The 111,183-nt window shown below is 57.5% G+C and carries 115 protein-coding genes, 2 tRNA genes and 1 pseudogene (1 of these 118 only partly in view); 83 read left to right on the top strand and 35 right to left on the bottom strand.

Annotation, left to right across the window (positions count from 1 at the left end):
- From ACR0IK_RS06410 to ACR0IK_RS06400, 3 genes are all read left to right on the top strand, one after another.
- Positions 1–483: the 3' portion of an HAD-IA family hydrolase gene (locus ACR0IK_RS06410; RefSeq protein ID WP_480640860.1), read on the top strand. It extends 189 nt beyond the left edge of the window; the window shows 483 of its 672 coding nt (coding positions 190–672); its start codon lies beyond the left edge, outside the window; the stop codon is at positions 481–483.
- A gap of 39 nt (positions 484–522) precedes the next feature.
- The gene (locus ACR0IK_RS06405; RefSeq protein ID WP_480640859.1) at positions 523–1,713 is read left to right on the top strand and encodes a DegT/DnrJ/EryC1/StrS family aminotransferase; all 1,191 of its coding nucleotides are present in this window, start codon (positions 523–525) and stop codon (positions 1,711–1,713) included.
- A 167-nt stretch (positions 1,714–1,880) separates the two neighbouring features.
- Positions 1,881–3,044 (top strand): isovaleryl-CoA dehydrogenase, encoded by a 1,164-nt coding sequence (locus ACR0IK_RS06400; protein WP_480640858.1) that lies wholly within the window; start codon positions 1,881–1,883, stop codon positions 3,042–3,044.
- Between the two features lie 50 nt (positions 3,045–3,094).
- Here ACR0IK_RS06400 and ACR0IK_RS06395 read toward each other — a convergent pair whose 3' ends face one another.
- Complete coding sequence (locus ACR0IK_RS06395) at positions 3,095–3,700, bottom strand: OmpW/AlkL family protein (protein WP_480593090.1); 606 nt, start codon at positions 3,698–3,700, stop codon at positions 3,095–3,097.
- Between the two features lie 136 nt (positions 3,701–3,836).
- On the opposite strand from ACR0IK_RS06395, the gene ACR0IK_RS06390 reads away from it, so the two are divergent.
- The 33 genes from ACR0IK_RS06390 (at position 3,837) to ACR0IK_RS06230 (ending at position 33,323) form a co-directional block, all read left to right on the top strand.
- Positions 3,837–5,363: an AMP-binding protein gene (locus ACR0IK_RS06390; protein WP_480640857.1), complete on the top strand. Its 1,527-nt coding sequence runs from the start codon at positions 3,837–3,839 to the stop codon at positions 5,361–5,363.
- Positions 5,360–5,938 (top strand): hypothetical protein, encoded by a 579-nt coding sequence (locus ACR0IK_RS06385; protein WP_480640856.1) that lies wholly within the window; start codon positions 5,360–5,362, stop codon positions 5,936–5,938. Before ACR0IK_RS06390 ends, ACR0IK_RS06385 begins: the two co-directional genes overlap by 4 nt.
- Positions 5,935–7,539, top strand: coding sequence for a carboxyl transferase domain-containing protein (locus ACR0IK_RS06380; RefSeq protein ID WP_480640855.1), 1,605 nt, complete (start codon positions 5,935–5,937; stop codon positions 7,537–7,539). The genes ACR0IK_RS06385 and ACR0IK_RS06380 overlap by 4 nt, the downstream gene beginning before the upstream one ends.
- Complete coding sequence (locus ACR0IK_RS06375; RefSeq protein WP_480593100.1) at positions 7,539–7,964, top strand: ASCH domain-containing protein; 426 nt, start codon at positions 7,539–7,541, stop codon at positions 7,962–7,964. Before ACR0IK_RS06380 ends, ACR0IK_RS06375 begins: the two co-directional genes overlap by 1 nt.
- Before the next feature lie 3 nt (positions 7,965–7,967).
- On the top strand, positions 7,968–9,896 hold the full coding sequence (locus ACR0IK_RS06370) for an acetyl/propionyl/methylcrotonyl-CoA carboxylase subunit alpha (RefSeq protein ID WP_480640854.1): 1,929 nt from the start codon (positions 7,968–7,970) through the stop codon (positions 9,894–9,896).
- A gap of 72 nt (positions 9,897–9,968) precedes the next feature.
- The gene (locus ACR0IK_RS06365) at positions 9,969–10,823 is read left to right on the top strand and encodes a hydroxymethylglutaryl-CoA lyase (RefSeq protein WP_480640853.1); all 855 of its coding nucleotides are present in this window, start codon (positions 9,969–9,971) and stop codon (positions 10,821–10,823) included.
- A 6-nt stretch (positions 10,824–10,829) separates the two neighbouring features.
- Positions 10,830–11,618, top strand: a complete 789-nt coding sequence (locus ACR0IK_RS06360) for a crotonase/enoyl-CoA hydratase family protein (protein ID WP_480593109.1) — start codon at positions 10,830–10,832, stop codon at positions 11,616–11,618.
- A gap of 187 nt (positions 11,619–11,805) precedes the next feature.
- Complete coding sequence (locus tag ACR0IK_RS06355; protein WP_480593112.1) at positions 11,806–12,171, top strand: NADH-quinone oxidoreductase subunit A; 366 nt, start codon at positions 11,806–11,808, stop codon at positions 12,169–12,171.
- A complete protein-coding gene (locus ACR0IK_RS06350; RefSeq protein WP_010442777.1) occupies positions 12,162–12,695 on the top strand; it encodes a NuoB/complex I 20 kDa subunit family protein in 534 nt (177 codons plus the stop codon). Before ACR0IK_RS06355 ends, ACR0IK_RS06350 begins: the two co-directional genes overlap by 10 nt.
- An 11-nt stretch (positions 12,696–12,706) precedes the next feature.
- A complete protein-coding gene (locus tag ACR0IK_RS06345; protein ID WP_480640852.1) occupies positions 12,707–13,312 on the top strand; it encodes an NADH-quinone oxidoreductase subunit C in 606 nt (201 codons plus the stop codon).
- On the top strand, positions 13,312–13,485 hold the full coding sequence (locus ACR0IK_RS06340) for a hypothetical protein (RefSeq protein ID WP_170433422.1): 174 nt from the start codon (positions 13,312–13,314) through the stop codon (positions 13,483–13,485). Before ACR0IK_RS06345 ends, ACR0IK_RS06340 begins: the two co-directional genes overlap by 1 nt.
- A gap of 1 nt (position 13,486) precedes the next feature.
- Positions 13,487–13,615: a hypothetical protein gene (locus ACR0IK_RS06335; RefSeq protein WP_480442603.1), complete on the top strand. Its 129-nt coding sequence runs from the start codon at positions 13,487–13,489 to the stop codon at positions 13,613–13,615.
- Positions 13,615–14,838 (top strand): NADH-quinone oxidoreductase subunit D, encoded by a 1,224-nt coding sequence (locus tag ACR0IK_RS06330; RefSeq protein WP_480593116.1) that lies wholly within the window; start codon positions 13,615–13,617, stop codon positions 14,836–14,838. Before ACR0IK_RS06335 ends, ACR0IK_RS06330 begins: the two co-directional genes overlap by 1 nt.
- Positions 14,835–15,251 (top strand): hypothetical protein, encoded by a 417-nt coding sequence (locus ACR0IK_RS06325; protein WP_480593119.1) that lies wholly within the window; start codon positions 14,835–14,837, stop codon positions 15,249–15,251. Before ACR0IK_RS06330 ends, ACR0IK_RS06325 begins: the two co-directional genes overlap by 4 nt.
- Positions 15,251–16,369 carry an NADH-quinone oxidoreductase subunit NuoE gene (gene nuoE, locus ACR0IK_RS06320; RefSeq protein ID WP_480640851.1) on the top strand — a complete coding sequence of 373 codons (1,119 nt, stop codon included), beginning with the start codon at positions 15,251–15,253 and terminating at the stop codon, positions 16,367–16,369. Before ACR0IK_RS06325 ends, nuoE begins: the two co-directional genes overlap by 1 nt.
- A 33-nt stretch (positions 16,370–16,402) precedes the next feature.
- Entirely contained in the window at positions 16,403–16,624 is a 222-nt protein-coding gene (locus ACR0IK_RS06315) for a DUF5337 domain-containing protein (protein WP_480593274.1), read from the top strand.
- Between the two features lie 12 nt (positions 16,625–16,636).
- Positions 16,637–17,935 carry an NADH-quinone oxidoreductase subunit NuoF gene (gene nuoF, locus ACR0IK_RS06310; protein WP_480640850.1) on the top strand — a complete coding sequence of 433 codons (1,299 nt, stop codon included), beginning with the start codon at positions 16,637–16,639 and terminating at the stop codon, positions 17,933–17,935.
- Positions 17,936–17,940: 5 nt separating this feature from the next.
- Positions 17,941–18,357 carry an MAPEG family protein gene (locus ACR0IK_RS06305; RefSeq protein ID WP_480593124.1) on the top strand — a complete coding sequence of 139 codons (417 nt, stop codon included), beginning with the start codon at positions 17,941–17,943 and terminating at the stop codon, positions 18,355–18,357.
- Between the two features lie 23 nt (positions 18,358–18,380).
- Positions 18,381–18,752 (top strand): hypothetical protein, encoded by a 372-nt coding sequence (locus tag ACR0IK_RS06300; protein WP_480593127.1) that lies wholly within the window; start codon positions 18,381–18,383, stop codon positions 18,750–18,752.
- Positions 18,753–18,850: 98 nt separating this feature from the next.
- Complete coding sequence (locus tag ACR0IK_RS06295; RefSeq protein WP_480640848.1) at positions 18,851–19,255, top strand: DUF5333 domain-containing protein; 405 nt, start codon at positions 18,851–18,853, stop codon at positions 19,253–19,255.
- A 3-nt stretch (positions 19,256–19,258) separates the two neighbouring features.
- Positions 19,259–21,280 carry an NADH-quinone oxidoreductase subunit NuoG gene (nuoG, locus tag ACR0IK_RS06290; RefSeq protein WP_480640847.1) on the top strand — a complete coding sequence of 674 codons (2,022 nt, stop codon included), beginning with the start codon at positions 19,259–19,261 and terminating at the stop codon, positions 21,278–21,280.
- Positions 21,281–21,484: 204 nt separating this feature from the next.
- Entirely contained in the window at positions 21,485–22,522 is a 1,038-nt protein-coding gene (gene nuoH, locus ACR0IK_RS06285; RefSeq protein WP_480593132.1) for an NADH-quinone oxidoreductase subunit NuoH, read from the top strand.
- A 2-nt stretch (positions 22,523–22,524) separates the two neighbouring features.
- Positions 22,525–23,019 (top strand): NADH-quinone oxidoreductase subunit NuoI, encoded by a 495-nt coding sequence (gene nuoI / locus ACR0IK_RS06280; protein WP_170400323.1) that lies wholly within the window; start codon positions 22,525–22,527, stop codon positions 23,017–23,019.
- Positions 23,016–23,426 carry a carboxymuconolactone decarboxylase family protein gene (locus ACR0IK_RS06275; RefSeq protein WP_170476531.1) on the top strand — a complete coding sequence of 137 codons (411 nt, stop codon included), beginning with the start codon at positions 23,016–23,018 and terminating at the stop codon, positions 23,424–23,426. Before nuoI ends, ACR0IK_RS06275 begins: the two co-directional genes overlap by 4 nt.
- Complete coding sequence (locus ACR0IK_RS06270; RefSeq protein WP_480640846.1) at positions 23,423–24,025, top strand: NADH-quinone oxidoreductase subunit J; 603 nt, start codon at positions 23,423–23,425, stop codon at positions 24,023–24,025. Before ACR0IK_RS06275 ends, ACR0IK_RS06270 begins: the two co-directional genes overlap by 4 nt.
- Positions 24,026–24,135: 110 nt before the next feature.
- Positions 24,136–24,573 carry a hypothetical protein gene (locus tag ACR0IK_RS06265; RefSeq protein WP_480640845.1) on the top strand — a complete coding sequence of 146 codons (438 nt, stop codon included), beginning with the start codon at positions 24,136–24,138 and terminating at the stop codon, positions 24,571–24,573.
- Positions 24,570–24,875, top strand: a complete 306-nt coding sequence (nuoK, locus tag ACR0IK_RS06260) for an NADH-quinone oxidoreductase subunit NuoK (protein WP_005984024.1) — start codon at positions 24,570–24,572, stop codon at positions 24,873–24,875. The genes ACR0IK_RS06265 and nuoK overlap by 4 nt, the downstream gene beginning before the upstream one ends.
- 6 nt (positions 24,876–24,881) lie before the next feature.
- Complete coding sequence (nuoL, locus tag ACR0IK_RS06255) at positions 24,882–27,062, top strand: NADH-quinone oxidoreductase subunit L (protein ID WP_480640844.1); 2,181 nt, start codon at positions 24,882–24,884, stop codon at positions 27,060–27,062.
- Complete coding sequence (locus tag ACR0IK_RS06250) at positions 27,062–28,606, top strand: NADH-quinone oxidoreductase subunit M (protein ID WP_480593148.1); 1,545 nt, start codon at positions 27,062–27,064, stop codon at positions 28,604–28,606. The genes nuoL and ACR0IK_RS06250 overlap by 1 nt, the downstream gene beginning before the upstream one ends.
- A 15-nt stretch (positions 28,607–28,621) precedes the next feature.
- Positions 28,622–30,064 (top strand): NADH-quinone oxidoreductase subunit NuoN, encoded by a 1,443-nt coding sequence (gene nuoN, locus ACR0IK_RS06245; protein WP_480593149.1) that lies wholly within the window; start codon positions 28,622–28,624, stop codon positions 30,062–30,064.
- A 54-nt stretch (positions 30,065–30,118) separates the two neighbouring features.
- A complete protein-coding gene (locus ACR0IK_RS06240) occupies positions 30,119–30,868 on the top strand; it encodes a biotin--[acetyl-CoA-carboxylase] ligase (RefSeq protein WP_480593152.1) in 750 nt (249 codons plus the stop codon).
- 11 nt (positions 30,869–30,879) lie between these two features.
- Positions 30,880–31,659, top strand: a complete 780-nt coding sequence (locus tag ACR0IK_RS06235; RefSeq protein ID WP_480593155.1) for a type III pantothenate kinase — start codon at positions 30,880–30,882, stop codon at positions 31,657–31,659.
- Complete coding sequence (locus ACR0IK_RS06230; RefSeq protein WP_480640843.1) at positions 31,656–33,323, top strand: ribonuclease J; 1,668 nt, start codon at positions 31,656–31,658, stop codon at positions 33,321–33,323. Before ACR0IK_RS06235 ends, ACR0IK_RS06230 begins: the two co-directional genes overlap by 4 nt.
- A 3-nt stretch (positions 33,324–33,326) precedes the next feature.
- On the opposite strand, the gene ACR0IK_RS06225 is transcribed toward ACR0IK_RS06230, so the two are convergent.
- Positions 33,327–34,028 (bottom strand): NUDIX hydrolase, encoded by a 702-nt coding sequence (locus ACR0IK_RS06225; protein WP_480640842.1) that lies wholly within the window; start codon positions 34,026–34,028, stop codon positions 33,327–33,329.
- A gap of 25 nt (positions 34,029–34,053) precedes the next feature.
- The gene (locus tag ACR0IK_RS06220; protein WP_480640841.1) at positions 34,054–34,452 is read right to left on the bottom strand and encodes a DUF983 domain-containing protein; all 399 of its coding nucleotides are present in this window, start codon (positions 34,450–34,452) and stop codon (positions 34,054–34,056) included.
- 199 nt (positions 34,453–34,651) lie between these two features.
- On the opposite strand from ACR0IK_RS06220, the gene ACR0IK_RS06215 reads away from it, so the two are divergent.
- The 4 genes from ACR0IK_RS06215 to ACR0IK_RS06200 are packed head-to-tail and all read left to right on the top strand — an operon-like array spanning position 34,652 to position 36,550.
- Positions 34,652–35,119: an EF-hand domain-containing protein gene (locus tag ACR0IK_RS06215; protein ID WP_480593165.1), complete on the top strand. Its 468-nt coding sequence runs from the start codon at positions 34,652–34,654 to the stop codon at positions 35,117–35,119.
- A gap of 6 nt (positions 35,120–35,125) precedes the next feature.
- Positions 35,126–35,737 (top strand): RNA polymerase sigma factor, encoded by a 612-nt coding sequence (locus tag ACR0IK_RS06210; protein WP_480593167.1) that lies wholly within the window; start codon positions 35,126–35,128, stop codon positions 35,735–35,737.
- Positions 35,730–36,080 carry a hypothetical protein gene (locus ACR0IK_RS06205; RefSeq protein WP_480640840.1) on the top strand — a complete coding sequence of 117 codons (351 nt, stop codon included), beginning with the start codon at positions 35,730–35,732 and terminating at the stop codon, positions 36,078–36,080. The genes ACR0IK_RS06210 and ACR0IK_RS06205 overlap by 8 nt, the downstream gene beginning before the upstream one ends.
- On the top strand, positions 36,077–36,550 hold the full coding sequence (locus ACR0IK_RS06200; protein ID WP_480640839.1) for a periplasmic heavy metal sensor: 474 nt from the start codon (positions 36,077–36,079) through the stop codon (positions 36,548–36,550). Before ACR0IK_RS06205 ends, ACR0IK_RS06200 begins: the two co-directional genes overlap by 4 nt.
- Before the next feature lie 5 nt (positions 36,551–36,555).
- On the opposite strand, the gene ACR0IK_RS06195 is transcribed toward ACR0IK_RS06200, so the two are convergent.
- Positions 36,556–37,956, bottom strand: coding sequence for a diguanylate cyclase (locus ACR0IK_RS06195; RefSeq protein ID WP_480640837.1), 1,401 nt, complete (start codon positions 37,954–37,956; stop codon positions 36,556–36,558).
- A gap of 87 nt (positions 37,957–38,043) precedes the next feature.
- Here ACR0IK_RS06195 and ACR0IK_RS06190 point away from each other — a divergent pair, with 87 nt between their 5' ends.
- The 5 genes from ACR0IK_RS06190 to ACR0IK_RS06170 all read left to right on the top strand — a co-directional run bounded on the left by ACR0IK_RS06190 (position 38,044) and on the right by ACR0IK_RS06170 (position 42,420).
- Positions 38,044–38,328, top strand: coding sequence for a DUF3572 domain-containing protein (locus tag ACR0IK_RS06190; protein ID WP_480593177.1), 285 nt, complete (start codon positions 38,044–38,046; stop codon positions 38,326–38,328).
- Between the two features lie 24 nt (positions 38,329–38,352).
- Positions 38,353–39,045, top strand: a complete 693-nt coding sequence (locus tag ACR0IK_RS06185) for an HAD family hydrolase (RefSeq protein WP_480640835.1) — start codon at positions 38,353–38,355, stop codon at positions 39,043–39,045.
- Positions 39,046–39,165: 120 nt separating this feature from the next.
- On the top strand, positions 39,166–40,725 hold the full coding sequence (locus ACR0IK_RS06180; RefSeq protein WP_480640834.1) for a trimethylamine methyltransferase family protein: 1,560 nt from the start codon (positions 39,166–39,168) through the stop codon (positions 40,723–40,725).
- 121 nt (positions 40,726–40,846) lie between these two features.
- Entirely contained in the window at positions 40,847–41,434 is a 588-nt protein-coding gene (locus ACR0IK_RS06175; protein WP_480640832.1) for a heme NO-binding domain-containing protein, read from the top strand.
- Positions 41,431–42,420, top strand: coding sequence for a diguanylate cyclase domain-containing protein (locus tag ACR0IK_RS06170; RefSeq protein WP_480640831.1), 990 nt, complete (start codon positions 41,431–41,433; stop codon positions 42,418–42,420). Before ACR0IK_RS06175 ends, ACR0IK_RS06170 begins: the two co-directional genes overlap by 4 nt.
- A gap of 66 nt (positions 42,421–42,486) precedes the next feature.
- On the opposite strand, the gene ACR0IK_RS06165 is transcribed toward ACR0IK_RS06170, so the two are convergent.
- From ACR0IK_RS06165 to ACR0IK_RS06130, 8 genes are all read right to left on the bottom strand, one after another.
- Positions 42,487–43,185, bottom strand: a complete 699-nt coding sequence (locus ACR0IK_RS06165) for a CbiX/SirB N-terminal domain-containing protein (RefSeq protein ID WP_480593192.1) — start codon at positions 43,183–43,185, stop codon at positions 42,487–42,489.
- A 71-nt stretch (positions 43,186–43,256) separates the two neighbouring features.
- Positions 43,257–44,189 (bottom strand): AEC family transporter, encoded by a 933-nt coding sequence (locus ACR0IK_RS06160; protein ID WP_480593194.1) that lies wholly within the window; start codon positions 44,187–44,189, stop codon positions 43,257–43,259.
- Positions 44,190–44,231: 42 nt separating this feature from the next.
- Entirely contained in the window at positions 44,232–45,029 is a 798-nt protein-coding gene (locus tag ACR0IK_RS06155) for an MBL fold metallo-hydrolase (RefSeq protein ID WP_480593197.1), read from the bottom strand.
- Entirely contained in the window at positions 45,026–45,832 is an 807-nt protein-coding gene (locus ACR0IK_RS06150) for a TatD family hydrolase (protein ID WP_480640829.1), read from the bottom strand. The genes ACR0IK_RS06155 and ACR0IK_RS06150 overlap by 4 nt, the downstream gene beginning before the upstream one ends.
- The gene (locus ACR0IK_RS06145; RefSeq protein ID WP_480640828.1) at positions 45,829–46,950 is read right to left on the bottom strand and encodes a DNA polymerase III subunit delta'; all 1,122 of its coding nucleotides are present in this window, start codon (positions 46,948–46,950) and stop codon (positions 45,829–45,831) included. Before ACR0IK_RS06145 ends, ACR0IK_RS06150 begins: the two co-directional genes overlap by 4 nt.
- A gap of 10 nt (positions 46,951–46,960) precedes the next feature.
- Positions 46,961–47,584 carry a dTMP kinase gene (gene tmk, locus ACR0IK_RS06140; protein ID WP_480640826.1) on the bottom strand — a complete coding sequence of 208 codons (624 nt, stop codon included), beginning with the start codon at positions 47,582–47,584 and terminating at the stop codon, positions 46,961–46,963.
- A complete protein-coding gene (locus ACR0IK_RS06135) occupies positions 47,581–48,747 on the bottom strand; it encodes a D-alanyl-D-alanine carboxypeptidase family protein (RefSeq protein ID WP_480593204.1) in 1,167 nt (388 codons plus the stop codon). Before ACR0IK_RS06135 ends, tmk begins: the two co-directional genes overlap by 4 nt.
- Positions 48,748–48,764: 17 nt before the next feature.
- Positions 48,765–49,952, bottom strand: a complete 1,188-nt coding sequence (locus tag ACR0IK_RS06130; RefSeq protein WP_480640825.1) for an SPOR domain-containing protein — start codon at positions 49,950–49,952, stop codon at positions 48,765–48,767.
- Between the two features lie 202 nt (positions 49,953–50,154).
- On the opposite strand from ACR0IK_RS06130, the gene ACR0IK_RS06125 reads away from it, so the two are divergent.
- Positions 50,155–50,244: transfer RNA gene (locus tag ACR0IK_RS06125), tRNA-Ser, on the top strand.
- 375 nt (positions 50,245–50,619) lie between these two features.
- On the opposite strand, the gene ACR0IK_RS06120 is transcribed toward ACR0IK_RS06125, so the two are convergent.
- The 3 genes from ACR0IK_RS06120 to ACR0IK_RS06110 all read right to left on the bottom strand — a co-directional run bounded on the left by ACR0IK_RS06120 (position 50,620) and on the right by ACR0IK_RS06110 (position 53,301).
- A complete protein-coding gene (locus tag ACR0IK_RS06120; RefSeq protein WP_480640824.1) occupies positions 50,620–51,402 on the bottom strand; it encodes a hypothetical protein in 783 nt (260 codons plus the stop codon).
- Positions 51,403–51,533: 131 nt separating this feature from the next.
- Positions 51,534–52,094 carry a hypothetical protein gene (locus tag ACR0IK_RS06115; RefSeq protein WP_480593211.1) on the bottom strand — a complete coding sequence of 187 codons (561 nt, stop codon included), beginning with the start codon at positions 52,092–52,094 and terminating at the stop codon, positions 51,534–51,536.
- 427 nt (positions 52,095–52,521) lie between these two features.
- On the bottom strand, positions 52,522–53,301 hold the full coding sequence (locus ACR0IK_RS06110) for an MOSC domain-containing protein (RefSeq protein ID WP_480640822.1): 780 nt from the start codon (positions 53,299–53,301) through the stop codon (positions 52,522–52,524).
- A gap of 395 nt (positions 53,302–53,696) precedes the next feature.
- Here ACR0IK_RS06110 and ACR0IK_RS06105 point away from each other — a divergent pair, with 395 nt between their 5' ends.
- From ACR0IK_RS06105 to ACR0IK_RS06050, 12 genes are all read left to right on the top strand, one after another.
- A complete protein-coding gene (locus tag ACR0IK_RS06105; protein WP_480593216.1) occupies positions 53,697–55,016 on the top strand; it encodes an ABC transporter substrate-binding protein in 1,320 nt (439 codons plus the stop codon).
- Between the two features lie 83 nt (positions 55,017–55,099).
- Positions 55,100–56,047 (top strand): carbohydrate ABC transporter permease, encoded by a 948-nt coding sequence (locus ACR0IK_RS06100; RefSeq protein WP_475211458.1) that lies wholly within the window; start codon positions 55,100–55,102, stop codon positions 56,045–56,047.
- Positions 56,044–56,982 (top strand): carbohydrate ABC transporter permease, encoded by a 939-nt coding sequence (locus ACR0IK_RS06095; RefSeq protein WP_170336529.1) that lies wholly within the window; start codon positions 56,044–56,046, stop codon positions 56,980–56,982. Before ACR0IK_RS06100 ends, ACR0IK_RS06095 begins: the two co-directional genes overlap by 4 nt.
- Positions 56,979–57,167 carry a hypothetical protein gene (locus tag ACR0IK_RS06090; RefSeq protein ID WP_480593218.1) on the top strand — a complete coding sequence of 63 codons (189 nt, stop codon included), beginning with the start codon at positions 56,979–56,981 and terminating at the stop codon, positions 57,165–57,167. The genes ACR0IK_RS06095 and ACR0IK_RS06090 overlap by 4 nt, the downstream gene beginning before the upstream one ends.
- 2 nt (positions 57,168–57,169) lie before the next feature.
- Positions 57,170–58,267 (top strand): ABC transporter ATP-binding protein, encoded by a 1,098-nt coding sequence (locus ACR0IK_RS06085; protein ID WP_480640821.1) that lies wholly within the window; start codon positions 57,170–57,172, stop codon positions 58,265–58,267.
- A complete protein-coding gene (locus tag ACR0IK_RS06080) occupies positions 58,260–59,252 on the top strand; it encodes an ABC transporter ATP-binding protein (RefSeq protein ID WP_480640820.1) in 993 nt (330 codons plus the stop codon). Before ACR0IK_RS06085 ends, ACR0IK_RS06080 begins: the two co-directional genes overlap by 8 nt.
- An 11-nt stretch (positions 59,253–59,263) precedes the next feature.
- Positions 59,264–60,886: a dihydroxyacetone kinase subunit DhaK gene (locus ACR0IK_RS06075; RefSeq protein ID WP_480640819.1), complete on the top strand. Its 1,623-nt coding sequence runs from the start codon at positions 59,264–59,266 to the stop codon at positions 60,884–60,886.
- Positions 60,887–60,893: 7 nt separating this feature from the next.
- Entirely contained in the window at positions 60,894–61,952 is a 1,059-nt protein-coding gene (locus ACR0IK_RS06070; protein ID WP_480593226.1) for a LacI family DNA-binding transcriptional regulator, read from the top strand.
- Positions 61,953–61,978: 26 nt separating this feature from the next.
- On the top strand, positions 61,979–63,034 hold the full coding sequence (locus ACR0IK_RS06065; RefSeq protein WP_480640817.1) for a sugar phosphate isomerase/epimerase family protein: 1,056 nt from the start codon (positions 61,979–61,981) through the stop codon (positions 63,032–63,034).
- The gene (locus tag ACR0IK_RS06060) at positions 63,034–64,188 is read left to right on the top strand and encodes a Gfo/Idh/MocA family protein (RefSeq protein WP_480640816.1); all 1,155 of its coding nucleotides are present in this window, start codon (positions 63,034–63,036) and stop codon (positions 64,186–64,188) included. The genes ACR0IK_RS06065 and ACR0IK_RS06060 overlap by 1 nt, the downstream gene beginning before the upstream one ends.
- Before the next feature lie 710 nt (positions 64,189–64,898).
- Positions 64,899–68,039, top strand: coding sequence for a type ISP restriction/modification enzyme (locus ACR0IK_RS06055; RefSeq protein ID WP_480640815.1), 3,141 nt, complete (start codon positions 64,899–64,901; stop codon positions 68,037–68,039).
- 143 nt (positions 68,040–68,182) lie between these two features.
- Positions 68,183–69,442, top strand: a complete 1,260-nt coding sequence (locus ACR0IK_RS06050; protein WP_480640814.1) for a hypothetical protein — start codon at positions 68,183–68,185, stop codon at positions 69,440–69,442.
- Between the two features lie 178 nt (positions 69,443–69,620).
- Here ACR0IK_RS06050 and ACR0IK_RS06045 read toward each other — a convergent pair whose 3' ends face one another.
- The 3 genes from ACR0IK_RS06045 to ACR0IK_RS06035 form a co-directional block, all read right to left on the bottom strand.
- Complete coding sequence (locus tag ACR0IK_RS06045) at positions 69,621–70,265, bottom strand: site-specific integrase (RefSeq protein WP_480640813.1); 645 nt, start codon at positions 70,263–70,265, stop codon at positions 69,621–69,623.
- Positions 70,266–70,311: 46 nt separating this feature from the next.
- Positions 70,312–70,986 (bottom strand): hypothetical protein, encoded by a 675-nt coding sequence (locus tag ACR0IK_RS06040; RefSeq protein WP_480640812.1) that lies wholly within the window; start codon positions 70,984–70,986, stop codon positions 70,312–70,314.
- A 289-nt stretch (positions 70,987–71,275) separates the two neighbouring features.
- Positions 71,276–71,349: transfer RNA gene (locus ACR0IK_RS06035), tRNA-Cys, on the bottom strand.
- Between the two features lie 228 nt (positions 71,350–71,577).
- On the opposite strand from ACR0IK_RS06035, the gene ACR0IK_RS06030 reads away from it, so the two are divergent.
- From ACR0IK_RS06030 to ACR0IK_RS06020, 3 genes are all read left to right on the top strand, one after another.
- Complete coding sequence (locus ACR0IK_RS06030; RefSeq protein WP_480593232.1) at positions 71,578–72,231, top strand: protein-L-isoaspartate O-methyltransferase family protein; 654 nt, start codon at positions 71,578–71,580, stop codon at positions 72,229–72,231.
- 96 nt (positions 72,232–72,327) lie between these two features.
- Positions 72,328–73,746 carry a TolC family outer membrane protein gene (locus tag ACR0IK_RS06025; RefSeq protein WP_480593234.1) on the top strand — a complete coding sequence of 473 codons (1,419 nt, stop codon included), beginning with the start codon at positions 72,328–72,330 and terminating at the stop codon, positions 73,744–73,746.
- A 74-nt stretch (positions 73,747–73,820) separates the two neighbouring features.
- On the top strand, positions 73,821–74,552 hold the full coding sequence (locus ACR0IK_RS06020) for a hypothetical protein (protein WP_480593236.1): 732 nt from the start codon (positions 73,821–73,823) through the stop codon (positions 74,550–74,552).
- A 3-nt stretch (positions 74,553–74,555) separates the two neighbouring features.
- Here ACR0IK_RS06020 and ACR0IK_RS06015 read toward each other — a convergent pair whose 3' ends face one another.
- Positions 74,556–76,013, bottom strand: a complete 1,458-nt coding sequence (locus ACR0IK_RS06015; RefSeq protein WP_480640811.1) for a cobyric acid synthase — start codon at positions 76,011–76,013, stop codon at positions 74,556–74,558.
- 60 nt (positions 76,014–76,073) lie between these two features.
- Between ACR0IK_RS06015 and ACR0IK_RS06010 the strand changes: the two genes are divergently transcribed.
- A complete protein-coding gene (locus tag ACR0IK_RS06010; RefSeq protein WP_480640810.1) occupies positions 76,074–76,643 on the top strand; it encodes a cobalamin biosynthesis protein CobQ in 570 nt (189 codons plus the stop codon).
- Positions 76,644–76,709: 66 nt separating this feature from the next.
- Here the strand turns inward: ACR0IK_RS06010 and ACR0IK_RS06005 are convergent, their stop codons facing one another.
- Positions 76,710–77,030: a DUF6280 family protein gene (locus tag ACR0IK_RS06005; RefSeq protein ID WP_037310273.1), complete on the bottom strand. Its 321-nt coding sequence runs from the start codon at positions 77,028–77,030 to the stop codon at positions 76,710–76,712.
- Between the two features lie 218 nt (positions 77,031–77,248).
- Here ACR0IK_RS06005 and efp point away from each other — a divergent pair, with 218 nt between their 5' ends.
- Positions 77,249–77,812 (top strand): elongation factor P, encoded by a 564-nt coding sequence (efp, locus tag ACR0IK_RS06000; RefSeq protein WP_170349189.1) that lies wholly within the window; start codon positions 77,249–77,251, stop codon positions 77,810–77,812.
- A 57-nt stretch (positions 77,813–77,869) separates the two neighbouring features.
- Here efp and ACR0IK_RS05995 read toward each other — a convergent pair whose 3' ends face one another.
- Positions 77,870–78,814 carry an ABC transporter transmembrane domain-containing protein gene (locus tag ACR0IK_RS05995; protein ID WP_480593243.1) on the bottom strand — a complete coding sequence of 315 codons (945 nt, stop codon included), beginning with the start codon at positions 78,812–78,814 and terminating at the stop codon, positions 77,870–77,872.
- Positions 78,815–78,920: 106 nt separating this feature from the next.
- The gene (gene ygfZ / locus ACR0IK_RS05990) at positions 78,921–79,658 is read right to left on the bottom strand and encodes a CAF17-like 4Fe-4S cluster assembly/insertion protein YgfZ (protein ID WP_480641143.1); all 738 of its coding nucleotides are present in this window, start codon (positions 79,656–79,658) and stop codon (positions 78,921–78,923) included.
- Between the two features lie 73 nt (positions 79,659–79,731).
- Here ygfZ and ACR0IK_RS05985 point away from each other — a divergent pair, with 73 nt between their 5' ends.
- On the top strand, positions 79,732–80,406 hold the full coding sequence (locus tag ACR0IK_RS05985; RefSeq protein WP_480640809.1) for a TIGR04283 family arsenosugar biosynthesis glycosyltransferase: 675 nt from the start codon (positions 79,732–79,734) through the stop codon (positions 80,404–80,406).
- A 7-nt stretch (positions 80,407–80,413) separates the two neighbouring features.
- Here ACR0IK_RS05985 and ACR0IK_RS05980 read toward each other — a convergent pair.
- Together ACR0IK_RS05980 and ACR0IK_RS05975 are read right to left on the bottom strand one after the other, a co-directional pair.
- Positions 80,414–81,160 (bottom strand): annotated as a pseudogene (locus tag ACR0IK_RS05980) (hypothetical protein); the annotation flags it as partial.
- 66 nt (positions 81,161–81,226) lie between these two features.
- Positions 81,227–82,096 carry a MurR/RpiR family transcriptional regulator gene (locus tag ACR0IK_RS05975; RefSeq protein WP_480640808.1) on the bottom strand — a complete coding sequence of 290 codons (870 nt, stop codon included), beginning with the start codon at positions 82,094–82,096 and terminating at the stop codon, positions 81,227–81,229.
- 154 nt (positions 82,097–82,250) lie between these two features.
- On the opposite strand from ACR0IK_RS05975, the gene ACR0IK_RS05970 reads away from it, so the two are divergent.
- From ACR0IK_RS05970 to ACR0IK_RS05930, 9 genes are all read left to right on the top strand, one after another.
- Positions 82,251–83,006 (top strand): N-formylglutamate amidohydrolase, encoded by a 756-nt coding sequence (locus ACR0IK_RS05970; RefSeq protein WP_480640807.1) that lies wholly within the window; start codon positions 82,251–82,253, stop codon positions 83,004–83,006.
- 8 nt (positions 83,007–83,014) lie between these two features.
- Positions 83,015–83,587 carry a TRAP transporter small permease subunit gene (locus ACR0IK_RS05965; RefSeq protein WP_480641142.1) on the top strand — a complete coding sequence of 191 codons (573 nt, stop codon included), beginning with the start codon at positions 83,015–83,017 and terminating at the stop codon, positions 83,585–83,587.
- Positions 83,584–84,903 (top strand): TRAP transporter large permease, encoded by a 1,320-nt coding sequence (locus ACR0IK_RS05960; RefSeq protein WP_480593254.1) that lies wholly within the window; start codon positions 83,584–83,586, stop codon positions 84,901–84,903. Before ACR0IK_RS05965 ends, ACR0IK_RS05960 begins: the two co-directional genes overlap by 4 nt.
- Before the next feature lie 51 nt (positions 84,904–84,954).
- Positions 84,955–85,989 carry a TRAP transporter substrate-binding protein gene (locus ACR0IK_RS05955; protein WP_480593256.1) on the top strand — a complete coding sequence of 345 codons (1,035 nt, stop codon included), beginning with the start codon at positions 84,955–84,957 and terminating at the stop codon, positions 85,987–85,989.
- Positions 85,990–86,135: 146 nt separating this feature from the next.
- The gene (locus tag ACR0IK_RS05950) at positions 86,136–87,821 is read left to right on the top strand and encodes a Na/Pi cotransporter family protein (RefSeq protein ID WP_480640806.1); all 1,686 of its coding nucleotides are present in this window, start codon (positions 86,136–86,138) and stop codon (positions 87,819–87,821) included.
- A gap of 57 nt (positions 87,822–87,878) precedes the next feature.
- A complete protein-coding gene (locus ACR0IK_RS05945) occupies positions 87,879–89,240 on the top strand; it encodes a glutamine synthetase family protein (protein ID WP_480640805.1) in 1,362 nt (453 codons plus the stop codon).
- 91 nt (positions 89,241–89,331) lie between these two features.
- On the top strand, positions 89,332–90,714 hold the full coding sequence (locus tag ACR0IK_RS05940; protein WP_480593262.1) for an aldehyde dehydrogenase family protein: 1,383 nt from the start codon (positions 89,332–89,334) through the stop codon (positions 90,712–90,714).
- A gap of 67 nt (positions 90,715–90,781) precedes the next feature.
- Complete coding sequence (locus tag ACR0IK_RS05935) at positions 90,782–91,927, top strand: iron-containing alcohol dehydrogenase (protein ID WP_480593264.1); 1,146 nt, start codon at positions 90,782–90,784, stop codon at positions 91,925–91,927.
- Between the two features lie 58 nt (positions 91,928–91,985).
- On the top strand, positions 91,986–92,756 hold the full coding sequence (locus ACR0IK_RS05930; protein WP_480593266.1) for an alpha/beta hydrolase: 771 nt from the start codon (positions 91,986–91,988) through the stop codon (positions 92,754–92,756).
- Positions 92,757–92,774: 18 nt separating this feature from the next.
- Here the strand turns inward: ACR0IK_RS05930 and ACR0IK_RS05925 are convergent, their stop codons facing one another.
- The 4 genes from ACR0IK_RS05925 to ACR0IK_RS05910 all read right to left on the bottom strand — a co-directional run bounded on the left by ACR0IK_RS05925 (position 92,775) and on the right by ACR0IK_RS05910 (position 97,443).
- Positions 92,775–93,056, bottom strand: coding sequence for a hypothetical protein (locus ACR0IK_RS05925; RefSeq protein ID WP_480640804.1), 282 nt, complete (start codon positions 93,054–93,056; stop codon positions 92,775–92,777).
- A 383-nt stretch (positions 93,057–93,439) separates the two neighbouring features.
- A complete protein-coding gene (locus tag ACR0IK_RS05920) occupies positions 93,440–94,093 on the bottom strand; it encodes a hypothetical protein (protein WP_480640802.1) in 654 nt (217 codons plus the stop codon).
- Between the two features lie 390 nt (positions 94,094–94,483).
- A complete protein-coding gene (gene parE, locus ACR0IK_RS05915) occupies positions 94,484–96,442 on the bottom strand; it encodes a DNA topoisomerase IV subunit B (protein ID WP_480640801.1) in 1,959 nt (652 codons plus the stop codon).
- A 161-nt stretch (positions 96,443–96,603) separates the two neighbouring features.
- Entirely contained in the window at positions 96,604–97,443 is an 840-nt protein-coding gene (locus ACR0IK_RS05910; RefSeq protein ID WP_480640800.1) for a class I SAM-dependent methyltransferase, read from the bottom strand.
- Between the two features lie 122 nt (positions 97,444–97,565).
- On the opposite strand from ACR0IK_RS05910, the gene ACR0IK_RS05905 reads away from it, so the two are divergent.
- On the top strand, positions 97,566–98,174 hold the full coding sequence (locus tag ACR0IK_RS05905; protein ID WP_480640799.1) for a carboxymuconolactone decarboxylase family protein: 609 nt from the start codon (positions 97,566–97,568) through the stop codon (positions 98,172–98,174).
- Between the two features lie 4 nt (positions 98,175–98,178).
- On the opposite strand, the gene ACR0IK_RS05900 is transcribed toward ACR0IK_RS05905, so the two are convergent.
- Positions 98,179–99,063 (bottom strand): alpha/beta fold hydrolase, encoded by an 885-nt coding sequence (locus ACR0IK_RS05900; RefSeq protein ID WP_480640798.1) that lies wholly within the window; start codon positions 99,061–99,063, stop codon positions 98,179–98,181.
- Positions 99,064–99,177: 114 nt separating this feature from the next.
- Here ACR0IK_RS05900 and ppk2 point away from each other — a divergent pair, with 114 nt between their 5' ends.
- Positions 99,178–100,098, top strand: coding sequence for a polyphosphate kinase 2 (gene ppk2, locus ACR0IK_RS05895; protein WP_480640797.1), 921 nt, complete (start codon positions 99,178–99,180; stop codon positions 100,096–100,098).
- 99 nt (positions 100,099–100,197) lie between these two features.
- Positions 100,198–101,562 carry an MATE family efflux transporter gene (locus ACR0IK_RS05890; RefSeq protein WP_480640795.1) on the top strand — a complete coding sequence of 455 codons (1,365 nt, stop codon included), beginning with the start codon at positions 100,198–100,200 and terminating at the stop codon, positions 101,560–101,562.
- A gap of 8 nt (positions 101,563–101,570) precedes the next feature.
- Here the strand turns inward: ACR0IK_RS05890 and ACR0IK_RS05885 are convergent, their stop codons facing one another.
- A complete protein-coding gene (locus ACR0IK_RS05885) occupies positions 101,571–101,972 on the bottom strand; it encodes a hypothetical protein (protein ID WP_480640794.1) in 402 nt (133 codons plus the stop codon).
- A gap of 13 nt (positions 101,973–101,985) precedes the next feature.
- Positions 101,986–103,188 carry a pyridoxal phosphate-dependent aminotransferase gene (locus ACR0IK_RS05880; RefSeq protein WP_480595577.1) on the bottom strand — a complete coding sequence of 401 codons (1,203 nt, stop codon included), beginning with the start codon at positions 103,186–103,188 and terminating at the stop codon, positions 101,986–101,988.
- A 91-nt stretch (positions 103,189–103,279) separates the two neighbouring features.
- Between ACR0IK_RS05880 and ACR0IK_RS05875 the strand changes: the two genes are divergently transcribed.
- The 3 genes from ACR0IK_RS05875 to ACR0IK_RS05865 all read left to right on the top strand — a co-directional run bounded on the left by ACR0IK_RS05875 (position 103,280) and on the right by ACR0IK_RS05865 (position 104,501).
- On the top strand, positions 103,280–103,672 hold the full coding sequence (locus tag ACR0IK_RS05875) for a helix-turn-helix domain-containing protein (RefSeq protein WP_480595576.1): 393 nt from the start codon (positions 103,280–103,282) through the stop codon (positions 103,670–103,672).
- On the top strand, positions 103,669–103,926 hold the full coding sequence (locus ACR0IK_RS05870) for a succinate dehydrogenase assembly factor 2 (protein WP_480595575.1): 258 nt from the start codon (positions 103,669–103,671) through the stop codon (positions 103,924–103,926). The genes ACR0IK_RS05875 and ACR0IK_RS05870 overlap by 4 nt, the downstream gene beginning before the upstream one ends.
- Before the next feature lie 77 nt (positions 103,927–104,003).
- Complete coding sequence (locus ACR0IK_RS05865) at positions 104,004–104,501, top strand: MarR family winged helix-turn-helix transcriptional regulator (protein ID WP_480595574.1); 498 nt, start codon at positions 104,004–104,006, stop codon at positions 104,499–104,501.
- Here the strand turns inward: ACR0IK_RS05865 and ACR0IK_RS05860 are convergent, their stop codons facing one another.
- Positions 104,502–105,251 carry a DUF1194 domain-containing protein gene (locus ACR0IK_RS05860; protein WP_480640793.1) on the bottom strand — a complete coding sequence of 250 codons (750 nt, stop codon included), beginning with the start codon at positions 105,249–105,251 and terminating at the stop codon, positions 104,502–104,504.
- Entirely contained in the window at positions 105,248–105,676 is a 429-nt protein-coding gene (locus tag ACR0IK_RS05855) for a VOC family protein (protein ID WP_480595572.1), read from the bottom strand. The genes ACR0IK_RS05860 and ACR0IK_RS05855 overlap by 4 nt, the downstream gene beginning before the upstream one ends.
- Positions 105,677–105,852: 176 nt before the next feature.
- Here ACR0IK_RS05855 and thyX point away from each other — a divergent pair, with 176 nt between their 5' ends.
- The 3 genes from thyX to ACR0IK_RS05840 all read left to right on the top strand — a co-directional run bounded on the left by thyX (position 105,853) and on the right by ACR0IK_RS05840 (position 108,113).
- Positions 105,853–106,626 carry an FAD-dependent thymidylate synthase gene (gene thyX, locus ACR0IK_RS05850; protein WP_480640792.1) on the top strand — a complete coding sequence of 258 codons (774 nt, stop codon included), beginning with the start codon at positions 105,853–105,855 and terminating at the stop codon, positions 106,624–106,626.
- 125 nt (positions 106,627–106,751) lie between these two features.
- Positions 106,752–107,585, top strand: coding sequence for a thymidylate synthase (locus ACR0IK_RS05845; RefSeq protein WP_480595570.1), 834 nt, complete (start codon positions 106,752–106,754; stop codon positions 107,583–107,585).
- A 3-nt stretch (positions 107,586–107,588) separates the two neighbouring features.
- On the top strand, positions 107,589–108,113 hold the full coding sequence (locus ACR0IK_RS05840; RefSeq protein WP_480595569.1) for a dihydrofolate reductase: 525 nt from the start codon (positions 107,589–107,591) through the stop codon (positions 108,111–108,113).
- On the opposite strand, the gene ACR0IK_RS05835 is transcribed toward ACR0IK_RS05840, so the two are convergent.
- Positions 108,106–108,546, bottom strand: a complete 441-nt coding sequence (locus ACR0IK_RS05835; protein ID WP_480640791.1) for a hypothetical protein — start codon at positions 108,544–108,546, stop codon at positions 108,106–108,108. The genes ACR0IK_RS05840 and ACR0IK_RS05835 overlap by 8 nt on opposite strands.
- 96 nt (positions 108,547–108,642) lie before the next feature.
- Between ACR0IK_RS05835 and ACR0IK_RS05830 the strand changes: the two genes are divergently transcribed.
- A complete protein-coding gene (locus ACR0IK_RS05830) occupies positions 108,643–109,944 on the top strand; it encodes a PIN domain-containing protein (protein WP_480640790.1) in 1,302 nt (433 codons plus the stop codon).
- A gap of 709 nt (positions 109,945–110,653) precedes the next feature.
- Here ACR0IK_RS05830 and ACR0IK_RS05825 read toward each other — a convergent pair.
- A complete protein-coding gene (locus ACR0IK_RS05825; RefSeq protein WP_170337130.1) occupies positions 110,654–111,034 on the bottom strand; it encodes a hypothetical protein in 381 nt (126 codons plus the stop codon).
- Positions 111,035–111,183 lie beyond the last annotated feature (149 nt).

Below are 111,183 nucleotides of genomic sequence, written 5' to 3'. Positions count from 1 at the left end.
GACGAGGATACGGTTCACGCCTATTACCCAACGCTGCTCGAGGCGTATTCGCAGGCCATCGACACTCACACACAGTTCTATCCCGGGGCGCTGGACGCGGTCGAGGTTTTGCGGTCGGCGGGTTACGGCGTGGGCATCTGCACCAACAAGCCAGAGGCATTGGCGCATCAATTGCTAACCCAGATGGGCGTACGGGATACCTTTGCCTCTCTTGTCGGCGCGGACACGTTGCCGGTGCGCAAACCGGACCCGGAACCTCTGCGCGAGGCTGCGCGCCGGGCAGGCGGGCATCCAGATCTGTGTGTGCTGATCGGAGATTCAGATACTGACCGCAATACGGCCCGAGCCGCCGGTGTGCCGTCGGTTCTGGTCACGTTCGGCCCGTCTGGTGATGACATGGCTGCACTCGAACCCGAGGCTTTGCTACATCACTTCGACGATCTGCATTCTGTGGTCGAAGGGCTGATCGGTGCGGCGGCGTGATCTCTTGACCTGCGACACGTACAGCATCAGAACAAGCCTATGACCGAGACATTCACTGGCAGCTTCACCCAGCAGGAACCCATCCCCGAAGAGGCGATCGAGGCCGCGATGGCCGTCCTGCGCCACGGGCGCCTGCACCGTTACAACGTTGTCCCCGGAGAGCTGGGCGAAACTGCGTTGCTCGAGCAGGAATTCGCGGCGCAGATGGGGGCGAAATACTGTCTGGCGGTGTCCTCCGGCGGCTACGCATTGGCGACGGCGCTGCGGGCGGTAGGAGTGCAGCCCGGCGATCCGGTGCTGACCAATGCCTTTACGCTGGCCCCGGTGCCGGGGGCGATTGCCTCGGTCGGGGCGCGGCCAATTTTTGTGGGGGTGACTGAGGGCCTGACCATTGATCTGGGTGACCTTGAGGCAAAGCTGGATCAGGCGCGGGTGCTGATGCTCAGCCACATGCGCGGGCATCTGTGTGACATGGATCGACTGATGCAGATGTGCGATGCGGCTGGCGTTATCGTGATCGAGGATTGCGCCCACACGATGGGTGCGGCGTGGCGCGGGCAGCTTTCGGGGCGGCAGGGGGCGATCGGGTGCTATTCCTGTCAGACCTACAAGCATGTCAATTCTGGTGAAGGCGGGCTGCTGATCACCGATGACGAAGAACTGGCAGCCAAGGCGACGATGCTGTCGGGGTCCTATATGCTTTATGAACGCCACCTTGCTGCGCCGGGACCCGAGGTGTTCGAGCGGATCAAGTACACAACACCGAACGTATCCGGCCGTATGGATAACCTGCGCGCCGCCATTCTGCGCCCGCAATTGCGCGATCTGGCCCGGCAGGTGAAGCGCTGGAACAAACGCTATGATGAAATTGCCGAAGGGTTGCGCGGAACGCCGGGTCTGACCATTGTTGAGCGCCCTGAGGAGGAGACCTATGTCGGGTCGTCGATCCAGTTCCTGTTGCTCGATTGGTTGCCGGAGCGCATTGCCGAGGTAATCCGGCGCTGTGCCGCGCGCGGGGTGGAGCTCAAGTGGTTTGGCGGCGCGGAGCCGACCGGGTTTACCTCCCGCTATGACAGTTGGCGTTACGCGGACAGCACGCCTTTGCCCACCAGTGATCGCATTCTGGCCGGTATCATGGATATGCGTGTGCCTCTGACCTTTTCGCTGGAGGATTGCCGATTGATCGCGCGTATCATCCGATCCGAGGTTGGCGCGGTCTATCAATCCTGATCCAATTGAGTGCACCTGCGGTGCACGCTCTTTTTGACAGCCGCCCTTTGGGGCGGCTGTCTGTGTTTTTTGGGGGATCGTGCCGATCAGGGTCGTTGACCAGATGCAATCCGGCTGTTATCAGTTTATTGAACATTTGTTCATTTATGCGAAGGAGGAGATCGCGTATGTTCTCGGCCACAATGCAATTTGATCTGGGCGAAGACGTGAATGCCCTGCGCGAGATGGTGCACCGCTGGGCTCAGGATCGGGTCAAGCCGATGGCAGCTGAAGTTGACAAGTCCAACGCTTTTCCCAACGAGTTGTGGAAAGAGATGGGCGATCTCGGGATGCTTGGGATCACGGTACCCGAGGAATACGGCGGGGCGGGGATGTCGTATCTGGCCCATACCGTTGCGGTCGAGGAGGTGGCGCGGGCCTCGGCCTCGGTTTCGCTGTCTTACGGGGCGCATTCGAATCTGTGCGTCAACCAGATCAAGCTGAATGGAACCAACGAACAGAAGGCGAAGTATCTGCCGCGTCTGATCTCAGGCGAGCATGTGGGCGCATTGGCGATGTCCGAGGCCTCGGCTGGATCTGATGTGGTTTCGATGAAACTGCGCGCGGAAAAGCGCAACGAACATTATAGGCTGAACGGCAGCAAGTACTGGATCACCAACGGGCCGGATGCGGACACTCTGGTTGTCTATGCCAAGACAGACCCGGAGGCGGGCTCAAAGGGGATCACGGCCTTTCTGATCGAAAAAGAGATGAAGGGATTTTCGACCTCGCCCCATTTCGACAAGCTGGGGATGCGCGGGTCGAACACGGCCGAGCTGATTTTCGAAGACGTCGAAGTGCCGTTCGAAAACGTTCTTGGCGAAGAGGGTAAGGGCGTCGCGGTACTGATGTCCGGTTTGGACTATGAGCGCGTGGTTCTGGCCGGGATCGGGACAGGTATCATGGCGGCCTGTCTGGACGAGATCATGCCCTATCTGGCTGAGCGCAAGCAGTTCGGCAAACCCATCGGTAACTTTCAACTGATGCAGGGCAAGATCGCCGACATGTACACCGCGATGAATTCCGCGCGGGCTTATGTGTATGAGGTTGCCAAGGCCTGTGACCGGGGGGACGTGACTCGCCAGGACGCGGCGGCTTGCTGTCTTTACGCCTCGGAACAGGCGATGGTGCAGGCGCACCAGGCGGTGCAGGCGATGGGTGGGGCCGGGTTCCTGTCGGATTCGGCGGTCAGCCGAATTTTCCGTGATGCCAAGCTGATGGAGATCGGTGCGGGGACCAGCGAAATCCGCCGGATGCTGATCGGGCGGGAATTGATGAGCGAAGTGCTGTGACAGAAAAACGCCCCGCAGTCGAGGGAACCGCGGGGCGTTCTTTCAAAGGATCAGAAGCGATGAACGTAGGATACGCCGACCAGCCAAGGATCGATTTCGGCGGTGCCGATATCGGCGCCGTTCAGTTTGACGTCCGAGTCGATGTCGAACCAGCGGACGTTCAGTCGTACAGCACCGTTATCGGTGACCATGTAGTCCAGACCGGCCTGCAGCGCGACACCGACCGAGTTGTCCAGTTCCAGATCACCCAGAGCCGATTTCTCGTCGAAGAAGATGGTATAGTTGATACCGGCGCCGACATAGGGTTTCCAGGCGCTGTTGGTTGGGAAGTGGTAGTTCAGCGACAGGGTGGGCGGCAGGTGCTTGACCGAACCTGCATCAACGCTGCCACCCAGGGTAACAGTGTGGCTGAACGGGGTCGCGGCCAGCAGTTCGATACCAAGGTTGTCGCGGACGAAGTATTCAGCGGTAAAGATCGGGCGGGTGTCCGAATCCACTTCGGCATCGAAGCCAGCCAGAGTACCGTTGTCGGATTTCGGGTCGAGGTAGCCAATACCAACACCGACGGTCCAGTCACCTTGGTTCTGGGCCATTGCAGGGGCGGCAAGCGCGACAAGCGCAGTGGAAAGTGTCAAAGCGGCGAGTGTTTTGATCATTTTAAGGCCTTTGAATTTGATGATGGGACGGTTTTGCCGAACAGGGGCAAGGTAAACTCTGATCTGCATCAAGTTCCCGCGAGTTCGAAAGCGTGCGTTCGACCTGAGACTGTCATGAAAACAAGGGGTTTTGCGTATGCGTCCCAATAAATGCATACCGGGTATGCGGGACGTGGGGGGCTGGAACATTCCTGCCCGGCTTAACATGGCGCGACAGTGTCTTTCGCGCCCCACCGGCAGCATAGCCATTATCGATCTGACCGCGGGGGGGCATGATGCCATCTCTTACGGTCAGCTCGGGCGTATGACCGACGGAATTGCGCGGGCGTTGCTGAAGCAGGTTCAACCCGGTGACCGTGTGGGAGTGCTGCTCAGCCAGTCGCCGTGGTGTGCGGCGGCCCATCTGGCGATCTGGAAGATCGGCGCGATTTCGGTGCCGCTGTTCAAGCTGTTCAAGCATGACGCACTGGCCTCTCGGGTTGGGGACGCCGGGGCGAAGCTGGTGCTGACAGATGAAGACGGCGCAGGGTTGCTGGGTGATCTGGCGCGCTCGGTGCGCGTTGATCAGATCGCGCCGTCCGATGATCCGCTGCCCTTTGCTGATACCGGCCCCGAGGACCCGGCGGTGTTGATCTATACCTCGGGCACTACCGGCACCGCGAAGGGGGCGCTGCACGGACATCGGGTTCTGACCGGTCACCTGCCGGGTGTTTCGATCAGCCATAACCATTTGCGTGACGGTGATTGCCTGTGGACGCCTGCCGACTGGGCCTGGATCGGCGGCCTGTTCGACGTGCTGATGCCCGGGCTGGCGCTGGGCATCCCGGTGGTTGCGGCGCGACTTGAAAAATTCACGCCTGAAGCCTGCGCCGACGTGATCGCGCGCGGTGAGGTGCGGAACGTGTTCTTTCCACCGACCGCCCTGCGGATGCTGAAGGCAGCGGATCAGAGCATCCCCGGCCTGCGTTCCGTTGCATCTGGCGGTGAACCATTGGGCGCTGAAATGCTGGCCTGGGGGCAAAAGGCGTTTGGCCTGACGATCAACGAGTTTTACGGCCAGACCGAATGCAACATGGTCGTGTCCTCCTGCGCCGAGGATTTCCCGGTGCGCCCGGGCTGCATTGGAAAGCCTGTACCGGGGCATGAGGTGGCGGTGATCGACGAGACTGGCCACCCGACCGATGAGGAGGGCGACGTAGCCATCCGGCGCGGATCGGCCTCGATGCTGTTGGAATACTGGAATCGGCCTAAGGTGACGGGGGAGAAGTTCCGCGGCGACTGGCTGATCACCGGCGACCGAGGCGTTTGGGAGGGCGACTACCTGCGTTTTGTCGGGCGAGATGATGACGTGATTACCTCGGCCGGCTACCGCATCGGCCCGGCCGAGATCGAGGATTGCCTGCTGACCCACCCTGCGGTGGCGACGGTCGGCGTAGTCGGTAAACCCGATCCGCTGAGGACCGAGATTGTGAAGGCCTATGTGGTGCTGAAGCCGGGGGCCGAAGCCACGGGGCAGGAATTGCAGGACTGGGTCAAAGACCGTTTGGCGCAGTATTCCTATCCGCGTGAGGTGGCATTTCTGGACGAACTGCCGATGACGGTGACGGAGAAAGTTATTCGGAAGGAACTTAAGGCGCGGGCGGCGGGGGAGGTTGCTAAATGACGTCCTCCTTTGATTTTGCGCGCGATACAGCGAACTTCCCCAAGACCGTGACAATCGAATGCCCGAACTGCCAAAAACCTGCGCGGTTTGTACCAGCAGAGTTGGAGGTCATGACAAAGAAGTCTTCTGGTGAAACGCTTGGTAAAGACGTCATGGTCGTGAAAGCTGATCGGCCCAATCGCAAATACGCGAACTGGCATCGCGAACACACCCTTACTTACATTGGCCTCGGCGGTTCTGACGTTCATTCGTCGAATTCTCTTTATCCGATAAGAATTTATCGGCATCTCCTCAATTCTCTGCTTGGAACGTCAATCTGCGACAGCTGCCATACGCCCAGAAAAACCAAGATCCGTTGGCCTCAGGACGCCTATTATCAACTTAGTTATTCTGGTCGAGTGCTGTGGTTTTATGACCGCGAACATGTCGCGGCGATGCTTGAGTTACTGGGCGGAAAAACCCCAGCAACTCACCCTTGGCGCTATTGGTTCGACAGGAAGCTGCCAACGGTTTTTAAAACCGCCCGAGCACGTCGACAATTGCCCGCGAAATTGAAAAGGATTCTGCGCGCATGAAACTCACATCCAAAGCCATGCCCACCTCCGAGGGCTTCAAGGCAAACCGCACCGCGCATCTTGATGCGCTGGCGAAAATCTCTGCCGCCGCCGAAGCGGCTCGCATGGGGGGTGGCGAGAAATCCCGCGAACGCCATGTGTCGCGCGGCAAGATGCTGCCGCGTCGTCGGGTGGCGAACTTGCTCGATCCGGGGTCTCCGTTCCTCGAAATCGGCGCGACGGCGGCGCATGGGATGTATGGCGATGCTGCGCCTTGTGCCGGGGTCATCGCCGGCATTGGCCGGGTGCAGGGGCGCGAGGTCATGGTGGTCTGCAACGACGCCACCGTGAAGGGCGGCACCTATTACCCGATGACGGTTAAGAAACACCTGCGGGCGCAGGAGATTGCCGAGGAAAACCATTTGCCTTGCATCTACCTAGTCGATAGTGGCGGCGCGAACCTGCCCAATCAGGATGAAGTGTTCCCCGACCGCGACCACTTTGGCCGTATCTTTTATAACCAAGCGCGGATGAGCGCGAAGGGGATCGCTCAGATCGCCGTGGTGATGGGCTCGTGCACGGCGGGCGGGGCCTATGTGCCCGCAATGTCCGATGTGACCATTATCGTGAAAGAGCAAGGCACGATCTTTCTGGCCGGGCCGCCTCTGGTCAAGGCCGCGACCGGAGAGGTGGTCAGCGCCGAGGACTTGGGTGGCGGCGATGTACACACTCGTCTGTCAGGTGTGGCGGACTATCTGGCCGAGGACGACGCCCACGCGCTGGCCCTTGCACGGCGGGCGGTTGGATCGTTGAACCTGTGCAAACCGCAGACCGTGGACTGGGCCAGCCCCGAAGACCCTGCTTACGATCCCGAAGAAATCCTCGGTGTCGTTCCCGCCGATTTGCGCACGCCGTATGATATCCGCGAAGTGATCGCGCGTCTGGTCGATGGCTCTCGGTTTGATGAATTCAAGCCTCGGTTCGGTGAGACACTGGTGACCGGGTTTGCCCATGTGAAAGGCTGTCCGGTTGGCATCATCGCCAACAACGGAGTGCTGTTTTCCGAGGCCGCGCAGAAGGGCGCGCATTTCGTTGAGCTGTGTTCGCAGCGCAAAATCCCGCTGGTCTTCCTGCAGAACATCACCGGCTTCATGGTCGGTCGCAAGTACGAAAACGAGGGTATCGCGCGGCATGGAGCGAAGATGGTGACCGCTGTTGCGACGACGAACGTGCCGAAAGTCACCATGCTGGTCGGCGGGTCCTTTGGGGCTGGCAACTATGGCATGGCCGGTCGTGCCTATCAGCCGCGGTTCCTGTGGACTTGGCCGAACTCGCGCATTTCCGTGATGGGAGGAGAGCAAGCCGCCGGCGTTCTGGCCACCGTCAAGCGCGACGGGATCGAACGGCAGGGCGGATCGTGGTCGGCCGAGGAAGAAGCCGAATTCAAGCGCCCGACGCTTGAGATGTTCGAGGAGCAATCGCACCCGCTTTATGCCTCGGCCCGCCTTTGGGATGACGGCATCATCGACCCGCGCAAAAGCCGCGATGTGCTCGCGCTGTCGCTGAATGCCGCGCTGAACGCCCCGATCGAAGAGACACGTTTCGGCGTGTTCAGGATGTGATGAACATGACAATGCAAGATGTATTGACCCGGTATCCCGGCGCACAAACTTTCAAATTTGGCGACAGCGCAAATATGAGTGCCGAGTTGCTTTCACTGGTGCGAGCAGGCCGGAAAACGGCAACCTGTGGCGCGCTGAGGGACTATCCGGATGGCAGCCCCGAAACACCGGTTGTTGGGCGCCGCGACATCGCTTTGGAGTGGGATGGAAGCCCTGCTTTGGTGATCGAGACCGTCGACGTTTCGATCTGTCGCTTCTGCGATATGACCGAGGATTTCGCGTTGGCCGAGGGTGAGAATGAAACGCTTGAGGGATGGCGCGAAGATCATCGCCGGTACTTTGAGCGTAATGGTGGTTTCGATCCAGAGATGGAACTGTTGTGCGAACGGTTCCACCTAATCGAAGACCTGGCGGTTGAGGGGTAAGAGATGTTTAACAAAATCCTGATTGCTAACCGTGGCGAAATTGCCTGCCGGGTTATGGCAACGGCTCAGAAGATGGGAGTCGCCTGCGTTGCTGTATATTCAGATGCTGATGCCTCGGCAAAGCATGTGCATATGGCGGATGAGTCGGTCCATATTGGCGGTGCGGCCCCAGCAGAAAGTTACCTCAAGGGCGACGTGATCATTCAGGCGGCGCTGGAGACGGGCGCGCAGGCGATTCACCCGGGCTACGGCTTTCTCTCCGAGAACCCTGATTTCGTGGATGCGGTCGAAGCTGCGGGCCTGACCTTCATCGGGCCTTCGGCGGATGCGATCCGCAAAATGGGCCTCAAGGACGCCGCCAAGGTGCTGATGGAACAGGCAGGTGTGCCTGTTGTCCCCGGCTACCACGGCGACAATCAGGACCCCGAGCATCTGGCAGGTGCCGCTGACACCATCGGCTATCCGGTTCTGATCAAAGCCGTGGCCGGTGGCGGCGGCAAGGGGATGCGTCTGGTCGAACGCCCAATTGAATTCGCCTCAGCTTTGGACAGTGCTCTCAGCGAAGCCCGCACCGCCTTTGGTAATGACGCTGTTCTGGTCGAGAAATTCGTCGCCAAACCCCGTCATATCGAGGTGCAGGTGTTCGGAGACGGCACCCACGCGGTGCATCTTTTTGAACGTGACTGCTCTCTGCAACGTCGCCATCAAAAGGTGATCGAGGAAGCCCCGGCCCCTGGCATGACGCCTGAGATGCGGGAGGCCATGGGGCAGGCGGGCGTCCGCGCGGCTGAGGCAATTGGCTACAAGGGTGCGGGGACGGTTGAGTTCATCGTCGACGCGTCGGACGGGCTGCGCCCGGATCGGTTCTGGTTCATGGAGATGAACACACGCCTGCAGGTGGAACATCCGGTGACCGAGGCAATTACCGGCGTCGATCTGGTCGAATGGCAATTGCGGGTTGCCTCAGGTGAGGTTCTGCCCAAGCGGCAGGGCGACTTGTCGATTAATGGCCACGCGTTCGAAGCCCGGCTGTATGCCGAAGACGTGCCCAAAGGGTTCTTACCTGCAACCGGCACTCTGACGCATCTGCAGTTCCCGTCTGCTTGCCGCGCCGACAGCGGTGTGCGCACGGGCGACACGATCAGCCCGTGGTATGACCCGATGATTGCAAAGGTCACCGTACACGGGCCAACCCGCGCAGTTGCGTTGGAGCAGCTTCACCGCGCCCTGCAGCAGACAGAAGTGGCGGGTACGGTCACCAATCTGGCCTTTCTTGGCGCGCTGACCCGACATCAGGGATTTGCGGCGGGCGACGTGGATACCGGCCTGATCGGTCGGGATCTGGAAGCGCTGACACAGGATGGGCCTGCCTCTGCCGCGACGTGCGTTGCCGCCGCCTTGACCGCGCTGGGTCTGGGTGAGACCTCTGATGAGACCGGGTTCTCTCTGTGGACGCCCTTGCATCGTGCTGTTCAGTTGATGGCCGACGAGTTGATTGATCTGGATGTGCAGGTCGAAGGTCCAAACCGGCGGATCTGGCAAGTTGGCGCAGAAACCCTCGTCGCAGAACGTAGCGGTCAGGGATGGTCGATCAGTGGTGCGCCTATGCCGCGTGTTGCGGTGTCGGGGTCACGGATCACCGTGTTTGAAAACTATGGGCAGGCCTTCGATGTCGTCGACCCTCTGGATCGGGATATCAGCGCCGCCGGTGATACAAATGTGATTGAAGCTCCCATGCCCGGATTGGTGAAGGCAGTGTTTGCCTTGGTCGGGCAGGTGGTGAAAGAGGGGGATCGGCTGGCCATTCTGGAGGCAATGAAGATGGAGCATTCGCTGCTGGCCGCCCGTGACGGTATCGTGGCCGAAGTTCTTGCCGAAGACGGTGCGCAGGTTGAGGCCGGAGCTGCCCTGGTCCGGTTGGAAGAGGAGTAGCCTGTTCCTATGACGCATCGCGTGGCACAGTCGGGTCAACATGTTGAAAACTAAACCGGGAGGAGCGCTGCAATGGATGAGCGGGTCGAGATTTTCGAGGTAGGTCCACGGGATGGCCTGCAAAATGAACAGCGTGAAATTCCTGTGAACGAGAAGGTTGCGCTGATCGACTGTCTCAGCCGCGCCGGGTTCAACCGGATCGAAGTGGCCAGTTTTGTCTCACCTAAATGGGTGCCGCAGATGGCGGGCAGCGCAGAGGTGCTGGCCGAAATCGAAAGGCCGGACGGGGTGCGTTTTGCCGCGCTGACACCAAACATGCGCGGTTATGAGGACGCTCTGGCGGCCAAGGCGGATGAGATCGCGGTGTTTGCTTCGGCCTCCGAGGGGTTTTCGAAGGCCAACATCAACGCCACGATCGAGGAATCCATTGAACGGTTCACTCCGATCCTTGAAGCTGCGCGTCACATTGATCTGCCGGTGCGGGGCTATGTCTCGTGCGTGACCGACTGCCCTTATGATGGCCCGACCCCACCCGAGAAGGTGGCCGAGGTCGCGGACCGTCTGTTTGCACTGGGCTGCTATGAGGTTTCCTTGGGTGACACGATCGGGCAGGGAACGCCTGACACTGTCGCGCATATGTTGCTGGCAGTGCGAGAGCGAATGCCGGTGACCCGGTTGGCAGGTCATTTCCATGACACCAACGGCCGTGCCATCGACAATATCGACGCGGCGCTGGCGCTGGGCGTCCGGACATTCGACGCGGCTGTTGGTGGGTTAGGTGGTTGTCCCTATGCACCCGGCGCTTCCGGCAATGTTGCAACCGAAGCCGTTGTCGCGCATCTGGAGCGGCTTGGATATGAGACTGGGATTGATCAGGCGATTGTCGAAGAGGCCGCCCAGATAGCCCGAGCAATGCTAGCGGAGTGAGGGGCGATGTTCGAAACGATCTCGGTTACGCAGGACGCGCGCGGTGTGGCGACTCTGACGCTCGACCGTCCGGAAAAGCACAATGCAATGTCGGCGGAGATGATTTCCGAGCTGACGCAGGCGGCGGCGCAGTTGGGGACGGATGACACGGTTCGGGTCGTGGTTCTGACCGGCGCGGGTAAAAGCTTTTGTGCCGGTGGCGACCTCGGCTGGATGCAGGACCAGATGGCCGCCGACCCCGAAACCCGGTTCGCCGAAGCGCGCAAGCTGGCCGAAATGCTGCAGGCGTTGAACACGATGCCCAAACCGCTGATCGGAGCGCTTCAGGGCAACGCTTTTGGTGGTGGTGTCGGACTGACCGCGGTTTGCGATGTGGCCGTTGGTGTGGATGGCGTGAAGATGGCGCTGACTGAAACCCGGCTGGGTCTGATCCCGGCAACCATTGGCCCCTATGTTATCGCCCGCATGGGTGCGGCCCGGGCGCGGCGCGTGTTCATGTCGGCCCGGGTGTTCGACGCGGCAGAGGCCGTGGATCTTGGCCTGTTGGCCAAGGCTGTTCCTGTCGCAAATCTTGACGAAGCAATTGAGACCGAAATCCAACCCTACCTGTCCTGCGCGCCGGGGGCCGTGGCCTCGGCTAAGGATCTTGTGCAAACGCTGGGCCCGCGCATTGACGACACCGTGATTGACCAGACCATCCGGTCTCTGGTCGAGCGGTGGGAAACCGACGAGGCGCGTGAAGGCATCAACGCCTTCTTTGAAAAGAGAAAACCTGCATGGAACAGTCATGTTTAGCACCTGTCAGCGCGAAATCAGATTCGCGAAAATGCCAGGTTTTCCATTTGTGGAAGCAAGTGGAATATTAAGCCCCTGCGCGTTTGTGTTCGGTTGACCCTCTGACCCCGCGCGGATAGAGAATGTCCAGTCAACACGCCAATTGACGGCGCGTCCCTGGGGGGTATGCGCAGGAAAGGAGCTATTCGTGGAAGACCTGCTGCGGGAGTACCTCCCGATTCTGGTGTTTCTGGCCGTTGCCGTGGGCCTTGGAATCGTACTGATTCTAGCTGCTGTGGTACTGGCCGTCCGCAATCCCGACCCTGAAAAGGTCAGCGCATATGAGTGCGGTTTCAACGCCTTCGATGATGCGCGGATGAAATTCGACGTCCGATTCTATCTGGTTTCGATTCTCTTCATCATCTTTGATCTGGAAATCGCCTTCCTGTTCCCGTGGGCCGTCGGCTTCAAGGATATCAGCGATGTGGGTTTCTGGTCCATGATGGTGTTCCTGGCGGTGCTGACTGTCGGCTTTGCCTATGAATGGAAGAAAGGGGCCCTGGAATGGGAGTGATGACGGGTGCAAACACCGCTGGCGTCGACAAGGAAGTCGCCACCCAGGCCCTGAATGCCGAACTGCAGGACAAAGGGTTTCTGCTGACCTCAACCGAGGATATTATCAACTGGGCGCGCACTGGTTCTCTGCACTGGATGACCTTCGGTCTGGCCTGCTGTGCGGTTGAGATGATGCACACTTCGATGCCCCGTTACGATGCGGAACGTTTTGGCATTGCCCCGCGCGCCTCGCCGCGTCAGTCGGACGTGATGATCGTGGCTGGCACCCTGACCAACAAGATGGCCCCTGCGCTGCGTAAGGTTTACGACCAGATGCCCGAGCCGCGCTATGTGATCTCGATGGGATCCTGCGCGAATGGCGGTGGCTATTACCACTATTCCTATTCTGTTGTTCGCGGCTGTGACCGGGTTGTTCCGGTGGACATCTATGTGCCCGGTTGCCCTCCGACGGCTGAGGCGTTGCTGTACGGCCTGATGCAGCTGCAACGCAAAATCCGCCGCACCGGCACCATCGTACGCTGAGGAGAGAGCTGATGAGCGAAGCACTCAAAGAACTCGGCGCACAGCTTGAGCTGAAGCGAGCCGATTGCGTTCTGTCCTGGGACGTGACCCATGGCGAGTTGAACGTCGATGTAGCTCCGTCGAACATTGTGGAGTTTGTCGAATTCCTGCGGTCTGACCAGAACTGCAAGTTCTCGACCCTCGTTGACATCACCGGTGTGGACTATCCCGAACGGGCCAAGCGGTTCGACGTGGTTTACCACTTCCTGTCAATGTACCAGAACCAGCGTATCCGCCTGCGGGTGTCGATCCGCGAGGAAGACATGGTGCCCTCGATCGTGGACGTTCACCCCTCGGCCAACTGGTTCGAGCGTGAGGTGTTCGACATGTTCGGCATCCTGTTCTCGGGCCACCCGGACCTGCGGCGCATCCTGACCGACTATGGTTTTCGAGGCCATCCGCTGCGCAAGGATTTCCCGACCACCGGTTACACCGAAGTGCGCTATGACGAGGCGCAGAAGCGCGTGGTCTACGAGCCCGTCAGTCTGGTGCAGGAATACCGGCAATTCGATTTCATGTCCCCATGGGAAGGCGCGAATTACATTCTGCCGGGGGACGAGAAACAGGAGAGTGAATAATGGGTGGCATCTGGTGGTTGATCCTTTCGGCACTGACCATCATCCCGATGGTGAAGATTTTGCCGTTTTTCGGGATCAACAAATACTGGTGCCTTCTTTGTCTGATCCCATTCGGCACGATTGCGTTGCTTTGGTGGGTTGGGCTGAAATTACAGGAACTGGAGCGCCGCTGAGATGATGCTGCTGGGGGAACTGATCGCGTTGGGCGCGCTGGGGGTCCTGCTGGCGGGGGCCGCAGTTAAGGCGGCCGAGGCGGAAAAGGTCCGGGTTCGGGCCGAAGCGAAGAAGAAACGAGGGCGTTGATGGACGGCTCAAGATACGATGACGGCAGCACGGACGCGCTGAGCGGAGAACAGAAGATCCGCAACTTTAACATTAACTTCGGTCCGCAACACCCCGCCGCGCACGGAGTTTTGCGTCTTGTGCTTGAGCTGGACGGTGAGATTGTCGAACGCTGTGATCCGCATATCGGCCTGCTGCACCGTGGCACCGAAAAACTGATGGAAAGCCGGACGTATCTGCAGAATCTGCCGTATTTTGACCGTCTGGATTACGTGGCACCAATGAACCAGGAACATGCCTGGTGTCTGGCCATTGAAAAGCTGACAGGGGTCGAGGTCCCGCGTCGTGGCTCGCTGATCCGGGTTCTGTACTCAGAAATCGGGCGCATCCTGAACCACTTGCTGAACGTGACCACACAGGCGATGGACGTAGGTGCGCTTACCCCGCCGCTGTGGGGCTTTGAAGAGCGTGAAAAGCTGATGGTGTTCTATGAGCGCGCCTGTGGTGCCCGTCTGCACGCCGCTTATTTCCGCCCTGGTGGTGTGCATCAGGACCTGCCGCCGGAACTGCTGGACGATATCGAGGCGTGGAGCCACGAATTTCCCACCGTTTTGGACGACATTGATGGTTTGCTGACCGAAAACCGCATCTTCAAACAGCGTAACGCCGATATTGGTGTTGTGACCGAGGATGACATCCAGAAATACGGCTTCTCTGGTGTGATGGTGCGCGGATCGGGCCTTGCATGGGACCTGCGCCGTGCGCAGCCCTATGAATGCTATGACGAGTTCGAATTCCAGATCCCCGTTGGCAAAAACGGCGACTGCTATGACCGCTACCTTGTCCGCATGGAAGAGATGCGCCAGTCCCTGCTGATCATCCGTCAGGCCATTGCAAAAATCCGCGATTGCCCCGGTGATGTTCTGGCCCGAGGCAAGATCACGCCGCCGAAACGGTCCGACATGAAGACCTCGATGGAGAGCCTGATCCATCACTTCAAACTTTACACCGAAGGCTTCCACGTCCCCGCAGGCGAAGTCTATGCCGCCGTCGAAGCGCCCAAGGGCGAGTTCGGCGTCTATCTCGTCGCCGACGGCACCAACAAGCCGTACCGCGCCAAGCTGCGTGCGCCCGGTTTCCTGCACCTGCAAGCCATGGACCACGTCGCCGGAGGACACCAACTGGCCGACGTCGCCGCCATCATCGGCACCATGGACGTTGTGTTTGGGGAGATTGATCGGTGACTAAGTTACTCGCTTCTGCGTTGGCGCTCCTACCAATAACACACTCAGCTTCCGCTGCGCCTTTGAGCGATCTCTGCAACTTTTTTTCGTCTGACGTAGTGCGGGAAGCATCCAATTGCTGGTTGGCTACCGATTGCGATCCATTCGAAAAGTTTCCTGAGGTTTATGAGCGCTACGAAACCTTCGAGACACGTGCTGCGAACTATGTGTTGAGTAAACTAAGCTCATCTAGAAACTGCATGGCGTATCCCAAACTGCTGGCGGGATCGGGCGTAGAGAACTGTTCCGCCGGACAAGAGCCATTTGTGTGGGCCATTTTCGACCTCGTGGAGGCCGAAGTTATTTCGTCCAATAATTCAAATGATCCCGAGTCGTGGAAACTTGGAATGGCAGAAAATGGGGAATGTGCTTAATGCTCCGCCGTCTTCACCCCGAACAACCCGAAAATTTCGCCTTCACCGCGGCCAACCGGCAGTGGGCAGAAGCGCAAATCACCAAATACCCCGAGGGCCGTCAGGCCAGTGCGGTTATCCCTCTGCTGTGGCGCGCGCAGGAGCAGGAGGGATGGCTGAGCCGCCCGGCGATCGAATCCGTGGCCGACATGTTGGGCATGGCCTATATCCGTGTGCTCGAGGTTGCGTCCTTCTACTTCATGTTCCAACTGCAACCGGTTGGCTCTGTCGCGCATATTCAGGTCTGCGGCACGACGTCGTGCATGATCTGCGGGGCCGAGGATCTGATCGCGGTCTGCAAGGAAAAGATCACCGCCAAGCCGCATGAGCTGTCCGCCGATGGCAAGCTGAGTTGGGAAGAGGTGGAATGCCTTGGCTCCTGCACCAACGCTCCGATGGCTCAGATCGGTAAGGATTACTACGAAGACCTGACTGCTGAGAGCTTTGGCAAGATCATCGATGATCTTGTGGCAGGCAAAGTGCCGACTCCGGGCCCGCAGAACGGGCGCTATGCGGCGGAACCGCTGAAGGGCCTGAGCAGTCTGGCCGAGTACGGGGCCGGGAAACCTCAGTACAACGCAAGCGTCGAACTGGCGACGGATCTGAGCGACACGGTCAAGCGGATTGACGGGACCGAGGTCCCGATCCTGACCCCTTGGCTGGGCAAGGATGGCAAGCAGGCGGGTGCCTCGGCGTCGGAGAAACCTCCGAAAGCGCCCGAAACGCCGAAACCGGCTGTGAAACAGGCGCAGGAGGCGAAAGCCAAGCCCAAACCGGAAGAGGCCAAGGAAGATCAACCCGAGACGCTGACCACAGCGCGGGATGGCAGGGCGGATGACCTCAAGCTTTTGAAAGGCGTGGGTCCGAAGCTGGAAGAAACGCTGAACGAACTGGGTTTCTACCACTACGATCAGATCGCAGCCTGGACGCCGGAACATGTCGCTTGGGTAGATGCGCGTCTGAAATTCAAGGGCCGGATCGAACGCGATGGCTGGATCGAACAGGCGTCCAAGCTTGCGGCGGGTGAGGAAACCGAATTCGCCAAACGTGCCAAGGAAGACGGCACTTACGAAGACTAAACGACGGTGCCCATCCGGGGCGCCTTGGGTGAGATGGACAAGGATAAGGAACAAGCCATAGCCCGCAAGGGCCGACATATCGGCATCGTCATCGCTGTGACGATGGTGATCTGGCTTGCCATGAACATGTTCATCGGCCCCGCATTGGGACTGACAACGCGCCATGCGCTTCTGTTCGATCTCGCCGCTCTGGCAGGTTTTATCTATGCGGGCGTCAACATTTTTCAACTCTGGCGCATGCGTCAGGACAGCTGAAGGTAACACACGATGCTGAAGGATCAGGACCGGATCTTTACCAACATCTACGGGATGCAGGAGCGCACGCTCAAAGGCGCGCAGGCCCGGGGGCATTGGGACGGCACTGCTGGCCTGATCGAAAAGGGCCGTGACTGGATCATCCAGACGATGAAGGACTCAGGTCTGCGCGGCCGCGGTGGCGCGGGCTTTCCGACCGGTCTGAAATGGTCGTTCATGCCCAAGGAAAGCGACGGCCGTCCGGCCTATCTGGTGGTGAACGCGGACGAGTCCGAGCCCGGCACCTGTAAAGACCGTGAGATCATGCGCCATGATCCCCACACGCTGATCGAAGGCTGCCTGATCGCCTCTTTCGCGATGAATGCGCATACCTGCTACATCTATCTGCGCGGCGAATACATCCGTGAGCGTGAAGCCCTGCAGGCCGCGATTGATGAGGCCTATGACGCGGGCCTACTGGGCAAGAACGCGGCCGGTTCGGGATGGGATTTCGATCTGTTCCTGCATCATGGGGCCGGCGCCTATATTTGCGGTGAAGAAACCGCTCTGATCGAAAGCCTTGAGGGCAAGAAGGGCATGCCGCGGATGAAACCTCCGTTCCCGGCGGGTGCGGGGCTGTATGGTTGCCCGACCACGGTGAACAATGTCGAATCCATTGCTGTTGTGCCGACGATCCTGCGCCGGGGTGCCGACTGGTTTGCAGGCTTTGGCCGTCAGAACAACGCGGGCACCAAGCTTTTTGCGATCTCGGGGCACGTGAACAACCCCTGCGTCGTCGAAGAGGCGATGTCGATTCCCTTTGAACAGTTGATCGAGACCCATTGCGGCGGAATCCGCGGCGGTTGGGACAATCTGCTGGCCGTGATTCCGGGTGGATCGTCGGTGCCATGTGTGCGCGGTGAGAACATGCGCGATGCGATCATGGATTTCGATTATCTGCGCAACGATCTGGGTTCGGGTCTTGGGACAGCGGCGGTGATCGTGATGGACAAGTCAACCGATATCATCAAGGCGATCTGGCGTCTGTCGAAGTTCTACAAGCATGAAAGCTGCGGCCAGTGCACGCCGTGCCGCGAAGGCACCGGCTGGATGATGCGCGTCATGGACCGTCTGGTGCGCGGCGAGGCCGAACTGGAAGAGATCGACATGCTGTTCGACGTGACCAAGCAGGTCGAAGGCCACACGATCTGTGCCCTTGGAGACGCAGCGGCCTGGCCTATCCAGGGCCTGATCCGCAATTTCCGCGAAGAGATCGAGGATCGCATAAAGGCACAGAAGTCGGGTCGCATGGGCGCCATGGCGGCGGAGTGAGCCAGATGGAGACTTTCGCACAATACGGTCATGCAGTCGCCTCGGTAATGGTTTTCACCCTCGTCGTGCTGTTTTTGGCTCCGTTTTCCGCCTTGGCCAAACAGGGCAAGGGGCTGGCCCCGGGGGCGACGCCGGAACAGGACTATTCCGACAAGGCGTATCGTCTGAACCGCGCATATCTGAACGGAACCGAGACGCTGCCCGCGTATGTGGCGGTTACAGCTGCGGCGATCCTGATGGGGGTAAGCCCGTTTTGGGTGAACCTGCTCGCCTCGGTTGCACTGTTGGCACGTCTGTCAATGCTGTTCGTACATATCCGCGGAATCGGCAATCCTCACAGTGGTTTACGGTCGGTTCTGTATGTTGTGGGCTGGGCCTGCATGTTTATCACCGGCCTCATGGCGCTGGTGGCGGCGTTCTGATGGTGGGGTTGGGGAAACATCTGATGTTCGGGCTAAGACAAGTTAAGAACCACGGCTTCATGCTGAGTGCAGTTGTCGCGCTAGCGGCGGTGTCGGCTTGCGGAATCGTCTCGCCTTCCGAGAATCAGGTCCTGTTTGACGGTCACGCATTCCGGGCCAAAGCAAAACCCGTCGACAAGAAAGTTTCACCAGCTGACTTTACGGTTGTCGTCAACGGAGTCTCTGCCTCGTTGGACGGTGCACGGGAGGCAGGTCGGTTTGAGGGAACCAAATTCTGTATCAAGCAGTTTGGTTCTTCGAAAATCGTATGGAAGGTTGGTCCGGATACCGAGCCGCAGAACCTGCGCATCAGCGATGACAAACTGACATTTGCAGGAACCTGTCAAAGACCATGATGCGTGTTTTTGCATATCAGGCCATGATGCGGCGGGTGTTATTGCATAGCGCCCCGCGTGCCTTTCGTCTTGGGTCTCCCAAGACGAAAGGAGTTGTTATGTCTGGTGTGAAAACCCTCGTGTTGTTGTCGGTGCTGACCCTGCCGACCCTTGCCGAGGCAAAGCCGCCCTTGCGCGAAGTCAAAGAGATCGACAACGAACTCTACTACATCGCCATTGCAAACGAAATTTCGGAATATTGCCCATCGATCAGCGGGCGACGTCTGAAAGCGATAGGTGTGATGTGGGGGCTGAAGTCCAAAGCAAATAATCTGGGATACTCGGACGATGAAATCCGCGCCTATGTGGATTCCGACGTCGAAAAGGACAGGATGCGCGCCAAGGGCGAAGCGTATCTGGCCCAGAACGGCGTCACGTATGAAAATCCGAGTTCTTTCTGCACGCTGGGGCGGAAGGAAATCGAAAGAAACAGCGCCATTGGCGTGTATTTGAGGGCGAACTAGACCATGTCTGACCTCCGCAAAGTAAACATCGACGGGCAGGAAATCGAAGTCGATGGTGCGATGACTCTGATCCAGGCTTGTGAAGAGGCCGGGGTCGAAGTGCCGCGCTTCTGCTATCATGAACGTCTGTCGATTGCCGGGAACTGCCGGATGTGTCTGGTTGAGGTCGTGGGCGGCCCACCGAAACCGGCCGCCTCCTGCGCGATGCAGGTGCGCGACTTGCGTCCGGGGCCGGAAGGTCAGGCACCCGAGGTCAAGACGAACTCGCCCATGGTCAAAAAGGCCCGCGAAGGGGTGATGGAGTTCCTGCTCATCAACCACCCGCTGGATTGCCCGATCTGCGATCAGGGTGGTGAGTGTGACCTGCAGGATCAGGCGATGGCCTATGGTCTGTCGGGCACCCGTTTCAAGGAAGCCAAGCGCGCGGTGGATGATCTGGATCTGGGGCCGCTGGTCGGCACCGCGATGACCCGATGCATCAGCTGTACCCGTTGTGTGCGCTTTACCACCGAGGTTGCCGGGATCGCACAGATGGGCCAGACCGGGCGCGGTGAAGATGCCGAGATCACCTCGTATCTGAACCAGACGCTCGACTCGAACATGCAGGGCAACATTATCGACTTGTGTCCGGTTGGGGCGCTGACGTCGAAGCCTTACTCTTTTACCGCGCGCCCGTGGGAGTTGACCAAGACCGAGAGCATCGACGTGATGGACGCTCTGGGTTCAAACATCCGCGTCGATACCAAGGGGCGTGAAGTGATGCGCTTCCTACCGCGCAACCATGATGGCGTGAACGAAGAGTGGATCAGCGACAAGACCCGATTTGTCTGGGATGGCCTGCGTCGTCAGCGTCTGGACAAGCCCTACATCCGTGAAAGCGGCAAGCTGCGCCCTGCTTCGTGGCCCGAGGCATTGACCAAAGCGGCCGAGGCGCTGAAAGGGGCTGAGAAGCCTGCCGGGATCGTGGGCGATCTGGCCCCGGTCGAGGCTGCGTTTGCGCTGAAGCAGATGATCGAAGGGCAAGGCGGTGTTGTGGAATGCCGCACCGACGGCGCCAAACTGCCAGCTGGCAATCGAGGTGCTTATGCCGGGACCGCAGCAATTGAGGACATCGATGGCGCCGAGCGTATCCTGTTGATCGGAACCAACCCGCGTGACGAAGCACCGGTTCTGAATGCCCGTATCCGCAAGGCTTGGGCGCACGGTGCCGAGATCGCTCTGGTCGGTCCGTCGGTCGATCTGACCTATGAATACCATCACATGGGTGACGATCGCGCAGCACTGCAGAAAGTCGTCGGCATGGGCGGCGATGATGAGATCAAGGGCAAACGCTCGCTGGTCATCATTGGGCAGGGCGCGTTGCAAGAGGCGGACGGTGCGGCCGTTCTGGCTGCCGCGCAAACCATTGCAACCAACACTGAAAGCGGTCTGATCGTTCTGCACACCGCTGCTTCGCGCGTCGGTGCGATGGATGTGGATGCCACAAACGAAGGTAGTATGGATGCGGTCGGCGCGGCGGATGTCATCTACAACCTCGGCGCGGATGAGGTCGAAATCGGCGAGGGTGCCTTTGTGATCTATCAGGGCAGCCATGGTGACCGGGGCGCTCACCGCGCCGACGTGATCCTGCCGGGAGCGGCCTATACCGAAGAAAACGGCCTGTTCGTGAACACTGAAGGCCGCCCGCAACTGGCGATGCGCGCAGGGTTTGCGCCGGGTGAAGCCAAGGAAAACTGGGCCATTCTGCGCGCTCTTTCGGCTGAACTGGGTGCGACGCTGCCCTTCGACTCGCTGGCGCAACTGCGCACCGCACTGATCGAGGCGGTTCCGCATCTGGCCCGCATCGACGAGGTGATAGAGAACGAAGTTCAAACGCTGGATGCAGGCCCTCTGGGCAAGGCAACCTTCCGCAATGTGATCGGGGATTTCTACCTGACTAACCCGATTGCACGGGCTTCACAGCTTATGGCCGAACTGTCGGCGCAGGCACAGGCTCGCAAATCCGAGAAGATCGCAGCGGAATGAACCAAAGCTGTTTCATATCACAGGCAAATGCGAATGCCGGGTGGCAGTACGCCACGCCTGATTTGTGTGTGAAACCCAAGATTAAGGGTGGCGCAATGGCGGCATATGCTGTTTACACCAACGCGCCGACCCAGCCGCAGTTTGCGCAGGCACGTGGCCTTTGCATCGCTCGCGGAAAACGGAATACCCACGGTGTGAGGACCAATGGCTGATTTCTTTAACACCCCAGGCGGAATAGCCATCATCATTCTGGCGCAAGTGCTTGCAGTCGTTGCCTTTGTGATGATCTCGCTGTTGTTCCTTGTTTATGGCGACCGCAAGATCTGGGCGGCAGTTCAGATGCGCCGCGGACCCAACGTGGTTGGCGTCTATGGCATTCTGCAATCGGTAGCCGACGCGCTCAAATACGTCGTGAAAGAGGTCGTGATCCCCGCCGGGGCAGATCGCGCCGTCTTTATTCTGGCCCCGATGACAAGCTTTGTTCTGTCGCTGATCGCCTGGGCGGTGATCCCGTTCAACGACGGCTGGGTTTTGTCAGACCTGAACGTGGCGGTTCTGTATGTTTTTGCCGTGTCCTCGCTTGAGGTTTATGGCGTTATTATGGGCGGTTGGGCGTCGAACTCAAAGTACCCGTTCCTTGGGTCTCTGCGGTCTGCGGCGCAGATGATCTCATACGAAGTGTCCATTGGCTTGATCATCATCGGTGTGATCATCTCGACCGGATCAATGAATTTCGGCTCCATCGTGGGCGCGCAGGATACCGGCTATGGCTTCTTTGGCTGGTACTGGCTGCCGCATTTCCCGATGGTCTTCCTGTTTTTCATCTCGGCACTCGCCGAAACCAACCGCCCGCCCTTCGACCTGCCCGAGGCGGAATCGGAACTGGTGGCCGGGTATCAGGTGGAATATTCGGCCACGATGTTCCTGCTGTTCATGGCCGGTGAATATATCGCGATCTTCCTGATGTGTGCGCTGACCACGCTGTTGTTCTTCGGAGGCTGGCTGTCGCCGATCCCGGGTCTGCCCGACGGTGTTCTGTGGATGGTGGGCAAGATGGCGTTCTTCTTCTTCATCTTCTCGATGGTCAAGGCAATCACGCCCCGCTACCGCTATGACCAGTTGATGCGGCTGGGTTGGAAAGTGTTCCTGCCGTTCTCACTGGCCTGGGTAGTGTTCGTGGCCTTTGCAGCGAAATTCGAATGGTTCTGGGGCATCTTCGCCCGGTGGAGCGTAGGAGGCTGATCATGACGCAAATCGACTATACCCGCGCCGCCAAGTACTTTCTTCTGCAAGACTTCTGGGTCGGCTTCAAACTGGGAATGAAGTATTTCTTCGCCCCCAAAGCCACCATCAATTATCCGCATGAAAAGGGCCCTCTGTCCCCGCGCTTCCGCGGTGAGCACGCCCTGCGCCGTTATCCGAACGGTGAGGAACGTTGCATTGCCTGCAAACTGTGCGAAGCGGTCTGCCCGGCGCAGGCGATCACCATCGACGCCGAACCGCGCGAAGACGGCAGCCGCCGCACCACGCGCTATGACATCGACATGACCAAGTGTATCTATTGCGGTTTCTGCCAGGAGGCTTGCCCGGTCGATGCCATCGTCGAAGGCCCCAACTTCGAATTCGCCACCGAAACCCGGGAAGAGCTGTTCTACGACAAGCAGAAGCTGCTCGATAACGGCGAACGCTGGGAAGCCGAGATTGCCCGCAATCTGGAAATGGACGCGCCGTACAGATGAGTGACAGCCCGACAAATCCGTTCGAGTTGATGATGAAGCAGGCTCAGGACATGGCCAAGGCGATGAACCCGGCTATGGAAAGTTTCTCGCCCAAGGGGTTCGAGGCGCTGTGGCCGACCATGCCCAAAGAGGTCATGGAGATGATGTTCGGCAACACCGTCAACAAGGACGGGCTGGATGCCAAAACCCGCCTGCTGCTGACGCTGGCCGGGCTGACCTGCCAGGGTGCGCAGGCGGACTCGGCGGTACGTCAGACCGTGCGTCACGCTTTGGAGGCGGGTGCCAAGAAACAAGAGATCGTGGAAACGATCGGTCAGATGTCGGTCTTTGCCGGCATCCCGGCCATGACCCGCGCGCTGGATCTTGCGCAAGAGGTCATGGGCGACAACGAGGATGAGGATCAATGACCGTCTTTGCCTTCTATCTGTTTGCCATCTGCGTCATCGCGGGCGGGCTGTTCACGGTGATCAGCCGCCAGCCGGTGCACTCGGTGCTGTGGCTGATCCTGGCGTTCCTGTCCTCGGCAGGGCTGTTCGTGCTGCTGGGGGCCGAGTTCGTGGCGATGCTGCTGATCATCGTCTATGTCGGCGCGGTCGCGGTTCTGTTCCTGTTTGTGGTGATGATGCTGGACGTGGACTTTGCCGAGCTCAAGGCCGAGATGGCGCGCTATATGCCGCTGGCCCTGCTGATCGCTCTGGTGATCCTGATGCAGTTCGTCATGGCCTTTGGCGCGTGGGACAGCGCGCAGGGTGCGGCGGCTAACCTGGCGCAGCCGGTGCCCACTGACCGTCACAATACCGAGGCGCTCGGCGTCATCCTTTATGATCAATACTTCCTTCTGTTCCAACTGGCGGGCCTGATCCTGCTGGTGGCCATGATCGGCGCCATCGTGCTGACCCTGCGCCACCGTCAGGACATCAAGCGTCAGGACATCATCGGCCAGATGATGCGGGACCCGGCCAAGGCGATGGAGTTGAAGGACGTGAAACCGGGGCAGGGGTTGTGAGGTTATTGTCCACCATAACTTGCCTCGCAGCAGTTGTTTGTGCTGGAACTACGGCGGCTGGTGAGTGCATATTACCCAATTGGTTTCAAGATGCCTTGGGGCGCGCCCCTATGGCAATTGGAGACCGTTGCGAGTTTGAAAACGCAGGCTCGTGGAAGTCGCCAGTAGAAGGTGGTCCAGTCATCGCTTTTTCAGGTTCGCTTATCGCCCAGCCAATTACTGATTTGAAATGCGGGGCGATCAATGACCTCTGGGTTGCGGACTGCGCAACAGGCGACGCGGTCGTTTTCCGCGGGAATTTGTGTGGCGGGGCGGCGCTAACAATTCCCAACACCTCAATCGAATGTTTTGATGGCCCAGATGGCCTGTTGGAAATGACGCAGTCTTCCACACTTTCTCAATTGACCACATCAGCTGAGAAGAATGGGATCACAGCCAAGGCTGAGAAAATTGAAGATCATTTAATTGATCTTCCTCGCAGGCGACGGCCTGAACCCACCTGCGGCTGCAAACTCTACTACCCCGACTCGCCAGGAGCGAAGCTATGATCGGACTTGAACACTATCTTACGGTCGCGGCGACGCTGTTCGTCATCGGCATCTTCGGTCTCTTCCTGAACCGCAAGAACGTCATCATCCTGCTGATGAGCATCGAACTGATGCTGCTGGCGGTGAATATCAACCTCGTGGCGTTTTCCAGCTTCCTCGGCGATCTGGTCGGGCAGGTGTTTACGCTGTTCGTGCTGACCGTGGCTGCGGCCGAGGCGGCGATTGGTCTGGCCATTCTGGTCTGCTTCTTCCGCAACCGCGGCACCATCGCGGTTGAAGACGTCAATATGATGAAGGGGTAAGGGAACATGGAAACCACCATCCTCTTTGCCCCGCTGGTGGGCGCGCTGATCTGCGGCTTTGGCTGGCGGTTCATCGGTGAGAAAGCCGCCATGTGGACTGCCACCGGCTTGCTGTTTCTGGCCTGTCTGCTGTCGTGGATCGTGTTCTTCGCCTTCGACGGCCACACCCAGCAGATCGAGGTTATGCGCTGGATCGAGAGCGGCTCGCTGTCGACAAGCTGGGCGGTGCGTCTGGACCGGCTGACCGCGATCATGCTGATCGTGGTAACGACCGTATCTGCGCTCGTGCACCTTTATTCCTTTGGCTACATGGATAACGATCCGCAATGGCGTGAAGGCGAAAGCTACAAGCCGCGCTTCTTTGCTTATCTGTCTTTCTTTACTTTTGCCATGTTGGCGCTGGTGACGTCGGATAATCTGGTTCAGATGTTTTTTGGCTGGGAAGGCGTGGGCGTTGCTTCGTATCTGCTGATCGGGTTCTACTATCGCAAGCCATCGGCCAACGCTGCTGCGATTAAAGCATTCGTGGTGAACCGGGTCGGTGACTTTGGCTTTGCTTTGGGCATATTTGCGCTGTTCTTTCTGACGGACAGCATCAACCTCTCGGACATCTTCGCGTCGGCCCCTGAACTGGCGGAAACGCAGTTGCACTTCCTGTGGGGTGAGTGGACCGCCATCGAGGTGATCTGTGTGCTGCTGTTCATCGGTGCGATGGGCAAGTCGGCGCAGTTGATTCTGCACACATGGTTGCCGGATGCGATGGAAGGCCCGACGCCTGTGTCGGCCCTGATCCACGCTGCAACCATGGTGACCGCCGGTGTCTTCCTGGTCTGCCGCATGTCGCCGCTGATGGAGTTCGCGCCGGGTGCGACCGGGTTCATCACCGTGCTGGGGGCCTCGACCGCATTCTTTGCCGCGACGGTGGGTCTGGTGCAGACCGATATCAAGCGTGTCATCGCCTATTCGACCTGTTCCCAGCTGGGCTATATGTTCGTGGCTGCCGGTGTCGGCATGTACTCGGCGGCTATGTTCCACCTGTTCACGCACGCGTTTTTCAAGGCGCTGCTGTTCCTTGGTGCCGGTTCGGTGATCCATGCGATGCATCACGAGCAGGAAATGACCGAGTACGGTGGTCTGCGGAAGAAAATCCCCTATACCTATTGGGCGATGATGATCGGCACGCTGGCCATCACCGGTGTTGGCATTCCGCTGACCACATTTGGTTTCGCCGGGTTCCTGTCCAAGGACGCGATCATCGAGAGCGCCTATGCAGGTGGGTCGGCTTATGGTTTCTGGCTGTTGGTAGTCGCGGCTGCGTTCACCTCATTCTACAGCTGGCGCCTGATCTTCCTGACTTTCTACGGCAAGCCGCGTGGCGATCAGCATACGCACGACCACGCGCATGAAAGCCCGATGAGTATGCTGGTGCCTCTGGGCGTGCTGTCGCTGGGTGCGGTCTTTGCCGGCATGATCTGGTACGGTAACTTCTTTGGTCACGCGGACAAGGTCGGCAAATTCTACGGAATTCCGGTTGCCGAGGCGTCCGAGCATGCTGAGGCGGGCGATCACGGCCAGGCGGATACGCATGCTGATACGGCTCATGCGGGTGATGACAACGGGTCGGACACGCTTGCGGATGACGGCCACGGGGATGAGGCTGCGCACGCTGACGCTGGTCACGGTGACGAGGCGGCCCATGGTGGGGATCACCACTATGTCTTCACCGGCAAGCCGGGCGAGGGTGCCCTGTATATCGCGCCGGATAACCATATTCTGGACGACGCACACGCGGCTCCGAAATGGGTCAAGGTTTCGCCGTTCGTTGCGATGGTGCTGGGATTTGTCATGGCCTACTGGTTCTATATCGTGAACCCGTCGCTGCCGGGACGTCTGGCACAGAACCAGCGGCCGTTGTACCTGTTCCTGCTGAACAAGTGGTATTTTGACGAGATCTATGACGCGGTCTTCGTCAAGCCCACGGTGGCGCTTGGCCGATTCCTGTGGAAACGCGGCGATGGCAACACCATCGACGGCTTCCTGAACGGTGTCGCCATGGGCGTTGTTCCCTTCTTCACCCGCCTCGCAGGCAAGGCGCAGACGGGCTACATCTTTACTTACGCCTTCTGGATGGTTCTGGGCATCGCCGCCCTGGTCACCTGGATGTCGATCGGCGGAGGCGCACAATAATGGATAATATCCTCTCCATCGTCACCTTCATCCCCGCAGTGGCGGCAGGCATTCTGGCCCTGTTCCTGCATGGCGATGATGTGGCCGCGCAGCGCAATGCGAAATGGGTTGCGCTGGTTGCGACAACGGTGACCTTCCTGGTCTCGATCGGCATCTATACGGGCTTTGACCCGTCCAACACCGGCTTCCAGATGGTGGAAGAGGGTGAGTGGCTGCTTGGCCTGAAGTACAAAATGGGCGTGGATGGCATCAGCGTTCTGTTCGTGCTGCTGACCACCTTCATCATGCCGCTGACCATTCTGGCCAGCTGGCAGGTCACCGACCGCGTCAAGGAATACATGATCGCCTTCCTGCTGCTGGAAACGCTGATGCTGGGCGTGTTCATGGCGCTGGATCTGGTGCTGTTCTACCTGTTCTTCGAGGCAGGTCTGATCCCGATGTTCCTGATCATCGGTATCTGGGGCGGCAAGGATCGCATCTATGCCAGCTTCAAGTTCTTCCTCTACACTTTCCTCGGTTCGGTGCTGATGCTGGTGGCGATGGTAGCGATGTACGCGGATGCAGGCACCACGGATATCGAGGCACTGATGAGCCATCAGTTCTCGTCCGAAAGCTTCAGCGTATTGGGCATCTATATCGTTGGCGGTATGCAGACGTTGATGTTCCTGGCGTTCTTTGCCTCGTTTGCGGTGAAAATGCCCATGTGGCCGGTGCACACCTGGCTGCCGGATGCGCACGTGCAGGCCCCTACGGCGGGTTCGGTCGTGCTGGCGGCGATCCTGTTGAAGATGGGCGGCTATGGTTTCCTGCGGTTCAGCCTGCCGATGTTCCCAGTGGGTTCGGCGGTGATGACCGATCTGGTTCTGTGGATGTCAGCTATTGCGGTTGTCTACACCTCGCTGGTCGCGCTGGTGCAGGAGGACATGAAAAAGCTGATCGCCTATTCCTCGGTCGCGCATATGGGTTTTGTGACCATGGGGATCTTTGCTGCAAACCAGCAGGGTATTGACGGTGCGATCTTTCAAATGCTCAGCCACGGTTTCATCTCGGCGGCGCTCTTCCTGTGTGTCGGCGTCATCTATGACCGGATGCATACCCGTGACATTGACGCTTATGGCGGTCTGGTAATCCGGATGCCTGCCTATGCGCTGGTCTTCATGCTGTTCACCATGGCTAATGTCGGCCTGCCGGGAACCTCTGGATTTATCGGCGAGTTCCTGACCCTGATGGGCACGTTCCAGGTCAACACCTGGGTCACCGCAGTGGCGGCGTCCGGTGTGATCTTCTCGGCGGCCTATGCGCTGTGGCTGTACCGCCGCGTGGTCTTTGGCGACCTGATCAAGGAAAGCCTCAAGGCGATGACCGACATGACCTCGCGCGAGCGGCTGATCTTCGCGCCGCTGATCGTGATGACCATCCTTCTGGGCGTCTACCCGTCGTTGGTGACCGATGTAATCGGTAACTCGACCGCCGCACTGATTTCGAACTATGACACGGCTCTGGCCGCGGCTGAGGCCGTGATCCAGACGGCCGCTTCGCACTAAGGAGGCTTTGGAGAAATGATCCAGGCTGATCTGACAATAATCCTGCCAGAGATCGTTCTGGCCGTATATGCGATGGCCGCTCTGATCGGGGCTGTCTATACGGCAAAGGATGCACTGGCGCCGGTTCTCGTGTGGTCTACGGCTGGCCTGATGGCGCTGCTGGCCATCTGGATTGCAACCAATGGCGATGGCGTCAACGTGGCCTTCAACGGCATGTTCATCGACGACGGGTTCTCGCGCTTTGCCAAAGTTGCGATCCTGCTGTCTGCCGCGGCCGTTTTGGTGATGAGTCAGGACTACATGTCGCGTCGCGGGCTGCTGCGGTTTGAATATCCGCTGCTGGTGGCTCTGGCCGCTGTGGGCATGATGATGATGGTCAGCGCAGGTGACCTGATGTCCCTGTATATGGGGCTGGAACTGCAGTCGCTGTCCCTTTACGTTGTGGCCGCCTTGCGCCGTGACAGCGCGAAATCGACCGAGGCCGGTCTGAAATACTTCGTGCTTGGCGCACTTAGCTCGGGTCTGCTGCTGTATGGCGCATCGCTGGTATATGGCTTTACCGGCACCACGCTGTTCACGGGTATCATCCAGACCGTCCATCATGGTGATATTTCGGTTGGCCTTCTGTTCGGCCTGATCTTCCTGATCTCGGGTCTTGCGTTCAAGGTTTCGGCCGTGCCGTTCCACATGTGGACACCGGACGTGTACGAGGGCTCGCCCACGCCAATCACCGCCTTCTTTGCCACCGCGCCGAAAGTGGCGGCGATGGCGCTGTTTGCCCGCCTGATGCACGACGCCTTTGGCGGAGTGGTCAAGGACTGGCAGCAAGTGATTGTTCTGCTGTCCGTTCTGTCGATGCTGCTGGGCGCGGTTGCCGCGATTGGGCAGCGCAACATCAAACGGCTGATGGCGTTTTCGTCGATAGCCCACATGGGTTATGCGCTGATCGGTCTGGCGGCGGGTACGGAAATGGGCATCAAGGCGATGCTGATGTATCTGGCGATCTACGTGACCATGAATATCGGCACCTTTGCTTTCATCCTGATGATGGAACGGGACGGCAAACCAGTCACTGATATCGACGCGTTGCGGCAGTATTCCAAGCGTGATCCTGGTAAGGCTTTGGCTGTTCTGATCCTGATGTTCAGCCTCGCGGGCGTGCCGCCGATGTTGGGCTTTTTCGCCAAGTTCGGCGTCTGGCAGGCCGGTGTCAGCGCAGGTCTGACCGGGTTGGTTATTGTCTCGGCCATCGCGTCTGTGATCGGTGCGTTCTATTACCTGCGGATCGTGTTTTACATGTATTTCGGGGATGAGAACGAAGATCCGATCGAAACGCGTTCCACGCCGGTTCTGTGGGTCGCTTTGATGGGGTCGGCCGCTCTGATGCTGGTCGGTGTATTCTATCAGTTCGGCATCGAAGGCGCTGCGGCAGCTGCAGCGGCAACACTTGTCAACTGACGTGACAGGCATCCAAATGCAGGGGGCTCGGTCAACAGACCGGGCCTTTTTGCCATGACTGCTTGGCCGCAAGGATACGGACTGCACATCGTGCAGGAGATCGACAGCACCCTGAATGAGGCCGCCCGGCTTGCCCCGACGGCGCCGGGTCCGGTCTGGATCATGGCGCACCACCAGACCGCCGCGCGGGGACGGCGAGGCCGCGCCTGGGCCAACCCAAAAGGCAATCTGGCAGCGACCCTGTTGATGCGCCCGCAGGGCAATCCCGAACAGGCGGCGTTGCGCAGCTTTGTGGCCGCGCTGGCGCTTTTTGATGCCTGTGTCGCGGTGACCGGCCGGGCGGCAGGGCTGTCTTTGAAATGGCCCAATGATGTGTTGCTGAACGGTGGCAAGCTGGCTGGTATTTTGCTGGAAAGCACCGGGCAGGGACGTGAACTGTCTCATCTGGCCATCGGGATCGGAGTGAACCTGTCTGAGGCCCCCCCGACCTATGCGGTCGAACAAAGCGCGGTGCGTCCTGTTTCTCTGCTGTCGGAAACCGGTGCGGCTGTCATCCCCGAGGATTTCCTGACTGAGTTGGCCTCGGCATACGCAGGGTATGAAACCCAGTTCGTGACCTACGGGTTCGAACCAATCCGGACGGCGTGGCTGTCCCGTGCTGCCCGGTTGGGCGAGGTAATCACCGCCCGCACCTCAACCTCCGAGACGGTGGGAACCTTTGAAACCGTGGACTCTAACGGCAACCTTGTCCTAAAGACCGCCAAGGGCCGCGTCAGCATTCCTGCGGCGGATGTGTTTTTCTGAAGGAGGCGCAGATGCTTCTGGCAATTGACTGCGGTAACACCAACACCGTTTTCTCGATCTGGGACGGTGAGGTGTTCCTGTGCACGCTGCGCACCTCGACCCATCACTCCCGCACGGCGGATGCCTATTTCACCTGGTATTCGACGCTGGTGAAACACTACGGGATCGATGCGGACATTACCGATGTGGTCATTGCCTCGACCGTACCGCGTGTGGTGTTCAACCTGCGCATCTTTGCCGACCGTTTCTTTGGTTGCCGCCCGCTGGTTGTGGGCAAGCCGGAATGTCTGCTGCCCGTGGCGCCGCGCATTGACGAGGGAACTATTCCCGGCCCTGACCGTCTGGCAAATGCGGTTGGCGCGTTTGATCGTCACGGTGGCGATGTTGTCGTGGTCGATTTCGGCACCGCCACCAATTTTGACGTGGTCGCCTCGGACGGGGCGTATGTCGGGGGTATCATCGCGCCCGGCGTGAACCTCAGCCTTGAAGCACTGCACCAAGGGGCGGCGGCCTTGCCGCATATCGACATCACCCGCCCGGAAAAGGTTATAGGCACAAACACGGTTGGCTGCATTCAATCTGGCGTGTATTGGGGCTATTCCGGCTTGATCGAAGGGCTGATTGCCCGGATCAAAGAGGAATACGGAATGCCGATGAAAGTGGTCGGCACCGGCGGGCTTGCGCCTTTGTTCGATCAGGCGGATGTCGGGTTTGATGCGATCGAAGACGATCTGACGATGCACGGGCTGACCGTGATCCATCGCTATAACAAGGAAAATGGCTCGACATGAGCAGTGAACGACTGATCTATCTGCCGCTGGGCGGTGCCGGCGAAATTGGCATGAACGCCTATGTCTATGGGTACGGCAAGCCGGGGCAAGAGCGGCTGATCCTCGTCGATCTGGGGGTGACCTTTCCGGATATGGACACGACTCCCGGTGTTGACCTGATCCACGCTGATATTTCGTGGCTACAGGAACGGGCTGACCGGCTTGATGCCGTGTTTGTCACCCACGCGCATGAAGACCACGTGGGTGCGGTTGCGCATTGCTATGAAGCGCTGGGCGTGCCGGTCTATGCTCGCGCTTTCACCGCCAATATCGCGCGCCGTAAGATGGAAGAACACGGCCACCCTGAGGACGCGGTGCAGACGGTTTCGGCCTGGCCCGAGCAGATTTCTGTCGGCCCGTTCAAGGTTGGGTTTCTGCCGGTTTCACATTCCATTCCCGAAAGCGCGGCGCTGGTGATCGACACGCCCGAAGGCCGGATCGTACATTCCGGGGATTTCAAGCTGGACACCGACCCGGTGGTGGGTGAAGCGTTTGATCCCGATCTGTGGGCCGAGGTTGCCAAACCCGGCGTCAAGGCGCTGGTCTGTGACAGCACCAACGTGTTTTCGCCCCATGCTGGCCGCTCAGAATCTGAGGTCGGCCCCGAGATTACCAAGCTGGTTGAAAGCGCCGAGGGCATGGTGGTCGCGACCACCTTTGCGTCGAACGTGGCGCGGGTGAAAACGCTGGCCGAGGCAGGAGCACGGGCCGGGCGTTCGGTTGTGCTGCTGGGCCGTGCCATGCGGCGGATGATCGAAGCTGCGACTGAAACGGGCATCCTCTCTGATTTTCCCAAGGTTGTCAGTGCCGAAGAGGCCGTGGACATGCCGCGCCAGAACCTGATGCTGATCGTGACCGGCAGCCAGGGCGAGCGCCGTGCCGCCAGCGCACAACTGGCACGCGGCAAGTATCGCGGAATTGAACTGAAAGAGGGTGATCTATTTCTGTTCTCGTCCAAAACCATCCCCGGCAACGAGCGCGGCGTAATCGTTGTCATGAACCAGCTCAGCGAAAAGGGCGTGGATGTGGTGGACGACAGCTCGGGCCTGTACCACGTGTCCGGTCACGCAAATCGTCCCGATCTTGAAAGGGTGCACGCGCTGATCGACCCGCAAATGGTGATCCCGATGCATGGTGAACACCGGCATCTGCGCGAACATGCCAAGCTGGCCGAAGCTGGTGGACGCAAGGGCATTCTGGCGGTGAATGGCACGATGCTGGACCTGACCGGCAATGAGCCGCAGGTGGCGGATTTTATTGAAACCGGTCGCACCTATCTGGATGGCACCGTCAAGGTTGGCGCTTTGGACGGAATCGTGCGGGACCGTATCCGCATGGCCCTGAACGGGCACGTGACGGTCACGGTCATTCTGGATGAAGAAGATGAACCGCTGGGTGAACCGTGGTGCGACACGATGGGCTTGCCCGAGATCGGTACCTCCAAAGCCGCGCTGGTCGACGTGCTGGAAGAAGATCTGAACCAGTTCCTGATGCGGGCGGACGCCAAAACCCTGCGCGACGATGACAAGCTGGAAGAAGCCATGCGCCGCATCGTGCGTCAGACCGCCAAGGCCGAGATCGGCAAAAAACCCGAAGTGACCACGGTGATCAGCCGGATGAAGTGATGCCTAGTCCGCTTCAGGCATCGGATAGCCTTTGAGCTGCAGGAACAGGCTTTGTTCCTCGGTATGCAGGTAGAGGGGCACGGTTACAGGCGGCTCGGGGTTTGAAACCCGGGCTGCAATTTCGGCCAAAACCACCTCGGTAATAAAAGGCAAATCCAGATCGCGCGCACGGCCGAGCGGCACCCATTGCAGGTGGGACAGCTCATCCGAGGCGTGGCCGAAATCGTCCAGATCGCCCTGGATCGCGTTGGCATCGACCAGAAAGAAACGCGCGTCGAACCGGCGAGGGCGGCCTGGCGGCGTCACGGCGCGGAACACAAACTGCAGAGCATCCGCGGCTGGTCGGAACCCCATGGAGGCAAAGCTTTGCCAATCCTCTGGAACCGTGCTGTTCCAAGTTCCGGGTTCACCCAAGATCAGCCCGGTTTCTTCCCACAACTCGCGGATTGCCGCCGCGGCCAGCGCGTTCTGCAGCCCCGGTTCGGACTTCTCGTCCAGCCGTTCGCGGCAAAGTTCGGGCATGGGGGAGGCCAGAGGAATGCTTCCGTCCGCCGCATCAACTGCACCGCCGGGAAACACGAACTTATTGGGCATGAAGACGGCTTTTGCGCCGCGCTGTCCCATCAGGATTGATGGTTCGGTCAAACGGTTCCGCAGGACGATAACCGTCGCTGCATTTCGTATCGCTGTTTTGTCTTCTGTCATTCGCTGATCAATCTGTCCGCGCGGGTCATCGAGCTTTTTCAAACCCGTGCATCCGACGTGCCCATTGATAGGCGACCACAGCGCCTTTCAACCGGGGAAGCAGGAAAAGCGACAGGGCCGTGCAGCCGATGGCAAAGATCAGGAACATGGTCAAAGGCTCGGGGCGAAACTCGACATATGTCACATGCAACGCAGGGGCCAGCAGGTGACCGACCAGCAATATGGTCAAGTAGGCCGGGCCGTCATCCGCCCGGTGATGAAACAGCTCCTGCCCGCAATTGCTGCAGCTATCGTTGACCTTCAGGTAGCCGCGCAACAGCCTGCCCTCGCCGCATTTCGGGCAACGGCCGCGAAACCCTTTGATCAAAGCGGGCCGTGTCGGACGGTCATCCTCGGTCGTGGTGTCGATCGTCTGATCTGTCATTTTGAAACTCGCGCGTTCGATTGCGCAGGATAATGCGCTTGTTTTGTTCCGCAGAAAAGGGGGGTGCGGCGCATTGTGACTTAGGTCGGCTGCATTAGGTCGCCAAAAGTTTTTAGGTTTTAGCGACGGAACCCGTGGTCCTACTCGTTTGAATTAATGTGAGCAGCGGCGATGGGGCCGCAAACAAAGGGAAAACGATATGAAAAGCGCGAAACTCATTCCGGCCATCCTGATATCGGCCGTTGCAGTCACAGGCACCTCGGTTCTGGCGGCCGGGCCGAAAGATCGCGAACCTGTGAGCTTTCAGGAATTGGACGCAAATGGTGACGGTCAACTGACCAAGGAAGAGATGGAGGCCCACCGGACGAAGCGATTCACCGAAGCCGACACAAATGGCGATGGTCAGTTGAGCGTCGAGGAAATGCAGGCTACCGCACAAAAGAAGGCCAATGACCGCGTGACCAAAATGTTCGAAAGGAATGACGCCAACAAGGACGGATTTCTGAGCGAGGACGAGTTGCCCAAACCACGCCGCACTGGCAAGATGTTTGACCGTATCGACGCGGATAACAGCGGTACGATCTCGGAACAGGAATACACCGATGCAAAAGAGCGGATGGGCCGGAAGAACAAAAGGAACGGCAAGGCGGACTCTGACGACAGCTGATGAAGGATGGAGGACCTGACGTCCCCCCTGAACGAAGTCCGCGGTGCCTCATGCGCCGCGGACGCGTCGGACGATGCGTTGCTGCGGCAGTTCGCCAAGGGCGATGCAGCGGCGGCACGTACGTTGACGGATCGGCTGGCACCACGATGCTTTTCGGTGGCTCTACGAATGCTCAGCAATCGGGCCGAAGCGGAAGATGTGACGCAGGACGCAATGATGCGGCTGTGGCAGATGGCGCCGAACTGGGTGCCCGGCCAGGCGAAAGTGTCTACCTGGCTCTATCGTGTGACATTAAACCTGTGTGTGGACGTGCAGCGCAAGAAACGGCCGGACCGTCTGGACGATGTGCCAGAGCCCGAGGACGAAGAACTCAGCGCGGCGGATCGATTGCAGGACGCAGCGCGCAGGGACGCGCTGCAGGAGGCGTTATCGCAATTGCCGGATCGTCAACGTCAAGCGGTGATCTTGAGGCATATCGAGGAGTTGCCCAACCCCGAAATTGCAGGGATCATGGGCATTTCGACGGAAGCGGTGGAAAGCCTGACCGCGCGCGGGAAACGCGCCCTGGCGGCAATACTGGCCGGGCGACAGGATGAACTGGGGTACGAAGATGGCTGAGAACGATATGGACCTGGATCAGTTACTTGCCCAAGCACGGCAAACCCAACCCGAACTGCCCGATGATCTGGCGGTTCGCATTCTGACGGATGCCGAAGCGGTGCGTCTGGACCGGTTGAAACCCACAGTGCCCCCGCGCTCTGTTTGGGCTCGGATTCTTGATGGAATCGGCGGTTGGCAGAGCATGGGCGGACTGGTCGCGGCCAGTGCAGCAGGTATTTGGATCGGAGTGTCCGCACCAGGTTTCCTGCCTGATCCGGCGACAATTATCTACCCGCAGGAGAACAGCTTTGTGGTCGCCGACCTTGGCCTGGACACAACATTTCTGGAGGACGCCGAATGAGCGATAATACCAAGCCCAAAAGACGGTGGGTAACGGTTCTTCTGACCGTATCGCTGGCGCTGAACCTTTTGGTTGTCGGGGTCGCTCTGGGCACGGTTTACCGGGTCAAGGGTGGGGATCACGGCAAGGCGCCCCCCGGATTTGGGCCAGCGATTTATCGGGCGCTGCCCAAGGAAGATCGGAAAGTCTTGCGCGGGGAATTGTCCGAGCGGCATGTGAAAGGGGCAAAACTCCGGTCTCAGGATTTTGCCGCGCTGGAGGCCGCCTTGCGGGCGGAGCCGTTCGATCCAGCGGTTGTACAGGCTTTGCTGCAGCAGCAGGCGCAGGCCATGGCAGACTTGCAAAATGCGTTACAGGAGGAGTGGCTGAACCGGATCACAGCGATGACGGATGCCGAGCGTCAGGTTTACGCGGACCGTCTGCAAGAGGTGGTAAAACGCAAACGTCACGGTCGAAAGAACAAGAACTGACGGTCTCAGGCCGCGCTTTGCTGGACCTGAACCTGATTGCGCCCAGCGGTCTTGGCAGCGTAGAGCGCGGTGTCGGCTGATTTGATCAACCTGTCCAGCCCAGCAGGTTGATGCGATGGCGAGGCGAGATTGGGCTGGGTTGCGATCAGTCCGATGCTGATCGTGACCGGGATAGGGGCAGGGGTGTCTGGCAGGTTGAATGGCCTCTCGCGAATGCACTCACACAAGCTCCGAGCCAGTTCGAGCGCCTTGGCTTGCGTGGTTTCCGACAGGCCGATCATGAACTCTTCCCCTCCGATCCGGGCAATGAAACCTGCCGAACCGACGGTTAGCTTCAAGCGTCTGGCGGCCTCGGTCAGAACCAGATCCCCACCTGTATGGCCGAACTTGTCATTGATGGCCTTGAAATGGTCCAGATCGGCCAGCATCACAGCGAGACCTTTGCCGGTGCGGGTGGATTGATGGGCGATCTGATCCATCGCACGCATCGCATAGCGGCGATTATGCAACCCGGTCAGAGGGTCCACCCAGGACTCGACCAACCCACGCCGCAGCGACGCGCGCATCTGATCCAAGCTGGTTTTTCGCTTGATCTGGCTTTCCAGGCGCAACAGGACCTCTTCTGCGCAGAATCCGTCCATACAGATCGCGTCGGCGCCGCGGTCTAGCGCCTCTGACGCCAGCACGGCATCGTCTTCCGCAAGAACGCCGATCAGCACCGTATGCCGGGTGGTGGTGCGGGATTTCAGGTCGGCCAGCAGGTTAAGACCAGACGGATTCGTGCTGATTTCAAAGATGATGGCGTCCGGCACTGGCCCGGACAATACACCCCGCAGGTTTGTCGTGGTATGCGCAGACAGGTTGTGCCGCGTTCGCTGTGACAGGGCATTTTTCCACAACGCTCCGGTCCGCGCGGATTGCGTCAGAATAGTCACACGGGCCGCCTTGGGCGGCAAAATGGGTGCGGCACTCGACTCCGCAAAGCCCATGGGATGTGAACCGGACCCGACATGCAGGTCCAGCGCTTCTGCCCGTGCGCGCAACAGGCTACGCACCCTTGCCAGAAGGACCGTGTCTTTGAACGGATGCGCCAGAACATCATCCAGCCCATCCGAGAGTGCTTTCAACCGGGCGGCCTTGTCGTTTTGAGGCGCGATTGCCACCACCGGTACACCGATCAGGTCTGGGTCGGCCAGAACCAGCCTTTTGACATCCGCAGCCGTGCCATCCGGCAAGGCCTGAGACGTAAGCACCAGATCGGGGTTGGCGCGTCGCAACAGCCCGGTGAGACCCTGAAGCCGTTCGCCCTGTACGACGTGGTACCATGCTGCCGTCAGTTGGACCTTCAGCATGATGCGATTGGTCGAGGTCCCGTCGAGGACAAGGATGGTTCCCTGCACGGACATATCAGTCACCATTGATTGCATGCGTTGCCAAAGTGTTTATGAGTCTGGTTAATAAACCCTTTCCAAGACCTGATCCGGGGCTACTTTATGTCAATCTCCCCTCAATCTGCAGAAACTCTGGCGCTCAATGTTTTGGGCTGGCTGGTGGGCAACGAAGAATTGCTGCCGGTTTTTCTGGGTTCGACCGGGGCTTCGGCGCAGGATCTTCGTGACAGGGCGGGCGAACCGGAGTTTCTGGGATCGGTGCTGGAGTTTCTAATGCTTGACGATTCGTGGGTGATCGCTTTCTGTGACACCAACTCCGTGCCCTATGATCAGCCCGGTCAGGCTCGCGCGGTGTTGTCCGGTGGCGCCGACATCCACTGGACCTGATCAACAACCTTGCAGGAGCAATCAATGCCCATCGACGCGATCCTGTTCGACAAGGACGGAACCTTGTTTGATTTTGCCAATACCTGGGGCGCGTTTGGGCGCAACATAGTATTGCGTCTGGCCGACGGCGATCATGCACGCGCCGCCGAACTGGGTCGGCTTATCGGATTCGATCTGGAACAGGTCGCCTATTCCGAAGACAGCATCGTCATTGCTGGCACAGTCGAGGAAATCGCCGAAGTCCTCGCCCCGCATTTGCTGAATATGACACTGGATGAGTTGATTGACGTCCTGAACGTCGAGTCGGCCTCGGCCCCGCAGGCGCAGGCAGTTCCATTGGAGCCGTTTCTTGCGGGGCTTCGGCGGGCCGGGCTGAAACTGGGCGTTGCGACGAACGATGGTGAAATGCCCGCGCTTCGGCATCTGGCATCGGTCGGGATTCGCGACCATTTCGATTTTGTCGCTGGTTATGACAGTGGCCATGGGTTCAAGCCCGGTCCCGGGCAATTGCTGGCCTTTGCGGCCCATGTAGGCGTTGACCCGGAACAGGTGGCCATGGTCGGGGACAGCCTGCACGATCTTCAGGCCGGACGCGCCGCCGGGATGACTACGATCGGTGTCCTCACGGGACTGGCTCCGGCCGAAGCGCTGGCGCCAATGGCGGATGTCGTGCTGCCGGATATCGGGCACATTCCGGACTGGCTGTCCAATAACTGATCGCGCGGCGGTCACTTTCGGCGTTTCGGGATAAGAAACCGACATAGACTGTCGCAGACAGAGCGGCCAGACACCCGCCTTCGGGGCTTGCATAGGGGTACGCAAGTTCCGGAGGACCAAATGGCTGATACGAAAAGGCGCGGACGTCGCAGTGGGGGACGGGCCGGTGCCGCCGAACGCAGGGGCAGCGCTGTCATCGACCAGATGCCGTTTAACCCTCCGATCAATATCGACAAACCGACCGAACCGCTGGATCAGGCGGGGATTGAGGCGATCCATGACGGGGCCATGCGTATCCTCGAAGAGATCGGGATCGAGTTCTACAACGAAGAGGCCATAGGCATCCTTCGTGAGGCCGGGTGTACCATTGATGGCGACAACGTCCGCATGGGTCGGGACTTTGTTATGGAGATGGTAGCCAAGGCGCCATCGCGCTTTACCATCACGCCGCGCAACCCCGACCGGACAATTGAAATCGGTGGCCGGACCATGGTGTTCGGCAACGTGTCGTCTCCGCCGAACTATTGGGACATGGAGATCGGCACCAAGGTCCCCGGCAATCGCGAGATGTGTCGGAACCTGCTGAAACTGACGCAGTATTTCAATTGCATCCACTTTGCGGGGGGCTATCCTGTTGAACCGGTCGATATCCACGCCAGCATCCGGCATCTGGACGTCCTGTACGACAAGCTGACCCTCACCGACAAGGCGATGCACGCCTATTCGTTGGGTAAGGAGCGCGTCGAAGATGTGATGGAGATGGTCAGGATCGCTGGTGGTCTTAGCCATGAAGAGTTCGAAACATCGCCGCGGATGTACACCAACATCAACTCGACCTCACCGTTGAAGCACGACCATCCTATGATTGACGGTTGTCTGCGGCTGGCCCGACGAGGGCAAGCGATTGTTGTGACGCCGTTCACGCTAGCCGGGGCGATGGCGCCGGTGACGATGGCCGGGGCCGTGGCGCAATCGCTGGCCGAAGCGCTGTGTGCGATTGCTTTGTTCCAATACGTTCGCCCGGGCATTCCTTGTGTCATCGGAACATTCACGTCGAATGTGGACATGAAGTCGGGGGCACCCGCCTTTGGCACGCCCGAATACATGCGTTCGACACAGATGACCGGGCAAATGGCACGGTATTACGGCCTGCCTATGCGGTCCTCTGGGGTGTGTGCGGCCAACGTGCCCGATGGGCAGTCGGTGTGGGAGACGTCGAACTCTCTGTGGGCGGCCGTTCAGTCGGGCACAAACATGGTCTATCACGCGGCGGGTTGGCTTGAGGGCGGGCTGATCGCAAGTCCCGAAAAGTTCGTCATGGATTGCGAAATCCTGCAGCAGATCCAACGCTATATGCAGCCCGAGATCACAGCGACCGGTCCGGACGAGATCGCTCTGGAGGCAATCCGCGCGGTTGGTAATGACGGCCATTTCTTTGGTGTCCAGCACACGCAGGACCGTTACACCACGGCGTTTTACCAACCTTTCCTGAGTGACTGGCGAAATTACGAAGGGTGGAACGTTGCGGGTGGTATCTGGACGGCGGAACGTGCGCATCACATGTTCAAGGAAATCGTCACCAGCTTTGAGCCTCCGCCGATGGAGGACGGTATCCGCGAAGAATTGGCCGACTTTGTAGCCCGACGGAAAGCGGAAGGCGGAGCGCCAACGGATTTCTAATTTTCTGTCAACGGCTTCCGCCGTGATTCTTCATCAGATTGTCGGTATCTCACGAACCATCTTGGGGTTTTGTTAAGGATTGTCAGGCCAGATTGGAACAGAAACCAATCTGGGGCTTCTCATGCATGGTCTGATCAATCGGGCGGTACAGTCTTTTGTATGCGCGACTTACGGACAATCGTGCTGGCTGCGCGTGACCGAGGCGGCGAAGTTGGGCTTGGTGGAATTTGAGGCCATGCTGGTTTACGACGACGACATGACTATCCGGGTGCTGGACGCGCTGTGTGTTGACCTGAACCGCCCGCGCGCCGAAATCCTTGAGGATCTGGGAACCTATCTGGTTTCTCATCCCAACATGGAGGATTTGCGGCGCTTGCTACGCTTCGGAGGTGTCACCTATGTTGAGTTCTTGCATTCCCTGGATGATCTGTCCGACCGGGTGCGGCTGGCCGTTTCAGACCTCAGCCTGCCAGCGCTGGAGCTGAGAGAGAAGGCGCCAACGGAATACCAACTGTTCTGCCATCCGGGCCTGCCCGGTTATTCCAGCGTAATGGTCGGAGTCCTGCGTGCGATGGCCGATGATTACGGCGCTCTGGCGATGCTGTCCCATGACGGGCAGGAGGGTCACGCAGAGGTCATCTCGATCGTTCTTGTTGAAAGCGCATTTGCTGAAGGGCGTCACTTCGATCTGGGGGCGCGGAAAACATGATGGAAACCGGTGATCTTGCGGCGCTTTTGGAAACGCTATGTCCGATGTTTGTGCTGGTGGACGAAGACGGAAGCATTGTACGCGTTGGGCCGACGTTGCAAAAACTGCGCCCTGATCAGCCGATGGCCGGAAAAGACTTTCTGGAGGTTTTCGAACTGGTTCGACCACGCGCCGTGACGACGCTGTCGGCGCTGATGTCCCTCGCCGGGGCCAAGCTGCACCTTAAGCTTCATGACACGCCACGCACGGCGCTCAAGGGGCTGATCGCCCCTCTGCCGCAGGGGAAGGGTGCGGTCATCAACCTGTCCTTTGGTATCTCGATTCTGGATGCGGTGCGCGACTATGCGCTGACCAGTGCGGATTTCTCTGGCACCGATCTGGCCATTGAATTGCTATATCTGGTCGAGGCCAAATCCGCCGCGATGGAGGCCTCGCGGTCGCTGAACCTGAGGCTGCAAGGGGCAATGCTGGCCGCCGAAGAGCAAGCCTTTACCGACATGTTGACCGGGCTGAAGAACCGACGGGCGATGGATGTGTTGCTGGGTCATCTGATCTCTGGGAGTTCTCCGTTTGCCCTTATGCATCTGGATCTAGATTTCTTCAAATCTGTCAACGATCAGTACGGGCACGCCGCGGGGGATTATGTGCTGCAACAGGCTGCCCGGATCATGGTGGAAGAGACCCGCAACGATGACACGGTTGCGCGCGTTGGTGGGGATGAGTTTGTCATTATTTTTAAAGGCTTGTCGGACGAACCTGTTCTGTCAGCAATTGCGGCGCGCCTCATAGACCGGCTGCGAAAGCCGATGGAGTTCGAAAACAATACCTGCCGGATCTCTGCCAGTATCGGAACCGCATTGTCCACTCAGTTCAAGCCCCCCAAAACCGCCGAGATCCTGAATGCGGCGGACTTGGCGCTGTATGAAGCCAAAAGAAAGGGCAGGTCTCGCCACTGCCTTTACTCGGCGCTTGTAGGGCAGCGATAGAGGAGCCCTTCCGAGATTAGCTCACGATAGCCCCGGTTGCGCCAAAACCTGCAGTTGTGCGATCGGTTAGGTCTCGTGGAATAGACGGGACAGGGTGGTTGCTATGTGGTGTTTGATCCGGGGCAACTCTCCGACCACGGGCATCACTTGCCCCTGGAACGCTGCCGCGTTCAACTCTTGCGGGACGTCCTCAAGCACATGGCCGCCGTGGCAGGCGAAGTACGGCAGACACAGCGCATGAGCGGACAGGCCAGCTGCGGCTTCGGCAATGGAGGGCGGCTCTTCTACAAAGCCCAGACGCATCGACTTGAATGTCAGGTGTTGCGCCAAGTCAGTCGCAAAGGCGCGGGCTACCGCAGATGGGTTGCGGCTGCGGCCGGATCCGTGGGCGGCCAACACAAGATCGGTCTCCTCTGGGGGCCATTGGTATTCGTTCAACGTATCACGCAGAGCGGCCGCGACCAGGCCTGGCAGGTCGGCATCAACCCCCAGCGGATCGAGTATACGCAGGTTTCGCCCGGCAAGACGTTTGGGCAGGGCACCGGTTACGAACCACCCTTTGGCCATGAACAGCGGATAGATCACAGCATCATCCGGCAGCTGTGACACGCGCTGCTCGAATACGCCCGGAGCGGCCAGAGTGGCTGACCGAACAGTCACGCCGTCACAAAGGGCGTCCACCTCGGCAGCATAGGTGGCCAACGCCTGTTCTGCCGGGATCGGCTCAGACGGTTGGCCATGGGCAACTATGAGGGCGTATGGCATCCACTTGATCCTGTCTTCTTTCCCGATAGGTGTTCCCTGACCTGCCAAAGTCAATCCAATCCGTCCCAATATCAGCCCAAAAGTGTCAGCCAGAACCAAACCGTTAAGATGGAAGCTGCCGTCCCGACCAGTACGGACGATGCCGCGACCCTTTTGGCCCGGCCATACATGCTGGCAAAGATATAGGCGTTAAAGCCGGGAGCCATTGCTGCGTTCAGCACGCCCGAGCGGAACAGATCCTGTGGCAAGCCCACCGTCGTACCAAACAGCCACACGAGGCTGGGGTGCAGCATCAGCGAAATGGCGCAGACATAGGCAATCGCACGCAGGTCGCCCTCGGGCTTGTATTTGACCAGTACACCGCCCAAAGCAAACAAAGCTCCGGGAAGGGCGGCGCGGGTAATGAGGCCAAGCGCTTCGTCCACCACTGTGGGCACGCCAGTTCCGGACAGGTTGACGACAAAACCCAACGCGATGCCAAGGATCAGGGCGTTGCGAAACATGGCCGTCAAGACAGATCTGATCATGCGCGTGCCACCATTGCCGCGATTGCGGACCACCTCCATTACGGTGATGCCGACGGCATAACAAAACGGGGCGTGGAAGGCGATGATCGCATAGTTGCCGGACAGGTTTTCGGGGCCGTAGGCGCGTTCGGTAATCGGCAGGCCCAACAATACTGAGTTCGAGAACAGGCAGCAGAACCCGATTGCCACGCAATCCTCCCATTCGCGGTGAAAGATCAGGCGGGCGCCAAACAGGCCTGCGGTGAAACAAAGCGCTGCAGCCGTATAAAAGCTGGCCAATAAGCGCGGGTCGAAGCTGGCGCTCAGGTCCAGATGTGCGATTGCCAGAAACAGCAGGCAGGGGATTGCGAAGCCTTGGGTGAATTTCATGAGGCCGTCCACATGGACCTCTTTAAAGTACCCCAATGACGTCGCGGCGTAGCCCGCACCGATCACGAGGAATACCGGCAGAATGACGTCGATCAGGTTTTGCAGCATATTGCCACCCCGAGGGATATCGCGGGCTGCGTCCGCAGCGCTTTACAGAGCCTGGTGGATCACCATGCCATCATAGGCTGGTGTGATGTGATCGGCGGTTTCGGCTTCGACCGTGGCATAGTCCAGGTCAATATGCATGTTGGTCAGTACCGCGCGTTTGGGTTTCAACTGGTCGATCCACCCCAGCGTCTTTTCCAGATGCGCGTGGGTGGGGTGCGGTGACCGGCGCAGGGCGTCGATTACCAGACAGTCCAACCCCTCTAGCAAGGGCCAAGAATCGTCGTAGAATTCGGCAACGTCCGGCAGATAGACCAGATTGCCCATCTTGACCCCCAGCGAGTCGATCGAGCCGTGGTTTACCTTGAACGGATGAAACGGGATTGTGCCACCGGGGCCGTCGATCTCGAACGGACCGGAGATGGTTTTCAGGTCCAAGATCGGCGGGTATGGAGAGCTCTCGGGTTGGACGAACGCGTATCCGAACCGCCCCAACAGGTCGTTTTGGGTGTCTCCATCCGCCCAGACGGGAACACGTGCCTTCATGTTGAAAACGATCATGCGCAGGTCGTCGATGCCGTGAACATGGTCTGCGTGGCTGTGCGTATAGACCACCCCATCCAGCCGCCCGGTTCCGGTGCTGAGCAACTGGCTGCGCATGTCCGGCGTGGTGTCGATCAGGACGGATGTGGTGCCTTCAGGTCCGTCGCGCTCTACCAGCATCGAGCAGCGGCGGCGAATATTTCTAGGGTTGTTCGGGTCGCACGCGCCCCAATGCCCGCCCAGCCGGGGCACGCCGCCGGAAGAACCGCAGCCGAGGATGGTGCAGCGCAGCTCGGTCATGCGGCAGCCTTATAGGTCGCGGCTTTGGTGAACAGCCGGTCGAAATTAGCCTGCGTCTGGGCGGCGAAATCGGCATAGTCCATGCCAAATATCTCGGCCCCTTTTCGGGCGGTGTGGGCAGTATAGGCCGGCTCATTGCGTTTGCCGCGATATGGCGGCGGGGCCAGATAGGGCGCGTCGGTTTCCACCAGTACGCGGTCAACAGGCGCGGCGGCGAAGATATCGCGCAGTTCCTGGCTTTTGGGGAAGGCGGCGATGCCGGACATGGACAAGTAAAACCCCAGGTTCAGTGCGGCTTTGGCCAGTTCCGCCGAGGACGAAAAGCAGTGCATGACGCAGGAATAAGACGCGTTGCGGTGTTCCTCAGCCAGAATGCGCGCCATGTCTTCGTCGGCTGTGCGGGCATGGATGATCAGGGGCAGGCCGGTGCGCTGGGCAGCCTCGATATGGATGCGCAGGGATTGTTTCTGCGCCTCGGCACTGTCTGCGGTGTAGTGGTAATCCAGCCCGGTTTCTCCGATGCCCACGAATTTTGGGTGCTGGGACAGAGTGACCAGTTCGTCGACGGTCGCCATCGGCTCACCCGCCGCGTTCATGGGGTGGGTGCCAGCGGCATAGAAGACGGGTGCGTGGGCCTCGGCAATGGCGCGGACGGTAGGCTCGTTGCGCAAGCGCGTGCAGATCGTGACCATACGGGTCACGCCTGCTTCGGCGGCGTTTGCGATGATCTGGTGCAGTTGCCCCTCGAAGTCGGGGAAGTCCAGATGGCAATGGCTGTCGGTGATCTGGGGGGTGTCGCTCATCTGTTCTGACCGGCGGTTTCCTGTATCTTGAACATCGTATCTAGGACCAGAGCGGCAGGGTCAAGGTTCACCGCCTGACCATGGCGCGCGCGGGCTGTGATGGTCGCGGCGACCTCGGCCCATTGGCGGGCTTGGTAAGGTGACTTAGACAGGCGGGCCAGCGTTTCCGCTTCGTTTGGAGCGGCTTCGGGGATAGGAGGGGCTCCGGTTGCGCCGGTCAGGGCGAGGCGGGACAAGGCGACGTCGATCAGGGTCAGCAGCAGTTCGAAACGTTCCGCCGCGCCGCGCTGGGCGGCGGCCTCGGCCAGCGCCAGTGCGCGCTGGCGATTCATGCGGGGCAGGGTGCCCAGAATGGCGATCAGTTCGGCGTAGATATCCAATCCGCCCAGATTAATCAGCCGCACTGCATCGCCGACAGACCCTGCGGCTAGTGCTGCCAGATGATCGGCTTTTGTGGGCAGTTCTGCACAGGATTGCGACAGGGCGGCTTGCACGTCTTCTGCTCCCAACTTCGACAGGCGCAGGGTGCGGCAGCGCGACCGAATCGTCGGCAACAGGCGCGACGGTTGGTGCGAGATCAGCAGCAGGATTGTTCGCGCTGGCGGTTCTTCGAGCATTTTCAGTAACGCGTTGGCTGCGCTGACATTCATCTCATCCGCCGAGTCCACGATGACGACCCGACGCCCGCCATCGGTGGATGAAAGGCCAAAGAATTTTCCAAGCTTGCGGATGTCGTCGACAACGATTTCGTTGCGCAACCGGCCCTGGTCGTTGAGTGAGCGGGTGATAGCGGCGAGACCCGGTTCCGCCCCCGCCAGAATACGGTGCGCGACGGGGTGGTCGGGATCGATCTCCAGCGACTCCGGCGGTGGTGGGGCGCCGAACAACCCATCCCCCTCGACCTGAGGTGTTGCCAGCAAGAAGCGGGCAATACGCCAGGCCAGGGTCGCCTTGCCGACCCCGCGTGGGCCGGTCAAGAGCCAGCCGTGATGCAGTCGGTCAGAGGTGTATGCGCTCAGAAACGCCTGCTCGGCCTCAGCCTGCCCGAACAGGTGCCGGGTTTCGCGCGGGTGCGGGGCGCCGGGGGCCTGATCCGGGGTTGGGGTGTCGTCGTTCATCTATCGTCTGTCACAATGATTGCAGGGCGATTTCTGTCACATCCTGTGCAACGCTGTCCATGTCCCGATTGCCGTCGATCACACGGAAACGGTCCGAGAATTCATCCGCCAGCGCCAGAAAGCCCGCGCGCATCTTTTCCTGCAGATCGATGCCGAAATCCTCGAACCGCTCTTCGGTGCCCTGGCGACCTTTGGCACGGGTCAGGCCGGTTTGCGGATCCATGTCGATCAACAGGGTCAGGTCGGGTTCGCGCCCGATCATGAGTGCGTGCAACTGGTCGACCAACCCACGCAGGTTACCGCGCGAAAGGCCCTGATACATGCGGGTGCTGTCGGCAAACCGGTCGCAGATTACAACCTTGCCTGCGGTAAGCGCCGGTTCGATGGTGCGCTCCAGATGATCCCGGCGCGCGGCGGTGAACAACAACAGTTCCGTCTCGGCCGACCAACGGTCGGGGTCGCCTTCCAGAACCAGACGACGGATTTCCTCGGCCCCGGCTGATCCCCCGGGTTCGCGCGTCAGGACGACCTCTTGGCCCAGATTACGCAGCTGATCCGCAAGCATACGCGCCTGCGAGGATTTGCCTGATCCGTCAATGCCTTCGAAGGTCAGAAACAACCCGGGTCTCGTCACAATGCGTCCAGAGGATTGCCGATCACGTCGGTCAGAACAATACCGCCCACGGTCATCATACGCACCACAAACCCTCCGGTCGCAACGCTCTCAGCAGCCACCAGGGGGCGTCGGATTTCCGGCAGGCCCTCGGGCTTGATAACCAATTCGGCCAGTTGTTGACCCTTTTCAACCGGTGCGTTAACGGGGCCGTTATAGACCACTTCGGCCTCAATATCCTTGTCGCCCAGCACCGGGAACAACAGGGACAGATCCTCTTCAGGAACCAGATCCACGGTCTTCTTCGCCCCCATCCAGATATTGGCCTGTGCTATCGGCGTGTCCGCGCTGGCAACCGTCCTCTCGACAAAATTTCGAAACGACCAGTTAACCACGGCCTCAGCCTCCTCTGCGCGGCGGGCGGTGCTGTCGAGGCCGGTGAGAACGAAGATCACCCGGCGATCGCCTTGCTTGGCCGAGCCGACAAGGCCATACCCGGCTTCTTGCGTGTGGCCGGTCTTCAGTCCGTCTGCGCCGATCCCCAGTTTCAGCAGCGGGTTGCGGTTTCGCTTGTTCGACGGCGCGCGGCCATCGAATTCAAACACTTCCTCGGCAAACAGAGGATAGTATTCCGGGAAGTCCGAGATCAGCCGATCTGCAAGTACGGCAAGGTCGTGTACTGACATCATGTGACCCGCTGCGGGCCAGCCGTTGGAATTGGAAAAGTTCGAGCTGTCCATTCCCATCTGCTTGCCGCGCTGGGTCATGTAGCGGGCAAACCCGGCCTCGGTTCCATCGGGGCTGAGCGCTTCGGCGATCACCACGCAGGCGTCGTTACCAGACAATACGATAATGCCGCGCAACAGGTCCTCGACCCGGACGCGGTCCTGCGTGTTCAGGAACATGGTCGAGCCGCCATAGCTCATCGCGTGTTCGGAAACCGGCAAGGTTTCATCCAGCGTCAAACGGCCATCGCGCAGCGCCTCGAAGGCTACGTAAAGCGTCATCAGCTTGGACATCGACGCTGGCGGAAGCGGCAAATCCGCCTCTTTGGACAGAAGCACTGTTCCGGTTGTCTGATCCATCACATAGGCCGCGCGGGCCTGCGTGTCGAAAGCATGGGCTGGCAGGGCAAACAGCGCCAGCCCAAGGGTCAAAACAGATGATCGCAGTGAGGACAGCACGGGGGGCCTCCTTTGTTTCAGTTTTTGACAGTGAACGCGTCGGTAAAGCCAAGATCCTTGACGTCGCGCTGTATCGCATTGCGTTCCGCGCGGGTTTTCGCCGGCCCAACCAACACGCGCCAGACCTTTTTGTCGTCGGACTTCAACTCACGAATATCGGCGGACATGCCATTTCGCTGAATCTTCGAAACCGCGCTCTTGGCGTTGGCTTCGACATTGAAGGTTCCGACCTGAACAAATGGTTTGGCCAGCGAGCGCGGGGTCTTTTGCTGAGAGTTTACAGCAGCGGTCGTGCTGACCGGGGTCGGCTCTGCCGAGTCGATGGCGGCCGCTGCGCCCGCGATGGGGTCCAGAGGTGTTTCGGTGATCGTGTCGGTTTTCTTCTTTTGCCACCATTTCCGTTTGGCGGGTTTTTCTTCGGGCGCAGTGACCTCCGGGTCCGACAGGGTGGGGGCCGGAGTCGCCTCGGCGACCGTTTCAACCGCTTGTTCTGCCGCTTCGGTTGTTGCCTCGGCTGCAGAGTCGGTCGCCGCTGCGGCAACTGCTCCGGTTGCGCCAGCGGCGGCAACCTTTTCCTTCTTTTGCCACCACTTGCGCTTGGCTGGCTTTTCCGCGTCGACCGCTGTGGATTCGGCCACATCGTCCTGAGGTTTGGTGTCATCCGTTGCAGGCGCGGTTTCTACTGTTTCGATTTCCGGGGTTTCTTCCGGTTTCGGTTCTTTTGTTTCGACCGGCTTGCGCCGCAGGGCGGTGACCTCGACCTTGGTTGGCGCCCCGGCAAGGATGCCCAGCTTCTCTGCCGCTGCCGAGGACAATTGCAACGCCGGTCCGGGCTGGCTTCTTTCCCGCCGGAACAAGGCACCGGTAATGGATTTGTTGTTGGCCGTGTTCTTGATTACCACGCGTTCGGGCCGGGTAACGTCGGGATGGGCGACCCAGATGCCGCCCAAGGAAGGACGGCCATCCCAAAGACCGGCCTCAACCACGTTGAATACTTCCGGAGCTTCAACGGAGTCAGCCGAGGTTTTCGAATAATCTGGGAACAGCTCGAACTTATCATCGGTCTGGGCGTCATCACTTGGGGCGTCTGCTGATGAAGCGCCTTCCGGAGACAAGCCTTCCTCGCAACCAGCCAGAACTGCCAATCCCACGACAAGCACCGCCAGCGATCGCGGTTTTGCGCGTGTCTCACTCGCTCGTTTCATTTTGTCATCCCTTGCCTGAAGAGGCCTCGTTTCCTGAGCCCCGTCGCCGATCGCCGGTTCTGTCGTGCCGGTCTGCTACGGTCTTTCCCGCAAAGCATAACGTGGGCACAGTGCCATGGAAAGACCACTGCGCGCGCTTCGGCGAGATTTCCCTATTTGCTCTTGCCACCGTTTCAACTTGGCCTTAGACCCGGCTCCACGCGGGGAGGTGGCAGAGTGGTCGAATGCGGCGGTCTTGAAAACCGTTGGGCGTGAGAGCGTCCCCAGGGTTCGAATCCCTGTCTCCCCGCCACCCATACCTGTCTCACTTCAGTTGTCTTTTCTGATCCGGAATTGTGTCGCAATTCCGGCGCGTTGGCGCATGCGCTATCAATCAGAGACGGAGCAGACCGTACATTCAGAGGACAATTCAGGCCCCAGTCTCAGTGCCGCATTTTGGCAGGGTCGCTTTGGGCTGGATTTCCCTGATTACCTGCAATTTACAGGGAATTTTCGTCAAACGAGACTGAAATCCGGCACATTTCATGTCAGAACTGAATGTTTTTCAAAGGCTTATGCTTCGAATTTCCTGGAAAGTGGAACAGGGAATTTTCTCGTGCGTCCAGGGAATTGTTCCGCCGGATCTGGGAGGGCAAACCCTGTATCAGGGAGGCCGCATCTGAAGGTTTTAGAAGCCGAACAGGCGCGCCTGTTCGGCCCAGTCAAGTGGGTGGGTGACGCTGACCAGACGCTTGAGTGTGAGTTTGGGCGACTGGGTGCCGTCGAGAATCGCGGCTTGAATCTTCGGTGAGAGAAAGGTGAGCTGGGTGCGGGTGCGGATGAAGGCGCCGGGGAGATTTTCCCGCTGCGCAATATCCTTCAGTTGAACACTGGCTTTCAGATCACGGGCCCAGCCATGGGCGCGGAGCAGCATAGTCCGGAGGTGGGGTTCGGGTTGGGGCGCCATGTCTCCAGCGATGACCTTAGCCTCGACGCCGCGGCGGCGAAGATTGAAGGATGCAGTGATGTGTGTGAGATCCGGGTGCAGAAGATCTGCAGCGATGCCCAGTGAGTTTTCCAGGGTATTACGGTTCAATTCGAGGTCGATCTGTCCTCGTGCAATTCCGCCGCTGGCCAGAATATTAGCGCCGACCTGACCGCCATGGCGTCGAAGTCGGGTTACTAAATCCGCAACTGAAGTCTGCACTGCCTCCGCTGACCCGGCCTCCGGCTGCGCCAGTACCTGGTGCGCGGCGGAGGCGTCTTGCAGATGTCTGACGAAAACATCAATGACAGCGTTTTCCAGCGAAGGGCCGGGAAGTCGCCAGCCGGATTTATCCTTGCCGCCCGAGATCAGTCGATTGAAGACGAAGTAGCGCAACCGTCGGCCTTCGCCGTGGTGATCATAGCCAAGCGGCAGGTTGCTTCTTACGGCGCTGCGTTCAGAGAATTGGGCGCGCTCAACAAACAAAGATCAGGACGGTGGCTACGGATGTTTCCAACTTGGCATTCAACCGATCTCTCTGTGCTGCAGTGCATGCATTCAGACAAAAGTCTCTAGGGAAATTTTCCTCCATCGACCTGATGACCGGTCAATGCCAACTAATTTGTGTTCAGTAAACCTTGGGTGAAAGAGGTCAAATCAACAATCTCATCGGCGTGGCATTCCCGATCCGAAGTCAGTGTAGCCTGCACCCAAGTGCAAGCTCCTGGCGACGAATCTGGACAGATATTTCGGACCAACACGGTCAGGCCGTGCTCTGGTATATTGGCGACACAGGTTCCATCGGGCAGCCGTGCACTCACTTCAATACCATCTGATGATAATTTCTCACACAGATCGGGGGCCACAACTCTCTCTGCGGACACGATGCAGTTCCAGCTGCCTGGATAGATGTGATAGTTCGCCATAAAGCCGATACGGGAAAAGTAACCGTATGTGTCATTCTGCCAATCAGTGGTGAAGCCTTGAGATTCAAAGCTCTCCCGTAAGCTTGCAGCAGTTGTCCTTCCAGACGCACAGGTCGCATTGAAAACTGCGACGATATCAACCGATCCGGACGAAATAGCGGCCCTTGCATCTGGCGCCTCGGCGACGACGGGACCAGTTGTTCCGATTGATAGCGAGAGTAAGATCCTCTTGAGGGCTATTCGACCGATCATCGGTCCAACCTCTTTTTTTAAGATTCCTTAACGGTGTAGAGCTGTCATATGGTGCCGATTGCGTTCGGCTTCGAAAGCGGATATGCCCTCGAACTTTGCCAACAACATACGAAGGTTTGGCTGCGAAAAGCAACTTTCCAATCAGTCACAACCGATCATCTCGTATGCCTGGGTGTCCCGCTTCTTTCCTGTTTGAGCGCAAAGTACTCAACGTCGGGATTGTCCCGCAAGGCGGCCGATGTCTGCAATGAGCCCAAAGCGACCGCTGTTGAACTCGCCAGATATCGTCAGCTGTTGGTTTGTGAACCCCGGCGGTTCCTTCCAGTTTCGGCTACGACTTAGAAAAAACTAGCATAGGAGTAGACTTTACTCACTTCAAGGAACGCGGCTCAAGGCTCCTGAAAAGCCACATTGGCGGGGGCAATGTTCAAGCGAGTACTTCCCCAGTTTGACCGATAGTTAGCGTTCCACCATTAACCACCTCGACATAGACGCCCATATCCATATGGCCCATCAACTTCCGAATAAGGTAGGGTATCTTCAAGTCCCGCTCGGCCGTTTCCGGGTTCACTTCAGTGGCCGCACACCTTTTCGTGCGTGAGAGTATCTTTAACTCGACATCGCCAAATCTTAGGACTGATCCAACTGCATCCAGCTCAGAAAATGAAGGTAAACCGTCGATCTCGATATTCGCTCGAAAGCGCGCAGGGTGGATTTCTGCGTTCAGTTGTTCACCCAGCTTTTCCACAGAGGCCAGGTTCAAAACGGATATCGCGTTCATCATTTTCAGCGATACCACAGATACATCTGTAAACCGATGGGGAGCTGAAGAGACGAACTTTGGCGGTTCGGGATCATTTAAGTCGATCTCTGAGGCAAGGAAACTTTCCGCATTCATCCGATCTTCAGGTATTCGCATATTAAAGCGCAGTGTCTTTCCGTTCGCTTTGATCTCAAGATCTTGGGTCCTGACATCCAAACTAGTCTGAATGCCTGCCAATGCAGCCTCATTCAACAAAACGACAAAACGATCTTTCGGCAGTGGCTTAGGGTCCTGCACGTCGAAACCGGAGTTGTATCGAGCAAATCCGAACAGGCGATCACCTGGAAGGCCCTCTCCTGCTTGCAGCGTCACGGTTTGCATAGGCTCGGAACTCAAGCCTTTAATTGGGTAGCGGTTTATTCGGACGATAGAGAGATTGTTCATATGTCTGTACCTGACCAAACGAGTTACGCGATCCAGCGTGATCCGTGCTGTTTGACGCTAACTCCAATTCTCAAAGGTATCGACCAAATAATCTGTCAGTGCTTCAGAAGCGGGTTCCTAAACTTGTCGGCCACGTGATGGCAGCGATTGTGGGCTGCGCCAATATTAGTCGAAATGGCCATTTAATGCCTCGCTGCTGAAAATACATGCGCATCAATGCCGTTAAACAATTTCGCTAAAAATCAACAACTCAGAAGCAAAATCAGCGACCTTCTCTGGCTATTTGAGGTACGGACCTCAAAAATTTCTGGACTTGAGGTGCGTACCTCAAATAGCCTTGGAAGTATGCCGCGATTCGCACATCCTCGATTGACGGCGAAAAAAGGGAGGAATGGATGACTTACACAAAACTGGCCTCGGCCAGCGCAATAGTCCTTGCCGCTACTACTCTTTCTACCAAGGCAAATGCTGAAGATCTGACACTCTGTTGGGCTGCATGGGACCCGGCCAACGCGCTTGTTGAGCTATCAAAAGAATTCGAAGCAGAATCCGGCCACACGATGAACTTCGAATTTGTTCCCTGGCCAAATTTTGCTGACCGGATGCTGAACGAGCTGAACTCTGGGGGTAAGCTCTGCGACCTATTGATTGGTGACAGCCAATGGATCGGCGGTGGCGCTGAGAATGGTCATTATGTCCAGCTGAACGAGTTCTTTGATGCTGAAGGCATTAGCATGGACGATTTCGCGCCGGCCACTGTCTACGCGTACTCGACCTGGCCTAAGGGTACACCAAACTACTACGCGCTGCCTGCGATGGGTGATGCTAATGGCTGGTTCTATCGCAAGGACTGGTTCGAAAACCCCGAAATCCAAGCCGCATACAAAGAAGCAACTGGTCAGGACCTACGTGAACCCCAGTCCCAGAAAGAGTTGTTGCAGATCGCGCAGTTCTTCCAAGGTCGTGAAATCGACGGAAAGACAGTCTACGGGGCAGCAATCTTTACCGAGCGCGGCTCGGAAGGGATCACCATGGGTGTGACCGGAGCGCTGTATCCATGGGGTTTCAAATACGAAAACACTCCGGGCTCATACGACATGGAAGGCGCCGTAAACTCACCGGAAGCAGTTGAGGCTTTGGAATTCTATAAGGAGTTCTACAAAACGGCGACGCCTCCGGGATACACCAACTCTTACATGGGTGAGAGCTTGGATGCCTTTAAGTCCGGTCAGGTTGCCATGGCTATGAACTGGTTTGCGTTCTTCCCAGGTCTTTATGCCGATCCCAATACCGGCGGTGACAAAATCGACTTTTTCGTGAATCCACCGCAAAATCAGGCTGGCTCAACACTGGGCGGCCAAGGCATTTCTGTTGTCAGCTACTCTGATAAACAGGATGCCGCACTTGAGTACATAAAGTGGTTCGCGCAGCCAGAAGTTCAGGCCAAATGGTGGGAGCTAGGCGGCTACTCGGCACATAACTCAGTGCTGGAAGATCCTGGCTTCGTAGATAGCCAACCGTTTGCCGGTGACTTCCTAGAAGCAATGGGTGGGGTGCAGGACTTCTGGCAGGAGCCCGCTTACGCGGAGCTACTTTTGGCGATGCAGAAACGCATCCACGACTACGTGGTTGCCGACCAAGGCACAGCTCAAGAAGCGCTTGATCTTCTGATCGAAGATTGGACGGAGGTCTTCGAAGACGAAGGCAAGCTGTAGCCCGGACGCAGGCAGGAGCGGGTGCGAACCCGCTCCACCTTCTCCCTCCCGTGAGTTCGAAACCAACAAGAACTGGCAAAGAGATGTCTGACAGGACCGTAGATCGCGTTGCGCAGGCAACGCCGCAGCGAGTTGCGCGAAAAATCCGGGGGCTATCCGACCGCGCGATCGCCTGGATATTCATTTCCCCAACGATATTTCTACTGCTGGCGATCAATATCTTTCCGTTGATCTGGACCATCCAACTGAGCTTTACCAACTACAAGGCCAACCGGATCGGGCGTGAAGTCAAAGATGTCGGGTTCAGGAATTACGAGCGTATCCTGACCGACTCGGACACCTGGCTGAACATGCAGGCGACGGCGCATTTCCTGTTCTGGACAATCTTTTTCCAGGTGTTGATCGGGTTCACTCTAGCGTGGCTGATCAACAAAAAGTTCAAGGGCAATGACCTGTGGACGACGATCATCGTACTGCCGATGATGCTGTCTCCTGCAGTCGTCGGAAACTTCTGGAAGTTCCTCTACCAACCGCAAATCGGCTTATTCAATTACATCGTGTCTTGGTTCACCGGCAAAGACCCGTCGAGCTTTGAAATGCTGGGGTCGGTGACTTTGGCGCCTTGGGCGATCGTGATCGTCGACACCTGGATGTGGACACCTTTCGTGATGCTGATCTGTCTGGCCGGGCTGCGCAGCATTCCCGATTATATCTACGAAGCCGCCGAGATCGACCGTGCCAGCAAGCTGCGGCAGTTCTTCACAATCACAATCCCGATGGTGCTGCCGTTCCTGATGCTCGCTGTTCTGTTTCGTGGGATCGAGAACTTCAAGATGTTCGACCTGGTGGTTCAGCTAACCGGCGGAGGGCCGGGTTCTGTAACGGAACTCACTTCGATCAATCTCAAACGGGAGGCGTTTGAGAAGTGGCGCACCGGCTATGCCTCGGCCTATGCGATCATCCTATTCGTCACCGTGTTCGGCCTTGCGTCGATCTACGTCAAAGCTCTGAACAAGGTGAAACAGAGATGAGCAGTTTTTCCGTCACCGAACCTTCGAACCGGTCCAAGTGGATCGCTGGTTTTCTGGTAATCGCTTATGCCCTGATTACGATGATCCCGCTGGTGTGGATTTTGCTGACTGGCTTCAAATCGCCTGCTGATGCGATCAGCTATCCGCCTAAGGTGGTCTTTGACCCAACGCTAGAAGGCTATGTTAACCTTTTCACCACACGCACGCGGCAAACGCAGGAGTTTCTGGAAGCAAACCCACCACAGAATTGGGCCGATGAGATCGTGCGCCAATACGACATGGTGATTGTCGGACCTTCCAAGTTCGGTGAGCGCTTTATGAACTCGGTTATCATCGGATTTGGCTCGACGTTTCTAAGTATCTTTCTTGGCACCCTGGCTGCCTATGCGTTCAGCCGATTCAAGGTTCCGCTCAAGGACGACCTTCTGTTCTTCATCCTCAGTACAAGGATGATGCCTCCTGTCGCCGTCGCCATCCCGATTTTCCTGATGTTCAGAAATCTTGGATTAAGCGACACGCATTTGGGGATGATCTTGCTGTATACGGGCGTGAATATTTCCTTGGCGGTTTGGTTGCTGAAAGGATTCATCGACGAAATCCCGAGAGAGTACGAAGAAGCTGCCCTAATAGATGGCTACACACGGTTTCAGGCTTTCTACAAAGTGGTGCTGCCGCAAGCCGCCACCGGAATAGCCTCGACAGCCATCTTTTGCCTTATCTTCGCATGGAACGAGTACGCATTTGCAGTGCTGCTGACATCTGCGAATGCGCAAACTGCACCGCCATTCATCCCGACCATTATCGGTATTGGAGGCCTAGACTGGCCTGCCGTTGCCGCTGGCGCAACGATCTTCCTAATCCCGGTCATGATTTTCACCATCCTGATGCGCAAACACTTGCTGCGTGGGATCACATTTGGAGCCGTGCGCAAATGAGCGAATTTCTTACCGGATTGATGCGGCTCCGCCGCGGCCCATGGGAGATGGTTGCGACCATCCTAATCGCGCTGGGTGTCTTCATGCTGATGCAGCCCTTTGTACTGTGGGCCTTCACCTATTCCTTCGTAGTCACGCTGATCGGAACCGTCATGTTCATCATCGTCAGCCATTTCCCGGAGTAGAAATGGCCCAGATCGTAGTCAAAAACGTAAAGAAGATGTTCGGCGATTTCACGGCTGTTCGCGAAAGCTCGTTCACGATTGAGGACGGTGAATTTTTCATGCTGCTCGGGCCATCCGGCTGCGGAAAGACGACGACGCTGCGGATGATCGCAGGCTTGGAACTTCCAACATCGGGTGAAATCTACCTCGACGGCGAAGAAATCAGCCAACGGCCACCCTCAGAGCGAGACATTGCTTTCGTGTTCCAGATGTTTGCGCTGTATCCGCATATGAACGTGCGCAAGAATATCAGCTACCCACTGATATCGCAGGGCATGCCGCGTGCTGCTGTCAAAGCCAAAGTAGAGGAAGTCGCGGGAATTCTGGGAATCAAGGACATCCTCGATAGCCCGGTAGGCGGGCTTTCAGGCGGCGACAGGCAGCGCGTGGCGCTGGGTCGCGCGATTGTTCGCGAACCCAAGGCGTTCATGATGGACGAGCCGCTGGGTGCCCTAGATGCCGAGTTTCGTGAGCACATGGCCGAAGAACTACGCGCGCTTCATGATCGTATGGGCGCGACCACTGTTTACGTCACTCACGATCAGTTGGAAGCCATGCAAATGGGCGACAAGATCGTTGTTATGAACAACGCAGTGATCGAACAATTCGGCACGCCGCAGGAAATCTACGACAAACCAGCCACAATGTTCGTTGCAGATTTTATCGGGTCTCCTTCGATGAACTTCCTGCCGTTTCAGGGAAAGGTCGCGCCTGGCTCGGAGATGGTTCGACTTAATGGCCATGACGAAGCCGTGCCCAAACTGATGGAAGGGGCGGAAGGTGACTTGGTTTTTGGCGTTCGCCCTGAGCATGTTTTTCTATCGGATGCGAGTGCCTACCGGGCCGAGGTCCTGGCCGCAGAATACTTGGGAACCACCCAGATCGTGACGCTGCAAAGCCCGAACGGGGAGCTGAAAGCTCGCATTGATGCGCGCGAAGCCGTTAACCCCGGCGAGACGGTGGGATTGGAGTTCCGCTCACCCGCAGTAACCCTATTTGAAAAGTCTACCGGGCGCGCGCTGAGGTCCGCTCTGAACGACGAGGTACTAAGCAATGGCTGAAGTCGTGTTGGAGAACATCTCGAAGTCATTTGGCAACGTCAAAGCGGTAGATGATATCTCAATGACGATCCCCAACGGCGCCTTTGTGGTGTTGTTGGGCCCGACTGGAGCGGGAAAAACAACGACACTGAGATTGATATCCGGACTTGAGAAACTGGATTCCGGAGCAGTGCGCATTGCCGGGCGCGATGTTGGTATAGATACACCCGCCCAGCGCGATGTGGCGATGGTCTTCCAGCAATACTCGCTGTACCCGCATATGACAGTGCGTGAGAACCTGTCTTTCCCTCTGCGATCGCCGATCCTGAAGACACCAGAGGATGAGATCACGAGAAAGGTCAACGAAGTCTCGGAGATCCTCCAGATCCCGCACAAACTGGACAACAAAGCCACTGAACTGTCGGGCGGTGAAATGCAGCGCGTTTCAATCGGACGGGCGCTGGTGCGCGACCCCCAGATTTTCCTGATGGATGAACCGCTCAGCTCTTTGGACGCCAAGCTTCGGGCGGATTTGCGGGTCGAGCTGAAAAGGATTCAGGCCGATCTGGGGTCAACCTTGCTGTACGTGACCCACGATCAGGTCGAAGCCATGACAATGGCAACGCATATCGGCGTTTTGGAGAACGGCCGATTGGTTCAGTACGGAACACCCCGGGATATCTATGAAAACCCGGGCAGTGTTTACGTTGCCAGCCGGTTGGGTCTGCCACGTATCAACATCCTGCCGTCCGAGTTGTTCGGAGGCGATCACAAAGGCCCGCAGATTGGTCTTCGCCCGGAAAACATCATCGAAGGTGAAGGCAGTGAGGCACGTGTGATACGCGCCGAACATCTGGGCGACCAAACACGGCTGCACCTGGACCTGAATGGTCACCCGGTGGTTACCCTGATTGATGTCCATCAGGATTACCCTTCTGGAAAACTCATAAAAATCCGCCCCCACAACCCGTTGTATTTTGACGCGTCCGGCGCGCGTGTGAACTAAGGAGCAAAAGCATGGCCCAGTTCCTCAACACAAAAGAAACCCTGGTAATAGAGGCCATAGACGGCCTTCTGGCCTCTTCTGGGGGGCAACTTACCCGGTTGGACGGCTACCCGCACATCAAGGTTGTCTACAGGTCAGATTGGGACAAGTCGAAAGTCGCCCTGGTTTCCGGCGGCGGGTCTGGTCACGAACCCGCCCATGCAGGTTTCGTTGGTGCCGGTATGCTGACTGCAGCGGTATGCGGGGAAGTGTTTGCGTCCCCGTCAGTCGAGGCGGTTCTGGCGGGCATTCTTGCGGTCACGGGTGAAGCCGGGTGCTTGCTTATCGTCAAAAACTACACCGGTGACCGGTTGAACTTCGGCCTGGCTGCTGAACGCGCCCGTGCATTGGGCCGCAAGGTAGAGATGGTCGTTGTCGACGATGACATCGCCCTGCCTGACCTACCGCAACCACGCGGCGTGGCAGGAACTTTGTTCGTGCACAAAATTGCAGGCGCGCTTGCAGAAAGTGGTGCTGACCTGGGCACTGTTACCAATGCAGCACGAAACACCATCGCCAAGGTAGTCAGCATCGGTATGAGTCTGGATACCTGCACCGTTCCGGGTTCTCCGAAAGAGGACAGGATTGCGCCCGGCAAAGCGGAACTCGGTTTGGGCATCCATGGCGAGCCTGGAGTACAGCAGGTGGAGTTCTCGAATGCTGTATCGGCTATGTCCACAGTCGTGGAGAAGCTACAGCAAAGAGTGGGTTCTGGGGATTGTGTGGCGTTGGTCAACAACCTTGGTTCCACAACACCGTTAGAAATGGCTGTCCTCACGCATGCCCTGTGCGAGACTGGGATCGCTCGCCGTATCATTGGTCCGGCACCAATGATGACGTCGCTCGATATGCACGGGTTTTCCGTATCCATACTGCCTGTAGATCAGGACGATGTATCGGCGCTTGAAGCTGGTGTTGATCTGGCGGCTTGGCCAGGCGTCAATTCCATCGATCCAATAGAAGTGGCGCCTTTGCCTGATGGCTTGACTCCAATCGATCCAATTCCTTCGAATAATCCCACGACAAGGGAAACGATTTCTCGGTTGTCTGAACTGCTCATCAACGCTGAGAAGAACCTGAACGAGTTGGACGCGAAATCTGGGGATGGCGACACAGGGAGCACATTGGCGACCGCAGCAAGAGCGTTACAAGGGAGCCTTGACCGAATGCCGCTTGCTGATTTGACACAACTGTTTCCAGCGTTGGGCAATGAATTGAGTCAGACGATGGGTGGTTCTTCCGGCGTGATACTTGCAATCTTCTTCAACGCAGCTGGAGATGCCTGTGCGAGCGGGGCTTCGGTACCGAAGTCTTTGGTCGAAGGCCTGAATCGCGTTAGCCAAGTCGGAGGTGCCAAGGTCGGTGACAGGACGATGATCGACGCTCTAGCACCTGCACTTGCCGCACTCCCGTCTGGCATGACCCATGCGGCAAAGGCTGCCCGCGAAGGTGCGGACAACACGGCTAAAATTCGTCGTGCGAAGGCGGGCCGCGCGGCCTATGTTCCCGAAGAAAACCTAGTTGGACATAACGATCCTGGCGCTGAGGCTGTTGCTTTGTTGTTTGAAGGCTTAGCGCGGGAGATTGAGGGTTGAAGAACACGTGGAAGACCAAAAACAAAAACTAGAATTGGTGAAAAAGCCAACTGTCAATGACATCGCGCGTGTAGCGGGTGTTAGCCTGGCGACTGTTGACCGGGTCTTGAATAGACGCCCCGGCGTGCGGACCGTGACCGTTCAGAAAGTACAAAAGGCGATTGATGAGCTGGGGTATGTGCGCGACACGGCCGCGGCCAACCTAGCGCGAAACCGAGTTTACAACTTCCTCTTTGTTCTGCCGGACACGGATAACGAGTTTGTGGAGGCTATTAGCAGTCAGATCGCAGAGCAATCGCGTGATCAGTTTATTGAGCGGACTCGTATTTCGATAAAGAAGGTCGCTCCGTTTGAGCCACAAGATATCGTCAACATTTTGGACACTGTCGAAAGCTTAGACGTTGATGGAGTTGCCGTTTTCGGACCTGAAACGCCTTCTGTCCGCGATGCTGTAAAGAGGGTCAGGGACAAGGGTGTTCCGGTAGTTGCCTTGGTGTCTGACTTGCCAAGTTCTGAACGGGATCACTTTGTAGGAATCGATAATGTTTCGGCAGGACGGACAGCTGCTCAGTTGATGGGACGATTTGTACATCGCGAAGGTAAAGTTTTGGTCCTGACTGGCTCTCGTTTGGCACGTGATCACCTGGAACGGCGCCAGGGTTTTGATCTTGTTGTGGCTGAGGATTTTCCTCACCTCGAAGTCGTGGCGTCTGTCGAGGGCCGGGATGATCCGGATCTGATCTACACGATGATGCCTGAAATCTTTGAAACCTACCCGGATCTGGTCGGAATATACTCGTCAGCAGCGGGCAATGCTGGTCTGATTCAATTTCTGTCAGAGAACAAGTTTAGCAAAGATCTGGTAATCATCGCACATGAGCTTACTCCGCTAAGTCGTGAGGCGCTGAGGCTAGGCACATTTGACGCTCTAATCTCGCAAGACACCGGGCATATTGTTCGTTCTGCCGTCCGTCTGTTGCGCGCAACTTCGGACAAAGTTCCATTCAATAGAGCACAGGAACGTATCCGTATCGACATCTATCTGAAGGAAAATTTACCGCCTTAGCGGCATTGGTTTCGGGGAGGAAATCTATGAAAACGATCAAAGGTCCGGCTCTTTTTCTAGCGCAATTTGCGGGTGACGAAGCGCCGTTCAATTCATGGGACGCCATTACCAAATGGGCGGCTGATTGTGGATACAAAGGCGTTCAGGTTCCCAGTTGGGATGGCCGGTTGTTCGACTTAGAACAGGCCGCTTATAGCGCCGGTTATTGCGACGACTTCAAAGGCCAAGCCAAAGAGAATGGTGTCGAAGTCACTGAACTGTCAACGCACCTTCAGGGCCAGCTAGTGGCCGTTCATCCTGCCTATGACAGTGCGTTTGATGGATTCGCCGCTGAAAGTGTCAGAGGAAACCCGAAGGCCCGACAAGAATGGGCGGTAGACCAGGTTAAAAAAGCGCTATCAGCTTCGAAAAACCTGGGTATTTCAGCGCATGCGACATTCTCTGGCGCCTTGGCCTGGCCCTATGTTTATCCTTGGCCTCAGCGCCCTGCCGGCTTGATTGAAACGGCATTTGATGAGCTCGCTCGCCGTTGGGTGCCTATCCTGAATCACGCGGATGAATGCGGTGTCGATGTCTGCTATGAAATTCACCCCGGAGAGGATCTCCACGACGGTGTGACCTACGAGATGTTTCTCGAACGGACAGGCAATCACCCAAGGGCTTGCATGTTGTACGACCCGTCACACTACGTCCTGCAATGCCTCGACTACCTGGACAACATCGACATCTACAAGGATCGAATACGGATGTTCCATGTGAAAGATGCCGAGTTCAACCCAACCGGTCGGCAAGGAGTTTATTCTGGGTATCAAAGCTGGGTTGATCGAGCCGGTCGGTTCCGGTCACTTGGCGATGGTCAAGTGGATTTCGGGGCTGTCTTCTCAAAAATGGCGGCGAATGACTTTGATGGCTGGGCGGTTGTCGAATGGGAATGCTGTCTGAAACACCCAGAGGATGGAGCGCGTGAAGGCGCTCAGTTTGTGTCAGATCACATAATCCGTGTGACCGAGAAAGCCTTTGATGATTTCGCTGACGGTGGCGCAGACGAAGCCGCCAATCGCAAAATGCTGGGGATTGAGTGATGGTCACAGGACGCAGTGAAGAAACCTCAGGACGCATTCGGCTTGGCATGGTTGGCGGCGGAAACGACGCCTTCATCGGGGGTGTTCATCGCATAGCCGCGCGACTGGACGACAAGTTCGAGCTGGTCGCCGGTGCTTTGTCTTCGACGCCAGAGAAATCTCTTGAAAGTGGTCAGGCATTGGGGCTCGAGCGGGTTTATGAAGACTTCAAACAAATGGCGATAAGGGAAACCCGGCTGAAATCTGGGATCGAGGCGGTCTCAATTGTCACGCCAAATCACGTTCACTTTGCAGCCGCACGCGAGTTCCTGAAGCGCGGTATTCATGTGATTTGTGACAAACCACTCACCTCGACCCTTGCCGATGCAAAAAAGCTGGTCAAAGCAGCAGAAAGCGCGAATGCCCTATTCATTTTGACCCACAATTACACGGGCTATCCGATGGTTCGGCAGGCGCGCGAAATGGTTGCCAACGGAGACATTGGCAAAATCCGAGTGGTTCAGGTTGAATACCCGCAGGACTGGCTGACCGAGCAGCAGGATTTCAAACAGGCTGAGTGGCGAACCGATCCCGAACGCTCGGGCGCGGGTGGATCAACCGGTGACATCGGAACCCACGCATACAACCTTGCCTGCTTTGTAACCGGGCTGAAGGCGGACAGCTTGGCGGCGGACTTGCAGGCCTTTGTGCCGGGGCGCAAAGTCGATGACAACGCGCACGTGTTGCTTCGCTTCGAAGGCGGAGCGCGGGGTATGCTGTGGTCTTCTCAGGTGGCTCCCGGCAATGAAAACGCACTTCGATTGCGCGTCTATGGCGAAAAAGGTGGGCTGGAGTGGGCCCAGGAAGACCCCAATTACCTATGGTTTACGCCCTACAACGAACCAAAGCGTCTGATCACCCGAAATGGAGCTGGTGCTGGTAATGCTGCTAGTCGTTTGAGCCGAGTTCCTCCCGGTCATCCCGAAGGATATCTGGAGGGTTTTGCGAACATCTATGGAGAAGCAGCTGCAGCCATCCAAGCTTTCCGAGATGGTTTTTCACCTGACGCTTCGGTTGTCTATCCAACGGTCCTTGACGGGCTTAATGGAGTTAAGTTTGTAGCTGCATGCGTGCAAAGCTCTTCAAGAAATGCGGCCTGGGTCAAGTTAGACTAAAATCTGGACCCGAGAGGGGAGCAGGCTTCTTGCAAGTTCATGTCAGAAGAACTTGGGTTGGTCTTTCAGATTAACTTTGCGTGAGAGGGGCAGGGCAGTTGCATAGCCACCAGTCCAGTGCGGGCAGCGGGTACGTAGCGATATTCCTACAGATGTCCGCTTTTCCTCAATAGAAGAAGGGATAGGCCACCGGAAGTAATAAACACCGTGTCTTGAAAGGCTTAGGTAGGATGATTGCACCATTGTAGGTGTGTCCCACTTTGTGTCATACCCGAGCACTACAGGGTTAAGTCAATGATTTAGAATTAAATGGAGGCGAGTACCGGACCCGCTACCATTTTCCTAAGCCATTGTTAGGCTTGAGTAATCGAGTGCGAGGTTGAAGTACGTGTCGCACTGTGTGTCACACCTATCTGGCAGAACAGGGCGTTTTGTCAATGATTTGCAGGCGATTTATTGTGTGGCGTGCGCGATGTAATTGTCCTGATAGAACTCTCTTCCTCCTGAAACGACCGCCGAGCGCCACGGCTGAGCTTAGGTTTTTTCCGTGTTTCAAAGGGTACGGGGGGTAATTGCGTTCTCAACGATAGTAGATAGGTGCTCGAAAAAATTTGCGTCAAATTCAGAATGAAGGCCTGCGCCTCAACAACCCATGTTGACGGTCTGAGCACTTTGTCAGAAAGTCGTGACCAAAAAAAGCAGGGGCAAATATGAGCCAAAGACTTATTAATTCTTACCTTTCTGAGATTGATCGTCTAAAAAAGTTCTCTGGTACGTCCACCGAACAGGTTGTCCGTGAGGCCTTCAAGGACCTGTTGAAAAGCTGGGCCAAGGGCAGCGAACTTATCTTTGTTCCGGAATTGCTCTACGAGACCAAACTCAAGACCAAAGTCTATCCAGACGGCACAATCTTGCATGATGTGCGCGTGCCGTTGGGCTATTGGGAAGCGAAGGATACCGATGATGACTTGGATCAAGAGATCGAAAACAAACAGCGCAATGGTTATCCCCAAGACAACATTATCTACGAAAACTCTGACGTTGCCGTTCTGATACAGAACAAAGAGGAAGTATTGCGATGTGCGATGACGGACACGGAGACACTAGATCGTCTACTTACCCTTTTCTTCTCCTATGAACGCCAAGAAATTGCAGAGTTCCGGCGCGCTGTCGAACAGTTTAAAGTTGACCTTCCAGCCGTGTTGGCGGCGCTTCGAGAAAAGATCGACGAAGCCTACAAGTCAAATAAGAAGTTCCAAACGGCGGCCAAACGCTTTTTGGAACACGCTAAAGAGACCATTAATCCGACACTGGGCCGCGCGGACGTGCGCGAGATGTTGTTGCAGCACATTCTAACAGAAGAAATTTTTGCTCGTGTGTTTGACGAGGCTGACTTCCACCGCGACAACAATATCGCGCGGCTCCTGTACCAACTGGAAGGTGCCTTTTTCACCCGCGACGTCAAAAAGTCGACGCTTCGCGCTTTGCAGCCATACTATGCGGCCATCCATGCAAACGCGGCACAAATTAGCAGCCACACAGAGAAGCAGACTTTTCTTAAGGTTATCTACGAAAACTTTTATAAGGTTTATAACCCTGACGCCGCTGACCGATTGGGAGTTGTCTATACACCTAACGACATTGTTCGCTTTATGATTGAGGGGGCAGATTGGCTGTGTGACAAGCACTTCGGCAAACGCTTGATTGACGAAGGGGTGGAGATACTTGACCCTGCAACCGGTACCGGCACTTACATTTGCGAATTGATCGAATATTTTCGTGGCCAGCCGGAAAAGCTAAGAAAGAAGTATCTTGAAGAATTGCATGCCAATGAGGTCGCAATTCTGCCCTATTATGTGGCCAATCTGAATATCGAAGCCACATATCAAGCAGTGTCTGGTCGGTTTGCCGAGTATCCCAATCTTTGTTTTGTGGATACGCTCGACAACATCGGTGGGTTGGGCATAAAGGCTGGCCACCAATTCGACCTGTTTGCTTCCATATCTGATGAGAATGTGGAGCGCGTAAAGCGCCAGAATAAGCGCAAGATATCAGTCGTAATAGGCAATCCTCCTTACAATGCCAATCAGCAGAATGAGAACGACAATAACAAGAACCGTAACTATCCGCATATCGACGGGCTGATTAAGCGGTCGTTTGTTAAGCTAAGCACGGCACAGAAGACGAAGGTATATGATATGTATGCTCGGTTTTTCCGCTGGGCATCGGACAGGTTGCATGATGATGGAGTAATTGCTTTTGTTACCAATCGCAGCTTCATCGATAGCAGGACCTTTGATGGCTTCCGTAGATACGTAGCGCAGGAGTTCGACGAGATTTACGTGGTTGATCTCGGCGGAGACGTGCGCGCTAACCCAAAGCTATCTGGGACCAAAAACAACGTCTTTGGTATCCAGACTGGTGTGGCAATATCGTTTTTAGTTCGCAGACAGCTTGGCAAACGAAAACAGCGCGGTTGCAATATCCGTTACGTGCGTAGACCTGAGTTGGAGACAGCAGAGGACAAGCTGGCTTGGCTGGCAGCAACTAAGCTGTCAGACGCAAAACTTACCACAATTAAACCGGATCAACGTGCCAATTGGGTCAACCAAAATGAAAACGAATGGGAAGACTTGCTGCCAGTTGGGGACAAAAGGACAAAAGCGGCCAAAAGTAGCAGTCAAGAACGATCCATTTTCAAAATCTATACGCTTGGTGTCGCTACCAACCGAGATGACTGGGTTTACGATTTTCAGAGGTCTAATTTGGAGGATAAGGCGAAACACCTTGTCTCAATGTATGAAAAAGACAGGAAGCGTTTAAGTTCCCTTAAAGACCCCAAGAAGATTGCAGACGCACTAGACTACACGATAAAGTGGACGCGCTCTGTAAAACGAGACTTGCTCAACCGAAAGTCCCATACTTTCTCATCAAAGCGGATCACTAACGCAAATTATAGGCCATTTACCAAAAAGTTCATGTATCGAGATTTGGCATTCAATGAGATGTCGAACTTAACCCTACCTGTGTTTGGATTGGGTGAGAAAACCAACCCTTCGATAACATTCATGGGCGATAGCACTGGCAAGCCTTACATGACATTGGCCATTGATCGTCTGCCTGATTTGAACTTTGTCAGCCCGGCTTCCGGCGGCTCCCAGACCCTGCCTCGTTTCCGTTACACTGCGGAAGGCGCAAAAACTGATAATATCACTGACTGGGCGCTCAACAAGTTTACAAAGCATTATGGAAAAAGAGCCAAGATCACCAAGGATGATATCTTCGCTTATGTATATGCTGTCCTTCATGATCCGATTTATCGCGAGACCTATGCGATTAATCTCAATCGCGAATTCCCCCGCATCCCCTTCTATCCCGGTTTTAACCAATGGCGGGACTGGGGGCAGACGCTTTTGAACCTGCATATCGGTTATGAGACGGTGCAGCCGTGGCCCCTTGGTCGGGAAGATGTAAGGGACACTAAAGCCCGGTCAACGGGCTTAAGCCCAAAAGCTATTTTAAAGGCTGACAAAGTGGCTGGCACGATTACGCTCGATACAGAAACGACCCTGACCAACATCCCAGCCGAGTGCTGGCACTACATGCTAGGTAACCGCTCTGGTCTTGAATGGGTATTGGACCAGTACAAGGAAAAGAAGCCACGTGATCCCACTGTGGCTGAGAAGTTCAACGAGTACCGTTTTGCTGACTACAAGGGTGATGTTATCGAGCTGCTCAAGCGCGTCATTCGCGTGTCTGTCGAAACGATGGAGGTTGTGAATGCGATGCGTCAATTGGAACGCTCCGAGAAAGACAAAAATTCTCCAAAGAAGACAGATGCACAGCCGTGAATGCCCGCCCTTACGACCCGCAGTGGACTACAGACAACCCATCACTCAATAACTACCTAACGCGCATGTGCGCGGGTCTATCGGTTAGACAGGAAGGTCAACGTAGGAGGAGGCACAACGCTCAAGTGCGCTTCGAGGCTTCCTTGAAATCCATTGTTCTTGAATTGTTTAGGGCACACCTTAGTGATCCGACACTTGAAGTCGGCATAGGGAAAGGCACTACGACCCTACAAGACTTAAACAAGTCCCGATACGGTGCCAGCTTCATCTCGGCGCGCACGTTCGTTGACGCAATGAATGCACTACAGGACGCAGGGCTTATGGTGCTTAGTACGCCGCATTGGCACGACCCGGAGAATAAGCGTAGTCGGGTCGCGCGCTACATGGCGACACCCAACCTAATAAGTGACCTAAGTCAGACAGGGGCTTCCTTCATAGACCTTCGCAGGCGCGAAAATGCAGAGGGCATACGTCTTAAGGACAGCAACAAAACCCTCATTGAGTATGGCGATGTTGTCTTTACTAAAGAAGCGCGAGAACGGTTGAGGGCTATCAACGAGATGCTCAGTGGACACTGGGCAGACTTGGCGCTGAGTGATGAACAACTTGCTAAAGAGATGGTGCACATCAGAGGGACACGAGACGAAGAGGCAACACAGTCCTTCGACTTTGCCGCGCGCACCGTGTACCGCGTCTTCAACAACAACGATTGGCAACAGGGGGGGCGCTTTTATGGTGCGTGGTGGATCAGTTGCCCACGTAGGTTGAGGCCACACATCTTAATCGATGGCAAGCGCACAGTGGAAGTGGACTACTCAGGCTTGCATGCTGCTATGCTGTATGCGGAAGCAGGCTTAGACGTGCCTGACGACCCCTATGCACGGTGTTTGTCTAGGACTGGCGACAAGGAGGAACGCCAACTGGTGAAACGCACTTTCAACGCGCTCCTGAACGCCGACAAGGTAAGTCGCGTGAGTGAGATTGAGGGCTACACATCAGACCTGACCGGGCGAGACTGGCCAGAGTTCAAGCAGTACATTGTAGCGCAATACCCAGAGTTCTCTCAGTACTTCGGCTCAGGGGTGGGACTTAGGTTGCAGCGGAAGGATAGTGATCTGGCAGAGGCAGTCATGCTGCAGTTCGCAGCCATGGGTTATGCTTGCCTTCCCGTCCACGACAGCTTCATCGTTCACCATGGGCTGGAACACGACTTGGCCAACGCAATGAGCAGGGCATTCCATTTAGAGTTTGGTGTGGACGGAAAGGTCGGAGTGGAAGTGGGTGTTGGTGAAACACTTGAAGGGAGTAGCACACCGATTGGCTTGGATATCAATGACCTACTGCACCCAACAGGCTATGTGGGAAGGTTGTCCAAATTCTGGTCTACCATGGGAGACAGGTAAGCTGGCCTAGACCATTTTAATCTTTTTGTGTGTAGATTTAGCAAGCGAATGCTGGGCTGCAGTAGGGCTAATCCATGGCCTGATTAGAAAAAAGAATATTAATCTGGATATTCACCTGTTCGGTCACGCCTACGGCGCTCCCTCATTACTAGTAACGATAAGGAGCGCCGGGGCTGGTTCAGACCTGAAACCGTCCGATGGCGACTTTGAGTTGCGCCAATATGTAGCCTTCTCGGTTGTAGACCTCCTGCGTAACGCCAGAGCGCGCATGACCAACGATGCATTGGACAATCGGCTCGGGAACGTCCGCTTGGCTTAGTCGCGTCACGACCGTATGTCGCAGGCTGTGAAATACCAATCCGGGCTCTTTGAGGCCCAGTTTAGGCAAGAAACTCTCGTTACACCAACGCCCAAGGTTGCGCCCATAACCGCCATTGGAACTGTAACTGTAGTCAGGAAACAAGCGTGTGCCTTGTCGGCGGCTGCCCACAAAGTCTAGGAAGCCTAGGCGGATCAAATCTGGGTGTACCGGAACCTTCCGTCGCGCTGCTGTGGACTTCACGCTCTTGTTGTCTTCGTCACCTTCGTCCGTGATGTTGAGGAACCACGTGCCGCATTCTTGCTGCACATCCTTGATGTCGAGTTGACATATTTCATTCAGCCGGGCTCCAGTGAATATGCCAAGCAGCATCCCCCACTTGTGGCTGTCCTTACGCACGAGCCCAGACGGGTTCGTGGTGAGTTCAGTGTGCAAAAGCCGGATTTGCTCAGGAGAGAAGGGTTTGCGCTGGCTCTTACTGTTTTTGTCTTTTGCTACCTTCATGCCGTCGAAGAGGCTGTGCGGCGAATAACCGTGCCGCTCGGCCCAATCAAAAAAAACTCTTGAACATTTGTATGTGGCTATTGATCGTCTTGGGGGCGATCTTCTTCTGACCCGGCAGCTTGATGACTTCCATCAAAGGAATGTTTTTTAATGCAGACTTGGTGTTCCGACTGGATGGTAAGGCTTGAAGAACTTTTTTGACTGCGTTCGCATCCTGCTTCGTAATCGTGCTCAGCAACCGGTCTGGCCCGAAGTACTCAATTAGGATGTTCAAGTACGCGCGGTTCTGGACAATTGTTTTTTCCGCCCACTGACGCGAATGTTCCTTAATGAAGTCATCAATCGCTGTGCCTAGTGCCGAAGAGGCAGAGAGGGCTTTTGCTGGCGGCGATATCGTCACGGCTGGCGTGTCATCATAAGAATAGTGTTCAAGGCGTTCTACGGCCTCCAGAACGCGCCTAAGCATATCTCTGCGCCCCTTTCGCCACTCCCGGCGAAGGTCCATCTCGTTATCGTCCCAGTCCTGTGGGCTTATGTCAGAGGCTTTGCAAAACGCATCGCTGTCGAGATAAAGGTCGGACAGTAGGTCCTCGCCTTCCGCAGCGTTTTCATGGATTTCAATCTCTTGCTGCATCGCACTGATTGATCCATCTGGAAAGCCTTTGTCGTTTAGCCGTTCCAAATACTTGTCGAGCGAAGCCTTGAAGTACCGATGCACCATTGATCGGATTTGGTCTTGTCTTAGTCGGGGCACGTTTGTTTGATCCGGTATTAATCGACCGCAAGATGCAAGAAAGCGCGCGAGATCACCAGCCCTATGCGGGCAGCGAGTACGCAGCGATATTCTTACTGATGTTCTCTTTTGCTCAGAAGACGGAGGGATAGGCCAGCGGAAGTAATAAACGCCGTGTCTAGAAAGGCTTAGATAGGATGACTGCATCATCGTAGGTGTGTCCCACTTTGTGTCACACCCGAGCACCACAGGGCTAAGTCAATGATTTAGAATAAAATGGAGGCGAGTACCGGAATCGAACCGGTGTACACGGATTTGCAATCCGCTGCGTCACCACTCCGCCAACTCGCCTTTTCAAGCAAAATCAAATACTTGCCGTGGTGTGGCAGGCGTTTTAACACCTTTCGTCAGGGGCGTCCAGTGGGTTGATTGCAAAAATCCGTTCCCATGTGGTGCGACATGGCGCGGTGCGACACCAAGTTCCTGCGATCCGGCCAAATTTTCAACGCGACAGCCGTTGCCGGTTTCGTCTGAATATGGCACAAGCCGGACATACTTGGGACTAACATGAGCGATCCAATGACAGATTTCGCAACTCGGCGCCGTACGATGGTTGATACGCAGGTCCGACCCTCGGATGTCACGAAATTCCCTATCATTGACGCAATGTTGACCGTCCAGAGAGAGAACTTTGTACCGGATTCTCAGCGCGAGGCCGCCTATGCCGAGGGTGTGATCGATCTGGGGAACGGGCGTTGCCTGCTGGAGCCGCGGACGCTGGCCAAGATGCTGGACGTGCTGAATATCTCGAATGATGAAATTGTTTTGGATATTGCCCCCGCAATGGGATATTCCACCGCAGTAGCGGCACGCATGGCGCAACTGGTCGTGGCCGTGGAAGAGGACGAAGCCCTTGCCACAGAGGCGCAGACGATCCTGATGGAGGCGGAGGCCGACAACGCGATCGTACATGTCGGCCCGCTGGCACAGGGCGCCACCGAGCATGGCCCGTATGACGTGATTATGATTCAAGGTGGCGTCGAGCAGGTGCCAGAGGCGCTGATCGTACAACTCAAGGATCACGGGCGCATTGCCTGCCTGTTTGTGGAAGGAAAGCTTGGCACCGTTCGGATCGGGCACAAATCCGGGGGACGAGTGACCTGGCGCCATGCCTTCAATGCCAACGCCCCAGTTTTACAGGCATTTTGTGCGGAGTGTGCATTTTCGCTATAATTCTTTCTCATATTTTTCTGTTGCCTTGATTAGTTGAAAACAAACGCGCAAACTACGGTCAGGGCAGCGTAATTTTGGTTTGAGAAGGATTTCGTTATGCGTTCATGGACGGGGGGCAAGTTTGTAAAGGCATTGGCATTGACCGCGGGAATCGCGTTGAGTGCCGTGCCGGGACGCGCGGTCTGGGCTGATAACCTGACTGATGCGTTTATTGGGGCTTACAACACGAGCGGCTTGCTGGAACAGAACCGCGCGTTGCTGCGTGCGGCTGATGAAGACGTCGCAATCGCATTGTCGGCGCTGCGCCCGATCATAAACTGGGCAGTGGAGGTCAGTCAGGACTATACACGCAATTCTACAGATCTGGGCGTGGTCAGGAATGAACCGACTAACTTTTTTACCGGACTCACGCTGAGTCAATTGATCTATGACGGCGGCTTCTCGGTCTTGGGTAAGCAGTCGGCGCAGGAAACGGTTCTGGCAACACGTCAGACCTTGTTGGACGTCGAACAGCAGGTCCTGTTCCGCGGTGTGAACGCCTATTTGGGCGTGTTGCTGCAGGAAGAAACAGTGCAAATCCGTCTGAACAACGTCGATGTGTCGGCCGAGGAATTGCGGGCCTCGCAGGACCGCTTTGATGTGGGTGAGGTGACCCGTACGGACGTCGCGCTGTCCCAGGCGCAGTTGGCCAGCTCGCAAGCGGACCTTGCGGTCGCGCGTGGTAACCTGAGCATTGCGCAGGCGGAATATGTCAACGCAGTTGGTAAAGCCCCTGGGCGCACAGCCGGTCAGCCGAGCCTGCCGAATCTACCGCGATCCGAGGGTGAAGCTGTCAGCCTGGCGCAGCGTAACCATCCGGCCATTCAGGCAGCTCAGCACCAGGTGCGTGCGCTTGACCTGGTCGTGCAGCAGCAGCGTGCCAATCTTGGTCCGAATGTCAGGCTGAACGCTGATGCAGGTATCCGCGAAAGCTATGACAACGATGACAGCCTCGAAGATGCAACCATCGCGCTGCGCTTAGAACAGCCGATCTACGCTGGTGGCCGACTGGCTGCCACGGTCCGCCGGGCAATGGCGACACGGGATGCGTCGCGCGCCAACCTATTGAACGTGCAGAAGGACATCACCCAAGGGGTGGCTGACGCTTATGCTGCATTTCAGGCGGCGACTGCCAGCCTGAGGGCATCGACTGAACGGGTCCGCGCCTCGCAGGTTGCGTTTGATGGTATCCGGGAAGAGGCGACACTGGGTGCGCGGACAACTCTTGACGTGCTGAACGCTCAGCAGGATCTGCTGGACGCACAATTGGCCGAGGTCGCATCGCGCACCGAACGGTCCCGTGCGGCATACCAGTTGCTGCAGGCGCAAGGTCTGCTCACGGCGGAGCGTCTGGGTCTGGCTGTGCAAATCTATGATCCGACACTCTACTACAACCTGGTGAAGAAGGCTCCGGCGCAGGTCAGCCGGCAAAGCAGGGATCTGGATCGGGTCCTCAAAGCGTTGCGTCGCGACTAAGGGCCAATACTACCTGTTGTGAGGTCCGGTTTGTTTAGCTACACTCGATCCTGAGGATAGAGCGGTAGAGAACAATGACGGATAAAGTCGTAAAAGCGGGAATCGAGGACGTCCTGTCCTCGATTAAGCGTCTGGTCACCGAAGAAGACCGAAAAACGCCGGGAGTCCTGGCGTCGTCCCTTTCAAGAAAACCTGGCAGACTGGTTCTGACCGACGCGTTGCGGGTCAATGAACCGGTGACGATTGAGCAGCTTCAGCCTGAGAAAAAGGAATCGGCCTACAAGGCGGAAGATTCCGTCAAGCCGATGCTTCTGCGGGCTTGCGATATTGTCAAACACGCCGAACCTGCTGTCGAACAGCAAGCAAACACCGAGGCTGAGGATGGCCTTGCCGGTAGCCTGAGTGCCAAGATCGAAGCGCTGGAAGCCGCGATTGCCCGCACCGAGGACCAGTGGGAGCCGGACGGTGAAAGCGACGATGCCTATTCCGGCACACCGAACAAGCCGCTTGCCTGGAACGCCCGGGCTGAAACCAACGAAGCCGGGAAAGGCGGTGCCGAAGCTGAGAGGGTCGAGCCCACGGCAACCTTTATCCGCGATCCGAAAACTGCAGCCTCTGCCACGCCGCATGCACCCGAGGCGCAACCAGAATCATTGACGATGGACGCAGATGCGCTTCGGGCACTGATTGCTCAGGTTGTTCGGGAAGAGCTGCAAGGCGTTTTGGGTCAGCGCATCACCCGCAATGTCCGTAAGATGGTGCGGCGCGAGATTTACCGGGCGCTGGCCGAGCGGGAACTGGACTAGGCCTTAGGGCCTTTTGGGCGCCCGGGCCAGGTCCAGCAGACGGTCCAGATCCATGTGACGCTCCAGATGGTCCGCCAGCGCGTCCAGCGTTTCCTCAACCCCATCCTCATATGACAAGTCTGAGGTCGCGCCCAACTGCCGCAGATAGCGGGCGCGAAAAAGATCGGACGAGAAAATACCGTGCAGATAGCTGCCGCGAATACGACCGGTCTTGTCAACGGCGCCCTCTGGTCGGTTATCAATCTCAAGCCAGGCGCGTTCGCAATCGGGGCCTTCGGTTCGTCCCATGTGTATCTCGTAGCCGGTGAGCGGCTCGTTCTCGGGGACGGTACACGCGGTGCGCAGGGTGACCTGTTTTTTGCCTGCCATGGTGGTGGCCACATCTAACAGCCCCAGCCCCTCGACAGTGCCTGGGCGTCCATCCACGCCTTCGGGATCGGCGATGGTCTTGCCAAGCATCTGATAGCCGCCACATAAGCCCAAAACATGGCCGCCCCGGCGGACATGGGCATAGAGGTCGATATCCCAACCCTGTGCCCGGAAATAGTATAGATCTCCAATGGTGGACTTGCTGCCCGGCAGCAGCACAAGATCGGCATCGCCGGGCAGGGGGCGTCCGGCCGGGATGATTTCGACCGTGACGCCGGGTTCGGCTGACAGCGGATCTAGATCGTCGAAATTGGCCATCCTCTCCAGTTGCGGAACCACGACCTTGCAGGCGCCCCCGCTGTGGGACCGGATGTCCATCATGTCCTCGGCGGGCAGTTTCCAGGCGTCATGAAACCAGGGAACAACACCCAGGCACGGCCAGCCTGTACGCGCGGCAATGTCATCGCGCCCTTCGTCGAACAGCGAGACATCGCCCTTGAATCGGTTGACGGCAAAGCCTCGGATCATTTCCAGATCGCCTGTGTCCAGAACTGCTTGCGTGCCCACGATCTGAGCGATCACACCGCCGCGGTGGATATCTCCCACCAGAACAACCGGCACCTCTGCGGCACAGGCAAAGCCCATATTGGCGATGTCGCCCTTGCGCAGGTTGGTCTCGGCCGGGCTGCCTGCACCCTCGATCAGCACCAGATCGGCGTCGTCGCACAGCCGGTCAAAGCTCTCAAGCGCGGCACTCAGCAATTTGGATTTGTCCTTGCGATAGTCCCCCGCTTTCATTGTGCCGGAGCGCTGGCCTTGAACGATGATCTGGGCACCGGTATCAGTTTCCGGCTTTAGCAGGATTGGGTTCATGTCAGTGTGGGTCGGTCGCATCGCGGCGCGTGCCTGCAGGGCCTGCGCGCGGCCAATCTCGCCTCCGTTTTCCGTCACGGCGGCATTATTTGACATGTTCTGCGGCTTGAATGGAGCTACTTTCAGCCCCCGCCGCGTGTAAGCGCGCGCCAGCCCGGCGACCAAAACCGATTTTCCGACATTGCTGCCGGTGCCCTGAATCATGATGGCGCGAACCATAGCCGTCTCCTATACGTTGGCGCGCAGATGACCTGATTTGAGCCTAAAGGGAAAGCCCGGATGAACACGCCGGCGCATCTTTTGATCGGTGCCGCCGCCTTTGCGCGACCTGCGCGCGGGCGCATCCTTTGGGCTGCAGTGCTGGGGTCCTTACTGCCTGATCTGTCGCTCTATGTAATGGCGAGCGTGTCATTGTTCGTTCTGGGTATTCCCGAGCAGGTGGTGTTCGATCAGCTCTACTTTTCATCTGCCTGGCAGACAGTATTTGCCATCGACAACTCGTTTATCCTATGGGGGCTGGCGCTGGTGCTCGGTCTTTGGTGCGGTTGGCGGGTTTTGACGGTTGCCGCGTCCGCTGGTCTTTTGCACCTGGCGATGGATTTCCTGCTGCACGCAGGTGACGGGCGGCCTCAGTTCTGGCCGCTGAGTGATTGGGTCTTTCACAGTCCGGTCAGCTATTGGGACAGCGCCCACCATGCCCTTTGGGTTGCACCGATCTCGGTGGTGATTTGCGCAGGGGCCTATGCTGTGCTGTGGAACAGGGGTCTGTCCCTGTCCGCGAAACTGTTCTTTTCCGCCCTGTTGGCGGCTGAAATCTGGGTCGCCCGCCAGTGGTTGCTATTCTTTTGACAGGGGAATAGAAAAACGCGCCCCGGAAGTACGGAAGCGCGTTTTTTCCTTCAGAAGTCGACTGATTTATGCGGCTTCTGCCTGCTGAGCGGCATTGCGGCGCTCGCTTTCTTCACGCGATAGTGCGACCGAAGTACGCACGCCACGACCAACGAACTCCATCAGTCCGCTGACAACCCGTTCGTTCGGGTCAATACCCGCACAGGACAGCACTTCGCGACCATCGCGCGAACGCGCCCAGCGGGCGATTTGTTCGGGGCCATTGCCGTATTTCTTGTCATCGGCGATAGCGTCATCAAGTGCAGCCAACACAACGGCCGCGAAAAGTTTGCGTGCACGATTGCCTTGCTCATTGTTAAAGGCAGTGCCGTCAACGAAATCTCTCATCTCGTTATCCTTGTTGTTCTTGCTCTTGCATTTTCGGCGTGACGGTTCTTATGACCTATTCGACGTGATTCGGATACAGCTAAAATGCATAGTTGCGTTGCGTCATGTGCATGGCTCGCTGCAAGTGCAGCACTAGGTCTCGTTGTCTTGTCAGGTGGTGTCCTGCCAGATATAGGGACGGGAACTGACGCATCAACCGTTTGTGAAGGAATTATGTAATGCCCAAGATAAATGGGAACGAAATTCGCCCCGGCAATGTGCTTGAGCATAACGACGGGCTGTGGGCTGCGGTTAAAGTGGATCACGTAAAGCCAGGTAAAGGCGGTGCTTTCGCGCAGGTCGAACTGCGCAACCTGCGCAATGGCTCGAAGCTGAACGAACGCTTCCGCTCGGCGGACAAGGTCGAACGTGTGCGCCTGGAGCAGAAAGATCAGCAGTTCCTGTACGAATCTGATGGCATGCTGGTGTTCATGGATTCAGAGACCTATGAGCAGATCGAACTGCCCGCCGAACTGCTGGGCGAACGCCGCCCGTTTCTGCAGGACGGCATGACCATCGTGGTCGAATTCTATGAAAGTGAGGCACTAAACGCCACACTGCCCCAAAAAGTGACCTGCAAGATCGTCGAAACCGAGCCGGTGGTTAAAGGTCAGACTGCTGCGAACTCGTTCAAACCGGCGATTCTGGACAATGGTGTCAAGGTCATGGTGCCGCCGTTCATCGGTCAGGATGAGATGATCGTGGTGAACACCGAAAGCATGGAGTATTCCGAACGCGCGTAAACCCTCGTCCGTTGGAAACAGTAAAAGACCGTGCAGGCACCCGCCGCGCGGTCTTTTTTATTGCCGGCTTTTCAGATAGCGATAGCGTTCCGGGTTTGGGCCGAAGAGTTCCATCATCAACTCGTATTTGATGCGGTTAGCGCTGACCTGTCGGTAGAAGGCAATCAAAAAGGCGGTGGGGCCCTGAATGCGGCTGAGGCCGCTGGTGGCTGCGACCACAGTGCCGACATCTGTTTTTCCGTTCAGAACCAGATAACCACCCAACATCAGAACGCCGACCGTTCCCGCGCCGTTGATGACGCTCAGCAGAAATTTTGCCGATAGTTTCCACAGGAACATGCGGCGCCGGGTTTCAAAGATATCGTCGAACTGGGCGTCTATGTCACGGGCCACATCGTTGATATCTTCGATCGTCAGCTTGTCGGTGGCGTTGCGCAGAATGCGAACACGCTCCGCCACAAAGATGTTCACCTTGCGCTGTGAGATCAGCACGATGATGATCTGCGGTACGATCATGGAAAAGGCGATCATGCCCAAGCCGGGCTGGGTTGACGAGATATAGCCGATCACGCTGATTAGCGTGCCGATCTGCACCACCGGGTCCGAGAACGCGCCACCGGCGAACTTGCCCAGCTCTTCAGCCTCGGCAGAGATGGCTGTGGTCATCGTGCCCTTGCGCACCGTCTCACCCGTTTCTCTTATGTCCGATGCACGGACCAGAAGCCGCTGGCGGATCATGCGGATCATGTCCTCGCCCAGAGTGCCTGCGCGAAAGCCCAGCAACCATTTCAGGGCGAGGCTTAGCAGGATGACCGACATCATGCCTGTGCCCAGATAGATCAGCCGTTCCGTGCTGATATCATCAGATGTGAGGTGGTTGATAATGTCCCGCTGAAACTCCAGCGGGACCGCGGCCAGACCCGCGATGGCGAGGGACAGGATAATAAGGATAATCTGCCGCCCGGCGCTGGCGCGCCAGATCGCTCGGTACAATTTGAACATATGCTCATCCGGGTCTTTGAACTTGCACCAGATTGGCAGCGCCAATGGCCTAGTTCAAACCGTGCCGGGCCGCTTGGCAGTTCAGCCGTGCCGGTTTGGCAACATGTTACGTCGTCAAAGTGACCGTGGCCCCGTCGGCCTGCATGTCTTCGGTAGCGCGATCAAAGCGCAGATAGGCAATCCCCTGTCCATTCGACTGGGTGAATAACGAGCCTGCCGGTTTGCCGCCGGATGTGATTTCCGTCCCGACAGGGGCCGCGCCTTCAACCCGGACTCTGCGCAACCCTTTGCGCAGTTCGGTCTTGTGCTTCATCCGCGCGGTGACTTCCTGCCCGACATAGCAGCCCTTTTTGAAATCGACGCCGTGCAGCGCTTCGAACCCGGATTCGAGGATATAGCTGTCGGGCGTGAGTTCGATGCCGGTTTCGGGGATGCAGTGCTGCACACGGATGGCGTCCCAGTCGGTGCCGTCGTCGGTTTCAGCCTCGGGCGTATAGTCACGCCAGCCCATATCCGCGTGGCGCGGGTCGGGCAGGGCACCCTCGGGCGCCGGACCCGTGCCGCGTTGCAGGTTCAGGCCGCTGTTCTCGATCGCAACATCGGCGCGCAGTTTGTACATGCCCAGCCGTTTGACGAATTCGTCGGCGATGTCTTCAGAGACGTCCAACAGAACCGCGTCACCATCGCGCTTTAGAAAGAAATCCGCCAGATACTTGCCCTGAGGGGTCAGCAACGCCGCATAAACCAGTCCAGTGTCCAGCCCGGCAATGTCATTAGTCACCAGCCCTTGCAGGAAGCTGTCGGTGTCCGAGCCGCTAAGGCGCAGAATACGGCGATTGGGCATCGGGTGGTCCTCGTCATTTCCCTTGGCCCCGTGATATAGGAGTTCCCGCCGCCATGACCAGAGGATATCCGCCTTGCCAGCACCGATCAGCATCGTCATCCCGACCCGGAACGCGGGCGAGGCTCTGTCGGAAACCTTGCCAGCGCTGATGGAGGGTCTGCACACCGGTCTGATCCGCGAGTTGATCGTCACCGATGGCGGCTCGACCGACCTGACCCTTGAAATCGCTGATGAGGCCGGGGCCGAGATCGTCACCGGTGCCCCGTCACGCGGCGGGCAGTTGCGGCGAGGCTGCGCGGCGGCCAAGGGGGATTGGCTGTTGGTTTTGCACGCCGATACAGTGCTGCAGGAGGGGTGGAGCAAAGAGGTGGGTGAACACCTTGCCACTGGCAAACCGGCGGCTTTTCGTTTGGCCTTCGGAGCAAAAGGGTTTTGGCCCGCTTGGGTGGCAGGTTGGGCCAATCTACGCAGCCAGCTGTTTGGCCTGCCGTATGGCGATCAGGGGATTCTTCTGCCGCGCCATATGTACGAAACGGCCGGAGGCTACCCCGATCAACCGCTAATGGAGGACGTGGCGTTGGCACGCGCCGTGCCCCGCATTACTTTGTTGACGACACGCGCGGTTACGAGTGCGGACCGCTATGTACAGGTGGGGTGGCTGCGTCGGGGCGCGCGGAATCTGTGGACTCTGACCCGGTATTTTCTTGGGGCCGATCCGGAGCAGTTGGCGCAGGCGTATCGGCGGTAAGGGTCGTTCGCAGCTCGACCACGGATTTACCCAGACGGAACGGCGCGGCAAAGCTGACCAGACACAGGGCAATGATCTGCAGCACCAGAATATGGGCGTTGGCCTGAAGATACTCCCACTCGTCTTTCAGCTTGCTGACCTGTTCGACCAGATCATCATAGCTTTGGGCCAGGATCAGGTAGTCCCCGGCAATCGCGGGCACTTTGCGGCGCATACTGTCGATGGCGGCCTGAGTTTTGTCGTCCAGCGTGGTGAAGACCAGAAACTGGTCGATATTGAACGCGTCTGCCTTGGCTGCCATCTGGTCTATCTCGTCCTTTTCCTGCCGCCCAAACAGGAATTGCAGCCCTTGCAACGGGGCGACCTCATTGGTCACAGCGATGAACAGGGGCAGGTCGGCATTGCTGGCGGTTGAGGCGGACAGGAACTCGACCCTGTCACACAACACAGCGGTGTCCGGGTCATAGGCCGGATCGCAGAACCGCAACCTGAACCGAGCAGCGTCGCGGTCAAAAGCCAGCGTGGCCGCATAGGCCACGTCGATCTGCCGGTCCAATCGCGAGCTGTCTGAGGTGTAAAGACCGGCCAGAACCGCCACCAGCGCCCCGATACCACCCAGAACGACCCAGACCAGATCCGCCAGTTTCCACGCCCGGTGCCCTGCCGGCTTGCGAAACAGAAACGCGGTTCCAATCGATCCGATCAGAAAGAACAGGATCAGCAGCGGCAACTGGTTTTCGGTTACAAAAGTCATGACCCCAAAGTGACCACCTGCCAGCGTGCTGGCAACACTCCTCACGCGCAGTTGTTCCGTTTTCGCTTAAGAGCCTGAGCTTTGACCGAACTTCCGGAACAGCTTGGTGCGATCGAAGGCTTGTTCAAGCTCGGCGGTGCGGTCCTTGACCGAGTTCCACAGGCGTTCCTGCACCTCGGCGATTACGCATTCCATCAGGACCATGAGCGCCGCCATCGAATCCCACGCCGATGGGACAGCGATGCGTGCGGCAAAGGTATGTTTGGCCAGTCTGTGAATGGGGGACCGCCATTGATCGGTGAACAGGACGATCTCGGCCTGACGCTCCTGACAGAGTTGCCCGATCAGCATGGTCGAGTTCTCATAGCGCCGCACATCCAGCGCGATGAGCACGTCATCCCTGCGAACATCCAGCAAATCATGGGTCCATGATGCCGCAAAGGGCAGCATCCGCACATCGGGGCGGATCATCTGCATGTGCAGATAGAGGTACTGGGCCAGCGCGCCGGTGATGCGGCCTCCGGTAATGAAAATACGCCGGTTGGGATCACAGAGCAGAGTACAGAAGCGGTCGAACTCTGCCGGGTCGACCTCATCAATAGTGCGTTTCTGGTTGGCCAACGCCTGCTGGGAATAGCGGTTCAGGATATGCTCCTCGGGCAGATCGTTCTGCCAGACATCGCGCTTGGCTGCGGGTCCCGAGATCATCTCCTTGACCTCACCTCGCAGGGCCGTCTGAAACTGCGGATAGCCACCAAACCCGGTCTTTTGCAGCATCCGAGCGACGGTTGTGGTCGAGACCGAGGCCGCGCTGGCCAGTTCGGTAATGCTGCCAAGACCGGCCATAGGGTAGTCATCCAGCAGGACGCTTATCAGTTGCCTTTCAGACGGGGTCATTTCGTCTCGATGGGCCAGCAGCCTGTCTGTTACCCGCACCTGTGGGTCCTCCTGCGTCAGAAATGGCGGCCTGTGCAGAATTTTTCAGCACAACCTGCTCTGTTTAAATTTGTACAGGAAAAATATTGACAGGTGAATGCATCGTGTGGAAATTTTTCCACAAACTACTTTCACGGAATCGCAGGGCAGCACATTGGACTTCGGAACAGTTGTTCATACAGACGCAGCGGATGGCGCACCTTCGGTGTTGCTAGTGTGCGAGCACGCCTCGAACCGTATTCCAGCGTTTTTGGGGGACATGGGTCTGACGGCTGAGGCTCGGGAAAGCCACATCGCTTGGGACCCCGGCGCTTTGGCTGTCGCGCAGCAGATGGCGGGATTGATGTCCGCGCCGTTAGTTCGCGGCGGCATCTCCCGTCTGGTCTACGACTGTAACCGCCCGCCCGAAGCCGCAGGCGCCATGCCGGTCAATAGTGAACACTATGACATTCCCGCGAATGCCCGGATGACGCTGAAGGAGCGTCAAACACGGGTCGAGAATATCTATCTTCCCTTCACGCAGGCTGTGTCGGGACAAATTGAGCAACACCGCCCGTCGTTGAACCTGTTGGTGACGGTGCACAGTTTCACCCCAGTCTACCATGGCCTCCAACGTTCGGTTGAGCTGGGCATCCTGCACGGTCGCGACGACCGATTTGCCTTGGCGATGATGGGGGCGGTTCCCGCGCAGCCATCTTTTGAGACGCGTCTGAACGAACCGTATTCCGCCAAAGATGGGGTGGCCCACACGTTGGATGTGCAGGCTTATCCAAATGGATTGCTGAACGTCATGATCGAGATTCGAAATGATCTGATCGGAATGCCACAGCAGCAGCAGGCCATGGCTGAACACCTGGTGCTGTGGATCGACCGCACTCTTGCCGGGTTTGGCGAAGGGGGTGCTGTGTGATCAAGGCGATGGCGTCATATGTACGGGTAGTTGATGCGATCAACTACCGAATTGGCCGGTTGATGATGTGGGGGCTGTTCGTGATGATGGGGATCCTGTTGTGGTCCTCGATCTCGAAAACGTTTTTTCTGCCATCGCGTTGGACGCTGGAAATGGCGCAGTTTGCGATGGTGACCTATTACATCGTCGGCGGACCATATTCGATCCAGCTGGGCTCGAACGTGCGGATGGACCTGTTCTATCACAACTGGAGCCCGCTTAAGAAAGCATGGTTCGATGCCTTCACCGTGCTGTTGCTGATCCTGTACCTGGGTGTGCTGCTCTATGGCGGGCTGGGATCGACAGCGTATAGTCTTGGCTATTGGGGGGATGAGCCGGTCTCATATTTCGTAGGTCTGTTGACCGGCGGTGAAGAGATCGGACGTCTGGAGCGGTCCTCGACCGCGTGGCGACCTTACATCTGGCCGATCAAGGCCATCATGGTGTTCGGCTTCTTCCTGATGTTGCTGCAGGCTATTTCGGAATTCTTCAAAGACATAGCCCGGATCAACGGGCAGGAAATCGGGGTGAGCCGGGCATGAGCCAGGAATTTATCGCCATCTTCATGTTCGCGCTAATGATGCTGATGCTGTTCACTGGCCAGCGCGTCTTTGGCGCGATCGGTGCGGTTGCCACCATCGCCGCGTTGGCGCTGTGGGGAACGGGCGGGCAGGATATTACGTTCTCGGCCGCAATGAAGCTGATGAAGTGGTACCCGCTACTGACGCTGCCGATGTTCATTTTCATGGGCTACGTGCTGAGTGAAAGCCGTCTGGCTGATGATCTTTATCGCATGTTCCACGTGTGGATGGGGCCGGTGAATGGTGGCTTGGCGATTGGTACCATCGGGCTGATGGTGCTGGTTTCGGCCATGAACGGCCTGAGCGTTGCCGGGATGGCCATCGGTGCAACCATCGCGCTGCCGGAACTTCTGCGGCGTGGTTATGACAAGACGATGGTGACCGGGGTCATTCAGGCGGGATCAAGTCTCGGTATTCTCGTGCCGCCGTCTGTAGTGCTTGTACTTTATGCGATGATCGCGCGGCAGCCAGTCGGGCAGTTGTGGTTGGCAGGTATCCTGCCGGGTCTGCTGATGGCAGGTCTCTTCATCCTTTATATCTGGATTCGCTGCCGCATTCAGCCGGAACTCGGCCCTGCAATGGAAGACGCCCACGAGGTGCCGTGGTCCGAGAAAATCCGGTTGCTGGGGGCCGGGGCGCTACCGCTGATCATCTTTGCTGCTATGATGGTGCCGTTTGTGAACGGTTGGACCTCGCTGGTGGAAAGCTCGGCCATAGGGGCGCTGACGGCATTGGTCGTCTCAGTGCTCAAACGCCGGATGACGTGGAAGATATTCGAGGATTGCACGAAGCAGACGCTGGCGATCTCCTGCATGTTCATGTGGATCATCCTCGCCGCGCTGGGCTTTGGTGCCGTGTTCGACGGATTGGGCGCGGTGAAGGCCATCGAGAACCTGTTCACCGAACAACTGGGCCTGTCGCCCTGGATGATCCTGGTGCTGATGCAGCTCAGCTTTATTGTCATGGGCACCTTTCTGGATGACACCGCGATGCTGGTGATCGTGGCGCCGCTTTATGTGCCCTTGGTTGGTGCGCTGGGTTTTGACCTGATCTGGTACGGGGTGCTGTATACGATCACCACGCAGATCGCCTATATGACGCCGCCTTTCGGCTACAACCTGTTCCTGATGCGCGCGATGGCACCGCCAGAGATCGGGCTGAAGGACATCTACCAATCGATCATTCCGTTTGTCGGTGTGATGGTGCTGGCCCTGATTATTATAATGGCATTTCCGGAAATCGCGCTTTGGCTGCCCGGTTATGTTTATGGGAATTAACAAGAATGCCCGCAGAATGGGCACGCAAACTTCAACGGAGAGGAAATTGACATGACGACAAGACGTAAGTTTCTGAAGACCGCCGGGGTGGGCGTCGCCGCCGCACCGCTGGCCACGCCCGCGCTGGCGCAGGGCACGATAACATGGCGGATGCAGACCTATGCAGGGCCCGCGCTGGCCGAACACGTAATCGATCCGGCGATCAAGATGTTCAACCAGATCGCTGGCGACCGGATGCAGATCGAGCTTTTCTATTCCGACCAGCTGGTCCCGACCGGAGAGCTGTTCCGCGCCATGCAGAAAGGCACGATCGATGCTGTACAGTCGGACGATGACTCGATGGCCTCGCCCACCGAAGTTACCGTTTTCGGTGGATACTTCCCCTTTGCCTCGCGCTATTCGCTGGACGTGCCGGTCCTGTTCAACCAGTGGGGCCTGAACGAGATCTGGGACGAGGAATACTCGAAGGTCGGCGTGAAACACATCAGTGCCGGTGCTTGGGACCCATGCCACTTTGCCACCAAGGACCCGATCAACAGCCTCGCGGACCTGCAGGGTAAGCGCGTCTTTACCTTCCCGACGGCGGGCCGGTTCCTGTCGCAATTCGGCGTCGTGCCCGTCACCCTGCCGTGGGAAGACATCGAGGTCGCGGTGCAAACGGGCGAGTTGGACGGTATCGCATGGTCGGGCATCACCGAGGATTACACCGTTGGGTGGGCTGATGTGACCAATTACTTCCTGACCAACAACATCTCGGGCGCCTGGGCAGGTCACTTCTTTGCCAATATGGACCGCTGGAACGAATTGCCCGAAGACCTGCAGACCCTGTTCAAGGTTTGCTGCGACCAGTCGCACTACTATCGTCAGTGGTGGTATTGGGGCGGAGAGGCCAATCTTCGTGTGAACGGCACCAAGATGCAGCTGACCACCATCCCGGACGAGGAATGGGCAACGGTCGAGGAAGCTGCGGTCAAGTTCTGGGATGAAATCGCTGCCGAGTCCGAAACCAAGGCGAAGGTTGTGGATATTTTCAAGCGCTATAATGCCGAAATGCTCAAGGCCGGACGGCCCTATCGCTATAGCTAAATGACGCAATTCCGGCGCGTTAGCGGTACCACGCGCCGGAATTGGACCACAGGAAACGATACTGCGAATGTTAGCATCCGTTCAAAAGCAGATAATAAAACACCGGGCGCCCGACTGTGCGACCCGGGCCAGCGGAGTGTGAACAGATGGCTATCGCAGGGTTCTTGATCGAGATTTTCGCAGCAACGATGTTGCTGCTGTTTGCCGTGCGGTTGGTGCGCACGGGGATCGAACGGCGTTTTGGTGCACTGTTTCAGTCGATCTTGACGCGCCACTCGAACACTTTTGTTGCAGGCGGAGCTGGCATGGTTCTGGCTACGATCCTGCAAAGCTCGGCCGCAGTAACAGTTCTGCTGACCGGATTTGCCGCGGCGGGGATGGTGAGCTTTGGCCTTGCGCTGGCCGGGGTGCTGGGCGCCGATCTTGGTGCGGCCCTTGTCATTCAGGTGCTGTCTTACGATCTGGGGTGGCTGCAACCGGTGCTGCTGGCGCTGGGCGGGTGGCTCTACCTCAAGTCCGACAGGGCCAATGTGCGGCTGATCGGGCGGATCGTTCTGGGCATCGCCTTCATTCTGGTTTCACTGCAGTTTCTGCGCGATGCGGTCGATCCGATCCGGGAAAGCGCCTTTTTGCCAGCCATCGCAGGGTATCTGGAAAGCGATTACTTCAGCGCCTTCATCGTGGGTGCGGTCCTGGCTTTTGTCATGCATAGCTCGGTCGCGACGATCCTGATGTGTGTGACGCTGGTCCAGATCGGAGCCATCCCTTTTGCCGCTGGGCTCTCGCTGGTGCTGGGCGCTAACCTGGGTTCGGCCTTTATTCCGATCTGGCTGACGCGTGACATGACCATCACGGCTCGGCGCATCCCGTGGGCCAACCTGCTTCTGCGGGGCAGCGCGGCGCTGCTGATGCTGATCGCGGTCAACGTCAGCGGCGCGCATGAGGCGTTGATGATTGCCGGGGCAGGGCAGTCGCTGATCCTGGCCCATATCGGGTTCAACCTGACTGTTTTTGTGCTGGCCACCGGTTTTGTGAATTGGATGGAACGCCCGATGGCCTTGCTGCTGCCGGAATCGAAAGTCGAGGCAAACGCGATGGATCAGTTCACGGACGCGCTCAGCCCGCTGGGTGATCCCAGCGCATCCCGTGCAAGCGTCGCGATGTCTTCGGTCCGGCATGAACTGTTGCAGATGGTCACGCAGGTCGAACGCATGTTTCGCCCAGTGTTGGATATCTATGAACAGGACGACAGCGACGCCATCTCGGCCCTGTGGCAGCAGGATGAGAGGGTGAACGCGCAACTCACCGAAATCCGCCGCTTTGTCGCGCGCATGCCGCGCCAGAACATGAGCAAGGCGCAGATCAAGGCGGCGCGCGGTCTGGTGGAATACGCGATCCGGCTTGAGGCGGCAGGCGACGTGGTTTCGAACCGCATGACCCGCACGGCGCAGATTAAACACACCGAGCGTACCGAGTTTTCGACGCAGGGCTGGAAGGAACTGAAGGATCTGCACGCGGCCATTCTGGAGAGCTTCTCTCTGGCCCGCCACGTGCTGCTGGTCGATGACATGGACTGCGCCCGCCGGTTGGTGTTGGACAAGGCCGAGGTCAAACGGATGTCGCGCCAAAGCCGCAAGGCACATCTGAAACGGCTTGAGCGGGGGCAGACCGAGAGCTTCCAGTCCAGCGATCTACATCTTGAAACGCTGCGTGCCATGCGCGAGCTGCACGGACATGTCGCCGCCGTAGCCTATCCGATCCTCTACAAGAGCGGGCAGGTTCTGGAGACGCGTCTGGTGATGGAAATGGAAAAGAACGCGGCCGACGATTAAGGACCGTGAAAGGGAGCACGAGACTGAGGTCTCGGAGGGTGACAAAGGAAGAACGGGATGGGCAATGAAGGGCGTTTGGACGACCTGAAAGTCATGGTTGACGCAGGCGAGGTGGATACTGTGCTGGTCTGCATGGTCGACATGCAGGGGCGTTTGATGGGTAAACGGTTCCACGCCGGACATTTCGTGGCGGGCGCTTGGCAAGAAACCCATTGCTGCAACTACCTGCTGGCCACCGATCTTGAGATGGCAACCCCGGACGGCTATGCGGCGACCAGCTGGGAGCGGGGCTATGGTGACTATGTCATGAAGCCGGACCTCAGTACTCTGCGCCCGGTGCCGTGGCTGGAAGGCACCGCGATGGTGATGTGTGACGTGTTGGACCATCACACACACAAAGAAGTGCCCCATGCGCCGCGCTCGATCCTGAAGAAGCAGGTCAGCCGCTTGAAGGCCATGGGCTATGACGCGATGTGCGCGACCGAGCTGGAGTTTTTTCTGTTCGAGAAGAGCTTTGACCAGATCCGCAAGGAAGGCTTCCGTGATCTGGAGCCGATCTCGGGTTACAATGAAGACTATCACATCCTGCAGACCACCAAGGAAGAGCATGTGATGCGCCCGATACGCAATCATCTGTGGAATGCGGGTATTCCGGTTGAAAACTCAAAGGGTGAGGCCGAAACCGGGCAGGAAGAGCTGAACATAAAATACGCTGGTGCGATGGAGACGGCCGAGTACCACTCGATCGCCAAGAACGCGGTGAAGGAGATCGCCTGGCAGCATGGCCACGCGGCGACCTTCCTGCCGAAATGGCATCATGACAAGGTGGGCAGTTCCTCGCACGTGCACCAGTCGCTGTGGGCGGACGGCAAGCCTGCGTTCTATAACGCAGAGGATGAGCTGGGCATGTCGGCTGTTATGAAAAGCTATATGGCGGGCCTGCTGAAATACGCTGCCGACTACACCTATTTCATGGCGCCCTACATCAACAGCTACAAGCGGTTCATGAAGGGCACCTTCGCGCCAACGCGGATCATTTGGTCGGTGGACAACCGCACCGCAGGGTTCCGCCTGTGCGGGGATGGGACCAAGGCAGTCCGGGTCGAGTGCCGGATTCCCGGATCGGACATGAACCCCTATCTTGCTATGGCCGGGATGCTGGCTGCAGGGATTGCCGGCATCGAAGAGGGGCTGGAATTGCAACCACCAACCACGGGTGATGTCTATCAGGGCGACACGGGCATGATCCCCGGCAACCTGCGCGCGGCACGGGAGGCGCTGCTTAGCTCGGCGATGTTGCGGGCTGCGATGGGCGATGAGGTTGTCGATCACTACGCACGGGCGGCAGAGGTCGAGATCGAGGAGTTCGAGCGTGTGGTGACGGATTGGGAAATCGCTCGCGGGTTCGAGCGGGCTTAGAGGGCTGGCTGGGGGCTCTGCCCCCAGACCCCCGAGATATTTTTGGCCAGATGAAGCAGGGGATCCTGTTTCCTTCGGAAATGGAGTGGATATGGGGCAGATATTGAAATGTGTCTCACCGATTGATGGATCGGTTTTTGCGGAGCGGGAGGTGTTGTCTCGGGACGCGGCGTTTGAGGTTGCAAGCCGGGCGCGTGCGGCGCAGTCGGTTTGGGCGGCGCGGCCATTGCAGGAGAGAATTGATCTTGTGATGGCGGGCGTGGCCGCAGTGGGAGCGATGAACGACGAGATCGTCCCCGAACTGGCGCATATGATGGGCCGCCCGATACGCTATGGCGGAGAGTTCGGCGGGTTCAACGAGCGCGCCAGCCATATGGCTGAGATTGCCGAGGCTTCGCTGGTCGATATCGCGGTGGGCGAGGATGAGACATTCAAGCGCTATATCAAGCGCATCCCTCATGGGGTTGTGTTTGTGGTGGCGCCTTGGAATTACCCCTACATGACCGCGATCAACACGGTGGCTCCGGCGCTGATTGCAGGCAATACGGTGATCCTGAAACACGCCACGCAAACCCTGCTGGTGGGCGAGCGGATGGCGCAAGCCTTCCATTCGGCAGGTGTGCCAGAGGACGTCTTCCAGAACGTGTTCCTGAGCCACGACGTGACCAATGATCTGATCGCAGGCAATGCGTTCGATTTCGTGAACTTCACCGGATCGGTCGGCGGCGGTCAGGCGATGGAGCGCGCTGCGGCAGGCACGTTTACCGGCGTTGGGACCGAGTTGGGCGGCAAGGACCCCGGCTATGTTATGGATGACGCCGATCTGGACGCCGCCGTGGATACGCTGATCGACGGGGCCATGTTCAACTCGGGTCAGTGCTGCTGCGGGATCGAGCGGATTTACGTTCACGAAAGCCTCTATGACGATTTCGTCGCCAAGGCAGTTGAAGTCGTGAAGGGATACAAACTGGGCAACCCTTTGGACGCTGAGACGACGATCGGCCCGATGGCCAATGTTCGGTTTGCCGACGAGGTGCGTGCGCAGATTGCCGAGGCTGTCGAGGCCGGGGCCGTCGCCCAAATCGACACGTTCCCCGAGGATGATGGCGGTGCCTATCTGACGCCGCAGATCCTGACCAATGTGACCCATGAAATGCGTGTGATGCGGGATGAGAGCTTTGGTCCGGTCGTGGGTATCACGAAAGTGTCCTCGGACGAGGAAGCCATCGCGTTGATGAATGACAGCGAGTTTGGTCTGACCGCAAGCCTTTGGACCCGTGATGTGGACCGTGCCGCGCGGGTAGGTGATCAGGTCGAGACCGGCACCGTGTTTATGAACCGCGCCGACTACCTTGACCCCGGTCTCTGCTGGACCGGTTGCAAGAACACCGGGCGCGGCGGCGGTTTGTCCGTCATCGGCTATCACAACCTGACACGTCCCAAATCCTACCACCTGAAAAAGGTCACGGGCTAAGGACACTGGCCTGCTCTGGACAGACCCCCTCGCCAGAGCAGGCCTAAAATTACAAAGGAAACCTGACATGTCACTCGTTGGAAACTGGTCCTACCCGACCGCGATCAAGTTTGGTGCTGGCCGTATCAAGGAACTGCCCGAAGCCTGCGCAGCAGTCGGGATGAAGCGTCCCTTGTTGGTCACTGACAAAGGCCTGGCCGATCTGCCGATCACTACGGCGACACTGGGCATAATGGAAACCGCCGGTCTGGGCCGGGGATTGTTCAGCGACGTGGACCCGAACCCGAATGAAAAGAACCTCGACGCGGGTGTCGCGGCCTATAAGGCTGGCGGCCACGATGGGGTGATCGCGTTCGGTGGCGGCTCGGGGCTGGATTTGGGCAAGATGGTTGCTTTCATGGCCGGTCAGACGCGCCCCGTCTGGGATTTCGAGGATATCGGCGATTGGTGGACCCGAGCGGACGCCGATGCCATCGCCCCGATTATCGCGGTGCCGACCACCGCCGGCACCGGGTCAGAGGTGGGCCGCGCCAGCGTCATCACCAATTCCGAAACGCATGCAAAGAAGATCATATTCCACCCCAAGGTGTTGCCGACCGTGGTGATTTGCGATCCGGAACTGACAGTGGGGATGCCCAAATTCATTACGGCAGGTACCGGTCTGGATGCGTTCGCGCACTGTGTCGAGGCGTTCTCCAGCCCTCATTACCATCCAATGAGCCAGGGTATCGCGCTGGAGGGGATGCGTCTGGTCATGGAGTACCTGCCGCGTGCCTATGCAGACGGAACTGACATCGAAGCGCGCGCTCAGATGATGAGCGCGGCGGCAATGGGCGCGACCGCGTTCCAGAAAGGTCTCGGCGCGATCCACGCGATGAGCCACCCCGTCGGTGCGCATTTCAATACCCATCACGGCACCACAAACGCGGTCTGTATGCCCTCGGTGCTGGATTTCAACGCCCCCGCCATCGCGGACCGGTTCCAGTCCGCAGCCGCCTATCTGAACATCAACGGCGGCTTCGACGGCTTCCGCGCCTTTGTGCAAGGGTTCAACGACTCGCTCGGCATCCCGCGCAAACTGTCCGATCTGGGCGTGACCGAGGCATCAATCCCCGAACTGGTCAAAGGCGCGATCATCGACCCGTCCTGCGGCGGCAACCCGATCGAACTGACCGAAGACAACCTCACCACGCTGTTCAAAGCCGCACTGTAACAGGCTTGCCGAACGTATCCCTCACCTCTCATACTGATCGGAGGTGAGGGAGATTTTCATGACCAAAGAGATTGTACTGATCCACGGGGCCTTTGCCGGGCCGTGGTGTATGGAAGATTACGCACGCTTCTTCCGCGACCGCGGCTGGACGGTGCACACCCCGGCGCTGCGCTATCATGGCGGCGACCCCAAGGCCGAACCCGATCCCGGCCTGACCGATACCAGCGTCATGGATTACGCCAATGACATCGCGGAATTCGTGCAGGGGCTGGACAGCAAACCCGTTCTTCTCGGCCATGCCATTGCGGCGGTGGTGGCGCAGCAAGTGGCCTCGCGTGGGTTGACCAGCGCCATTGTTCTGATCAACCCGAACGCCGCATGGGGGACGTTGCCGGAAACCGATGACGAACGCGCCATCCCGCGCGCTTTGATGGAGGGCGGGGCGTTCTGGAAACAGCCGATGCGGGTCGAGTTCGACCTGATGGCCCCCTTTGCGCTGAACAAGATGCCTGAGGCACAGCAGCACGCGGTGTTTGACCGGCTGGGCGCCGAAAGCGGGCGGGTGATGTTCGAGATGTTCTTCTGGATGTTCGACGACCACCACGCGATGAAGGTTGATATCGACAAGGTCGACTGCCCGGTACTGGTCGTTTCAGGCACCGAGGATCGGGCGGTGAACCCCAACACCTGCCGTGCATTGGCCGATCTGTACGGAGACCGCGCGACCTTCATGCCCGTCGAAAATCACGCGCATTTCCTGTTCATGGAGCCCGGCTGGGAAAAGCCCGCCGCGCAGATCGCGGACTGGCTGGAGGAGAAGGTGGGCTAGGGCGCCCACCCCAAACGGTTAGTTGTTGGTCGAAAATGTACTCTGCGGTTTCCATTTCAGGGTGCCGTCACTGTCGCGATGACAGCGCAGCAGGCGTTCTTGCACCGTACTGACCGTGCTGGTGACGGTGTTGTCGCCGACCAGCAGAACAAAGGCGTCCTCGGAATAGGTCAGGCCCTTGTAGTAACAGAACCGGGACTCGGCACCGTCAGGTATCGGCGATGCAAGGCTGAGCGTCTGCTGCGCAGGGGCTTGCGTGGCCAGCAGGGCAAAGGCCAACCCAAGGGGTAGTGATTTCATGTCGTCCTCCCGTTCGAAATCAGTGTTCGTAAAAAATGGGTCTTGGACGCTCGGAACCTCAAATGTCGTTCTTGAATGACGGTTTGAGGGTAAGTGTGAACGAGATCAACGGGTTAGGCAAGGGGAGTGTTTGGGTGCCGATTGCTGGGCGGTCTCGCGCCATCCACCAAATGCATAATGCGAAGCATCAAACACGCGCCCGACCCACCCCGCATCATGCACGCGCCCGACCCACCCCCGTGGCCGGGCGAGTTCCGCACCCACCCTCGGGCCGGGCGCGAGGATTGTTGTCATGCTGAGGCATTCGTGGTTGCGCTAATTTGAGAGCTATTGTCTTCCGATCAGCGAGTGCCTGCTTTTAGTTCGATTAATTCGCTAGGGCCTTACGAATTCGCCTTCAAGCACGTTGAAAACCGTTTGGATGTAATCACAATCTCAATTGGCACAGTGAACGAGTCAATTCGTGATAAACACTTTAGGATCGCCTCTGTATTCTCGGCTTCCAACTCAGACAATTCCGCAATTTTTGGATCGATTGGGTGCTCAATCCTCGATAGTTTGGGGCAGTAAGGGTTGCTCCGGCAAAATCCTTCAATCAATTCATATTTTGATCGAGCGAGAAGAGAGGAGTATAAATCCGCTCTCGAAACATCTCCCGAGAGTGATGTTGCAGTGTGTAATTGCCTGTCCGCGTTGTCCGCCCAATAGTATGCTAACAACTCATCATCAGACTGCATTGCGCGAAAGAAATGATGTAGGAATGAGACGCCACTGTTCTTGGGAAACGCTTTCAATGCTTCGACAGTGAACTTTTTATGTGACAACTTGTTGTTTTTTATCAAAAAGGTGGAAGTGCTATGACATTCTGGACTCGCTTCAACCTCTTCGTTGCCCAAGAACAAGATGTATTCTTTGCAGCTTGGATGGGCATCAAAGATGGAGTTGTCGGTTTCTCGTGCAGAGATTGGCCCCGCTAGAGCCATCGACAATGAAGCTATGCTAAATGCAAGATGGACTCTTCGAGCACGTTCAAACATCCAACTTCTCCAAAAAACGCGTGTTCTCCTGAATGTAGTGAAACCGCAATTCGGTTTTTTTGCCCTTCAGAAGCACGACCAGATCGCAAGTAACATTTGGAGTAGGTCTCGCTGAATAACGGAACGTTTGCTTCATTGGCGTTTGTCCACACTCTTTTTAGCTAGATGCATCAACATAGCCGCTGGCCACCAAGCAATGATAAAAAGGTACGCTTTGGAAAGCGAAATGCCAGTAGAAGGAAATAGGTCTGGCAAGAACAGGACGCAGATTACAGTCAATACCCAAAATGCACTGAAAAAAGCTATGGTCCGATTGATTAGTCTAATTTCCGCTTTGGCGTTCATTTTCGGGTTTTGCGGAGACATGTGTCCGCGACCCAAAAAGCCTCCTTAAACATCCAACTCCTCCACAAACCGCGCGTTCTCCTGAATGTACTGGAACCGCAGTTCGGGTTTTTTGCCCATCAAACGCTCGACCAGATCGCCGGTTTCGCCGGGTTCGTCCTCGTCGATGGTGACGCGGATCAGTTTGCGGGAGGCCGGGTCCATCGTGGTCTCTTTCAGGTCCTTGGCGTCCATCTCGCCCAGACCCTTGAAACGCGAGACGTCGATCTTGCCCTTGCCGCCCAGACCGTTCTCAAGCCACTCGTCCCGCTCGGCCTCGTCCAGGCAATAGACGCGCTTGGCGCCTTGGGTCAGGCGATACAAAGGCGGGCAGGCGAGGTACAGGTGGCCCGCGTCGATCATTGGGCGCATCTGGGTGAAGAAGAACGTCATCAGCAGCGAGGCGATATGCGCCCCGTCCACATCCGCGTCGGTCATGATGATGACCTTGTCATAGCGCAGGTCGTCGACGTTGAACTTGGTGCCAAGCCCGACACCCAGCGCCTGCGTCAGGTCATTGATCTCGGCATTGGTGCCCAGTTTCGAACTGGCCGCGCCCAGCACGTTCAGGATCTTACCACGCAGGGGCAGCAGGGCCTGTGTCTTGCGGTCGCGGCCCATCTTGGCGGAGCCGCCCGCAGAATCGCCCTCGACGATGAATAATTCCGTGCCGTCGCGTGTTGAACTAGAGCAGTCCACCAGCTTGCCGGGAAGACGAAGTTTCTTAGTGGCGGACTTGCGTTGTGTTTCCTTCTCGGCCCGACGGCGCAGACGTTCCTCGGCCCTCAGGATGAGGAAGTCGAGGATCGCGCCGGCGGATTTCGTGTCTGCGGCCAGCCAGTTGTCAAAATGGTCGCGGACCGAGTTTTCTACCAGCCGTTGGGCCTCGACCGTGGCCAGACGGTCCTTGGTTTGACCGACGAATTCCGGTTCGCTGATGAAGCACGACACCAGTGCACAGCCGCCGGTGATCAGATCATCGCGGGTAATCTGACCGGCTTTCTTGTTATTGATCAGCTCGCCATAGGCCTTGATCCCCTTGAGGACCGCAGCCCAGAAGCCCGCCACATGGGTGCCGCCTTCAGGCGTGGGGACGGTGTTACAGTAGGACTGGATGAACCCATCACGCGATGGAGTCCAGTTGATCGCCCATTCGACCTTGCCCGGCGTTCTGAATTTCTCATTGAAATCCACCGTGCCGGCGAAGGGCTGCTCGGCATAAGTGGAAGAGCCGTTCATCGTCTCCTTCAGGTAATCCGACAGGCCGCCGGGGAAGTGAAAGCTGGCCTCGGTCGGGGTTTCGCCGTCGTCGATGTGGGATTTCCAGCGGATTTCAACACCCGAGAACAGGTAAGCCTTGGAGCGGATGGATTTGAACAGACGCGCAGGTTTAAAGCGGTGATGGCCAAAGATTTCCTCGTCCGCGTGGAAGGTCACTGTCGTGCCGCGCCGGTTGGGGGCCGCGCCGATTTTCTCGACCGGACCCAAAGGAACGCCGCGCGAGAAGCGTTGTTCGAACAGCGTCTTGTCGCGCGCCACCTGCACTACCATGGAATCCGACAGCGCGTTGACCACGGATGCACCCACGCCGTGCAGACCGCCCGAGGTCTGGTACGCCTTGCCCGAGAACTTGCCGCCCGCGTGCAGGGTGCACAGGATGACCTCAAGCGCCGATTTGTTAGGGAACTTCGGATGCGGATCGATCGGAATGCCGCGCCCGTTGTCGCGCACGGTCAGGGCGTAATCGGCGTGCAGCTCGACCTCGATCCGGTTGGCATGACCAGCGACGGCCTCGTCCATCGAGTTGTCGAGGATTTCGGCCACCATATGGTGCAACGCGCGCTCATCGGTGCCGCCGATATACATACCAGGGCGTTTTCGGACCGGCTCCAGCCCTTCAAGCACCTCGATCGAGGAGGCGTCATAGGTGGTGGTCGCGCTGGGCGTCAACAGATCGTCGGGCATCGGTGCTGCTCTTGTTTTTAGGTTGGGTCCCATTATGGCAGGTGATGTGGTCCGGGGGAAGAGGGGCGCGAGGTGTTGTGGGCATTTGGCTGTGCTGAACGCGCGAAACATACCGCCCCGTGTCTGTGATTACGGGAGCAACGGTGCTGACTTGCGTGGGCTTATTGAGGTTTTTCAGCGGTCAGGCGCACACCGCCGATGCGCCGCTGCTGCACGTCGTCGACAAATTTCGCGTACATCTTTAGGAAGTCACCCCCCTTGGAGGGATTGCCCGCGCGTTCGGCCTCGGCATCCAGAGTTTGATACATGCTGAGCCGCCGCGCCAGAATATCTCCCCACGGCCCGGTAATGTCGTCGGCTGACACAATCTCGAATCCAGCTTGCCGGAGCAGGGATTCGTATTCAGGAATGCTCAGCAGCGACTGGCAAGCAAAGCGCTGGCGGTATTGTTCCATCTCATCTTCTGGCAAAGGCGTATGCATCACCCAATCGGTGAAGGCAAAACGACCGCCAGGGCGCAGAACACGAAACACCTCGTGCAGGGCTTTCGATTTGTCGGGGATGTGCAAGAAAGATTCCTGGCTGACCGCAGCGTCGAACTGCGCATCGTCAAGGGGCATATCCATCGCACTGGCCAGAACAGGGCGAATCCGATCCTGCAGCCCGACCAGCGTATTCAGCTCTTGCGCGCCTTCGACTCGGTTGGGGCTGATGTCGACACCAGTCACCTGAACGCCGCGCTCGGACGCGTACCAGCGCGCAGGGCCGCACAGCCCGGCGCAGACATCCAGAACACTGTCCCCTGCGTTCATCCGGGCCTTGTCGGCTAGCCGGGCGTTCGCCTCGAGCCCGTCATAGTGATCCTGATCATAGGGGTAGAGTTCCTTAGGGTTAATACCATCCAGCGAACCACGGATGTCCTTTAACTTTGTCAGAATATGCGGTGCAGAAATCGGGTGATTGGCATACCAGTCCGCGACCGTTTTTTCCGCCATTTCCATCGGATACTCCCCCTTGCCTTACGTCAGCTTAGCCTGACATGGTTGACCAATCCAGTTTCGTCTTGTCGATTGTCGGGGCGACACTGGAGTGGGGATGGAGCGACAAAAAGAAGGGAAACTGTATGAGCTGGATCAAGACTGTTCCGTTCAACCAGGCCAACGGCAAGCTGCGGAAGCTTTACGAACGGGTCACGGGGCCGGGCAACAACGTCGATAACATCATGATGGCACATTCCCTGCGGCCGCATTCGATGGAAGGCCACATGTCGCTTTACAAGAACGTGCTTCATCATTCCGCCAACAAGGTTCCCAAGTGGTTTCTTGAGGTTCTGGGCGTTTGGGTCAGTTCGTTGAACCAGTGCGGGTATTGTGTTGAGCATCATTTCAGCGGTCTTCAACGGTTGTTGAAAGACCTGGATCGGGGTCATGCTATCCGCACCGCGATCGAGGCGGGGTCTCTGAGCGCCGCTCCGTTGGATGAGGCGCAGATCGCGGCGATGAATTATGCACGCAAGCTTACCGAAGCTCCGGCGGAAATGGTTAAAGCGGATGTTCAGGCCCTGCGGGATGCTGGCTGGGATGACGGCGAGATTCTCGAGATCAATCAGGTCTGTGCTTACTTCGCCTATGCGAACCGGACGGTTCTGGGATTGGGCTGCTCGACTGACGGAGACATTCTGGGCTTGTCGCCGAGTAACTCGGACGACCCCGAGGATTGGGGGCATTCGTAAGCGGTCAGTCCGCGAGCCAGTCCAGAATGGCCTGTGCAACGGCCTTCGGTTTCTGATGATGCAGCCAGTGGTCGGTGCCGGGGATTACGACGCGGGTCAGGTCGGGTGCGAATTCTTCCAAACCCGCAGTGGCCTCGGGCAGCAGAGCTTTGTCGTCAGGCCCCCACAGCAGCAGGTGCGGACAACGGACCATCAGGCGGTCCAGCGGCAAATCGGGCAGATCGGTGCGGGGCTCTCCGGGTATGGCGACGACCAAAGGCGAGGCGCGGTACCAGTTCAGCATCGCCTCAAGCCGACCGGGCCGGGCCCATTCGGAGCGATAGTCCTGCATACGTTCCTCCGACAGCCAATCGACGCCCATGCCAAAGCGAAAGAACTGTTCGAGTTGCGCGAAATTGTCAGCCGAGAAGTGTGACGCAGCATCCGGCGCGCGCAGGACGTTGATATATTGCGACGCCTCGGATTGCGCGCCACCGGCTGCCATGGCGCGTTGAAACGGCCCCGGGTGGACGCCGTTTGCGATGATCAGGTGGCTGACCAGCTCAGGGCGGAACATGGCCAGACCATAGGCCACTGAGGCACCCCAATCGTGCCCCAAGATGCAGGTCGGTGCTTCGAACTGTTCAATCAGCGCCGCCACGTCCGAGACCAGTCGCGACAGTGCATAATGGCCAACCCCGTCCGGACACCAGCTTTGCCCATAGCCGCGCTGGTCCGGTGCGATGCAATGAAAATGGTTGGCCAGATGTAGGGCCAGATCGCTCCAGGCCCCGCCATATTCGGGAAAGCCGTGCAACATCACCAAAGGCGGCAGGTCGGGTTCGCCCCAGCGCCGCAGAAAGAAGGACTGGCCGTTCAGGTCGACGATGTCGGTGTTCATTGCAACCATCCTCTTTCTCCTCGAATTGATGGGTTTTTCGCGCATCAATTTGACGCCAATCAAAGCGAATAACAGCGTCTTCTGCTAGCCGTGTCTGCGGATAGTGAAAAAAGGAAAGACTGAATGGAAGCTGTTGTAAAAATCGAAGAAACACAATCCCCCGTCAAAATCTCGCCAACATCGAAAACCGCGCCTTCTCAGCCCAGCCCCGAGAAAATTCGGCAGGCGTTTGAAAGTGGCAAATACCCCTATGGCCGCAAGATGGCACGCAAATCCTATGAGGCGCAAAAGGCCGAACTGCAAGCTGAATTGCTGAAGGTTCAGTTGTGGGCCCAGGAATCCGGTCAGCGATTTGTGCTGCTGTTCGAAGGTCGAGACGCGGCCGGCAAGGGCGGCACAATCAAACGTTTCATGGAGCACCTGAACCCGCGTCAGGCGCGCGTTGTGGCCCTGAACAAGCCGACCTGGGAGGAAAAGGGTCAGTGGTACTATCAGCGCTATGTTCAGGAACTTCCGACGGTTGGCGAAATGGTGTTCTACGACCGGTCCTGGTACAACCGCGCAGGTGTTGAGCGCGTCATGGGGTTCTGCTCGCCAAACGAATACCTTGAGTTCATGCGTCAGACGCCGGATCTTGAGCGGATGTTGGTCCGTTCGGGCATTCAGCTTTACAAATACTGGTTCTCTGTCACGCAGTCCGAGCAACAGCGCCGGTTCAAAAGCCGTGAGACTGATCCGCTGAAACAGTGGAAACTGTCGCCGATTGACAAGGCCAGCCTCGACAAGTGGGATGATTATACCGAGGCGAAAGAGGCTATGTTCTTCTACACGGACACTGCGGATGCGCCCTGGACAATCGTAAAATCGAACGACAAGAAACGCGCTCGTCTGAATTGCATGCGCCATTTCCTGTCGACGCTGGACTACCCGGACAAGGATCACGGTATCGTGGGGCAACCCGATCCTCTGATCGTAGGGCAGGCCCATCACGTGATCCATCGATCCGAGCATATTCTGGGCAATACCCTGCACCCGGAAGCGTAGTGACCGGTTAGGCCGACTGTTAGTGCACCGATAGTCTCAACCTGAAATTTACCTTATCACCTCTTGTCCCGGCCTTTGGCCGGGCATAAGGCTGATGGGATGAACAAGGTGATGACATATCGCGGCCATTTTCGGGCCATTGCCGTGCTGGGCTTTCCGTTGATCGGCGGGCATCTGGCGCAGTTCGCGATCGGACTGACCGACACGGTCATGCTGGGCTGGTACGGGGTCGAGGCTCTGGCTGCCGTGACACTGGCAAGCAGCTATTACTTCGTGCTGTTTCTGTTCGGCGCCGGGTTTGGCTGGGCAGTGATGCCCATGGTGGCAACGGCCGCCGCCGAAGAGGATGAGACCAGCATTCGCCGCTCAACCCGGATGGGGCTGTGGCTGTCTCTGATCTATGCGACGCTGGTGATGCCGCTGTTGTGGTGGTCTCAGCCCATTCTCATTGCCTTGAAGCAAGACCCGCAAGTCGCTGAAACTGCGTCACAATACCTGCGTGTTGCGGGGTGGGGCCTGTTCCCGGCGCTGTTGGTGATGGTGCTGAAATCCTATCTGGCCGCGCTTGAACGGACTCAGATCGTACTGTGGATCACCGTCACCGCAGCGGTGGTGAACGCGGTGACGAACTATGCGCTGATCTTCGGCAACTGGGGCGCGCCCGAATTGGGGGTGATGGGCGCGGCCATCGCCTCGGTCTTGACGCAGATCGTGTCGCTGGTCTTTGTGGTGATTTATGCGGTGCGTGTGTTGCCGGAACACAGCCTGTTCCAACGTTTCTGGCGCCCGGATTGGGAGTTTTTTTTCAGCGTCCTGCGCCTTGGCGTACCCATCGGCCTGACGACGCTGGCCGAGGTCAGCCTGTTCGCCATGTCGGCCATCATGATGGGTTGGCTGGGGCAGGTGCCGCTGGCGGCACATGGGATCGCGCTGAACCTGGCCTCGGCCACGTTCATGGTGCATTTGGGGCTGTCCAATGCGGCAACGATCCGGGCGGGGAATGCCCTTGGGCGCAAAGACCGCCCGCATCTGGAAAAGGGTGCGATCGCGGTGACGGGCATGTCTCTGGTGGTATCCGTATTCACGGTTATCCTGTTCCTGACCTGTGCCGAACCGCTGATTTCGCTGTTCATGGAATCAGACGATCCACAGCGCCCGCAAATCCTGGCCATCGGCACCGGGCTGCTGGCCATGGCCGCTCTGTTCCAGTTGGTGGACGGGGCGCAGGTGATTGCGCTGGGCCTGTTGCGCGGATTGCAGGACGCCAAGGTGCCGATGGTGATGGCCGGACTCAGTTATTGGGTCGTGGGGATACCGGCGTCGTACTACTTTGGCTTCGTGCAGGGTATGGACGGGATCGGCATCTGGCTGGGCCTCGTGCTTGGCCTTGCCTGCGCCGCCGTTCTGCTGATGGCGCGGTTCTGGATGCGATCGGTCCGTGGGGTTGGCGTTCCGGCCGAATAGCCTCCCGGTCAGCCTTTGGTCAGCCGATCCGCCTTTTTGCGCACCAGAACGGTGCGCAGATCGTGCATCGCCAGCAGCAATCGGTCGGTGACATCCTCGAGTTGTTCTTCCGACGCCTTGGACTGCGCCCATTGCGTTGTCAGGTTCATGTAGTCGACCGCGCGATGAATGTCGTCGATATCGCGCTGCGCCAGTAGGGCTTTGCGTTCCTCTATCCAGCGCGCAATTTCTGCATGGTCGGCTTCGGTTAGGGTGCGCTGGCCTTGCGGTTTCACCTCGCCGTTGCGAATGTTGATGACCGCGATCTGATCCATCTCGATCCGCCGCTGGCGATTTTCAGTGTCGATCCTGAAAACAACCGCGCCGTTTTCACGGATACGGAAATAGTATTCTGGCAGTTCTGCGGTCATCGGGGCCTCCGGCTCAGGTCAGGGACGCGCAGAAGCGCTGAATGCGGGTGCAGGCTTCGGACAGGGCCTCATCCGAGGTTGCATAGCTGACGCGGAAGTTCGGCGACAAGCCGAAGGCCGCGCCGAACACGACGGCCACGTCTGCCTCTTCCAGCAGGGCGGTAGCGAAAGCCTCATCCGAGTCGATCACCGTGCCCGCCGGTGTGGTCTTACCGATCAGCCCGGCGATTGAGGGGTAGACATAGAACGCGCCTTCGGGGGTGGGGCAGGTGATGTCGTCGATTTCGTTCAGCATCCGTACGACCAAATCGCGGCGACGTTTGAAGGTTTCGTTGTTCGGGGCCAGAAACGCTTGCGTTCCATTCAGCGCCTCGACCGCAGCCCATTGGCTGACCGAGCAAGGGTTCGATGTAGACTGTGACTGGATCTTGCGCATCGCGGCAATGATCTCAACCGGACCGGCGGCATACCCAATCCTCCATCCGGTCATGGCATAGGCTTTCGAGACCCCGTTGCAGGTCAGCGTGCGGTCAAAGAGGCCGGGTTCGACTTCGGCCGGGGTGCAGAATTCGAACCCGTCGTAGGCCAGGTGCTCATACATGTCATCGGACATGATCCAGACATGCGGATGGCGCATTAATACATCGGTCAGCGCCTTCAACTCGTCACTGCTGTACCCCGCGCCGGTCGGGTTGGACGGTGAGTTGAAGATGAACCACTTGGTCTTGGGCGTGATTGCGGCCTCAAGCTGTTCGGCGGTCAGCTTAAAGCTGTTTGCCAGCGTCGTTTCGACCACAACCGGAGTGCCCCCGGCCAACAGCACCATATCAGGATAACTGACCCAATAGGGTGCGGGGATAATGACCTCATCGCCGTCATTCATTGTCGCCATGAGGGCGTTGTACAGGGTCTGCTTGCCTCCGGTCCCAACCGAGATCTGCGCAGGCGTGTAATCCAACCCATGGTCGCGTTTCATCTTGGCACAGGCGGCTTGTTTCAGCTCGGGGATGCCGTCTGGCGCGGTGTATTTGGTCTTACCCGCCGCGATCGCCGCCACTGCCGCGTCCTTGATGTTCTGCGGAGTGTCAAAATCCGGCTCGCCCGCGCTCAGGCCGATCACGTCGCGACCGGCGGCTTTCAGCTCAGCCGCTTTTGCTGTCATTGCAATGGTCGGAGAGGGTTTTACGCGTGACAGTGTCGCAGACAGGAAACTCATGGTCGACCTCGGTTTGTATGTTCAACCTGTCTGTCATAGGGTGCGCCCGAATGACGATCAAGCTGTATGAATAATGAATTAGGAGACCCCGATGAGCGACGAAACCGACTGGTATGGAGCAGATGCAGCGACTTTCGGGGACAGGCTGGCGGGCGCGCGTGAGGCCGCAGGGATGACACAGTCCCAGCTGGCCCGGCGCCTGGGGGTCAAGAAGGCAACGATCGCGGCCTGGGAAAACGATCTGTCCGAACCACGCGCCAACCGATTGTCGATGATGGCGGGCATGATCAACGTCTCGATCATGTGGCTGCTGACTGGCGAGGGTGAGGGCATGGAAGCCCCGGTCGACGAGGCCGAGGGCGATCTGGAACTGGTGGACGCAGTGGCAGAACTGCGTGCCATCCGCGGGGAGATGCGCGCCAGTGCTGAGCGTGCCGCGCGGCTGGAAAAGCGACTGCGATTGATGTTGGAGTCGGCCCAGTGACCGAAACGCGCGAAGTCCGGATCAAGCGCATGCAGATGCGCTCAATGCGGCGCGGTATCAAAGAGATGGACCTGATCCTTTCTGCCTATGCCGAACGCAATCTGGATAAGATGGATACGGCGGGTCTAGACCTGTACGACGCCATGCTGCATGAAAACGATCAGGACCTCTATCAATGGGTCACGGGTCAGGTTCAACCGCCCGGTGTTTTTGCCGACCTCATCGCGGATATCGCGCAGACCTTTCAAAAATAAAGAAAACCCGGCTTAACCGATTTTTCGGGATTTCGATTCATGCTGCCTGAAACAGCGCGAGTGAATCGGAGGATCGGATGAGTATGGAAATGCAGGTCTCCGCGCCGGAAACCAAGGGGTTTATGACCAGCTATCTCGAGGCGCTCGCTTTGGTCGAGCGTCTGCACCGCCTGCTGCTGGACGTCATCAAGGATGAGTTCGAGCGTGTCGGAGTGTTGGAGATCAACGCTGTTCAGGCCTTATTGCTATTCAATATCGGTGACCATGAGGTGACGGCGGGCGAACTTAAAAGCCGTGGCTATTATCAAGGCAGCAACGTCAGCTACAACCTCAAGAAGCTGGTTGAAATGGGCTACATGCACCACCAGCGCTGCGAGATCGACAGGCGCTCGGTCCGGGTTCGTTTGACCCCGCGCGGGCGGGAAATCCGCGATATCGTGTCCAAGCTGTTCTCGCGCCATGCCGAAGGGTTGCAGACCCGTGGCGTGCTGGGGCTGGAAGGGATCGACGACATCACCATGTCTCTGCGCCGGGTCGAGCGGTATTGGACCGACCAGATCCGGTATATCTACTGATCAGGGGCGCGGGATGGGATTTGCGTTGGGCAGGTCCAGTCCTTGCATCCTTTTCGCGGCGTCCTGCAGAGCGCCGATTTGCAACCCCTTCAGTTCCCGCTCCAGTTTGCGCCGCATCGCGCGTTCGAAATCCTCGAACCCCTGCGCAATTTCCAGAAACGCGCCGGGCCCGTGCAGGACGTTGTTTTCGAAAAACGGGATCAGGTACAGCTCGCCCTCGAAATCGGCGGCATTGATGACCAAACCGTTGACGACCGTGTTCTGAAAGGGAAAGTGTCTATAGGCCGAGTCCGGGCCATAGCCGTCATTGTTCGACCCATCGCCCGACAGATCGATGGTTTGAAACAAACAGGGCGGGGCCTGCTGCATCAGGGTTGCACCGAAGGCCAGCGCATATCCCATCGCTGTGGCCGAGCCACTATCGGACCGGATCGATTGCTGCACGGTCGCCGCCGCGGCGAAAAGGTCGGCCTGCGTGTAGATCATCGTCCAGTTCAGAATGACGCGCTGGGTGGATCGACCGCTCCATTCATACACGGCGAGCGCAACCGGCATAGGCGAGGAAAAGAACGCCTCGGTAACCTCGGGCGCGACAAGCGCGGCGGCCAAGCCCTGCCGCTGCAGGGCGTCTTCGTTTGCGTCTACCGAAGTGGAGATGTCCATGGCCAAAGCCAGGGCCAGACGGCAGGTTTCGGCCCGAAGCGGGCTGGCCAGAACGGCTAGCCCCAGTGCTGTCAGCCAGCGGATCACCAGTGGCCGGTGCTTTCCATGCTGGCCCAGGGCTCCGCGGGTTTCAACGCGTCGCCGTTCTGCAGAAGTTCGACGGAAATGTTGTCCGGGGACCGCACAAACGCCATACGTCCATCGCGCGGCGGGCGATTGATCACGACGCCACTGTCCTGCAGGTGCTGACAGACTTCGTAGATGTTATCGACACCGTAGGCCAAGTGTCCGAAATGGCGGCTGTCGCTCGGCAGAGCGTCGTCGCCATCCCAGTTATAAGTCAGCTCGATCGGCCGATCCTCTTGCCCAGGAGGCGCCATGAAGATCAGAGAAAACCGTCCGGCCTCGCTGTCATAGCGGCGGGTTTCCTTCAGGCCTAGTAACTCATAAAACGCCATCGACTTTTCCAGATCCTTCACGCGGACCATGGTGTGAAGATATGTCAGCCCCATCTGCGGCTTCCTTTCTGTTCAGGTGATGCGCAGCAGCTTAGCGCGCGGACATTGCGTGTCGAGGGGCAGCAGGGACACATTTTGAATTTTGAAGAAATGAGCGCACATATCGCGGTTCCGGTCCGGGAATTGCCGAGATATAGTGGTGGGCGACTCATTGCTGGAAAGGAGATTTCATGCCGCTGTCCTCTGACCAACTGGCCGAGATCGAAGCGCAAAGGGCGCAATCGCATCAAACACGCCGCGTTGTGGCTGCGGGTATGGAAGAGCATTTTTACACTGCCCATCAAGTGCTGGACCACGGTTTTGTGTGCGTGATCGACTATATGAGCGATGACGCGGTGATCTGTCAGGCGGCACGGGTGTCTTACGGCAAGGGCACGAAGTCGGTGCAGAATGACGAGGGCCTGATCCGCTATCTGATGCGTCACTGGCACTCGACCCCGTTCGAGATGTGCGAGATCAAGCTGCTCGTCAAACTTCCCGTGTTCGTGGCCCGGCAATGGATTCGCCACCGCACGGCAAATGTAAACGAATACTCCGCGCGCTACTCGATTCTCGACCGTGAGTTCTATATCCCAGCGCCCGATCATGTCGCGGCGCAGTCCGAGGTGAACAATCAGGGCAGGGGCGATGCGCTGCAGGGGGAAGAGGCCGCGCGGGTTCTTGAAGTGCTCAAGGCCGACAGCGCGCGGTGCTACGACAACTATGAGGCGATGATCAGCCAGGATGGTCAGCAGGGGTTGGCACGCGAACTGGCGCGGATGAATTTGCCCGCAATTATCTATACGCAGTGGTACTGGAAAGCTATAGGTGCTGTGAATACTCCCAATTTATGGAAAATGCTTTCCAAGTCAGTAAGTTACGAAAAAGTGGGAAGTAGCTTTCCCGTTATTGGTCTGACTGGTTTTTTCAAACGAGGAAAGTTGGGGCGGCTAGGTGCTGTTTGAAATATCGTGCCGCGTAGACAGGTCTCGTTCCCAGATTAGTCTGAGTGAACGTCAATGTGACTGCACGATGCTTTTAGCTTTGGGCCAGTGATGTCCAAGCTGAAGAAAGAAAGGCGAGGGCAAAGTTGAAGCAGTATCTAGATGCATTGAACACCATTCTAGAATGTGGTGAGGAATCAACCGACCGCACGGGTACGGGCACAATCTCGTTATTCGGCTTGCAGTCGCGCTATCGGTTGGCGGATGGTTTTCCTTTGGTAACTACCAAGAAGCTACACTTAAGATCAATTATTCATGAACTTTTATGGTTCATAGCTGGCGACACCAACATCAAATATTTGAACGACAATGGTGTCACGATTTGGGACGAATGGGCTGACGAAAATGGTGATCTGGGTCCAGTATATGGCCATCAATGGCGAGCCTTCCCCACACTTCAACCGACTGGGCAGGTAAAGGATGATGAACCCCTGTACTTCGGGAGGGGAGTTGACCAGATCACGCAGCTTATCGAAACGATAAAGTCCACGCCCGATAGTCGCCGCCTCATTGTGTCTGCATGGAATCCGGGAGATGTTCCGCGCATGGCGCTCCCTCCTTGCCATACAATCTGGCAAGTTCGGGTCTTGAACGGTCGTATGCACCTTCAGCTCTACCAGCGGTCAGCTGACATGTTCCTTGGCGTGCCATTCAACATTGCATCCTATGCGTTGCTTCTAGTGATGCTCGCTCATGTTACTGGCTACGAAGCGGGTGATTTTGTGCACACTATTGGAGATGCCCACATATATTCCAACCATATGGATCAGGTGAAATTGCAGCTTACTCGCAAGCCGAAAAAGCTGCCGACTATCCGCATCAAACGCGATGTGTCGTCCATATTTGATTTCCGATACGAGGACTTCGAGATCGTTGATTATGATCCTGAACCCGCGATCCCTGCGCCAGTGGCGGTCTAAGCAATGATTACTTTGATCGTCGCGCGTGCCGAAAATGGCGCAATCGGCCGAAATGGCGATATCCCCTGGCATCTTCCCGAGGACTTGAAGTCCTTTCAGCGAGAAACACTCGGCGGTGCACTGATAATGGGACGTAACACGTGGGATAGCCTTCCGGTAAAACCGCTGCCAAAGCGCCTAAATATCGTTGTATCTTCACGGCCTGACGCCGCGGATCTTGTGGCTCCCTCGGTGGCCGCGGCCGTTAAGATCGCCGCCGATGCGGGATATGATCGAATTTATGGCATCGGAGGAGCACGGATTTACCAAGAGATGATCCCACTAGCGAATAGGTTGATGATTTCCGAGGTCGACATTCAAGTCCAAGATGCCGATACATTTTTCCCCAGTTTTGACCTGGAGGCCTGGCGTTTGATCAACAAGCGGCTACTACGGTCAGACGGGCCAAAGTGTTGTTTGCACGAGTACCTGAGGCGTGGGGCTCAGCTAATTCAGCTGGATACCCAGGAAGCAAACATGCTTAGCTGACTACCGCAAGTAGCGGAGAGTGCTTTTGCCTTTGTCCGTAAAGATCGAAAACCCTTCGCAGGTGAGTGAAGAATTTTCCGTATTGAAGGTTATTGGCGCGCTCGGTCTTTTCGAACAAGATTTCGTCTTCTTCCAAAATCGACAGGTGCGGCTGTCCACTGTACTTGGATTTCGGTCTGCCTACTTCCTTTCCGGGTTTTTCGTTTGTAACAATTCTTGGCTTAACAAAGGTCACCTGTTCCTTTTCACGCACCTCTCTTTGGAGCATTTGAGCTTCAACTCTGTCGACTATTTCAATTACCTGAGATTCTGACAGTTGGATCTTTCGCAGAAGCTCGCCGCCGCTGATGAACTCGTCCAAGAAATGATCAACCTTGATCTGCGCGGTGAAAGTGAAGAGCAAATCTGGTTCGCCCATTTCTTGATGAAACATGGGTATCCTGAGCGAGCGATATCAACCGCATACGCAGCACTGAGCGCAGGGCCCAACGAGGCTGAACCCCACAGCGGCTATTGTGGGCTGATACAGATGAATACGCGTCTCGGACCAAACGAGCGAGTGGTTCCATCTGTACCACAAGTCAGTGGCGATAGCTGGGTTGCAATCACAAGGGACAACGGAGAACGTCGAGAATTCCTAATTTCCGCCGAGCCAGAGAAAGAAGCGCGGCATCTATTTGGTTTGGTCGTCGATACTTCGAATGAGCTGGCACAGATGTGCATAGGAAAGAGCGTTGGCGAAAGTTTTCAGTTTGCAGGTGTTATTGCTCAACAATTATCGGAATGGACAGTCTCTGAAGTAAAACACAAGTATTCTCAAGCTTGCCACATCATAATGGATGAGTTTGACATTCGGTTTCCCGGCTCACGCCAGATGTCCAAGATGGCTATGGCGGACGGCGACGTTCAACCGGTGCTTGACTACATCCGCGGTTATGCTGAGCAGCATCAAAAAGCGTCGGAATATTACACAAAACAGGGTTTTCCAATCAGCATTTTGGCGGCTTTGAAAGGCGGAACTTCAATTGAATACGCTGGTTATCTGCGTAGCCTCGGGTCGGATATTATAGTGTGCCGTGGTTTCGCGGACGAGCGTGGCAGCGCGCTCGAACTAATCGCTCAAAAGCGTGTCGAAGGAACGACCATCGATGCTCTGATCGCTTGGACTATTTATTGGGCAGACGCTTTTGATGTGGTCAAGCGAGTTTTTGGCCGAATTCGGATCTCGCAAACGTGCCTTGACGAATTGACGAGAATGGCTGTCGAGTCCGAAGACAACTCTGTTGGTAGGCTTTCGCTTACCTGGAAAGACGGGCGGTATTTTCGTGAAGAGCATTCAGCAGAAGAAATTGCCGCGTACCATGAGCGATTGTTGAAGGTACGGGACCACGTCGTTGGCTTCTGCGAAATCGTACCAAGCGAAGCTCCCGACGACATACCCGAGATGTCACAGGAGCTGATCAGCAGCTTTTCTGTCGATTTACTTGATCCGGCTTTCGCTGCGCTTGGTCAAGGTTTGCTGTTGTCGGAGGATATGTTTTATCGACAGCTAGTTAATCAAGAGTTCGGAATCCAGGGTGTGTGGCTGCAAGCAGTATTGATGTTCGCGTTGCAGGAGGGTTTTCTAGAATTTTACGCCTACTGCGCTCAATGCGTGTTTCTGGCTCGAAGCGGGCACGGTCACTTTGCTGTGACTTCGGATGTGCTGGCGAACGTGGCGCGGCAAGAAGGTAAAGAAACCTCAGGTGATTTCGAAGCTCTGTCCAACGTCCTCGGCACGCCCGATGCGGATGTCTATTCTCATTTTCAGGTCGCATATGCTGCAATTTAAAAAATCTGGGGTGTCTGTGACCTCACGATAAGACAAAGGCGTCGCTTTTCTGGAACGCTGATCTCTAAGTTGATTAGGAACCGCAAGGAGGATTGGGCTTACGCGTTGAGTGCACTTTATATCTAAATGCATAGCGACTTTCGTCAATTCTTGCAGGAATGGATGCGAAATCAGTCGCTCCCTAAAGAGGAATTTGATGCAGCGTTTTTGGCCGCATTGAAGGCTCGCCATTCAGACTAAGCATCTCTTAGATGAGACGTTTCCTTAGTTCACCTGTGCCCTATCGCTTATCTAGCGCTGTCCGCCTTGGGCTGCGACCAGCCAATAATGCAAGCTGCAGAGAACGGCGGTACTGAGCCCACTTTGACCGATGCTGCGGGATGCCCCAGTTACGGCAATGCGCAGAAAGCAGACTTTGCAAAGTCCGGTTGACCACATTGTCCACCAAAGGCGACAGTTCTGCTTCGCGACTGGGCTATACATAGCCCTCAAAGCGTATTGTTTGCGGGACTTCAGTTGCACCGTTTTCCTGAGCGAGTAGGGCGCGTGCTGACGAAAAGGTAGCAAGCGCAAAAAGAACAAGAAGGGCCTTTATCATCGTAGCGCCTCGGATCCGGGTTTTGAACTTGGGCCGGGGTTCACAAATGATCGCCCCGGCCAGCGTCAGGGCAAACGAGGTAGTTCTTGCCCTGAAACATCGTACTTTCGCCTAATTTAGAAGATCACCGACGATGCCGACGGCATCGACCACGGTAGACAGGTCATTCGTAACTTCGAGGACTTCGTCATCGACCAGAATGTAGCGGTTTCCTTTGCCCGGCTCCCCAAGCTTCCATTTGGAAAGGTCCCCAATATCCTCGAACTCCAGGTCAGATGGGAGCTTGGCACCGCGCGTGTAGCGCTTGATCTGTCCAGGTGGTACAGCTTTTGGGCCTTTGCCGGGTTTGTCTTCTATCTGAATGCTGACATCACCGTTCTTGCCCCCCTTGTTCGGCTTTTTACCCTTGTTGTCTTTGGCATGGGCATCGCTGCCTCCAAGGATGAAAAACACAACTGCTAAGGCTGCAAGAATTCCGTATGCAATCTTCATAGATTGTTCCTTTGCTTCCCAACTTCATTCGACCGGCGTTGAAAATTCCGGCACGCGCTTGATCTCTCTTAGTTGCCCTTTGGCACACCCCTTAGTGACTGCCTTCACCCCGCATTAGAAAACGATCCGGGTTCTTAGACCGAACAGGG

It is taken from the genome of Ruegeria sp. BF7 (genome assembly GCF_056538605.1).
The sequence above is the reverse complement of the archived record's forward strand: the minus strand, read 5'-3'. Positions and strand labels throughout refer to the sequence as shown.

What these genes read in the sequence shown, in the direction of transcription:
- ACR0IK_RS06405 (WP_480640859.1), top strand. Translation starts at nt 523, where the DNA reads ATGACCGAGACATTCACTGGCAGCTTCACCCAGCAGGAACCCATCCCC.
- ACR0IK_RS06400 (WP_480640858.1), top strand. Translation starts at nt 1,881, where the DNA reads ATGTTCTCGGCCACAATGCAATTTGATCTGGGCGAAGACGTGAATGCC.
- ACR0IK_RS06395 (WP_480593090.1), bottom strand. Translation starts at nt 3,700, where the DNA reads ATGATCAAAACACTCGCCGCTTTGACACTTTCCACTGCGCTTGTCGCG.
- ACR0IK_RS06390 (WP_480640857.1), top strand. Translation starts at nt 3,837, where the DNA reads ATGCGTCCCAATAAATGCATACCGGGTATGCGGGACGTGGGGGGCTGG.
- ACR0IK_RS06385 (WP_480640856.1), top strand. Translation starts at nt 5,360, where the DNA reads ATGACGTCCTCCTTTGATTTTGCGCGCGATACAGCGAACTTCCCCAAG.
- ACR0IK_RS06380 (WP_480640855.1), top strand. Translation starts at nt 5,935, where the DNA reads ATGAAACTCACATCCAAAGCCATGCCCACCTCCGAGGGCTTCAAGGCA.
- ACR0IK_RS06375 (WP_480593100.1), top strand. Translation starts at nt 7,539, where the DNA reads ATGAACATGACAATGCAAGATGTATTGACCCGGTATCCCGGCGCACAA.
- ACR0IK_RS06370 (WP_480640854.1), top strand. Translation starts at nt 7,968, where the DNA reads ATGTTTAACAAAATCCTGATTGCTAACCGTGGCGAAATTGCCTGCCGG.
- ACR0IK_RS06365 (WP_480640853.1), top strand. Translation starts at nt 9,969, where the DNA reads ATGGATGAGCGGGTCGAGATTTTCGAGGTAGGTCCACGGGATGGCCTG.
- ACR0IK_RS06360 (WP_480593109.1), top strand. Translation starts at nt 10,830, where the DNA reads ATGTTCGAAACGATCTCGGTTACGCAGGACGCGCGCGGTGTGGCGACT.
- ACR0IK_RS06350 (WP_010442777.1), top strand. Translation starts at nt 12,162, where the DNA reads ATGGGAGTGATGACGGGTGCAAACACCGCTGGCGTCGACAAGGAAGTC.
- ACR0IK_RS06345 (WP_480640852.1), top strand. Translation starts at nt 12,707, where the DNA reads ATGAGCGAAGCACTCAAAGAACTCGGCGCACAGCTTGAGCTGAAGCGA.
- ACR0IK_RS06340 (WP_170433422.1), top strand. Translation starts at nt 13,312, where the DNA reads ATGGGTGGCATCTGGTGGTTGATCCTTTCGGCACTGACCATCATCCCG.
- ACR0IK_RS06335 (WP_480442603.1), top strand. Translation starts at nt 13,487, where the DNA reads ATGATGCTGCTGGGGGAACTGATCGCGTTGGGCGCGCTGGGGGTCCTG.
- ACR0IK_RS06330 (WP_480593116.1), top strand. Translation starts at nt 13,615, where the DNA reads ATGGACGGCTCAAGATACGATGACGGCAGCACGGACGCGCTGAGCGGA.
- nuoE (WP_480640851.1), top strand. Translation starts at nt 15,251, where the DNA reads ATGCTCCGCCGTCTTCACCCCGAACAACCCGAAAATTTCGCCTTCACC.
- ACR0IK_RS06315 (WP_480593274.1), top strand. Translation starts at nt 16,403, where the DNA reads ATGGACAAGGATAAGGAACAAGCCATAGCCCGCAAGGGCCGACATATC.
- nuoF (WP_480640850.1), top strand. Translation starts at nt 16,637, where the DNA reads ATGCTGAAGGATCAGGACCGGATCTTTACCAACATCTACGGGATGCAG.
- ACR0IK_RS06305 (WP_480593124.1), top strand. Translation starts at nt 17,941, where the DNA reads ATGGAGACTTTCGCACAATACGGTCATGCAGTCGCCTCGGTAATGGTT.
- ACR0IK_RS06300 (WP_480593127.1), top strand. Translation starts at nt 18,381, where the DNA reads ATGTTCGGGCTAAGACAAGTTAAGAACCACGGCTTCATGCTGAGTGCA.
- ACR0IK_RS06295 (WP_480640848.1), top strand. Translation starts at nt 18,851, where the DNA reads ATGTCTGGTGTGAAAACCCTCGTGTTGTTGTCGGTGCTGACCCTGCCG.
- nuoG (WP_480640847.1), top strand. Translation starts at nt 19,259, where the DNA reads ATGTCTGACCTCCGCAAAGTAAACATCGACGGGCAGGAAATCGAAGTC.
- nuoH (WP_480593132.1), top strand. Translation starts at nt 21,485, where the DNA reads ATGGCTGATTTCTTTAACACCCCAGGCGGAATAGCCATCATCATTCTG.
- nuoI (WP_170400323.1), top strand. Translation starts at nt 22,525, where the DNA reads ATGACGCAAATCGACTATACCCGCGCCGCCAAGTACTTTCTTCTGCAA.
- ACR0IK_RS06275 (WP_170476531.1), top strand. Translation starts at nt 23,016, where the DNA reads ATGAGTGACAGCCCGACAAATCCGTTCGAGTTGATGATGAAGCAGGCT.
- ACR0IK_RS06270 (WP_480640846.1), top strand. Translation starts at nt 23,423, where the DNA reads ATGACCGTCTTTGCCTTCTATCTGTTTGCCATCTGCGTCATCGCGGGC.
- ACR0IK_RS06265 (WP_480640845.1), top strand. Translation starts at nt 24,136, where the DNA reads ATGGCAATTGGAGACCGTTGCGAGTTTGAAAACGCAGGCTCGTGGAAG.
- nuoK (WP_005984024.1), top strand. Translation starts at nt 24,570, where the DNA reads ATGATCGGACTTGAACACTATCTTACGGTCGCGGCGACGCTGTTCGTC.
- nuoL (WP_480640844.1), top strand. Translation starts at nt 24,882, where the DNA reads ATGGAAACCACCATCCTCTTTGCCCCGCTGGTGGGCGCGCTGATCTGC.
- ACR0IK_RS06250 (WP_480593148.1), top strand. Translation starts at nt 27,062, where the DNA reads ATGGATAATATCCTCTCCATCGTCACCTTCATCCCCGCAGTGGCGGCA.
- nuoN (WP_480593149.1), top strand. Translation starts at nt 28,622, where the DNA reads ATGATCCAGGCTGATCTGACAATAATCCTGCCAGAGATCGTTCTGGCC.
- ACR0IK_RS06240 (WP_480593152.1), top strand. Translation starts at nt 30,119, where the DNA reads ATGACTGCTTGGCCGCAAGGATACGGACTGCACATCGTGCAGGAGATC.
- ACR0IK_RS06235 (WP_480593155.1), top strand. Translation starts at nt 30,880, where the DNA reads ATGCTTCTGGCAATTGACTGCGGTAACACCAACACCGTTTTCTCGATC.
- ACR0IK_RS06230 (WP_480640843.1), top strand. Translation starts at nt 31,656, where the DNA reads ATGAGCAGTGAACGACTGATCTATCTGCCGCTGGGCGGTGCCGGCGAA.
- ACR0IK_RS06225 (WP_480640842.1), bottom strand. Translation starts at nt 34,028, where the DNA reads ATGACAGAAGACAAAACAGCGATACGAAATGCAGCGACGGTTATCGTC.
- ACR0IK_RS06220 (WP_480640841.1), bottom strand. Translation starts at nt 34,452, where the DNA reads ATGACAGATCAGACGATCGACACCACGACCGAGGATGACCGTCCGACA.
- ACR0IK_RS06215 (WP_480593165.1), top strand. Translation starts at nt 34,652, where the DNA reads ATGAAAAGCGCGAAACTCATTCCGGCCATCCTGATATCGGCCGTTGCA.
- ACR0IK_RS06210 (WP_480593167.1), top strand. Translation starts at nt 35,126, where the DNA reads ATGGAGGACCTGACGTCCCCCCTGAACGAAGTCCGCGGTGCCTCATGC.
- ACR0IK_RS06205 (WP_480640840.1), top strand. Translation starts at nt 35,730, where the DNA reads ATGGCTGAGAACGATATGGACCTGGATCAGTTACTTGCCCAAGCACGG.
- ACR0IK_RS06200 (WP_480640839.1), top strand. Translation starts at nt 36,077, where the DNA reads ATGAGCGATAATACCAAGCCCAAAAGACGGTGGGTAACGGTTCTTCTG.
- ACR0IK_RS06195 (WP_480640837.1), bottom strand. Translation starts at nt 37,956, where the DNA reads ATGTCCGTGCAGGGAACCATCCTTGTCCTCGACGGGACCTCGACCAAT.
- ACR0IK_RS06190 (WP_480593177.1), top strand. Translation starts at nt 38,044, where the DNA reads ATGTCAATCTCCCCTCAATCTGCAGAAACTCTGGCGCTCAATGTTTTG.
- ACR0IK_RS06185 (WP_480640835.1), top strand. Translation starts at nt 38,353, where the DNA reads ATGCCCATCGACGCGATCCTGTTCGACAAGGACGGAACCTTGTTTGAT.
- ACR0IK_RS06180 (WP_480640834.1), top strand. Translation starts at nt 39,166, where the DNA reads ATGGCTGATACGAAAAGGCGCGGACGTCGCAGTGGGGGACGGGCCGGT.
- ACR0IK_RS06175 (WP_480640832.1), top strand. Translation starts at nt 40,847, where the DNA reads ATGCATGGTCTGATCAATCGGGCGGTACAGTCTTTTGTATGCGCGACT.
- ACR0IK_RS06170 (WP_480640831.1), top strand. Translation starts at nt 41,431, where the DNA reads ATGATGGAAACCGGTGATCTTGCGGCGCTTTTGGAAACGCTATGTCCG.
- ACR0IK_RS06165 (WP_480593192.1), bottom strand. Translation starts at nt 43,185, where the DNA reads ATGCCATACGCCCTCATAGTTGCCCATGGCCAACCGTCTGAGCCGATC.
- ACR0IK_RS06160 (WP_480593194.1), bottom strand. Translation starts at nt 44,189, where the DNA reads ATGCTGCAAAACCTGATCGACGTCATTCTGCCGGTATTCCTCGTGATC.
- ACR0IK_RS06155 (WP_480593197.1), bottom strand. Translation starts at nt 45,029, where the DNA reads ATGACCGAGCTGCGCTGCACCATCCTCGGCTGCGGTTCTTCCGGCGGC.
- ACR0IK_RS06150 (WP_480640829.1), bottom strand. Translation starts at nt 45,832, where the DNA reads ATGAGCGACACCCCCCAGATCACCGACAGCCATTGCCATCTGGACTTC.
- ACR0IK_RS06145 (WP_480640828.1), bottom strand. Translation starts at nt 46,950, where the DNA reads ATGAACGACGACACCCCAACCCCGGATCAGGCCCCCGGCGCCCCGCAC.
- ACR0IK_RS06130 (WP_480640825.1), bottom strand. Translation starts at nt 49,952, where the DNA reads ATGAAACGAGCGAGTGAGACACGCGCAAAACCGCGATCGCTGGCGGTG.
- ACR0IK_RS06115 (WP_480593211.1), bottom strand. Translation starts at nt 52,094, where the DNA reads ATGATCGGTCGAATAGCCCTCAAGAGGATCTTACTCTCGCTATCAATC.
- ACR0IK_RS06110 (WP_480640822.1), bottom strand. Translation starts at nt 53,301, where the DNA reads ATGAACAATCTCTCTATCGTCCGAATAAACCGCTACCCAATTAAAGGC.
- ACR0IK_RS06105 (WP_480593216.1), top strand. Translation starts at nt 53,697, where the DNA reads ATGACTTACACAAAACTGGCCTCGGCCAGCGCAATAGTCCTTGCCGCT.
- ACR0IK_RS06100 (WP_475211458.1), top strand. Translation starts at nt 55,100, where the DNA reads ATGTCTGACAGGACCGTAGATCGCGTTGCGCAGGCAACGCCGCAGCGA.
- ACR0IK_RS06095 (WP_170336529.1), top strand. Translation starts at nt 56,044, where the DNA reads ATGAGCAGTTTTTCCGTCACCGAACCTTCGAACCGGTCCAAGTGGATC.
- ACR0IK_RS06090 (WP_480593218.1), top strand. Translation starts at nt 56,979, where the DNA reads ATGAGCGAATTTCTTACCGGATTGATGCGGCTCCGCCGCGGCCCATGG.
- ACR0IK_RS06085 (WP_480640821.1), top strand. Translation starts at nt 57,170, where the DNA reads ATGGCCCAGATCGTAGTCAAAAACGTAAAGAAGATGTTCGGCGATTTC.
- ACR0IK_RS06080 (WP_480640820.1), top strand. Translation starts at nt 58,260, where the DNA reads ATGGCTGAAGTCGTGTTGGAGAACATCTCGAAGTCATTTGGCAACGTC.
- ACR0IK_RS06075 (WP_480640819.1), top strand. Translation starts at nt 59,264, where the DNA reads ATGGCCCAGTTCCTCAACACAAAAGAAACCCTGGTAATAGAGGCCATA.
- ACR0IK_RS06065 (WP_480640817.1), top strand. Translation starts at nt 61,979, where the DNA reads ATGAAAACGATCAAAGGTCCGGCTCTTTTTCTAGCGCAATTTGCGGGT.
- ACR0IK_RS06060 (WP_480640816.1), top strand. Translation starts at nt 63,034, where the DNA reads ATGGTCACAGGACGCAGTGAAGAAACCTCAGGACGCATTCGGCTTGGC.
- ACR0IK_RS06055 (WP_480640815.1), top strand. Translation starts at nt 64,899, where the DNA reads ATGAGCCAAAGACTTATTAATTCTTACCTTTCTGAGATTGATCGTCTA.
- ACR0IK_RS06045 (WP_480640813.1), bottom strand. Translation starts at nt 70,265, where the DNA reads ATGAAGGTAGCAAAAGACAAAAACAGTAAGAGCCAGCGCAAACCCTTC.
- ACR0IK_RS06040 (WP_480640812.1), bottom strand. Translation starts at nt 70,986, where the DNA reads ATGGTGCATCGGTACTTCAAGGCTTCGCTCGACAAGTATTTGGAACGG.
- ACR0IK_RS06030 (WP_480593232.1), top strand. Translation starts at nt 71,578, where the DNA reads ATGACAGATTTCGCAACTCGGCGCCGTACGATGGTTGATACGCAGGTC.
- ACR0IK_RS06025 (WP_480593234.1), top strand. Translation starts at nt 72,328, where the DNA reads ATGCGTTCATGGACGGGGGGCAAGTTTGTAAAGGCATTGGCATTGACC.
- ACR0IK_RS06020 (WP_480593236.1), top strand. Translation starts at nt 73,821, where the DNA reads ATGACGGATAAAGTCGTAAAAGCGGGAATCGAGGACGTCCTGTCCTCG.
- ACR0IK_RS06015 (WP_480640811.1), bottom strand. Translation starts at nt 76,013, where the DNA reads ATGGTTCGCGCCATCATGATTCAGGGCACCGGCAGCAATGTCGGAAAA.
- ACR0IK_RS06010 (WP_480640810.1), top strand. Translation starts at nt 76,074, where the DNA reads ATGAACACGCCGGCGCATCTTTTGATCGGTGCCGCCGCCTTTGCGCGA.
- ACR0IK_RS06005 (WP_037310273.1), bottom strand. Translation starts at nt 77,030, where the DNA reads ATGAGAGATTTCGTTGACGGCACTGCCTTTAACAATGAGCAAGGCAAT.
- efp (WP_170349189.1), top strand. Translation starts at nt 77,249, where the DNA reads ATGCCCAAGATAAATGGGAACGAAATTCGCCCCGGCAATGTGCTTGAG.
- ACR0IK_RS05995 (WP_480593243.1), bottom strand. Translation starts at nt 78,814, where the DNA reads ATGTTCAAATTGTACCGAGCGATCTGGCGCGCCAGCGCCGGGCGGCAG.
- ygfZ (WP_480641143.1), bottom strand. Translation starts at nt 79,658, where the DNA reads ATGCCCAATCGCCGTATTCTGCGCCTTAGCGGCTCGGACACCGACAGC.
- ACR0IK_RS05965 (WP_480641142.1), top strand. Translation starts at nt 83,015, where the DNA reads ATGGCGTCATATGTACGGGTAGTTGATGCGATCAACTACCGAATTGGC.
- ACR0IK_RS05960 (WP_480593254.1), top strand. Translation starts at nt 83,584, where the DNA reads ATGAGCCAGGAATTTATCGCCATCTTCATGTTCGCGCTAATGATGCTG.
- ACR0IK_RS05955 (WP_480593256.1), top strand. Translation starts at nt 84,955, where the DNA reads ATGACGACAAGACGTAAGTTTCTGAAGACCGCCGGGGTGGGCGTCGCC.
- ACR0IK_RS05950 (WP_480640806.1), top strand. Translation starts at nt 86,136, where the DNA reads ATGGCTATCGCAGGGTTCTTGATCGAGATTTTCGCAGCAACGATGTTG.
- ACR0IK_RS05945 (WP_480640805.1), top strand. Translation starts at nt 87,879, where the DNA reads ATGGGCAATGAAGGGCGTTTGGACGACCTGAAAGTCATGGTTGACGCA.
- ACR0IK_RS05940 (WP_480593262.1), top strand. Translation starts at nt 89,332, where the DNA reads ATGGGGCAGATATTGAAATGTGTCTCACCGATTGATGGATCGGTTTTT.
- ACR0IK_RS05935 (WP_480593264.1), top strand. Translation starts at nt 90,782, where the DNA reads ATGTCACTCGTTGGAAACTGGTCCTACCCGACCGCGATCAAGTTTGGT.
- ACR0IK_RS05930 (WP_480593266.1), top strand. Translation starts at nt 91,986, where the DNA reads ATGACCAAAGAGATTGTACTGATCCACGGGGCCTTTGCCGGGCCGTGG.
- ACR0IK_RS05925 (WP_480640804.1), bottom strand. Translation starts at nt 93,056, where the DNA reads ATGAAATCACTACCCCTTGGGTTGGCCTTTGCCCTGCTGGCCACGCAA.
- ACR0IK_RS05920 (WP_480640802.1), bottom strand. Translation starts at nt 94,093, where the DNA reads ATGTTTGAACGTGCTCGAAGAGTCCATCTTGCATTTAGCATAGCTTCA.
- parE (WP_480640801.1), bottom strand. Translation starts at nt 96,442, where the DNA reads ATGCCCGACGATCTGTTGACGCCCAGCGCGACCACCACCTATGACGCC.
- ACR0IK_RS05910 (WP_480640800.1), bottom strand. Translation starts at nt 97,443, where the DNA reads ATGGAAATGGCGGAAAAAACGGTCGCGGACTGGTATGCCAATCACCCG.
- ACR0IK_RS05905 (WP_480640799.1), top strand. Translation starts at nt 97,566, where the DNA reads ATGAGCTGGATCAAGACTGTTCCGTTCAACCAGGCCAACGGCAAGCTG.
- ACR0IK_RS05900 (WP_480640798.1), bottom strand. Translation starts at nt 99,063, where the DNA reads ATGGTTGCAATGAACACCGACATCGTCGACCTGAACGGCCAGTCCTTC.
- ppk2 (WP_480640797.1), top strand. Translation starts at nt 99,178, where the DNA reads ATGGAAGCTGTTGTAAAAATCGAAGAAACACAATCCCCCGTCAAAATC.
- ACR0IK_RS05890 (WP_480640795.1), top strand. Translation starts at nt 100,198, where the DNA reads ATGAACAAGGTGATGACATATCGCGGCCATTTTCGGGCCATTGCCGTG.
- ACR0IK_RS05885 (WP_480640794.1), bottom strand. Translation starts at nt 101,972, where the DNA reads ATGACCGCAGAACTGCCAGAATACTATTTCCGTATCCGTGAAAACGGC.
- ACR0IK_RS05880 (WP_480595577.1), bottom strand. Translation starts at nt 103,188, where the DNA reads ATGAGTTTCCTGTCTGCGACACTGTCACGCGTAAAACCCTCTCCGACC.
- ACR0IK_RS05875 (WP_480595576.1), top strand. Translation starts at nt 103,280, where the DNA reads ATGAGCGACGAAACCGACTGGTATGGAGCAGATGCAGCGACTTTCGGG.
- ACR0IK_RS05865 (WP_480595574.1), top strand. Translation starts at nt 104,004, where the DNA reads ATGAGTATGGAAATGCAGGTCTCCGCGCCGGAAACCAAGGGGTTTATG.
- ACR0IK_RS05855 (WP_480595572.1), bottom strand. Translation starts at nt 105,676, where the DNA reads ATGGGGCTGACATATCTTCACACCATGGTCCGCGTGAAGGATCTGGAA.
- thyX (WP_480640792.1), top strand. Translation starts at nt 105,853, where the DNA reads ATGCCGCTGTCCTCTGACCAACTGGCCGAGATCGAAGCGCAAAGGGCG.
- ACR0IK_RS05840 (WP_480595569.1), top strand. Translation starts at nt 107,589, where the DNA reads ATGATTACTTTGATCGTCGCGCGTGCCGAAAATGGCGCAATCGGCCGA.
- ACR0IK_RS05835 (WP_480640791.1), bottom strand. Translation starts at nt 108,546, where the DNA reads ATGTTTCATCAAGAAATGGGCGAACCAGATTTGCTCTTCACTTTCACC.
- ACR0IK_RS05830 (WP_480640790.1), top strand. Translation starts at nt 108,643, where the DNA reads ATGAATACGCGTCTCGGACCAAACGAGCGAGTGGTTCCATCTGTACCA.
- ACR0IK_RS05825 (WP_170337130.1), bottom strand. Translation starts at nt 111,034, where the DNA reads ATGAAGATTGCATACGGAATTCTTGCAGCCTTAGCAGTTGTGTTTTTC.